Here is a 95,313-nt window from a genome sequence, read left to right on the forward strand (position 1 = left end):
GACTTTGTCAAACGGATGGCCGACGATACTGCCGCGTGGGCCAAGGTGATCAAGGATGCAAATATTGTGCTGGAATAAAGTCTACCCAGCAGAAATTCAGGCATCTAGCCCATTCACATCTATCAAACAGGCATGCGCAGCACAATTTTGCCGACATGCTTGTTTGTTTCCATCATTTCTTTTGCTTGCTCGAGTTGTTCAAAGGCAAAAGATTGATCGACGAGCGGCTTGATCCGGCCATCTGCGATGGCTGGAATCACTTCAGCTTTGAATTCAGGTAAAAACTCTACGCGCTGAGCAGGCGTGCGAAGTTTGTTGGATACTCCAAAAAGACGTAAACGCTTGGAGTGCAAAGCGAGCAAGTCGAGCTCGGCAGACAGTACGCCGTCTACATAGCCGACCATTGCGAAACGCCCCTCAAAGGCCATGCAGCGAATGCTTTCAGCAAATACAGAGCCACCGACTGTATCGACCACTAGGTTCGCGCCTTTACCCTCAGTGACTTTCATGACTGTTTCCTCGAAACCCGAGCCGCGCAGGCACAGGGGAACATCGAGACCATACTCTTTTAGTCGCGCAAGTTTTTCTGGAGATCCGGAGGTGCCAATGACCTTTGCGCCCATCGCTTTTGCGGTTTGCAGCGCTGCCACGCCAACGCCAGATGACACACCGTGAATCAGAAGCCACTCATTAGGCTGGAGTTTGCCTTGCAATGACAGCATGTCGTGAACAACGAGAAACGTCAGCGGTACGCTTGCGGCCTGCTCATAGCTGAGTGTTGCTGGAATCGGCAAGGCTTCTACTTCATCCATGGTGGCATATTCAGCGAACGCACCACGGCAGCGTCCCATGACTTTATCGCCCACTTTAAGGCTCTTGACCTCGGCACCAAGCGCTTCGACCACGCCCGCACCCTCCATGCCGATAGCACTTGCCTGGCCACCTTTGTGCAGTCCATGTCCAACCACGAATTCACCACGATTCAAGCTTGCTGCGTGCAGTTTCACGAGTACTTGTGTGGGGCCAGGCACGGGGCGTTCGATGTCTCTCATCTCTAGAACGGTCTGATTGCCAACTGTTTGCATCCAATATGACTTCATTTTTTTACCTTAGAAATGATGATTTGATAAAAGAATAAGAATACTGATAACTACTGTATGTAGCTGTGGGACGGCAAATCATAACAATTGTTATGGATAAAGCATTATTTCAATTTGCTCAGAGCCGGGACCCTGAAGATGATCAACAGCATCAATGTCGCCGCGCAGACACCGTATGCAGCAAGCGCGATTTGTACGCCAACACTCTCGGCAACAGCTCCGGCGAATAAATTACCAAACGGAAGACTAATGACAACACCGGTGCGAAGCCCCATCACGCGTCCCCTCATTTCAGGGGCGGTGTTGCTCAGAATGAGCGTTGCGATCAGGGTCCAGGTGATGGCTTGCGCCAGGCCTGAGAAAAATATGATACCCAGCGATATGTAATAGGACTGGGAGAAGGCAAACATAAATAGAGTGGCCGGCCAGAGTAAACCGCCGATCACCACAAACAAACCCCGTCGTTTAAAGTTGCCAAGTGAAACGACCAGTAGTCCTGCCGTTAGTGCGCCAAGACCTGCCGTTGCGGTCAGCATGCCGTAGCCGGTGGGTCCTGCATCCAGGACATAGCGAGAAAATAGCGGTAGAAAGGAATATCGATAGGGCGCGACAAAAAAATTGAGCATGAATGCAATCAGGAGTAAAACAAAAACAGTTTGATGACTCCATGCGTAATGAAAGCCTGCAACCAAACTTTTAAGTGGTGGTTCGTGCTTGCGGGGAGGGGCTTGTTCGATAGGGTGTTTGTCATTTTTCAGACGCACGAGCGCAGTAAGATCCAGCAAGTAAATCAGAGCAATCAGAGCATATGCACCAGTCATGCCTGCAGCAGGAATTAACAACCCTCCAAAGGCTGGCCCAATCACGACTGTCATTTCGGTAGCGACCGCGTTCAACGCGACGGCATTGGTCAGATCGTCTTTGCCGACAAGATCTGGAATAAAGGCTTGGCGTGTTGGATGGTCAAGCGCCCATGTGAGGCTGCTGATAAGTGACAGAACAATCAGATGACCGACATTCAAGTTGTCTGTGAGCAACAACACCAGCATGATGAGCGTGACGCTACCACTCACCATTGAGGCCGCAATCAGTAGCTTGCGTCGATCCATGCGATCGGCCAAGACCCCCATCATGGGAGCAAGCAAATAGCCCGCCATTTTGCAGCCCGTGACAATACCAACCATTAAAGGCGAGTCGGTTAATTCGAGCGTCAGCCAACCAACCACGACGAGATCTGCCCAACGCGCTGTCGACGACAGCAGCGTGGCGATCCAGAGCATCCGAAAGTTTCGGTGGCGCAGCGCACCGGTTTTGAACATTGAAACACTACACCTCGATGATTGCACCCTTACGCTCGACGATCATGCCGTAGGCGTGTGGCTCTCTGTGCTTGGCGAAGTTAAAGACCGAGTTTTTATAAGAAAGAGTCAGGTCCAGATCGCAGCGAGCAATTGCCAACTCATCGCCGAGAGTGCTGCATGCGCCAACAATCTCACCAGAGGGGGCAACAATGATGGAGTTCCCAATTTGATCGACGCCTTCTTCACGCCCACCTTTCGCGACGCCTACAATCCATGAGCCGTTCTGGTAGGCACCTGCCTGCATAACGAGTTCGTTGTGGAAATGCGAAAGGTTATCGTGTTCGGGTGCGGGAGGATTGTGTACAGGTGTGTTGTAACCAATCAAAATCATTTCAACACCTTGAAGACCCATTACACGATAAGTCTCCGGCCAGCGGCGGTCGTTGCAGATCGCCATGCCGATTATCCCGCCAAAGGCACGAAATACAGGAAAACCAAGGTTGCCGGTTTCAAAGTAGCGCTTTTCTAGATGTTGAAACTGTCTCCAGGGCTCGTGCTCGGCGTGACCAGGCAAATGGATTTTGCGGTATTTGCCAATGATGTTGCCTGATTGATCGACCAAAATTGAAGTGTTGAAACGACGTGTGCGACCCTGTTCTTCTGTGAGTTCCGCGTAACCAAGATAAAAACCCACTTTTAGTTTTTTTGCGGCATCGAAAAGTGTTTGGGTCTCGGGACCGGGCATCTGTGCTTCAAAATAGGTATCCAGCTCGGCTTGGGATTCCATGAACCAGCGCGGAAAAAATGTCGTGAGCGCAAGCTCTGGAAAAACAACCAAATCGCAACCGTGGCGTGCGCCTTGTTCTAGTAGCGTAATGAGACGCTGTACGACTTCTTTACGGGTATGCGCGCGTTGGATCGGGCCGAGCTGAGCAGCGCCGACGGTGACGATACGGGTCATGTGTTTGACTCCTGGATGGCAAGTTCGGTCATGATGGCGAGCAGTACATTGGCACCTGCGATTAAATCGTCAGGTTCTGTATGCTCGGCAGGATTGTGGCTGATGCCACGCACACTTGGTACAAAAATCATTGAAGTCGGGCAAATCCGCGCGAGCATCTGCGCATCATGCCCGGCACCTGAGGTCATGCGCTGATGGGACAGCCCCAAGGACTCTGCGTGATGAGCAATTCGATCAGTGAGTGCGGGATCAAACACCACAGGCTCAAAGCGTGCGAGACGTCTTGAAGTGATGGTGACACCCTCCGAGTCAGAGAGTGACTTCAGGAAGTCCTTGAGTGCTTGCTCGGCCTGCTGCAACCGGCTCTCATCAGTATTGCGCAAGTCAACTGTGAGCGTGGCACGCGCGGCGATGACATTGATAAGGTTCGGGCTCAAGACGACATGGCCGACAGTACCGACTTGATTGCCACCCATTTTGCGAGTGAGTTCACGGACAAAGGTTGAGACGGCACTTGCTGCGTAGCCTGCATCATGACGCAGGCGCATCGGAGTGGTGCCTGCATGGTTCGATTGACCGACGATAGTGAGTTCCTGCCAGGAAATGCCTTGCAGATTTTCAACGGCACCGATTTTGATACCATCCGCATCCAGGAGTGGACCTTGCTCGATATGCAGCTCTACAAAAGCCTTGGGTTTATGTATACCGAGCGGAGCGGTGCCGTTGTAGCCAATGCGCTTGAGTTCGTCGCCCAAGATTGCGCCATCAATTGCTTTGAGAGCCAATGCTTCATCCAAGGGCATACCACCAACGTAAACCAAGGAACCCAGCATATCGGGCGCAAAGCGTGCTCCTTCTTCGTTGGTAAAAATACCGACAACAATTGATCGTTCAGTGCTCAGCTTCGCATCATTCAGTGTTGCAATCACCTCGAGGCCAGCCAGTACGCCGTAGTTGCCATCGTAGGCTCCGCCAGTTCGTACAGTGTCGATATGTGAGCCCGTCATGATGGGAGCGAGCTCTGGACGCATACCTGCGCGAATGCCAAAAATGTTACCGATAGGATCGACTGCAATCGACATATCGAGCTCTTTCATCCAGCCTATCACTAGATCTCTGCCTAGCTTGTCTTCATCTGTTAAAGCGAGGCGACAACAGGCATTGCTTTCGGTACGACCGATGTCAGCAAGTCTTTGAATTTGGCTTAACAGGCGTTGGCCGTTTATACGCATGAGGTCACCCACTGATTAGGCTAATACTTCTTGCGCAGTCTTGCCGACCACTTCTTTATAGATAACGGGATCCGTATCGCCTTCGCTACCAATAAGCAAGACACGCGAGTTGCCATCTAAGCCAAGCGCATGCCTGAGCGTTGGATTGTCCTGGGTTGCCATCAATAATCCCAAGCCTGTGCTTCCTGTCTCTCCAGAGACGATTTTCGGATCATTTCCAATTGGATTAGCGAACACACGCATGCCTTCAAGTGCGAACTTGTCTGCAATCGTGGCGTAGCAATTAATACCGTTTTTCAAAATATCCCAAGCGACGGGAGAGACCTCGCCACAGGCCAGTCCAGCCATGACGGTGTCGAGATCACCCGTGACGACAACCGGGTGACCGGCCTGACCACTTTGAAAGAAGCAGTCCGCGCGTTCAGGTTCAATGATGACAAACTGCGGGCGCTTGGCTCCCCATGCTTGCCAGAAAGTCGCACAGACAGAGGCGGCGAGCGCTCCGACACCTGCTTGCACTAAGACATGAGTCGGAGGATGATCGCGCAATGCGTTCACAATTTCCCGTGACATCACGCCATAGCCGTGCATGACGTCAATCGGAATATCGCGATAACCTTCGTACGTCGTATCCGAAACGACCGTCCATCCGTTTTCAGCGGCTTGTTGCGCAGCATGGTGAACCGAGTCATCGTAATTGCCTTTTACGCGAATGACTTCAGCGCCATAAAAAGCAATCGCTGCACGACGACCTTCGCTCACAGTTGCGTGGATGTAGATGACACAACGACAGCCAAACAGCTGAGCACCCCACGCGACTGAACGGCCATGATTGCCGTCAGTGGCGCAGGTCACGGTCATCTTTGAAATGATGTTTGCATATTTACCGGACAAGATTTCCTCTGGAGATGCCAGATGACCATCATGTTGGGCGGCAATGTTTTTTTGGATCAGGCGAAATACTGCGTAAGCACCACCAAGAGCTTTAAAGCTCTTTAAACCAAATCGTGTACTTTCGTCTTTGTAATAAAGCGCAGAAATGCCGAGCTTTTTGGCGAGCATTGGCAAAGCGTGCAGAGCAGTGCTTGCATAGCCTGGCCATCCGGAGATTTCTTTTTCGGCGGCATCAAAACCTAGTTTGTGAAGAATGGTCGCTCTGAATTGTCCGTAATCGTCATCGGCAGCGCTTGCAACGGGGTTTGTATAGAGCGCGACGCCATCGCCTTGCAAAATCTGGGCTTTCATTGTGAACCTGACTCAAAGTTATTAGTTAATCTTTTCTAGGATAGACGATCTAACCGCTTTTTTTGTTGAATTGTGCATAGCAGTATGATGAAGTTCACTCAGAGAGTGGTATAAAAAACCTTTGTTGGCAATTCATTCGCCCCATGGCATCGCAACCGAGCATACTATGACTTATTCACCTACCGTCCAGAAAACGATTAGCCTACTTGAAACACTCGTGGGTTTCGACACCACCAGTCGGGAATCCAACCTTGGTTTGATTGAGTACGTGCGCGATCATTTACAGTCCCTCGGACTGGCGGTTCGTCTGTCCTATGACGCGGATAAGCGTAAAGCAAACCTCTTTGCAACCTTGGGCGACCCTAAAGGAAGAGGGATTGTCCTCTGCGGCCACACCGATGTCGTCCCGGTTGACGGCCAAGCGTGGGATACGGATCCTTTTAAAGCGCATATCTCCGATGGCAAGATTTACGGCCGTGGTGCGGTGGATATGAAAGGCTACATCGCGGCATCACTGGCCATGTTGCCGGCTTTTATGAACAGCAATCTCAAGCAGCCTTTGAATATCGGCTTGACCTATGACGAAGAGGTTGGTTGTATCGGAGTCCAGACCCTTATCAAAGATCTCGCCCAAGCAGGCATCCATCCTGCAGGTTGTTTCGTGGGTGAGCCTACTCGCATGCAGGTGATGACGGGACACAAGGGTATGCGGGTCACGCGTTGTCGCGTGCGTGGTCTCGAGGCCCATTCTTCGATGGCTCCGGAGGCTGTCAGTGCGATTGAGTATGCAGCGCGACTGATCGAAAAAATACGCAACATGGCCTTACAAATTCAAAAGGACGGCCCGTTCGATCCCATGTTTAAAACGCCTCACAGCACGATGCAGACAGGCGTGATTCACGGCGGAACAGCTCCCAATATCGTTGCCAAGGATTGCGAGTTTATTTTTGATTGTCGCACTTTGCCTCAGGGTAATTCAGATGAGCTGATTCGTCAGGTCCAGGAGTATGCTGAGTCACTTAAAGCTGAGATGCGCAGGATCTCTGCTGAGGCGGATATTTCGTTTGAGACGATTTCCAACTCAGCACCGCTCGCCACTGAGGAAAATGCACCGATCACCTATCTGGGTACGAGTCTCGCGCGCAACAATATGCTGGGTCGCGTTTCATTCGCCACCGATGCGGGTTGGCTGAGTCGCGCAGGAGTGCCCTGCGTTGTCGTGGGGCCTGGCGATATTGCCGTCGCCCACAAGCCAAATGAATTCATTGAGATTAGTCAGCTTGAGGAATGTCTGGGTTTTATGGATCGTTTGCGCGAGCGCATGACACAAGAAGTTTTGCTGACCTAAGCCTTTAAAAACTTTCGGATTCACACATAAAGCCCGTGTTCAGTCAGGCTGAGCACGGGCTGTTTTTTAGGCTGCTGCCCTACGCAGAACCTGACCGGCGCGCGCGCCGGTTGATGCGCCATTTCTCCAGCTAGCAACGCCATTGACGTATACCCGTTGGATCCCTGCGGCAGGGCGCTTGGGGTCGGCAAAGGTCGCGCAGTCACGCACCTCTTGCGGATCGAACACGACTAGATCTGCTGCATAGCCTGGCGCGATCACGCCACGATCTTTGAGGCCGAATTTCGCGGCGGGCATTCCCGTCATTTTGTAGATCGCGGTTTCCAGAGAAAAAAGCTTGCGATCGCGAGTGTAGTGTCCCAGCACGCGCGGAAATGCTCCCCAGAGGCGTGGGTGCGGAAAGGTATCGTGAGGCAAACCGTCTGAACCGATCATGGTCTCAGGGTGAGCCATGATGCGCTCGACGTCATCCTCATCCATCGAGAAATAAATCGCGCCAGCAGGTTGTAGCGTGGCCAGAAACTCTGTCAGTCCCAGACTTTGTTCTTTCAACAATTCATCGACATAGCGACCAGCCGTTTCAGGCTTTGCTTTAGACCAAGCGATTAGTGTGCGCGCGGCTTGCTCGACTGCGTCCTGTCGCAAGACAGTCGACGAAGCGACGTAGGGATAACAATCCATGCAGACATCGCTGCGCGTCAGGGCCTCATCGATCAGGGCCAGCGTTTCAGTCGAGCGACCATGATTGGCACGTCCATTGACTTTATGATGCGAGATGACTTGACGCACGCCGAGTGCGTTGGCGATCGACATAGCTTCCGTCAAAGCCTCGAGCACCTGTTCAGCTTCGTTGCGAATATGCGAAGCAATGACAGCATTCGTTCCTCTCAAGGGCTCGCACACGGCTTGAATCTCGTCCGCCGTCGCTGCCTGTGCAGGCGCGTAATACAGACCAGTAGAGACGCCCACTGCACCGGCATCCAATGCTTCTTGGACAAGTTTTTGCATGTTTGCGATTTCTCCCTCGTTGGCAGGACGATTCAAATCCTGCATGGTGACCGCGCGCAGGGTGGTGTGGCCGGCAAGGGACGCAACGTTGATCGCGGAGGGTGTTTTCTCCAGCGCTTCGAAATACTCCTTGAAGGAGTCGTAGCGTTGAGCGGAGTCGTCAGCAACCAGATTTAACGGAGGCACCGCATTGGTGCGTCCAAGTGGCGCAAGACTGATGCCGCAATTGCCCGTGATCACGGTTGTCGCGCCTTGGCTGATCTTGGGTTGCATGGACGGGTCGGCCAGTACCAGCCGATCATCATGCGTGTGCACATCAATAAATCCCGGGGAGATGGTTAAACCATCCACATCGACCACTGTGTCCGCCTCGACTTGGAGGTTGGGACCCACCGCATTAATTCGACCGTTGCAAATCGACACGTCCGCCCGATATCGGGGATTACCCGTACCATCAATGATTATGCCGTTCTTGAGGAGGAGATCACATTTCATGAGGGATTACTTGAGTGTTGTTAGTTGCACCATTATGGTACAAGTTCATCAGTTATTCATTAAGTTCTTATTTGTTTCCTAGCGATATTTGTTTCCTAGCGAATATTTGTTTTTGTTGTTGTCTCAAAGTTTGGTCTAAAGCCAATTACTCAATGTGGCACGGTAATTGCTTTCAGAGTTGTTGCACGTTTCTAATTATCTGGAGTCTTTTATGAAACTAAATCGACGTGATGTACTGAAGGGCGCAGCTGGCTTGAGTTTGGCGGCTACTGGCATGGTTGGAGCACCCGCATTTTCTCAGTCCTCCTCGCGAGTGCTGAAATTCGTGCCGCAGTCCAATTTGGCAAACTTTGACCCAATTTGGGGCACACAGTACGTTGTGCGTAATGGCGCACAGTTGGTCTGGGACACGCTGTACGGCATGGATGATAAATTGGTGCCTCAGCGTCAGATGGTTGAGAGTGAAGAGGTCTCTAGCGATGGTCTGACCTGGACCTTCAAACTGCGTCCTGGCATGAAGTTCCACGACGGAGAGCCTGTTCGCGCAGTCGACGCAGTCGCCAGTATCAATCGCTGGTCGCAACGCGACCCGATGGGTTTGATGATTCGTGCCGTCCAGAAGGAATTGACTGTCGTCAATGATTCGACTTTCAAATGGGTCCTTGGCGCACCCTTTCCAAAGATGTTGCTCGCGTTAGGCAAAGTCGGTACGCCGATTTGTTTCATCATGCCGGAGCGTTTTGCCAAAACAGATCCTTTCAAACAGATTGATGATTACATCGGCTCCGGTCCAATGAAGTTTTCGCGCAAAGAGTTCAAGCCAGGCGCGTTGGCCGTGTTTGAACGATTCGATGGCTACAACTCACGCAAAGAGCCTTCCAACTGGATGGCTGGCGGCAAACAGATCAATTTTGACCGCATCGAATGGATCATCATGCCTGATCCCGCTACAGCTTCTGCAGCGTTGCAAAGCGGGGAAGTGGATTGGTGGGAAACACCTCTGCCAGATCTGGTGCCATTGCTTCGCCGCAATCGCAACATTTCTGTCGATATCGCCGATCCTCTGGGTAACGTTGGCTCGTTCCGTATGAACCACCTTCATGCACCCTTTAATAATCCTAAAGTGCGTAGCGCAGTCCAGATGGCGATTAGTCAAGAGGACTACATGCGCGCTGTGGTCGGATCGGACACCAAGCTCTGGAAAAAGTCTGCCAGCTTTTTTACTCCAGGTACAACCTTGTACACAGAGAATGGCGGTGAAGTGCTTAAGAATGGTCCCAACATGGAGCTTGCTAAAAAAATGTTGGCCGAATCTGGCTACAAAGGCGAGCCTGTCGTCTGTCTGGTTGCACAGGATCAGGCGATCACCAAAGCACAGGGTGAAATTACTGCTGACGTACTTAAGCGTTTGGGCATGAACGTTGACTTTGTGGCCACCGACTGGGGTACTGTGGGTCAGCGTCGTGCTTCCAAGAACGAGCCAGGCAAGGGTGGTTGGGGTATGTTCCATACGTGGCATGCTGGAGCGGACTGCGCGACGATCGCCGGTAACATTGGTGTGCGTGCTAACGGTGACAAAGCCTGGTTTGGGTGGCCAAGCGTGCCTCCCGTCGAGCAAGGGGTTGATGAATGGTTTGCCTCATCCAGCATCGAAGGTGAAAAGGCTGCCTTTGCCAAAATCAACAAGGCGGCTATGGATGGGGTTGTTTACATCCCCACAGGATTCTTCTACACCTATCAAGCTTGGCGCAAGAATGTCACCGGTATTGTTGGTGGCCCCTTGCCCTGGTTCAATGGCGTGAAGAAAACCTAACTCTGGTTTGAGTCGATCAGGTTACACAATCTGGTGCGCGCACTCCTTTGGTGCGCGCACCATTCTTACCTGATCAACTGTTGTATCGGATTCAACCTAGTAGCACGGAAACTCCATCACCATGTTTAGTTATATTGTTCGCAGGGTATTAGCGACCATACCGGTCATGCTAATCGTGGCCCTGTTTGTGTTTAGCCTGCTCTATATCGCCCCGGGCGATCCGGCTGTTGTCATTGCTGGCGATCAAGCCAGTCCCGCCGACGTCGAAAGAATCAGAGCCGGTTTGGGTTTGGACAGACCATTTCTTGTCCGCTTTTCCGAATGGTTCTTTAATTTGCTTCGAGGCGATCTTGGTGTCTCGATGTTCACGAATATTCCAGTCAGCGAGCTGATCGGTCAGCGTATCGAACCGACCTTGTCGCTGATGGTGCTGACGCTTATTTTGGCTGTTGGCATCGCTGTACCGATCGGTGTCTTGGCCGCCTGGAAAGCCGGCACTTGGATTGATCGCGCTGTGATGGCAATTTCTGTGGTCGGATTTTCCGTGCCCGTTTTTGTTGTCGGTTATCTCTTAAGCTTTTTCTTCTCTCTTGAACTCGACTGGTTTCCTGTGCAAGGTTACGTTTCCTACACCAAGGGGTTCGGTGTTTGGTTCGAGCATTTGATCTTGCCTGCGATTGCGTTGGGCTTTGTTTACATCGCGTTGATCGCGCGCATCACGCGCGCCACGATGCTTGAGGTGTTGTCCCAGGACTACATTCGCACAGCAAAAGCCAAGGGCATGAGTCAAACGGGTATTTTGTTTGTCCATGCGCTTAAAAACGCGGCCGTCCCTGTGGTCACAGTGATCGGTATTGGTGTTGCTTTGCTGATTGGTGGAGCTGTCGTGACGGAAAGTGTATTTGCGATTCCCGGTTTGGGACGTTTGACTATCGATGCGATTGTGCGCCGCGACTATCCGCTTATTCAGGGACTTGTCGTCGTGTTCAGCTTTGTCTACGTGTTGGTCAACCTCGCGGTCGATCTGATCTACACAATCGTTGATCCCAGGATTCGTTACTAATGACTCAATTTGCTGCTGCCCCCACATTACCGGATTTGCTGAAACCTCGTCGCCAACGCAAGGGCTTCTTTGGTTTCCTGCTGAATAATCCCACGATCGCCTTTGGCGCTGGTTTGTTGCTCGTGATGTTGTTTATCGCTGTGTTCGCACCTTGGCTCGGAACAGTTGATCCGACCGAGTTGGCACCGCGTAACCGCAACCTCGAGCCTTCCGCCAAACACTGGTTCGGTACCGATGCCTTCGGTCGAGATATTTATTCGCGCGTGATGTATGGCGCTCGAGTATCGCTCACGATCGGTTTTGCTGTGGCCTTTCTGGCTTCGGCTATCGGACTGTTGATTGGTTTGATTTCAGGTACTTTCCGTCGCGCCGATGCCATCATCATGCGCGTGATGGATGGTCTGATGTCTATTCCCCCAATCCTGTTGGCGATTGCTTTGATGGCATTGACGCGTGCAAGCGTTGAAAACGTGGTGATTGCGATTACGATCGCAGAGATTCCACGCGTTTCTCGTCTGGTGCGAGGCGTTGTGTTGTCGCTCAGAGAGCAAGCGTATGTCGATGCCGCGATTTCTTGCGGTTGTCGCATGCCGATGCTGATCTGGCGTCATATTCTGCCCAATACACTGGCGCCTTTGACTGTACAGGCAACATACATCTGCGCATCGGCGATGATCACTGAGTCGATCCTGTCGTTTATCGGTGCGGGCGTTCCCCCGATCATTCCTTCGTGGGGCAACATTATGGCTGACGGTCGTACGCTCTTCCAGATCTTGCCTTACATCATCTTTTTCCCAGCGGTTTTCTTGTCGCTCACCGTGCTGGCTGTCAACCTGATGGGTGACGGTTTCCGTGACGTGCTGGATCCTCGCAAGTCGAAAACAAGCTGATTGGAGATATCTCTTGGCCTTATTAGAAGTTGAAAACCTTCAGACGCACTTTCGTACACCAGACGGTATCAACCGCGCTGTAGATGGCGTGAGCTTTGTAGTAAACGAAGGCGAGACACTCGCGATCGTTGGCGAGTCAGGTTGCGGCAAGTCCGTGACAGCGATGTCCATTTTGCGTTTGATTCCCGAGCCCCCCGGAAAAATTGCCGGCTCCATTAAATTTTTGGGTAAAGATTTGCTCAAAATGTCAGACAAAGAAATGCGCGCCATTCGCGGCGATGCGATTTCAATGATCTTTCAGGAGCCGATGACCAGCCTTAACCCGGTACTGAAAATCAAGCGTCAGTTATGCGAGACGCTGCGTTTGCATCAAAAAATCAGTGATGAGCAAGCGGGTGCGCGCGCTTTGGAGCTGATGAATCTGGTGGGTATCGCCGAACCTGAGCGTCGTCTCAATGAATACCCGCATCAATTGTCGGGTGGTATGCGGCAGCGTGTGATGATTGCGATGGCGCTTGCCTGTAATCCGAAGCTCTTGATCGCAGACGAACCGACGACCGCGCTGGACGTCACGATTCAGGCCCAGATTCTGGACCTGATGGCGGACCTTAAAAACAAGATTGGTGCTGCGATTGTATTGATCACACACGATCTCGGTGTTGTGGCTGAAGTCGCCGAACGCGTGATGGTGATGTATGCCGGACGCAAGGTCGAGGAAGCCCCCGTTAAGGAACTGTTTGCCAATCCTTTGCATCCCTATACTCAGGGCTTGCTTGGTGCGGTACCCAAGCTTGGCGCCTCAATCGAGGGTCACTCGACTCGATTGAAAGAGATTCCAGGCCTTGTTCCGAGTTTGAAAAACAAGATTCAAGGCTGCGTCTTCGCATCACGCTGCCCTTTGGCAAAAGGTCCTTGTCATGACATCGCGCCCGCCATGCAAATTAGAGAAGGTGGTCACCAAGTGGCCTGCCATTTTGCCGGCGAAGTGGCTTTTGCCAATGACTAACTTTTGCTCATGACTTTCTCGAATCAGGTTAACCGAATGTCTACGTCCAATACTGTGCCTCTACTCGAAGTCCGTCAGATACAGAAGTTCTTTCCGATTAAAACCGGTTTGTTCAGTAAGGTCACGGGTCACGTTCACGCTGTTGATGGCGTGTCATTTTCCATTGAGAAGGGTGAGACACTCGCCTTGGTGGGTGAGTCCGGTTGTGGAAAATCCACGGTCGGACGTTCAATCCTTCGCTTGTTCGATCTGACCTCAGGTGAGGTGATCCTCGACGGGACTCGGATCGATAATTTGTCCGCCAGTGCGTTGCGACCATTGCGCAAACGTATCCAGGTTATTTTCCAGGATCCGTTTTCTAGCTTGAATCCACGCATGCGCGTACACGACATCATCGCCGAACCAATCCGTAACTTCGGCTTGGAAAGCGACGAAGCCAAAATCAAAGAACGCGTGGTGTATTTGCTGGACAAGGTGCGCTTGCCCAAGGATGCCGGCGAGCGTTGGCCGCACGAGTTTTCAGGTGGTCAGCGCCAGCGTATCTGTATCGCGCGTGCTCTGGCTGCCGAGCCTGAGTTGATCATTTGCGACGAGGCTGTCTCGGCGCTTGATGTGTCGGTGAAAGCTCAGATTGTGAACCTGCTTCAGGATTTGCAAAAAGAACTCGGTTTGGCTTTGCTGTTTATCAGCCATGACTTGGCGATCGTTGAGCACATGACGCATCGCGTAGCCGTGATGTATCTCGGACGCATCGTCGAACTTGCTGATCGTACAGAGTTGTTTTCTGACCCAAAGCATCCCTACACGAAGGCGTTGCTCTCAGCGGTCCCTGTGCCCGATCCTGAAAAAAAGACCACTCGCATTGTGCTCCAAGGCGATGTCCCAAGTCCTGTCAAGCGACCCACTGGCTGCCACTTTCATACGCGCTGCCCAGAGGCGATGGACATCTGCAAGTCTAAAGAGCCCAAGCAAACCATCCTGCCCTCCGGACGCATGGTGGCTTGCCACTTGCTGGAGATTTAAATGACCCAGCCTCTGGCCATTGTTTTTGGCGGTTCACGTGGAATTGGTGCGGCGTGTGTAGAAGCGCTAGCGCGAGATGGCTTTCGTGTTGCCTTTACCTACGTGACCAAGCCAGATGAGGCGCGATCGCTAGAAAAACCCGGGCAGATTAAAGCCTATGCTGCGGATGTGCGAGATCCCGCTGCCGTCAAAAAAGTGTTTGAGAATGCCGCCCAAGACTTTGGTACGCGACCCCAGGTCGTCGTAGCCAACGCTGGTATCAACAAACCCTATTCGCCAATCGGACAATTTAGTCATGAGAACTTTCGAGAGTTGATGGATGTCAACGTATTTGGTGCGTTTAACGTGCTGACTGAGTCGGCTCGCGAAGTGCTCGACGGCGGTACGATTATCGGAATCACGACTTCCATGGTACGCAATGCTGTACCCGGCGGTGGGGCTTATACAGCGACCAAAGCTGCGGTTGAGGGACTGTTGCGTTCAATGGCCAAGGAGTTGGCAATCAGAGGTGTGAGAGTCAATGCCGTGGCACCTGGTGCGGTGGACACTGATCTTTTTCATTCAGGCAAAACTGATGAGGCCAAACAGCGCGCGGCGGCTGCAAGTCCGTTTAATCGGATTGGTCTGCCGCACGAGGTGGGTGATGTTGTGGCCTATCTAGCGTCTAGTCGGGCCTCGTGGATCCATGGACAGATTATTCAGCCAAATGGCGGATTAATTTAATCCATTAGCTAGAGCCCCCAGCAAGCCTTTCCCCTAATCTATGTGCAAGCGCCATGATTGTGAGTGTCAGATGTTTGTCAGGTAGGGTAGGGATCACTCCGCCATCGCATATATATAGATTGTCATAGCCAAAAACCTTCAGGTTTTCATCGACTACGCCACTTTCGGGCTTGTCTGACAAAGCTGTCGTGCCTGCGTAATGAATGCCTGTGCCGTTGTTATCGCGACTTGTGTAAACAAGCGTGCTTGAGGCTCGGCGCAGCACACGTCGCCCCCAGTCCATCATGGCATCCATTTGCATGCGTGCGCGATCGGGGATGGTGAAATCGATCGCGACCTGACGCACACCATAGCGATCAAAGGTATCGGCGGGTCGTACACGATTCGCGGCGATACGTTCACCCGCACAAAACAAGCCTAGTGTCACATAACTATGAAATAACTTCCGCGCAAGATACTCTTTCAATTTGGCGGGTAGTTTGGGCATTTGATCGAGGTAGTGAGGGTAGTCCGGGATGCCATGGATGGCGTGACCGATAAAGGGAAATGATTGACCATCGGACGTCATGCCGCGCGACATTAAGATGAGCAAGTCACCGTAGCCAATGTCTGGTTCGGGGCCATTCCCCCAGAGTTTCCTGAGCGAGGTAGAAAGAACAACCTTAGGATTGTCTTGCAAGCCTTGTCCAAGCTGACCGAAAATATTACCCATGCCCGTGGGGGCCAAGGTATCCGCCGAATTAAACAGAATACGTGGCGTCTCAACTGCTCCGGTAGCCAAGACAAATTTTTTTGCTCTGATTTGGTGGTGTTGACCAGTACGCGTGTCCAAGTACTGGACTGCATAGATGCTATTCGAGTCTGCATAACGCAAGAGTTTGACAACCTTTGCACTCGAGATGAGCTGATAGTTTGGCAAATCCTTGAGCTCAGGCAGCAAACGCGATGAAAATTTATATACAGAACCGACTGGGCAACCCGAGGTGCAGACACCAGTGGATTCACAGGCTCCCGGCGTGCCTGCGCGGGTATTAATCGCTTTTCGATTGGGTATTGCGTGAGAATGAGGATCGCCCAGTGATTGCACTGCTTCGACGACTAAATGATCCGCTCGCCTCAAGGGCTTAGGCTCGATAAACTCCCCATCGGGTAGCGCATCGATACCTTCTCTGGTGCCACAAACAGTAATCAGTTTTTCAACTGCGCTGTAATGATGAGATAAATCACGAGTATGTAGTGGCCAGCTTGAAAGATCCTCTGAGGAAAAGCGCACACTCACGCCATTCCACAAGTTTTGTAAACCATTGACGGCGAGTATTTGAAAATGCCTGAATCCGTCCTGTGGCAAGTCTGTCGACCCTTCGTCCTTTCGAGCGAAAAGAGGATGGATAAACAGACTGTCATGCGGGTCACTCGGCCAGACAGTCGTGGGAGAAATCCCAAAAGTCGTGCCTAGACCGGGAGGCATGACCGTTTTAAATTGATCGCTTGGTAGCAAAGGGCCTTGCTCCAAAGAGACGACCTTTAGGCCGGCTTTTGCGAGTTGATGAGCGAGGATGCCTCCACCCGCACCGGTTCCAACCACACAGACATCAAAATTAGCCTCGTGGTTTAGTACGTCACTCATGATTTTTTCCAGTTAATTTCTCTATCGATACGTCGTGCCACATGATCCGCCGGTGCTTCTTTTACGGTCGATAAAAAATCTGTCGAAGCAAATCGAATATGCTCCAAAAATGTGAATAGCACAGGACCTTGGGGCCCAAGCGTACGCTTGCTGAGTGGATGAGTATCCCAGGCACCATACTGAGTCACTAGCCTCGCGTGCAGATCTCTGAGTGCGGTGTTGATTTGATGATTTTGATGCGCAACGAGTCCAATATGCGCATAGATGGGCATCAGTGCGCGCTCGTAGGGCGATAGTTGAATCACAGCTGTGATCAAATCCGTGCAGACTTGTTGGGAGATTTGTGGGGAATCAGTCTGTGTAATGATGACTGGTGCAGGTCTAAGCGTATGTAGAGGCTTTCCTGACAATAAATATTGCTCAATTGCTTCGAGCGTCACACCATTGGTTTCAGGCACATAACGCCACGTAAACAACAAACCGGCAGCACAGACCAGTGCATACAGCCCGAACACCGCACCTAGTCCAAAGGTTGACACCAACAGCGGAAATGAAAACACGACGATGAAGTTAAACAGCCAATTGCTGAGCGATGTCACGCTCATGGCTAAACCCCGGACGCGTGAGGGAAAGATCTCCGACATCATGACCCATGGCAAGGGCCCGATACTGGCCGCAAAAGAAGCGATATAGCCGATCAGTCCTATGACGGCCAATATATCGAGCGACTTGGAGCCTGTGGCCGCACCAACCGCGATTAAACCCAAACTCAAGGTCGTCCCGATAAATCCAAGGTACAAGAGCTTGCGGCGACCAATGCGATCGATCAAAGCCATCCCGACGATAGTCATCAACACATTGACAATGCCTACCCCGATGGTTGCCATCAGGGGTGAGGCACTCGAGTCGAAACCAGCCTCTTGAAACACAGTTGGTGCGTAGTAAATCACTGCGTTGATGCCGCTGAGCTGCTGCAAGAAAAACAAGCCGATCCCGACGATAAAAGCAGGTCTCACAACAGGCGATAGCAGCTCGGACCAGGCGGGCGAGGTTGTTTGCTCGGCGAGCGAGTCACGTATCGTCGAGAGCTCGGCGTCACTGCCATGACGCAGACGACGCAAGGCATGCGCAGCTTTGTCCTCGCGTCCTTTCATCAAGTACCAGCGCGGTGTATCGGTTAGTAGCAACATGCCGATGAATAGTGCCACGCCAGGTACGGCACCCAGCATAAACATCGTGCGCCAACGTTCATCAAAAGCGTAATTCACAAGATAGGCTGACAAAATCCCAATCGTGATCGCAAGTTGATACACCGAGACCAGCATGCCGCGGCGATGAGCAGGCGCAATTTCGGAGATGTAAAGCGGTGCAACGATTGCCGCGACACCAACGGCCAGCCCGAGGCCCAAACGACTTAACGTCAGCATCCAGACCGCTGTTGCCATCCCCGCGAGGAGGGCACCGATCGTGAATAAGGTTGCGGCACACAGTAAGGCCCCGCGTCGACCAATGTGTCCCGAGAGCGGACCCCCGATCAGAGCGCCAAATAACGCGCCGAATGGCACTGCCGCAGTCATCAGGCCCTCGTCAAAAGCTGAGAGATCAAACTGCACACGTAAAGCCTGTAGTGCTCCGGCGATAACGCCTTCATCAAAGCCAAACAACAAGCCTGCTAAACCTACGATCAAGGCAACAAAATAAATCACGAGACATCCCCTACAAGTGATGATCGATTGAGCAATCTATGCGATTTGCAGCGTTATGCCAGAACGACTCGCGCAACCTTTTTGACTGCTTCGATGATGTCTTTGATGTCTTGTTCTGAAAGCGTTGAGGCGATCGTAAGCATGGCGCCACGCTCTTGAAAATCATCGCAAACTGGGAGAGCCCCTTTTTTGTAGGAATAGTCCTTTGCAAAGGCATTGTCGGGATGCGTCCATGGAAAACCATCTCGGCTATTGGAGCGCTTGTGCACGAGACTCGGGATGTTGCTGTACCAGTGCATGCCCCACTCGCTGAGCGTGAGACAGGCCAGACTTCCGGGCGGACCAGAGATGCCTTCGGCACGCAGTGCATCAATGAAGCGTCGCGCTAGATCTGCATCGGGCAGTAGCATGAGTAAAAATGGGCCCGTATCGCCTTTGGGATCAACGATTTCACGAAAGGTGAGGCCGGGCGTTTTGCTCAAGGCTTTGCGGATGGTCCATTTAGCCTTGCGCATGGCACCCGTTATTTCCGGGAGCTTCCGCAATTGGGCAAGAGCCAGAGCACCGGGTAACTCGGCCATCCGTGCGCCCATGCCCCACAGTTGAGTGTTCTCATTGGACGAATCCAAGCGACCGGTTGGTGTGCGCGGATAGCCCAGATCGTGCAGCGCCACGATACGACTAAACAGCGCCTCGTCCTGACAGACCACCATACCGCCTTCACCAGACGTCATGTTTTTATTCAATTGAAAACTGAAGGTCGCGATATCACCAAAGCGACCAACGGGCATGCCATCGACACTCGCACCCGCGGCCTGGGCGCAATCTTCGATCAGGTAAAGATTATTTTTTTTGCATAGCGCGGCAATTTCTTTGATATGACCTGCTGTCCCGCTCATGTGCACACACAATACTGCGCGTGTTCTCGGTGTGATCTTTGCCTTTAAGTCAGACGGAGACAGACAAAAGGTTTCGTCGATATCTACTAAACGTGGAATGGCTCCGGAGCGTACAACAGCAGAGACACAACTGACCCACATATATCCCGGCACCAAGACCTCATCGCCAGGACCGATACCGAGCGCTGACATTGCAATGCTCAGTGCAGCCGTTCCGGAGGCGACTCCGAGCGCGTGTTTGTGTCCAAAGTCCTCGCACCATTCATGCTCGAGCATATCGACCATATGCTGCGCGTGCGGACCATAAAAACGAAAGGGACTGTGTGCCCTGACAACGCTTGTGACGAGTTCGAGTTCTTCTTCACCGATAAAGCTCGCACCCGGGAATTCCCAAGGCAATGGTGTTGTTCGAACGGGTATTCCGCCTTCGATTGCTAACAATCCAGATGTTGCAGTGGTGGAATTTTTTGTTGGTTTAGTTATTGTCTTCATTTTGTCCCTCCGTCCCGCTAGATGATGATGTAAATGTTGCAAGGGTGTAGACTGATTGCAACCACACATTCAAAAAAATGTTGACACTCACCACACGCATCGCTTGCTTAGTGATTTGCTTTGGCCTGTTATTCGGCTTTGGCATCTCATCGATCGCGGGCGTTTTAGAAGAGCTCGCAGCAACATTTGATTTGGATGCTAGCGGTCAAGAGTGGCTCGTGTCTACACTTATCATCGCAAGTTTTTTTGGTGCATTATTTGCTAGTCCTTTGTCATCAAAACTAGGACGCAAAACTACTATGTATATCGCTTTAGCCCTAGCATTTACCGGCTATTGCGCCTTATTACTAACGACTAATTATTCAGCTTTGATGATGATCAGAGTCGTGCTCGGGCTGTCTGTTGGATTGTCCTCAATGGTCGTGCCGATGTATGCCGCTGAGGTTACTCCCTCAGACCAGCGTGGCGCCGTCGTGTCTATTTTTCAGTTGGCGATTACAGGTGGAATTTTGATTGCCTATGCTGTTGCGTTGTTATTTATTCACACGTGGTCCTGGCAAGAGATTCTCGCACTCGGTGCAGTGCCTGCAGTGATTGCTGCTCTTTTGCTGATGCGCTTGCCGGAGAGCCCAAACTGGCTGGATTCGCGTGCTCAACACACTGCGCAGTCGCACACTCCTTTTTCACAGAGCGTGACAGCACCACTCAAGTTGTTCTCTGCACAGCATTCCATCTTGGCTGTCCTCGCGTTATGTGGCGGACTTTTCATTTTGCAAAACCTGAGTGGCATCGATGGCATCATTTATTACGCGCCTCATATTTTTCAGACTCTCGGCTTTGCGCAAGGTACGTCATCGCTTGCCGCAACCTTTGGGTTGGGGCTTGCCAATTTTCTATCGACACTTGTTGCCTTGCGTCTTGTCGATACAGCCGGACGTCGAGCGCTACTGATCTGGGGATCGGCCGCGATGGTATTTGGGATGGCCTTGGTGATTGCGGCCTCTGTTGTGACGCATGTGTGGGCAGGTTGGTTCGGGCTCGCGGGTTTGATTATTTTTATTATGGCCTTTGCAGTGAGTCTAGGACCATTGCCCTACGTCATGATGTCGGAGCTTTTTCCGACTGCCATTCGCGAAACAGGCATCGCTGTAGCGTCATCGATCAGCTGGTTATTTAACGCACTGATCGCGTTCACCTTTCTATCTGCCATGGAAAAAATTGGCCTGACTTGGTCGATGACTTTTTTTATGTCTGTTTGCGCACTGTCTCTGTTAATCAGTGTGTTGTTTGTCCCGGAGACTCGTCGAGTGTCCTTACAAACGATCGAGGAAAACGTGATGTCTGGGCAGTCTTTACGGGACCTTGGTAATCGTTAGGCCCTGATAGACCTCAATTGTTTCCGGCAAAATAGTAAAAATTCATTATTTGCCGGAAACAAAATCGACATACACCTATTGCGTCATTAACTCACAATTCCCAAATGCCAGGGGACAAACTCATTATCACCCAAGCCTAATAGTTCGCTCTTTGATTTCAAACCTGAAGCAGTCGCAAGGATATGTTCAAAAATTACTTGCCCCATTTCTTGAACAGTCAGCTCCCCATCTAGGATACGACCACAGTTAATGTCCATATCCTCTTCAAGGCGTTTGAACATGGGTGAATTGGTTGCGAGTTTGATTGTGGGGGCAGGTTTGGATCCAAACATGGATCCGCGGCCTGTCGTGAAGCAAATGATGTTTGCACCACTGGCGATTTGACCTGTCACGGCACAAGGGTCATACCCAGGTGAGTCCATAAAGACAAAACCAGATTTCTCGATCGGTTCAGCATAGTGGTAGACCTCTTGCAGAGGGGTGCTGCCACCTTTCATGGCCGATCCGAGGGACTTTTCAAATATGTTGGCCAGTCCGCCTTGCATGTTTCCTGGCGCGACCACGCCATTGAATTGACCATTATGGCCGCGCGTATATTCCTCCCACCAGCTGATCCGGTCAAGAAGCTTTTGGCCGACAACAGGTGATACTGCGCGCCGAGTCAGCATGTGCTCAACACCATGAATTTCGGGTGTTTCGGACAAAATTGCTGTTCCGCCATGTCTCACCAAAATATCCATCGCAGCGCCGAGAGCCGGATTGGCTGTGATGCCAGAAAATCCATCTGAGCCACCACATTCGAGTCCGACTTTTATGTGGCTTGCGCTGCAAGGTTCACGTGTGATGTCGTTTGCTGCAGGCAGCATAGATTGAATCGCCTTGACGCCTGCCTCGATGGTGACTCGCGTACCGCCGACCTCTTGCATCACCAAGGTTTTTAGATGCGATCCGACATTTAACTGTTGTGACTCTACAAGGTCCGCGACCTGATTACGTTCGCATCCCAAACCGACAATTAGTACACCTGCGAGGTTAGGGTGACGTGCATACCCAGCAAGCGTTCGGCGCAACACATCAAAATGCAAGCTTGGCGATGACATTCCGCATCCTGTTGTTTGTGGAAATGCCACTACGCCATCAACGTTTGGATATGCTGCGAGGCGCTCAGGCGTGAACCAGTCGGCTATTTTTCGTATGACAGTTGCAGAGCAGTTGACTGAAGAGAGGATACCAATAAAATTTCGCGTCGCGACACGACCGTCCTTGCGTTTGATCCCCATAAATGTTGCGCGCTGAGACTCAGGAACATACTCAACGGGCACTACATCACGGCCAAAGTCATGAGTATGACCAAAGTCGCTGAGCATGATGTTATGACTATGCACGTGATCACCCGCCTCGATATCACGCGTCGCTACACCAATAGGTGTGTCGTACTTGCGTACAACCGTACCTTTTGTGATTGTGCATGCAGCGATCTTGTGACCCGCTGGTACTTGCGCGCGAAGCTTGAATGACTGGTCGTTGTATGCGACTTGAGCGCCAATGGTGAGAGGCTCTCTGGCGATCAGTACGTTATCCGCAGGATGTAAGCGGATAAGCGAGGCGGGTGATGCGGTCATATGTTTAGCCTGCCAGTAGTTTTTTGAGTTGAAGTTTCTCGATCAGGATGCCTTCCTTTTTATAAACTTCCATTATGTAGGCACGATATTGATCAGGATTTAAATATAAGACCGGCGCATCAATGCGATCGCAAGCAGTTTGGAACTCTTTGCTTTTGACGGCCTTTTCCAGCGCAGCACCGAGTTTTTTGGCGACTGCAGGGTCAAGTCCAGCGGGAGCGCCCACGCCGTTGGGTGCGTCGGTGACAACCGGATAGCCCAAGTCTTTGAGTGTCGGAACATTGGGGAAGCGTTTCAGGCGTTCCTCTCCCCACGTAGCAAGCAAGCGTAGCTTGCCCGCTTCAACTTGTGGTGCCCACGCACTGGAGTCGGCCAGCATGTCGACTTGACCACCTAGCAAAGCCTGGAGCGCTGGCGCACCACCTTTGTAGGGGATATGTCGCATTTTGATACCCGCAGCCATTGCAAACTCTTCCATGCCGACATGTGTTTGCCCAGCAATGCCGGAGGTTGCATAAGTCAGTTGGTCTGGATTCTTTTTAGCGAAATCCACTAGCTCTTTCAATGTTTTGAAAGGGGATTCGGGACGCACCACAATACCAAAAGTTTGACCAGATGTTCTTGCCAGATAAGTGAAATCTTTGGCAGGATCGATCTGAGCGGAGCCAAGCTGAGAAAAGCGAGTGATTGAAAGAGGGATCTGACCGATTGTGTAACCATCTGGCTTGGCAGTTGCCAGAGCCTTGGCACCGATCATACCCGCAGCACCCGCTTTGTTTTCAACCACGACGGTTTGACCAAGTTCATTTGTCAGCGCTTGAGCGAGTGCACGCATCGTCGCGTCGGCAGTCCCACCGGGAGGCCAAGGAACAATAAAGGTAATTGGGCGAGTGGGGTAGTTATTGGCTTGTGCAAGCGCAATTTTAGGCAGCAAAGCAGTGGCGGCTAATGCCGCACCACCCAGAAGAATGTGTCGACGCTGATTGTTGCTCATTTATGTCTCCGTTTATATAGAGGTTTACAACTCAAAAAAGTCAGGATATTTTTCCCGGATTAAATCAATATTTGAAAGCGTGCCAGCCAAATGCTCGCGCACCGTTTGCTGAGCATGCATGCCATCTCCCGAGCGAATCGCATCAACAATCTTTTGATGATCATCAATGACCTTTTGTCGCTTGCCCGCCGCAGGTAAGTGAAGCCTTCTGATGCGGTCGATGTGACCGCTTTGAATTTGAAGAAGAGACCATATTTCTAGAAGATTGGCCTGCTCATACAGTACATAATGAAAATCTTTATCAGCTCGGATGAAAGGGTCAATATGGCCTTGATTGACAAGACTTTTCAAACGATCCAGCGCAGTATCAAGTGCTGCAATGACCGATTCGTTCTTTTGAATGGCAAATTCATATACGAGCTCAGTTTCTACAGACTTGCGTAAGAAATGGGCTTGCTGAGCTGCTTGGAGATCAATTTTGCTGACGCGCGTGCCAGATTGAGGAAAAATTTCTACTAGGTTTTCCTGCTCGAGCCGCATCAATGCATCCCTAATCGGTGTTTGGCTCACACCAAATTGATTCGCTAACTCATTGCGAGAGAGAGAATCGCCAGGTTTGAGCTCAACAGAAATGATCTGCTCTCTCAGCAGGTCGTATAGCTGAGGTGCAGCCTGTCGGTAGCGGTCGAGTTTGATGATATTGGGCATATTTTCAACTGATATATTAGTATAAAAGTAAAACCCTGGCTGCTTTCTAACAAGTTATCGTTTGTACTAGGTTGTCAGATCTAGGGTGTACGACGGCTCAAGATCCCAAGTTGTCTGAGAATTTACTTGATCATTAATAACGCTTTGATTTTCGCTCTGACATGGAGCATGACCATTGGTGGAACGATGGCTTTCTTTTTCGCGCGTCTGACCTTCCAGTCCAGTGACTTCACTTGATCTGATAGAACTGCGCAATCGACGCCGTCAATCTGAGTCACTACCTCAAAGGGATTGTTTTTAATTTTAGAGGTCAGCGGACAGCAGACCATGAGACCTGTTTTGCTGTTGTAGCTTGCAGGGCTGATGACAAGTGCTGGTCGGTGTCCGGCTTGTTCATGTCCTGCCTGTGGATCAAATTCTAGCCAAACGACATCGGCCGCATCTGGAACATAAACGCGCGGCATTAAAGCGCCTCTTTGCCGACGGGGGCGCCAAAGCTGACTTCACCGTGAGTATTTTTAGTATTGATGCCATCCACAAGCGTATCTAGGTCGTACTCGACTTTGTCTATTGCTGTGATGATCACTTGACCTTTTGACACCCTGAGATCCACTCTTTCTTCGAGCTGAAGTCCGGCCTCTTTTAATACGGCTGTTGTCAAGCGAAGGGCAGGGCTATTTCCCCATTTTCGAATCACTGCGTCCATGCGTGTACTCCTAACAAGTATATACATTGTAGATACATATTGTTGTTGTGACAAGCAGGTATCAGTATCTGTCAACGCAACTGCTGCTGCGCTGATTTTCTTTATGCTTTGATCTTATGCAGTGAGAATTTCATCAAACCTTCGCTGGCTTCTTCGATCAAGTCCAATACATGTTCAAACCCTTGATCCCCTCCGTAGTCAGGATCAGGTATGACAGACGCTTGAGTTGTTAGCAAAAACTCAGCCAAACTCCGAATTTTATAAAGATGTGAAGCAGGGCACATTTCTTCCAGGAGCGCACGGTTATCCCAATCCATCGTCAAAAGCAAATCGAATTCTTCAAAATCACTTTCAACAACTGGCCTAGCCCTCAAGTTTGAAAGATCGAATCCTCTTTTTAAAGCATGTTTTTGGCTTCGTTCATCTGGTGGTGCGTTAGGATGAAAACAGTGTGTGCCCGCTGAGTCAATTGTGAATTTGTGCAGGATATTTCGATCAGCAAGCTTTTTAGAAAAAACAGCTTCTGCGATAGGACTTCGGCAGATGTTGCCCATGCAAACAAACAGGACTTTGAAATGGATTTGATTCATTTTGATGTGTGTCTGGCAACCTTTAGTATGAAATTCAACTTTAGCAAGAAGAGCCATTTATAATCCCATAAATGCGACATGCATATCGACGCGATGCCAGAGCCTCAAAGAAAAAAAATCATCAAATAACAATGAACAAGACGAATTTCCCGTTCTTGCTTTCATAGACATTGAAACAACGGGTTCTAATTTCGAGCGAGATCGAATTACCGAAATTGGTATTAAAACGCTTGACAACAATGAAGTATCAGAATGGGAGACTCTTTTAGATCCAAAGACGTTCATCCCGCAAAATATCCAGCGTTTGACTGGCATTTCTCCAGCGATGTTGGCTGGTAAACCTAACTTCAATGAAATTGCCGATCAATTGAAAAATGAGCTGAACGGGAAGATTTTCGTTGCACACAATGCTAGGTTTGACTATGGCTTTATCAAGGCCTCTTTCAAAAGAATAGGTATGGATTTTCGTCCAAAGGTGTTGTGTACTGTAAAACTATCTCGCTTACTTTTTCCGCAGCAGACACGTCACAATTTAGACACCATCATTGCTGTACATAATTTAGTCGTGAGTAGTCGCCATCGCGCCATGGGCGATGCAGATTTACTTTTGCAATTTTGGCGAGTGTGTGAAGCGACTTTCGGTAAAGAGCGTCTGCTTGCCGCAGTGAACCAGTTGGTAGGAAGCGTGAGCCTTCCTCCCAATATCAACCAAGCAGTTATTGACGCTATTCCTGACACCTGCGGCTGCTACATTTTTTATGGGGAGAACAACGCACCGCTCTATATTGGTAAAAGCATCAATATGCGCACCCGTGTGATTAGCCACTTTCAAAGCGCTCTGACGGTTCGAAAAGAAATGAAGTTGTCACTACAGGTTTTCCATATTGACTGGATTGAGACTAGCGGTGAGTTAACAGCGTTGATTATTGAGTCAAAGCTAATTAAAGAGCAGATGCCGAGCATGAATATCAAGTTGCGCAAGTCGAAAGACTTAAGTGCGTGGCAATTAGTGAAGGATAACTTCGGCTTACAAAAGCCAACACTTGTGACACATAAAAATTTGCAACCGGGCTTACAAGAAAACCTTTATGGTCTTTTTTACAGTAAAAAAGAAGCGCACGGCTATTTAGCTGCTGTTGCAAAAAAATATCGCCTTTGCATGGGACTGCTAGGCATAGAGAAAGTAGAGGAGGGAAGATCTTGCTTTGGCTATCAGGTCAAACAGTGTCAGGGTGCCTGCGTAGGTGAGGTTTCTATAAACGTACATAATTTGAATCTTGAAGCTGCACTCAGCCTGTTCAAAGTTCAGGTATGGCCGTTTGATGGAGCGGTTGCCATCAAAGATGGAGATTGCATGGTGGTGGTTGATAAATGGTGCTACCTTGGCATTGCCCGTGACCATGACGAACTGTATGAGCTAGCTAGGTCTGAGTCTGCCGAATTCGATCTAGATATTTATAAAATTCTTAAGAAAGCAATATCTGGTTTGCATAAACATCAAGTGATAAAACTTGCGTACTGAGTCACACGTCCGGCTGTTGTTCAGAGTCGTCTTTGGTCAAATGATGTGCAAGAGTATTTCTAATAAACTGCTTTTCGTAATGGCGATTACGTCTGCTCTTTTTTGCTGAAGCTCGTTTGCCCAAGCGTTTATCGACCACGATACTTGATAGCGCACTGAGATCATCTAGCGTTTCGATAGTATTGGGTGAGTTTCTACGTGTCATTTCGTTTTGTCTAAGACAGAGGTAACTAGGCCGGTTAGCGCCCTTGTGACAGTGGATTTTCGTTATTTGAGAATTTAGCTGCGACCGAGGTAATTTTTACTCTGTATCCATAAAAGTTATCGGGTTGCCACATTCGTCGCACAATCACCTGCACCATTCCCTACAACACCCCCACCAACTCCCCGGCCGCCCGTTCCGTCAACACTACCTCCACCGCGATATGCGCTCTCGTTAGTCCCACAAACAATTTACGTTTCACGGCCTCATCGAGCGTCGCAAAATCCACCTCGGTCAACACGATTCCGGCAGCGCTTTGGCCTTTGAAGCGATAGACCGAGTCCACCAATAACTCGCCCTCCGTCCAGAGCGCATCCCCGGCACTCGAGTATTTACCGGTAGGGCGCCTGAGTGACCAGTCACCCAGAACAGGGGTCTGGATTAAGACCGAGTTCATCAGTCCGCGCCAGCTCACCAAGGCAATCTCAGGAAGCGCAATCCCCAGCGACAGTAGATGTTTCACCGCGGCTTCGGTTTGGCGTCGCAGCTGCGCCTCGGTTGTGTAAATGTGAAAATTTGGCACCTCACCCTCATAGGCCGAGCGTGCTTCGATAGGCGAGTCTGAGAGCTGGAGGGCGTTGAGGACCTGACAGACTTGGCGGGGTGTACGAAAATTGTCTTGACAGTGGACTGTCACCACATCCGACAGATCAAATTCGTCGCGGGGGTAGAGGCGTTGGGCAGCATCCTCCAGCAGATAAATCCGACCTTCTGGCGCTAACTGAGGCAGCAAGCTCACCACCCATTCCGGTTCAAAATCCTGGCCCTCGTCGATGATGATCAGCTGATAGCGTCCCTGCATCTCCGGAGTTGCCTCGACCGCTTCCTTATACTCGGCGCTCAGCTGATCGTACAAACCCTGGGCGCCAAAATCCGGCTCACCCACATGCCTGCGGTGATGCTCCACGCAGAGTTCATGAAAACTCGCAACTTGGGCACGCGTGGGGGCGAGCTGTGTGATGTGATCCGCCAACGCGCGGTTGTAACAAACATAGAGACTGCGTTGCGAGGCTGCGGCGGCATCTTGTAACAAACGCAAGGCCAGTTGCGTTTTACCCGAGCCAGCCGTCGCCTGGATTCTCAGCACACCCGAGGGCGTATCGATGCGCGGCACCCAAGTCGCCAGACCATCGGCCAGACGCAGGGTGGTTCCCCGCAGCTGCGCGCCCAAGACCCGCAGATCGTGCGTGACTTTGAACTGATTACGGAGAAATTGTCGCACCGCGGGGAGTGCGCTGGGATCGTGAGAGCTTCCACCGCTTCCTCCGCCTCCACCCCCACCGACACCCCCTGCACCTGCCAATGCCTCCATCACATACGAGCCCAACTGCTCAAACCTCGTCGCATCCACAATCCGCTCGGGCGGGATGCCCACCACGTGCTGATCCTCGACCCTAAAGTCTGGCAACACCAGACAGTTGGTCACCGCCGCACGCAGCCCCGCTTGTTGCAGGCGACTGACCATGGCGCCGTGCTGGACTCTGAGCTGACGACCCACGTCCTTGCTGCCTTCTTTGTACATTTTGTACATCACGCCATCGGTCAGCTCGACCGCGCCGGATTTGATTTCCAGCAACAAAATATTGCCCGTCGGTCCCAGCACCACCAGATCGATCTCTCCATGCCGGTCGCGTCCCTCGTGAACCGTGTGCCACGGCACACTATAAAAAATCTCATAGCCTTCGGATAAAGATCTCTCCAGCACACGCAGCACATCGAGTTCACGTTGCAAGCCCGTGACAGGTATCGCTGGAGGCAGGGAAGGGTAAAGGACAGCCATTAAATACTCCAGTGAAGGCAAAACACATGCAGGCGGAAAAGATTACACCACTAGAGTATTACACCCTAAGAGCTGTGTGATAATCCAAAAAGAATACGGAGAAAAATATGCGCCCACTGTCCAAGTCAAAGCTAATGGCCTATCGGCAGTGCCCCAAGCGTGTGTGGCTCGAAGTCCATCACCCGGAGCTGCGCGCAGACACTGCCGCCTCCCAGCAAAGCTTTGACATCGGACATCAAGTCGGAGAGATCGCACAGCAGTTATACGACCCCACAGGACAAGGCACCGTCATCGAGCCCTTTGCCGAGGGTATTGACGCTGCACTCGCACTGAGCCTGACTTTGCTCGACTCCCCACGACCCATATTTGAAGCAGGCTTTGCCGCCGAGGGGGCGATGGCGTTTGCAGACGTGATGCTGCCTGTACAAAATTCCCAATCCCTTCCCCCACACGCCTGGCGCATGATCGAGGTTAAATCCTCCACCTCCGTCAAGGATTACCATCGCGAAGACGTTGCCGTCCAGGCCTTTGTCGTCCGCTCGGCAGGCGTCCCCCTGACTGCCATCGCGCTCGCACATATTGATAAAACCTGGACCTATCCAGGTGGCGGAGACTATCAAGGTCTCCTCGTTGAAAACGACCTCACCGAGGAGGCCTTTGCTCGCGGCGCAGAAGTCCAGCGATGGATCGACGCCGCACAAAGCACAGTCGCTCTAACCACTGCACCCGAGATCACTATCGGCAAGCAGTGCCATGATCCTTATCCTTGTGGGTTTTACGCCTACTGTCAGAGCCAAGAACCCCAAGCCCAACATCCTATCGCCTGGCTGCCCAAGCCTTTAAGAAACGGCTTGCTCGCTCTCATCGCCTCCCAAGGCATCACAGAGCTCAGAGACGTCCCTGATCAATTGCTGAGCGACAAACAACAGCGCGTGAAAAGCGCGACCCTTGCGAACGAGGCGTATTTTGATCAAGCGAGTGCCGTACAAGCACTCGCCGCGCACCAGCTCCCTGCATATTTTCTGGACTTTGAAACCATCATGTTTGCTGTGCCTATCTGGCCGGGCACGCGACCCTATCAGCAGATCCCGTTTCAGTTCAGCGTGCATCGTCTCTCGCAGGACAGCCAACTAAATGGTCTGTCCAATACAAAGCTCACCGAGCAGGCCTTCATTGACCTCTCCGGCAACGATCCTTCAGAGGCCTTTGCTAAAGCCTTGATCGCGTCTTGTCATGAGCCCATACCGATTTTTGTGTACAACGCAGGCTTTGAGACCGCCCGTATTCGAGAGCTGGCTGACAGATTTCCGCATCTCGCCCAAGACTTGCTCGCACTCAACGCGCGCGTGGTCGATTTATTACCCATCGCACGCGATTATTACTATCACCCCAGTCAACAAGGCAGCTGGAGCATCAAAGCCGTCCTGCCCGCACTCTGTCCAGACCTCAACTACGACAAGCTCGACGGCGTCCAAGACGGCAGCATGGCGATGCGTGCATTTGTCGAAGCAATCGCAATTCAGACCACGCCCGCGCGCAAAGCCGAGATCGAGCGAGAGCTGCTCGACTACTGCAAACTCGACACCTACGCCATGGTGCGCTTATGGAGCGCATTTACCGGACAGAGCCTCTAGGTACTAGCCACGTTAGATAAGCGCTTGTTTATGCGCACTTTGACAAGGCAACGATGCATACCATGATCAATTTCATTTGAAGCTGATCATGAACATGCAAAAGACCGAATCAAAGAAACCCGCACCCAAAACAAAACCCAGAACCGCCAGCAAAGTCACGACAGGATCCTTTCCCGAAAAAGCACCCGCAACAAAGTTCGCCACCGCCTCAGCCGTTGAGCCGCCACCGGTCTATGTCGAGCAAAAGACCCGAGAAGATGAACACGCCGAAGTGATCAAAAAACTAGAAGGGGAAATAGAAGAGCTGAAAGCGATCACCGTCAAGATCCAGCAAGCAATGGATCAAAAGCTAAAGATGTATGTCAAGCTGCAGTTCGGTGCGATGGGCTTGCTGGGGATGTTTAATATATTTGGGTGAAGCAATATAAGCTAAAAGTTTTTCCGTAGTGCCATTTGAATCCAACTAACCTCCGGACGACCACTTTGATCAGGCGCTGCGATACATCTCAGTACGGTCGCCCCTAACGGTGGCGCTAGATACATTCAATCCGTACTCAGCAAAATTAAGTCAAAAGAATGAGCCCTTGACATGAGAGTTAAGTTCTAAACTTTCAAACTACCGGGAGTTCACTCTCTAAATTTTGTCATTTGCACCCACTTAGAAGTAAGATCTCTGGACGAGATGAGGGCGTCACAGGTATAAAAGCCTAGGGAGTGAGACCACTCATCTTTTATAAAAACTAAACGGGAGATCAATATGAAAAAAAACCTCTTTGCAACGCTTCGCACAGTGGGTTTAGGTAGCCTGACCGCACTGGCTTTACTGCCTCATTCATTTGCACAAGGGCAAGCTGCTAACTATCCTAACAAGCCCATCACGATTGTTGCGCCCTTTGCAGCGGGCACGCTCACGGATATTTTGACGCGTACTGTCGCAAATAAACTCTCTATCGCCTTGGGCCAACCCGTTGTCGCAGAAAATAAAACCGGTGCAGATGGCAATATTGGTGCAGCCTTTGTTGCTTCGGCACCGCCAGACGGCTATACCCTATTGGTGGGTGCGACGAGTATCGGCTCGATCAACGTGCTGCTGCATAAAAACATTAAATATGACCCACAACGTGACTTTGTTGGCATCACAAACCTGATCAGCGTGCCTAACGTACTAGTCGTGGGATCACACGTGCCTGCCAAGAATCTTAAAGAGCTCCTGGCACTCCAAAAGCAGAAGAGTTTCAATTACGGCTCAAGCGGTGCGGGCGGCAGTATGCACCTGTCCGGCGAGATCTATAAGAAAATGGCCGGTGTAGAGATGGTGCACATCCCCTACAAAGGCACAACGCCTGTGATTAACGACATTATTGGCGGTCGCGTAGAAATGATGTTCTGTAACCTGCCAGTCTGCTTGTCCTTGATCAAGTCAGGAAAGCTAACGGCTCTAGGTGTCACGTCCGCGAAGCGTTCACCGCTCTTGCCTGATGTTCCAACACTTGCAGAAGCAGGCTTGCCAGGCTTTGATGTCAGCGGCTGGTTTGGCTTGTTTGCTCCCAAAGGCACACCTCCAGATATCGTTGCCAAGCTCAATGCAGAAACAGTCAAAATCCTGAACGATCCTCAGTTTAAAGAGGAGTTCTTGAATAGAGGCGCCATTACGATCGGCGGCACCTCTGAGGAATTTACAAAATACGCAGCTGAGGAGCGCGAGCGCTGGGCCAAAATCATTGCGGATGCAAAGATTACTTTGGATTAATTGATTTTTTAGCACTCGCGATCGGGTTGGTGGCAGGTCAATAGATATGACTAGATGTACTGCAATGCAAATCAAGAGGCTTTTTCTTTGTATGCTTTTCTTTTTGCTCTCCTGCTTGAGTTTTATTTCTCAAGCAGGAGAAGTCGGTAAAAAAGATGCTTCAAAACTATTGCCAACCCTGGATTGCGAATACAGCATTGTTGGAGGTGGGCCCGCAGGCCTTTATATTGCGTACCAGTTAGGGCCTCTCTACAAAGACAAAGTGTGCGTGTTTGAAAAGGAAAATCGTCTGGGCGGGCGTATTTACGACATTGGCAAAGATCCTAATCAGGCGCAAGGACCTCTGATTGCCGTTGGTGGCCGTCGTGTGATGGAGGGTCAAGATGTTTTATTCAAACTCGCTCACGATCTCGGAATCGAGCTAGAAAAACCGAGTCTGGAGAAAGAGCTCATTTTTGCCCGCGGCCTTTATTCAACGAACCCTGATGATTTCGTTGTTTTATATCCAGGGATAGAGTTTGACCGAGCGAAGGGGGATGCACCCACCCAGCTGTTGCGACGATTGCTTGAGAGTGAGCACCGCAAGGATATCGATCAATTTCCTGATTTTAAATCTTATGCCACGCGTGTTCTTGGGAATAATGGCTATGAATATCTTCGGGATATGAGCCGTTTTAGAAGTGATTTCGAATACCCATTAAGTGCCAAAGGCTACCTTGATTTTCTGGAAGAGGACATCGATGTTTGCTGTGAGGCTTCCTACCCTGTAGGTGGGATGTCTGCCTATGTGCGAGGTCTCGCTCGCAAAGCGCAAGAAAGTGGCGTACGCATTTACCTGGAAGAGCCCGTTAAAAGTATTGATAAAGAATCAAACCGCTATTCTTTAATCACAACCAAATATCGTGTGAACAGTTCACATGTGATCATTACCGTTCCTCCAAAAGCGTTTGATCATATCCAGGGAAATATCGCACGGGCGATTCAATCACAAGCTCAATATCAATCATTAGTTGGGGTCAATGTCGTCACTGTCGCACAATGGTACGACAATCCATGGTGGCTCAATATCCGCGGGCTGAAGGACAACAAAAAAGTATGGCGCGCCTGGACAACGGATAGTTGCATTAATTCGATTGAAATACCGCAGGAGCCATACGCAGCCAATCAAAACGTGATTCGGTCTGTTTACAGCGATAGTTTTGAGTGTGTCCAGAAATGGCGAGCACTTGCTTCTGAAGGTCTTGAGTCAATTGAGCGTGAGGTTAAAAAAGGCCTTGAACATTTGTTTGCCAATAATGGCGTGACACAGCCGCTTGAAATTGGGAAAGCAAGCAAGACCTTCTACTGGGAATGGCCGGATGGCTGGTACTACATACGTGCAGGATATCCGTTTTCCACGCGTGATATTTTTAATTGGGCAGTCCAGCCTCTCGCCGGTGAAAACGTTGCCCTCGCAGGTGAGAGCTACAATCCGCAGCGCTCCACCTGGTCTGATGGTGCCTATAAGTCAGCAATACATTTATTAAATAAAAGATATGGGTTTTCAATCGCTCATTAAAGCCATTGATCCAGCAAAGCACCAACATAGGCTTTAGGGAGCATGTGTCCCGCCTCAGGTACAACTGTGACGTCCCATGCCATCAGCATTGCTAGAGCTTGAACATTCTCGGGGTTGCTTTGCCAGTCTAGTTCACCGACATGGATTTCAATTTGTTTGGCTGAATGATATTGACCGGTCTGAACCAACTCCATGAGCTGGCGGGCTCTGGGAGGGACGAAAAAGGTTTGCGATTCGCTATTTGCAAACTCTCCTACGATCGGAGAAAGCAAGAGCACTCTGCCAGGAAAGGGTTCCATCGCTGTCTGCGCGTGCAGGAAAAGGTATGCCCCGAAAGAATTGGCCACGACCATTGCATCGTTGTACCAAAAGTGCGTTTTGAGGTCTTGCGCTATAAGCTCGATTTGTTCTGCAAAACTGAGTTTCGCGAAGTCACCGTTGGTTTCTCTTCCGAATACGCTTAGACCCCTGGAGAGGAGTGCCTCTCCCAGTCCTGCGTCAAGCCGACCGCCTCGTCCGGGTAGGTAATAGATGTCCATGCGAGATTTTAGTGTTATTTGTTATCGTCGTAGTGAAGACTTTATGACGGTGAAGCTGCAGGTTCAAATTTCAATGGATGATGTGAACGCAATGTTGAAAGTTTTGGCTCTACACACCTCACATGCAGTTCGCGCACTTGGCGTATTGTTGTTTTTATCTGCCTCGGTCATGGCGCAGGAGCCTCACAAGAGTCTTTTTGCAATTGAGCGTCATATTTTTACGATCCATATGCGGGCGGATGGATCGTATGAGGAAAAAATCGAGACTGTCACGCTTGCGAAGTCTGCCGCGGCGATTGAGGCCGTCAGCCAGGACGAATTGGATTTTTATAGTGATCGCGAGACTGTAAAGGTCTTGGAGGCTTTTACTGAGTTGCCCTCAGGAGAGCGTATTCCGGTTGCTGCGGAGGCGATCAGAGTGGTCGATGAGGAGCGCTCGGATGGCGCAGCGATGTTTAGCTCTCGTAAAACTCAGGTCGTGATTTATCCAAAGATCAGTGTCGGTGCGAGGGCACACTCAACCATGCTTCGTCAAACGCATACCGCTTTGTTTCCCGGGCAGTTTATGTTTAGAAGAAGCGTGGGACCATCGGTTGAGTACGGACACTTAGAGTTCAATATTTCTCACGATCCTAGTATCCGGATATTTGCAGATAGTCGAGGTTTTGAGGGTGGACGCATGGCCGATGGGCCTGATGGCACAGTACGCTATCGCTATTCCTTCGCGCAGCCTGTGACCCGCGCGCGAGAAAGCGGACAGGTGTCCTCGGGTGATTTTGGTCCTTATGTGCATTTGTCGACCTTTGAAAATCCTTTGGCCGTGGGGCAGGCCTATGAGAAAGCCGCTGCGCCCAAAGCTGCAGTGACTCCTAATGTTCAAAAACTCGCCGACGAAATTACCTCTGGCATCAGCGACCCAAAAGAACAGGCAAGGGCGCTGTATAACTGGGTTTCTCAGGAGATTCGTTACGTTGCTATCTTTTTAGGTTCTGGTGGTGTGGTGCCTAATCAGGCTGATCATGTCATACGCAATCGCTATGGTGACTGCAAGGATAAGACCACGCTATTGATAGCCATGCTCGCAGCCAAAGGCATTCAGGCATCGACTGCGATGGTTAATTCTGGAGCAGCTTTTACGATCCCCCGTCTGGGTTCAGTGAGTCCTTTTAATCACGTGATCGCCTACCTTCCGCAATGGGATTTGTATCTTGACCCGACAGTGGAACTTGCGCCTTTTGGGGTGTTGCCAACCAGTGTCATGGACAAGCCAACGGTTCTCACGGCTCTTAATCGTGAGGGACGCACCCCTAGTCTAGACGCCTCAACAAACTGGATTAAATCGCTCACGAAGATTCAGATCAAAGCGGATGGGCAGATCACGGGTTCCTCATATTCTGAGTATGCAGGTCAATCGGACTACAACGCGCGATTGTCTTTTGTTGATCATGACGACGAATACAAAGAAAAATTTGTGCAATCTCGTTTAATGGGAAATCGACAGTCGGGCGTGGGGCATTTCACCCCGTCTGAGGCGCGAGATTTGAATGCACCATTCACTAATCAAAGCACGTTTACACTCGATCCAGTGACGAATTTTCCGGGACCGGGGGCGCTCAGTGTCCCTGTAGGTCTCACACCAACCCTGATTGCTCGCTTAAGCTTCAACAGACCTCAGGCGAGTGTGCTGTTTCCTTTTGTTTGCCGCTCCTATCGCTACGAGGAAACGTACGAGGTCGAGTTACCTGCTGAGGCACGGATCACGAGGATCCCGCAAGATGTGTCATTCAGTGAGGCGGGTTTGTTTTATCAGGCAACCTATCGTCAAAGCGGACAAGTCGTGACTGCTAAACGAGTATTACAGGCTCAACGTCCCAGCATGGTTTGCCAACCCGATGATCATCAAGTCATACGGCGTTTGCACCCTGTGGTCCAGAGAGACATACGTGGACAGATTTTTTATGATTAGGACCCTTTGCAAGTCTCACCTGGTGAGTCACCCAGAAGCGGAAAATTGTTACCACCAAATGGGCTAATATAAACTTAACGGCCGTATTGCAACGTTCGATTGGTGGATAAAAACAATGGATCGCACGGAACGGTTCTATAAGATTCAAGCCATGCTCATGGCTAAGCCTTTTGTCACGATGAAGCGCATGCAAGAAGCGCTTGAGGTATCACGTGCGACCTTGAACCGCGATCTGGCATATATGCGCGATCGACTCAATATTCCTTTTGCATGGAATCCAGCTTTACGCGGTTATGCACTGACGCGTCAGCAGTCATCAGATAAAACGTTTGAGTTGCCCGGAGTATGGTTTAGTCAGCAAGAGATTTACTCCTTGCTGACAATGATTGAATTAATTTCAAAGCTAGAGCCCGGAGGTTTGTTATTGCCTCATCTCACGCCCTTTAAGCATCGACTCGAGGGCTTGCTGGACGAAGGGACTGGAAGCTCAAAAGAGGTGATCAGTCGGATTCGAATCCTACCGATGGCCCAACGCCAAGTATCAGGCGAATATTTTCAGATCATTACTCACGCATTGGTACAACGTAAGCGTCTGGAGATTAAACATTTTGCGCGTCAATCAGGCCAGAACACTGAGCGCCAAATCTCTCCTCAGCGTCTGGTGTACTACCGTGATAATTGGTATTTAGATGCTTACTGTCATTTGCGTGAGGGATTGCGTAGCTTTGCACTCGATGCGATCAATGATGTTCGGTTAAAAGAAAAGCCAGCTCAAGCTGTGACTGAGACTGAACTACGTGAGATATTTGAATCGAGCTATGGGATTTTTTCAGGGAAAAACAAACAAGTCGCTAAACTGAAATTCACCCCATTCAGAGCGCAGTGGGTCGCACGCGAAGTCTGGCATCCAGAGCAGGTGGGGCAAGTGCACGCTGATGGCAGCTATACCCTGGAAGTTCCTTACGGAGAAGACTGGGAGTTGATTCAGGATATCTTGCGTCAGGGTGTGGATGTCAAGGTGCTAGCACCAGCATCGTTGAAAAATAAAGTTAAAGAGATGTTAAAGATTATGTTGGCTCAATATTGATGCCTACATCAAGGCACCACCTCATAATCCTGATGATGCTGCAGACGCTCAATTAGAAGTAGTGACCTGAATGGGTTTTAGTTCAGGCTGCTTGCAATTCCATGTGGACGCGTCTGCCTGTTGCGGTTGCAATATTGACAAGCGCATCAAGAGAAAACCTTGAAACACGACCGCGTAACAAATCATTCATTCTCGGCTGTGTGACGCCACAACGCGCGGCAGCCTCTGCCTGTGTCCAGCCGTTTGCTTTGACCAACTCCGATATTTGCATCATCAATTCTGCGCGAGCACGCAAGTTTGCGGCTTGCTCTGGTGTATCAGCTATGGCATCCCAAACGCTTTTGTAGGATTCTGTTTTTTTCATTTTTTGCTCCTTGTCAAATCAATCCATCTTGTTTTAGCGATATCAATATCTTTTTTGGATGTAGCAGATGTTTTCTTTTGGAAAGCATGCAAAACATAGATGATTTCTTGAAGCCTTGCTGTGTAGATAACGCGATAGGTGCCGCTGTCATCCCAGATGCGAAGTTCTTTTACTCCTTTGCCAATTGTTGGCATTGGTTTGAAATCATCAGGCTGAAGTCCGTTTTGTATCTTATCTAGCTGATAGCCTGCATCCTGCTTTGCATCCTCAGGAAATTCTCGCAGGCGTTTGAGGGAGTCACCGAGAAAAGAAACAGATTTCATTTGATGATTATACTGGTTTGGATATAAATTGACAATACTCTCTTTGCAAACATGCCATGCAACATACTTTTCTGCGTGTCACCCTCGTGCTTATGCTGGATTGAATGAGTATGTTCTGAGACTGCTGTCCGGTTAATGATATTTTGAACGCTCGGTTCGGAGAACTAATTTTTGTAATAAATTGTTTTTTGATCATATAAACAGCTAGGATTGTTCCTGATAACGAGGCTTGGCCTAACCAGACAACCAGAGTGAAGAAACCTATGACAGATTCTAAAGATTACGTACCCCCCAAAGTTTGGACTTGGGAGCAACCCAACGGCGGTGCTTTTGCGAGCATTAATCGGCCGATCGCCGGGCCGACGCACGACAAAGAACTACCAGTTGGCAAGCACCCTTTGCAACTGTATTCGTTGGGCACACCTAATGGCGTGAAGGTCACGATCTTGCTCGAAGAGTTGCTGGCGCAGGGCCACGTAGGCGCTGAATATGATGCCTGGCTCATCAACATCCGTGACGGCGACCAGTTCGGCTCGGGTTTCGTCGATGTCAACCCAAACTCAAAAATTCCAGCGCTGATTGACCGTAGTGGCGCGCAACCGGTGCGCGTGTTTGAATCCGGCGCGATCTTGCTCTACCTGTCTGATAAGTTTCAGGCTTTTCTGCCCAAAGCGGGTGCCGCCCGCACCGAGGCTTTGAACTGGCTGTTCTGGCAAATGGGTAGCGCGCCTTATGTGGGCGGCGGATTTGGTCATTTCTACGCGTATGCGCCAGCCAAGTTTCAATACGCCATTGATCGTTTCACGATGGAAACCAAGCGCCAGCTTGACGTCCTTGATCGTCGTCTGGCTGTTAGTGAATACTTGGGTGGGGATCAATATACGATTGCCGATATTGCGGTGTTTCCATGGTACGGCGGGTTGGTGAAAGGGTGGTTATATGGGGCGGCCGAGTTTTTGAGCGTGCAAGACTATAAGCATGTTCAACGCTGGGTCGAGACTGTTTACAGTCGGCCCGCAGTTAAGCGCGGGCGCATGGTCAACCGTATGCATGGCGAGCCATCAGAACAACTGCGTGAACGCCACGACGCCAGTGACTTTGACACTAAAACGCAAGACAAGATTCAACCTTCAAGCTAGGTCTCGTCTTCATTTTCACGTTTTGGAAATCTCTCTAGCACCATCTCCCTGACCGTTTGATCAAAGCATGGATAGAACTCGGACTCGGCTGAAAAAAAGCCGAGCATCCCCTCCACATCATCATCAAAATTGACCTCTAGGCAATCCATTAAGCTCCAGGCTGTGATGAAAAAATCGATCATTTCACCCATGGTGAGCGGTTTGGTGGAGGTTCGCTTAGAGGGTTCTTGAAGAGTTTCGCCCTCGTACTCGTCCACGACCCTATAGTGGATGCGTTGTCCGACTGGCCGAGCGTAGAGTACTGAAACGTCATAGGTCGTGGACCGAAGACTGATTCGTGCGATTTCGACTTCATTGAATTTGATCTTCGGGAGGTATTCGCCGCCCATAAACATGGGATGCAGGCTACCGAGTATTTGTCGGTCGAGTGTATCGAGCTCTGGGGTAGTGACAAAGTCGGGTAGGGTGTCGGTCTCGCCAGTTTCCAGTGCATCCTTGATCAATGCCCGTCGAACCCGACCTTTTACGCTACTCAGTAGCTGAGCCTGCAAGTCATAGCGTCCAAAATAGTCACGTGGACGGTATTCCAAGGCGCTCACGGGGATAGGTTTGTTGGCGGTGGCTTTAGACATGATTGTGCTCCTCAGTGGAGACTGCGATCCATTTAGGCGGAAAGTCGTCGCCAATTCGTGTGAAGCGAATGGTTGGGATCTGTTTAAAAGGACCCGCCCACATATCGGCGATGGCCACAAACTGCTCGATGTCTAAACCGCTTTGTTCGATCTCCTCGATCATCTCTCCTAATCCCGCACTGCTCATTGATACGAGGCGATACAAGTACGCATCACCCGTGCTCAGGGTATATTGCCGCTCAAAGGTCTTACAGCTGCCTGGGTAATGGGCGGCGATATCGGCTTTGCGAATAAATGCCGACAAAAATAGCACGTGCACAGTCATAACGATCTCCTGTTTAGCCAGTTTGGCAATACGCCCGGGTTGGCAAGTTGGATATAAATCCCCCGTACAAAACAAAAAGCCCTCTTCACTAGAAGAGGGCTGACGCATCCCGCTTGGTTACCGTTTCCGGTCACATTGCCTTTCGGCGGTCCACCTTGCCCGGGAGGGCAGGTTGGCATGGGCGTCAGCCCAAATCTGAATGTCTGTAAAAGATTTTACTAGATTGATTAAATGTTGGGTAGTCTGGTTAAAGTGAAGTTTGGAATTTTCGTAACAGATGATCTTGGCATTCACTCACATGGGTGTGCGCGGTTGGGTTAACATTAAAAACAAATAGATATTAACTTTATTTATTATTAGCTAATATCTATGTATGCCAAAGATGCCTCAAGCACTTTTAATGTTTCCTCCACTCGTGCAGTCGCACTTGCGTCAGCTTGGCGAGGATCTGACCATTGCGCGCAAGCGACGTGGTGAGTCCCGTCGTCAGTGGGCAGAACGAATCGGAGTGTCAGAGCCCACCCTGATGCGTATTGAAAAAGGAGACCCTTCCGTGGCACTGGGGATCTACGCTTCGGCGCTTTGGCTAATCGGTCGCTCCAGCGAATTGGCCAAAATTGCCGCCCCTGAGTTTGATCTGGGTGCGCTGGAGTTGAGTATCAATATTGCTAAAAAACGCTCCGTGCGCAAGCCTATTTCTCTCGAAAATCGGCTTCAGAAAAAGGCACAACCATGTCCGTCGCTTTGCCATATCAACCGACAGACGAAATGAGCCTCTGGTGGTTGGATCAGCCCGATTCTCCAGCGCAGATCGACCGTCCGTTTCTGCGGCAGCAGTGGCTTGCTTGGTAGGCTGAAAGAGCACTGACTACTTCGCAATCCTCATCACGCATTGTCCAAAGGCTTCGGTTTGGGGTTTGATGCCAAGCTCTACGCATTGGTTTTTAGCGGCATCGAGTGAAACGGGTGCAACAGGTGTATTGGCGGTTGCTGCAGTGGCCGCGGGTGGGGCTGTCGCCTGTGGTGAGCTTGATGGTGAGATTGCCGTATTAGTGGCAACCGTACCTGCTGACGTGAGTGTCAACGTTTCTGTGGTGGTCACGCCCGCGGGCGTGACGCTGGTTTGGGTTACTCCAGGTGGAGCACCAGCAGGTGTGGCGGTGGTGTGAGTGGTGGCATGTCCTTCGGTGTAGCCTACTTTGGTCATTTGTCCCATCATGACTTGAATCATATTGGGGTAGTCATAGGCTGCGCCTGAGGCATGGTCAATCGCGACACCGATTATGCCGCCAAAGAAAAAGTTACCGACCATGCCTGGTTTGACGATCGAGGTCACGGAGGCTCGCCCGGGTTCCAGGCCGGGCTTGTTACAGGTAACCAATAGATCATCATTGGAGCGTTGGATTTGTACAGATCCGGGCGAGGTGAGAAACCATTTGCCTTTGGCATTGACGAGCTCGCAAGCCGCACCGGAGACTTGTGCGGTTTCTTGTCTGGTTTCAACGGACACGCTTTGTTGTGTGCCTCCAGTGATTGAGGCACAACCGCCAAGCAGCAGCGACGCTGCGAGTATTGCTAAAAGGGATAACAGTCTTGATCCGTTCATGATGAGGCCTTTATTTTTGTCATTGTGAGAAATCAGGTCAGAACAAGCTTAGGTAACCCAGTGTCTCACAGGATGCTACTTTGTATTCAAAATAATTATCTTTTTTAAAATGACAAAAGATCCGGCTTGACGCATCCAGGTAGTTATTAACAATTCTGTTACCAAATTCATGGTGATAAAGCACTTTTACGCATAGAGAACGCTCATAATCATGTCTATGATTTTGAGATGGAAAAACGCATGCTCACCGTTGAATTTGCCGTCGATCAACACACCAAAATTTGCGAACGACTTGATCGCTCCATGACGCAACTTTGCCAAGCAATGGCGGATTTGCGTGTGCAGATGATTCAGGGGCAAGCCGAGTTGCGGCATGAAATTGCTGCTGTACAGGCTGATCTTCGCAAAGAGATCGCATTTGTGCAGACCGACCTTCGTAAGGAGATTGCATTTGTGCAGACCGACCTGCGCCAAGAAATCGCTCGAAGTAACGCTGATTTACACAAGTTTTTTGAGCGTAAATTTATGTGGCTGATGACTGCATATTGCGGAGGTATGTTTACCTTGCTAGGTTTTTTGGGCAAGTATCTGCTTGATAGCTATGCAAGGTAATTTGAGCGTGAATGAGCTTGCGACATGAAGCTTCCTTAAGATATTTGCATCTCAAGCATCAATCACGGCTACGATTTGGCCATCTTCAACTGAATCGCCTTCGGCGACTAAGATTTCAAGCAAGGTTCCAGCTTCGGGCATCACCACGGGAATCTCCATTTTCATGGACTCTAGAATCATGATTTCTTCATCCTCCGCCTTGGATGTGCCGGGAGCCGCCACGATCTTCCAAACCTTTCCAGTCACTTCCGACATAATTTCGATGCGAGCCATTTTTAATTCCTTTATCTAAGATTTAATACCTATCAAAATAATCAGAAATTGCTTATTGTTTTTTCGCTGCATGACGCGCAATGAGTTCTGTGCCTAGGCTAGTATGAATATTCCCAGCTCTGAATTCTTCGCTATCAAGAACCATGCGAACAAAGGGGATGTTGTGCTTGACGCCTTGGACTTCGATTTGGTCAAGTGCTGCGATTAATTTGTTGATTGCTTGGTTTCGATCTGGCGCATGGACGATGAGTTTAGCGATCAATGGATCGTAATAAGGCGTGATGAGACTTCCCTCTGTGTAACCAGTTTCGACTCGAATGCCATCGCCTGTCGGAAATTTCAATGTTTTTAATAGGCCAGGAGATGGAAAAAACTTGATAGGATCCTCAGCGTAAATGCGTGCTTCAATGGCATGCCCAATTATTGATATTTTTTCTGGAAGGACGTTGGACAGGGACTCTCCAGCCGCTATACGGATCTGGGCGCAAACGATGTCAATACCTGTGATTTCCTCTGTGACAGCGTGTTCGACTTGCAAGCGGGTATTCATTTCAAGAAATGCAAAGTCTGTGCCACTCGCATAAAGTGTTTCGGCGGTTCCGATATTGTCATATTTCAGTTTTTGCATCACTGCAGCGATATCGTCGCCTGCTTTGTTCAGTACTAATCTTGGTATTTGAGGTGCGGGAGATTCTTCGATAACCTTTTGGTGTCTGCGTTGTATGGAGCAGTCACGTTCGAAAAGATGGCGGACGTTGCCTGCACGGTCTGCCAAGAGCTGAAATTCGATATGGCGTGGCTGGATCACCAGCTTTTCTAAATAGATCTCTGAGCTACCAAAGCTACGTTTTGACAAAGAGATCGCGTTTTCGAGTGCTTTGGCCAACTGGTCAGAGTTGTGTGCGGCCATCATACCGATGCCACCACCACCTGCCGCAGGTTTGACGAGAACGGGGTAGCCAATGCGTTCTGCCTCGCGTGATGCTTCTTCAATATCGCCGCTTAAGAGTTCTGAACTCGCTCCCATCGAGAGACCGTTCGAAGCCATGAGTGTGCGTGCGCGGGTTTTGTGACCCATTGCATCGATCCATTGTGGACTCGGCCCAATAAAGGTCGCGCCGCTCTCGATGACTCGGCGGGCAAAGTCCGCATTTTCAGCCAGGAAGCCATAGCCAGGATGTACCCCGTCCGCACCGGATTCAATCAGAACTCTGATCAAAGCATCCTGATTGAGATAGCTGTCGCGTGGATTTGCAGCTCCTAGGCAGTATGACTCGTCTGCTTCTTGGAGATACGGTAAATCTTGATCTGCCTCAGAGTAAACAGCGACAGATCGGACGCCTAAAGCCTTCAGAGCTCTCAGCACACGGGCTGCAACTGCGCCTCGATTAGCCACCATTACTTTGCTGAACATCCGTCTCACCCGGTTCCCAAACAATTCAAAAAGAAGGCTTAAGGGGTATAGCTTAATGAATATGTAATTCCTAATATAGGAATTTAATTCTTATATTTGTATTTTACTGTTTTTGAGCTGATAATGAAAAAAATAATTGGAGATCAAATAATGAGCTGGGAAGCTGCATACACAGAACTCGAAATGCGCAGGGAATCGGCGCGCAAAATGGGTGGCGCAGATAGATTGGCGCGTCAGAAAGAGCTCGGCAAATTAAATGTCAGGGAGAGGATTGAAAAACTTCTGGACCCGGGCACGTTTCGAGAATTCGGAATGACTACCGGAAAAGGAAAATATGATCCTCAAGGCAATCTGCTTTCATTCATCGCTTCCAATGCAGTGACTGGAACAGGCAGGATCGAAAATCGAAAAGTCATGATCTCTGGCGACGATTACACAATTGGCGCGGGTTCAAGTGAGGCCACTGTCTCAGATAAGTGGCTGTATGCCGAAAGAATGGCATATCAATTCCGCATGCCTTTAATACGAATGGTCGACACGGCGGGTGGAAGTGTCAGACTGATTGAGCAGCAGCAATCGACGAAAATTCCCGGCTATCCATCGTGGCCTGTTATCCCCTTGTTGAGCACGGTGCCGGTTGTCGGTGCGGCACTGGGTGCTTGCGCGGGACTCGGCGCAGTGAAGGTCTCGTGTGCGCATTTTTCAGTGATTGTAGAAAATGTCGGTCAGGTCTTTGCGGCAGGGCCGCCAGTTGTGAAACAGGGCTTGAATCAGGTGGTGACCAAAGAAGAGCTCGGCGGCGCGAAGGTTGCAGCAAAGGCTGGTTCGGTCAACAACGTTGCCAAATCAGAAGAAGACGCGTTCGAGCAAATTCAGAAGTTTCTTTCATATCTGCCACGCAATGTCTGGCAAGCACCTCCAGTCACGGAATGTACAGATGATCCCTGGCGCATGGATGAAAAACTGGATGATGCGATTCCGGAAAATAAACGAACGCCTTATCAAATCAGAAAAATACTTGAAAAGATTGTCGACAAAGACTCATTGTTTGAAATGAGTCGATTATTTGGTGGCTCGACGCTGACTTGTTTAGCTCGTCTCAACGGATATCCGGTCGGTGTCATGGCGAACGATCCTATGGTGATGGGAGGTGCGATGACACATAAATCCGCGATGAAAATCGAACGCTTTGTGGATCTGTGCGATACGTTTCATATTCCGATCGTAAACTTTACTGATCAGCCAGGCTTGATGATTGGACTCGAAGCGGAAAGTGCCGGCACAGTGCCGATTGCCTATCGCGCCGCGGGTGCAATTGAGCAGGCAACGGTTCCGTGGATTTCCATCATCATTCGTCGGGCTTTTGGTGTCGGAGGCGGGCTACATGGTCCAAAATTCGGACCCAATGGACAGTCCTTGAACTTGCGCTATGCATGGCCTTCGGCGATCTGGGGATCGATACCAGTGGAAGGGGGCGTCGCGGCAGCCTATCGGAGGGAAATCGAAGCGGCAGAAGATCCAGAGGCAAAGCGCCAAGAGCTTGAAAATTATTATCATAAGCTTGCGTCCCCCTTTAGGACTGCGGAAAAGTTTGGCATTGTCGACATTATCAAACCCTCTGAGACGCGCGCCTTGCTGTGCGACTGGATCGAAGATGCCTACGAGTTGAACAGAACACAGCTTGGTCCCAAACAACGACCCATGCGTTAACAGATTGGAAACTCAAAAATGAAGACGACTGATAACGAGGCGCCACTCAGTGGATACACAGTTATTGAACTGTGTTCGACGATTGCGGGGCCGGCCTGCACACGTTTATTGGCAGATTTTGGGGCGGAGGTGATCAAAATTGAACCAGCGGAGGGCGATCCAGTTCGGAACATGGGGAGTCATGACGGAAGTGTCTCGTTGTATGCGACCACCATTCTCCGTAACAAACAATCAGTTTCCATAAATCTCCGAACCGAGCAGGGACAGAGTCTTGTTAAGAAGTTAATTAGTCACGCTGACATCGTTGTTGAAAATTTTCGACCAGGGACACTGGAGCGACTTGGGTTGGACTATGCGACCTTGTCTGCGGACAACCCAGGACTCGTCATGGTGCGCATCAGCGGTTATGGTCAAACAGGACCTTACAAGGACAGACCAGGCTATGGCGTGACCTGCGAGGCCGTTGCGGGCGTCAGGCACATGACAGGAGATCCTGATCGACCTCCCGCTCGGGTAGCTCTGGCAGTGACAGATGAGCACACAGCAGTATTTGCTGCCTTTGGTGCCGTCATGGCCATTTTGCAGCGACAAAAAACGGGTAAAGGACAAGTTGTTGATACAACGCTTTATGAATCAGCATTCAGCATGATGGAGCCACATGTTCCAGCTTATGACAGGTTGAAAATCATTCCTAAACGTGTTGGCTCAAATCTACCGTCTACAGCTCCCAATAGTCTTTATCTGACTAAAGACGAAAGCTACGTTTTGATCGCCGCCAACAATGATGTGATTTTTCAGCGATTGGCCAAGGCGATGGGAAAGCCTGAACTCATTTCGGACGAGCGCTATGCGACACAGCGGGCCAGAGCTGCCAGGGTCAAGGAGGTCAACAAAATTGTCGAGGACTGGGCTTCTGGTTATACCGCTGCCGAAATCGAAACCCGATTGATTGCTGCCGAAGTGCCAGTTTCAAAAGTCTTCACAATGGAGGATATTTTTCATGATCCTCATTTCAAAGAGCGTGAAATGCTGGTGAAGGTCCCGCATCCTAAATTGGGTGAATTGACAATGATGGGGATCGTTCCGAAACTCTCTGATACCCCAGGCAGGATCAGACATGTTGGCCATGGAATTGGACAGGATACTGATGAAGTGCTGCAAAGAAAACTTGGAATGAACAGCCAAGAGATTTCAGAACTTCATCAGCAGGGAGTTATTCATTCGCAGTCAGACACATAACGTTTACGATTCGGAGACATCATGAAAAAATTGACCCTTAATATGTTATTTGCTGCATGTGGCCTGATTGCGGCATCCTCCGTTCATGCGCAGTCCACCTGGCAGCCCACCACAACGGTTGAATTTATCGTGCCTGCAGGTGCAGGTGCAGCCTTGGATACTGCTGCACGTCAGCTTCAAAATCTTTTAATAAAAGAAAATATTGTTAAGAATTTTGTCATCACAAATAGACCCGGAGGTAATCTTGCTGTTGCGCTGAACGTGATGGATCAGCATCCTGGCGATGGCAATTATTTGATGACGCTAACAACCTCCATCATCAACAATCATATCCTTGGTTCGCTCAATCGCAGTTACGAGGACTATACGCCTATTGCTCTTTTGTTCAGGGAGTATGTTGGCGTGGTGGTGCGCGCTGACTCACCCATAAAAACTGGTGCTGATCTGATTCGTATCATGAAGGAAAACCCAAATAAATTGCATATCGGTGTTGCAACTTCTGTTGGGAATCACATTCACGTTGGCATTGCCTCGCCATTACAGAAAGCTGGCGTAGCAATAGATAAGTTAAGTGTGATTCCCTTTAAGTCTTCGGGCATCTCTATTACTCAATTGTTAGGTGGGCACATTGACGTCGTGGCGGCGACGACGCCCAACCTCATTAACGCACTTAAAAATGACAAGCTTAGAGTCATCGCAATCGGCTCTCCCGAAAGAATGGGAGGCGTGCTCTCAAACATCCCGACATGGAAAGAGCAGGGAGTCGATGTTTCTACCTCTTCCGTGCAAGGTGTGCTTGGCCCGAAAAATATGACACCTGCACAAATCGATTTTTGGGCGCAGGCACTGAAAAAAATCAACGATTCAAAGGAGTGGCAGACCTTTCTAGAGCAAAATCAATGGAAACCTTTTTTCTATGGTCCCAAGGAAACAAGGAAGCTACTTGATGAAGAATATGGAAGTATAAAATCCGTGTTGACTACGCTTGGTTTGGCAAAGTAATAAATCTCTTCGACCTGCATCAAATATCAGGTTGTTTATCAACCATTTCGGTGCAGGTCTTATATAAATGTCCAGAAAACGTGTAATTAACGATTCATATACGGATATGAGGGGCTTTGACGTCACTCAGGATCCCCACTTGGTCGCGACTCTTGCACGAGGGCTCCAAGTTCTTGAGTGTTTGAAACACCGAAACTCCCAATTTATGGGAAACAAGGAAATCGCCGAAATTACAGGCCTTTCCAAGCCTGCAGTCTCTCGAATCACCTACACGTTGTCTAAATTCGGCTACATCAAGTATGTAGCCTCGCTCTCAAAGTACACGCTTGGAACCTCTGTTCTGACTGCTGCCTATCCTGTTCTGGCGAACATGAAAATCAGACAGATTGCGAGACCTCTTATGCAGGAGTTGGCGAATGAAGTTGGAGGTGTTGTTTCGCTAGGCGTGAGGCACGGTGCTCAAATGTTGTTTGTTGAAAGTTGTGCAAGCGCCACATCTGTCACGCCTGTCATTGCAGGTATTGGGGCACGGATACCATTGCTCGTGACTGCCATGGGTAGAGCGTATCTATGTGGTTTGTCTTTGAGTGAAAGACAAGACCTCCTATCCCATCTTTCTGGAGTTGAACATTTTTCAGCCGAAGAGGTGAAAGCTAATCTTTCCGAAGCTCTCAAGCAATTTGATAAGTGGGGCTTTTGTTTCGCTAAAAAAGGCCTTGTGAAAGAAACTCGATCTGTAGGCGTACCTTTGCTTGCGAAAATCAACGATGAGTCTTTTGCCTTCAATTGCGGCATACCCGCTTTCCGCCTTAGTCCTAATCAACTTGAAAACGATATCGGTCCCAGATTACTGAATTTGGTGCGTAGTGTTGAGAGGACAATGGGATTGATCTGATTCATTTTAGGCACGCTCTGAACACAGTAGAGCAGAGATTTTATTAGAAGAATTCAATTATTTAAAAGAATTCAATTTTCATCTTTATCAAATACTGTTGTTGGATTTTTTTGCTGGAACTTTGAGAGATAGTTGCTAAAGTGCATAAACGGTTATTGAGCTGTTTTCAAATATAAAAAATTATTCGGAAGACATAAATAATGAACTTTGGACTCTCTTTTCAAAAGACAAAGGCGATTCTCGCTGTATCGCTTGCAAGCGTGTGTTCTTTCACAGCAAATGCGCAAGGCACTTACCCTGATCGTGCCATCAGAATTGTTGTTCCCTACAACGCCGGTGGCGGCACGGATGTGCTAGCCCGGTCGGTTGCCGCAGCCACGAGCAAAATTCTCAAGCAATCGGTTGTAGTGGAAAATCGTCCTGGCGCCAGTGGAATGATCGGTTCAGACTACGTGGCGAAGTCTGCGCCCGATGGCTATACCTTGCTGATGACAGCGGCTGATACCCATTCGGTCAATCCTCATGTGTATCCAAAGATCTCATACGATGCGCGCAAAGATTTTATTCCCGTTGCGCAAGTTGGTTTATTACCTTATGCCTTGGTGGTAAACCCAAAAATAAAGGCGAATAATGTTCAGGAATTCATCGCATTGGCTAAAAGCCAGCCTGGCAAATTGACCTATGCCTCCTGGGGAGTGGGCAGTTCGAGTCAGGTTGCCATGGAAATGTTGATTGTGATGCAGAAATTGCAAATTCTCCACGTTCCGTTCACAGGCGCTGCGCCAGCAATGACTGCGGTCCTTGGTGGTCAAGTCGATGCAATGTTTGTGCCCTTGAGTCTGGCAATGCCCAATGCTCAGGCAGGCAAAGTCAAAATTCTGGGTCTTGGTGCACCGAAGCGGTTTGCCGATGCGCCGAATGTACCGACTCTCCTAGAGCAGGGTGTTGACCTCAATACCTCGCCTTGGATCGGTATCTTAGGCCCAGCAAAAATGTCGCCTGCAGCAGCAGAAACTTTTGCAAAAGCGTTGATTCAAGCCGCAAAAGAACCAGGGCTTCAAGAGGCGCTGACAAAAGGTGGTTTGATTATTGATGTCCTCGATCCCAAGCAGTTCGGTCAGTTCCTGACGACTGAGTTCGATCGTTGGGGTGCGACAGTCAAAGCAGCTGGTATTAAGGCCGACTAAAAGTTTTCGCAAATTAAGCAAGTCAAGCAGGCTAAGCGGGTCTGACTAAAAGGACCCGCGTATTAGATCAATAATAAAAGGGAGACGATTTTGAACGTATGCACACTTTGGGCAAGACGACTACTGCAGGCAATGTTGCTCGTTTTAGCAACGGGCATGAGTAGCTTGGCCTTTGCCAGCTATCCTGATAAACCCATTCGAATGATTATTCCATGGCCTCCAGGCGGTGGTTCGGATGTTTTGGGTCGTATTGTTGCCAAGAACATGTCTGATGTTTTGGGTCAGCCTGTTGTGGTTGAGAATCGTCCGGGCGCAACGGGTCTGATCGGTACGGATGCTTTAGTGAAATCGGCTCCGGATGGTTATACGATTATTTTTATCGCCGACTCGTATATCGTGAGCCCTCTGGTGTCGCCTAAAACGGCACGTTACGATGTGAACAAAGATTTTACGAACATAGGAATGGTTGGATTTTTCCCCTTTGTGTTGGTTGTGAACGCACAAAACAACCCTGGTGATTTGAAGCAGTTCATCCAGAAGGCAAAGGATCCCTCGTCCAAGATGTCTTACTCCTCATGGGGACTCGGTAGCTCTAGCCATCTCGCAACTGAAATGTTTCTGGCTCAGACAGGCAGCAAAATGTTGCATGTACCATTCCAGGGTGCCGCTCCAGCGATGACTGCGGTACTGGGCGGTCAGGTAGATTCTGTCTTTGTTCCCGCAGTTGTTGCTTTGCCTCACCACAACTCTGGTCGTGCCAAGATTCTTGGTGTTTCCAGTCAAAACAGACTGGCAGCCGCACCACAGCTGTTGACAATGGCTGAGCAGGGCGTGCAGTCCTGGATTTCCTGGATGGGAGTTTTAGGACCTGCGAATATCCCGGCTGATCGCGCCGATAAACTGACTGCCGCCCTTAAGGCAACTGTTGAAAATCCCAAGGTTCGCGAGGAGCTGACAAAAGCAGGTCTGGATCCGAACTTCATGAATCAAAAACAATTAACGGATTTTGTTCGTAGTGAGAATGTTCGTGTAGGAGAAGTTGTTAAGAACGCAAAGATCTCAATAGACTAATCCTGTCATTGAAAACATGTCGTTAAAAAGGCTCGGATGAGAAATTATCCGAGTTTTTTTATTCAAGGTGCAGTGCTATTAAAAAAATTGAATAGTCTATTCAAGGGCAAAGTATTTCACTTGGAATTGAATCAGACCAAAATAAACGCTATTGATGACACTCTTAGATAAAGACTGAATATCCTATGCAAAAAGAATTAGATCTGATCATTGTTGGTGGTGGCTTGGCTGGATTTTCAGCTGCGCTAGAGGCTGGCCAGGCAGGACGGAAAGTGTTGCTGCTAGAGAAAATGTCGGAAACAGGTGGCTCGTCGGCGATGAGTGGCGGCTGTTTGGCTTTTGCCGGAACGGATTTGCAGAAAGCACAGGGTGTCAATGATTCCGATGCACTGTTATTCGATGATTTGCGAGAGGTCGGAAAATTTGAAAACGATGAGTCCCTCGTAGAATGCTATGTCAAGAATCAGCTCGATACGTACGAATGGCTCAAGAAGGCTGGTGTCAAGTTTTCTCCCCTCATCGAGACATCGTCTGGGCAGTCTGTCCCGCGCGTGCACAACGTCGATCCAGCGGATACTGTGAGAACAGTTGCCGCACGCGCACTTGAAACCGGCAATGTTCAGGTGTTGACAGGGGCGGCTGCGCAGCGCCTGATCGTCAATGACCAAGGGCGTATTACGGGCGTGACCTATGTGCATACAAACAAAGAACAGTCCGTCTCCAGTCGCAGCGGGGTGTTGTTGGCAAGCGGTGGTTTTTGTAAAAATCTAGAGATGGTGCATCGCTACGCGCCCCAGTATGACAATGCTGTATTCATCGGCGGCGAGGGTAATGTAGGCGATGGATTGAAAATGGCCTGGAAACTAGGTGCGGATGTGCGTGATATGGCCTATATCAAAGGCACCTTTGGTAAACATCCTACCGATGAAACGAATCATCACAGTTGTCTGGCGGTTTATAAGGGAGCTATCGCCGTCAACCAAGACGGTAAACGTTTTGTTGATGAGTCCATCTCGTACAAATTGCTGGGTGATGCCTGTATCGCTCAGCCTTATGGGGCCACATACCAGATTCTCGATCATGACATTTTGAAAAGCGGGGACAATCTGACAAGGATATTGGATTTTGAGCGTCGCCTAGAAGAAGGGCTCATGATTGAGGCTCAATCCTTGGAAGAGTTGGCGAACTTGACTGAAATACCGGTTGAAACTTTGTTGGCGACCGTTGAGCGCTACAACGGCTTTGTTGATGCAGGTCATGATCCCGAATTCAATCGTAAACATCTTGTCCATCAGCACGGTAGTTTGGTCAAGATCAAACAAGCTCCCTTTTACGCTTACCCTTCAACAGCGGCAGTATTCGGGACATATTGCGGATTGCGTGTCGACGCAAATATGAGAGTGCTTGATGTGTATGGCCAGGTTTTGGAGGGGTTGTATGCTGCGGGCGAGGTGGTGGGGGGGCTGCATGGTGCAGCCTATATGACTGGATCCGCACTTGGGAAGGCGACAATTTTTGGTCGTGTAGCTGCGCGTTCAGCTGCGGCGACGTTGTCATAAATTCCTATGCGAATCTCTGTTTTAATTTCTGGTGTCGCGGATGCGAAGCGACCAATCGATAAACCGGTCTCGGGGCAATGGATCGATTTGATTGCCACGCCCACGACGCCTTTTAAGCTGAGCCCTTTTGATGAGGCGGCTCTTGAGGTTGCCCTCAAAATGCGCGACCGTCGGCCGGACACCTCCGTGCATGTCATTGTCACGGATGGTGCGGTTGATGCTGCGTTCATGAAAAGTGTCGCCTCCTACCGGCCTGATACCGTGGTGGGCATCCGTGTCAAGCCCGAACATCGAGGTGATGCGCGCTGGTTGAGTCATCACGTATCGAAAGTGATGCCTGCTGATCAGCAGATAGACTTGTGGCTGATCGGACGGGAGCATGGAGACATGGATGACGGCGTCGTACCTGTGACGCTGGCTGAAATATGGAAACTACCTTTTTTAAGTTTAGTACTCACTGTTAAAGGTGATGAGCAGTCACTGCACTCGATTCTGGTTGAAAGAATGGCAAGTGATCAAATCGAGTCTATTTTGTGCCCACTTCCTGCAGTGTTGAGCGTCAGTAATGACAAAAGTAATCGCCTACGTCATCCTTTGATGAAAAATGTCATGTTGGCGAAACAGCAGAAAATCGAGGTGCTTGAGCCACAGGCTGACGCTGCGGCTCAGGTGTTTGCTCAAACATGTCCAATCTCTTCTATCGCGCCCCTTGATATAGCTGCGAGGGGCTTGAAGCCTTGCAAAATGCTGGAGGGTGATGTGGAGGCTCAGGTATTGCAACTTGCGCAACACCTCGATCGATGGCGTCAGTCTGGAATGAAAAATGTCGAAAGCTGAAATCAAAAATATTTGTGCAATATTGTGTGGTCTGGAGAGCGACCGGGAAGTCGCAGAGCAATTGATGCTGCACGTGCTTAAGCTTGCCGAGGATCTCTCTTGCCAGTCTGCAGTGGTCATTATGGGCGATCATTTAGCTGCGGCAAAGGGTATGGTGGACCTAGCTACTCAGCTCGGTGTGCATCAAATCTGGTGTTTGGATACTCAAACAGAGGCGGCTACGATGCAACGCCACGCGCGTATTGACGTGCTGGCTGCGAACCTACCTGCTTGCTCGATTGTTCAGGACGATTGTCTTTTTCTCATGAATGCTAGTCCTGACGAGGAGGAGATCGCCGCAGCTGTTGCGCTTCGCCTCAATGCTGTGGCGCTTGGACGATGTGAGCAAATTTTAGTGAATGATTCCAAAGAGCTCTCAGTATTAAAGTCCGCCTTTGGTGGACGTATGAAAGTGACGCGCGCGCTGTCAGCAGGTCATTTTTTTGCGATAGTGCGTGGTGCGGATTTACAGCAAAGTTCGCTCGCGCAGACTGTTTCTAAGGTCACCGTACTCGATGTGTCCGCGACTGCTAAACGTCCGGCTCTCCCCATCACGATTACGCCAAGGTCCGAGCTTCATCCAAGCATTGACGGTGCGCGAATTCTTGTTTCAGGGGGTAGGGGTATTGGTAGTGAGGCGGGCTTTGATAGTTTGTATGCTCTCGCCGAAAAACTGGGCGGGGCAGTCAGTGCGAGTTTGCCCGCTGTGGATGCTGGATGGGCGCCTGTTGCACGGCAAGTCGGTCAGTCGGGCAAGTATGTGAGGCCTGACATATACATAGCCGTCGCCATGTCAGGGACGCCCCAGCATATGGCTGGAATCGACCCACATACACAGATCATCGCGATCAACTCCGATCCTGAGGCTCCCATTTTTAAACAGGCGCAGATCGGTGTTGTCGCGGATTGGTCTCAAATCATCCCCGCCCTGGATATGAAATTAAATTCGCAGGGCGTGTGAGGCAACAGACTTAGGGATTTGAAAAAACAACGGTATCTGTTTTTTCTACTTTGCAGAACCGTGCAATGCTGCCCATTGAGTTTGCGTGTTCTTCATCGCTATGCGCGCAGCTGGCATCCTCGAGAACGATCATTTCATAATCACGGTCGTGTCCATCGCGCACCGTTGCCTGGACAACTGCTTGTGTGGACACGCCAGAGCAATAGATCCGTGTGATATTGCGGGCACGCAAAGCGGCTTCAAGACCTGTTGAGTAGAAAGGACTGACGCGATGTTTAGCGACTTGAATGTCGCCTTCGCGCTGTTCGAGTTCCGGATGGATTTCCGTACCCCATGCGCCGAGCTTGAACAGTCCTGCGGCTGGAGCACCTGAAAAAACGGGTGATGCGGGAGGGCACTCTGGATAGCCTGCTGTGAAGCCCACGCGAACGAATCCAACCAAAATGCCGGCTTCACGCGCTTTTTTAATCGCCTGGGCGGTTTTAGCGATGAGTTGACGCTTTTGCACTTGTGCGCCTAGAGGGCTTTTGCCATTTGGACCATCGGCGTGGACCAAATCATTTTGCATATCGAGGACAAGGTAAATCGAGCGTGCTTGTTGCATGTGTTTTCTCTCTGTTTAAAAAATTTAAAATTAATGGTTAGTCAGACCACAGTCCGCCATTGATGTCGAGGATCTCGCCGGTCACGAAGGCTGAATCCGGAGCCGCAAGAAATAGGATGGCCGAGGCCACCTCGGAGGCTTTGCCCATTCTCCCTGCGGGTATCAAGTCGCGCAAGACTTGTGGAAAGTTTGTTGTCATCGCCGATCCAATCGGACCGGGTGCGACAGCATTGACCGTTATACCAAATGAGGCAAGCTCTTTAGCTAAATAAACGGTCATGATGTGCACGCCGGCTTTTGAGACACCATAGGCGACGTTGCCAGCCCGGTCTTGCTCGGAGGGATCAATCCAGGGCCTAGGGTTGCCGCCATTTTTACCTAGGACGGAGCCCAGATTGATGATGCGTCCGAATTTTTGCTGTTTCATGACAGGCATCACTGCCTGGCACATCAGGAAGGTGCCTTTGAGATTGATATCAATCACCCGGTCCCACTCTTTTTCGCTGAGATTTTGAGCATTACCTGCTGAAACAACCCCTGCCACATTAACCAAAATATCGATACGGCCGTGAGCGGCAACTGCCTGTTCCACGCAGGCTTGGATATTCTTCGATTGAGTTACATCAAGTGGGATCCAGAAAAGTCGATCGTGCTTGAGTCCGGCTTGTTGTCCCAGATCGGCGCCCACCACGACAGCACCCGCCTGCAAGAAAGCCTCAACGACTGCTTGTCCAATCCCACCCGCCGCGCCGGTAACCAATGCAACACGACCCTTTAGAAGATCAGGGCTGTACATGGACCCGTTCATCATTTGGTCGAGGCAATGTGCTGGGCTGCCAGACGACCAAACACCAAGCCCTTTAGCACTGAAGTTGAGCCGGTGTAGTTGGTGTAATACATACCCACCACTTCACCCGCCGCATACAGGTTAGGCATGGGTTCACCGTCGGTGTTGACGACCTGACCGTCTGGAGTGATTTTCAGGCCGCCAAAGGTGAATACGTTGGCCGAAATAATCGGGTAAGCAATGTATGGACCTTTATCGATGGGTAGTGCCCAATTGGACTTTGGAGGGTAGAGTCCTTCTGTTGCGACACCATCAAGATGAAGGGGGTCGTATTTGGCCGAAGACTTGCAGCTGGCGTTATAGCGAGCAAGTGTTTCAGACAATATTTCAGCGGGCATCTCGAGTTTTGTTGCGAGTGCAGCAATCGAGTCGGCCTCGATCGCGGGCTGATCTGTGCGAATGGCGAGTCGATAATTAGGAATGTCCTTGACGCGCTGATCGAGAATCACATAAGCGATGCCTTCGCGTTGCTCGTAGATCTGGCGTGTGACACGCTCGTAGTAGGCATCGACGGTACCTGGCGCTTCATCGACGAAGCGTTTGCCTTCTTTGTTGACTAGGATGCCGTAGGGAAAAATGAACACTGAGGCTTCGGCGACACCGGAGCGGGGATCGATTGGTTCTGCATGATAGCTGCCAAACTCTCCAGCGGGTGCTGCACCGATGTCCAGCGCCATTTCAATGCCTTCACCGCGGTTATAAAAACCACCTTTGCAGATCGGGCGCAGATAGACCGAACGCGGTCCCATGTACTTTGTCAGCATCTGGGGATTGCCCTCAAAGCCGCCGCAAGCCAAAACTACTTTGCCGGAAAAACGCAAGGCTCCTTTGCCTTGCTGGTGAGCTTGTAATCCCAGGACCAAACCATCATCATCGGTAATCAGTTTTCGAGCGGTTGTTTGATAAAAAAATGTGACACCGATTTTTTCTGCCGCTGCAGCCAAGGCTTCCACCAACGCCCAACCACCTCCCACTGGCAGCAGTCTGGGTTGGGTTTTTGTTAAAAACTGGGTGGGCAGAAAATCAAACTTGACACCTAAACCTTGGAGCCACTTGATCGTGGAGGGAACGTGATCGGCGAAGTTGGCGATAACTTCTGTGTCATTGATTGCGAGAGAACGTGTTTGCTGAGACCAGCTTTCACGACCTGTCGACATTTCATTCATTAGATCGGGGTCGTTGTAGGGGCCGAGGTTCTCAGCCAAATGGGTTTCGAAGTCATCCGTGACTTGATCCATCGCTTTCATGCGTAAGTACGCTTCGGTGTAGCGGCTCTGTCCACCGCGCTCTTCGCGAGTTGCACGCTCTAAGATGGCTACTTTCAGACCTTTTTCTGCCGCGCTGACCGCAGCCGATAAACCTGCGACCCCACAACCAGCCACAACGACATCAAAATCTTGAATCATGAAGAAATCCTGCCCTTAAATAGATCGAGTTTCAATATAAACTAATCAAGTGTAGGGTTTCATGTAAGCTATACATAGCGCTCGGGATCTAATGCCCTTTTAAATAAAACTGAAAGACGGAAAATGGACAAACTTTGGGCGATGGAAGTTTTTGTTCGTGTCATGGAGTGTGGCAGTTTTTCCCGTGCTGCAGAGTCCCTCGATCTCGCAAATGCGACAATCACTTCCAGCCTGCGCAATCTTGAAAATCACCTGGGTGTGACGCTGATTCAGCGTAATACCCGGCATCTCAGGTTGACTGAAGAAGGTGAAATCTTCCTGCCGCAATGTAGGGAAATCCTTAAGTCTGTCGCCCAACTCGAGTCTGCGGTCAAAGTGCATGCGACTGAAATTTCTGGCGTGTTGCGCGTTGAGTCCCCCTTTGCGATTGGTCAGAATATTCTTTGTCCCAAGCTTCCGGAGTTGCACAAACGCTATCCCGAGCTTTCTGTGGCGGTCAATCTGACAAATGAACCGCACAGCATGATCGAGCGCGCCACGGATGTTGCCATTCGAATGGGCCGGGTCGAGGACGCCGATCTCGTCGCCAGGCCGATTTACGAGGCGCGCTACATTATTTGCGGTGCACCATCGCTGGTGGCCGAGCTTGGTTCAGTGAGTCCCAGCGAGCTTGATCCCAGCCTCTGCATGGGCTTACTCAAAGACAACTACCAAACACCGAATCAGTGGACGTTGACGCGAGAGGGTCAGGAGGTGATTATTCGACCTCAGGGAGCCTTAAGTTTTAATAATACCGCTGCGCTCATCCAGGCCGCGATTGCTAAGATGGGTTTGATCTATGTCCTGGATATATTTGTGGTCGAGGCGATCAATCAGGGAAAACTGGTTCAGATTTTCCCCGATTGGGATACGTCGGTTTGTGTGTTCCACGCCGTAACCGTCAAGTCCAGATTTGCCTCGCCCAAGATCCGCGCTTTTATAGATTTCATGCTTGAAGTCCTGGATCCTGCGCGGCGACCAGATCTTAAGAGCCAGATCGAAGTCGGTCCAGACCGTAAAAAGAGAAAACTTCGCTGATACGGGCGGCTTCGGGGCGCTTGTGATAGAAACCCTTGCCGGTCGCTTGCGTTCCGCACAGGCGCTTCAAATCAACCATTGTTTCCGCTTGCTTGACCCAAGTCGCTAGGGAATCGATGATTGGCACATCATCGACTGAGTTGATTCCATTTTGTGCCAGCAAAACATTCAGCGGTGCCTCGCCGGGAATGATGACATCAGCACCTTGTGCAATGAGTCTGCGCGCGCCTGCTTTAAAGCGTTCGATCAAAGGCTGCGGATCGGTAAAACCTTTGAGGACGTCGGTAAAAGCAAAACCAACTGGCACGCAGCCAGCAAAACGTGAACTCAGACCATAGCTTTCGACATTATTGGCAATCAGTTCATTGAAATCATCAATGAATACCAAGACGCCAAATTTACGACCCAGCGTGCAGGATGTCAGCATGGCTGACTCACCATATCCGACAACAGGAATATCGACCATTCCCCGAATTTCGCGCAGAGCTGGATCGGGCAATGTGCTGATGGCATAGGCATCAAATCCGTTGCTCTGTGCTTCGACGGCATTGAACATGAATTGCATGCTGTGGAGATAGTACAGCGAGGCATGGCGAATATCATTGCCGGGATAGTTCGTGCGGTATGTGCCTGGGGCCATGCCATGCATCACAATTTCCGTGTCAGGTCGCGCCACACGAGCAAAGTGTTTTTTTAGTGCGTCGTTATAAGGACCTAGATCACTCAGTACAGTAAAACTTTGGTGCCAGATTTTCATTTGTTATTACACGTTTGAAGTTTAGTCGTAATCATTGTGATTGTCGGCTTCACAATTGCCTACTCCGAATCTTTGAAGACCCTTTTCATTAATCTTGAAAATTGCCAGTAGGTTCTGAGTGAAATTTTCTGTGTTGCCCTATGACAGTTTGAGTTCTTTTTTGGCAAGTTCAGTTAACGCACCTTTTTGAATCTTCCCTGTGCTTGTGCGAGGAATAGCTGGGACGATTTTCAAATATTTAGGCACTTTGTACGATGCCAGGGCCCCCTTGCAAAAAGCGCGTAACTCAGCCAACGTGACGTTCTGGCCGTCATGGCACTCTACGAAGGCAAAGCCGACTTCGCTCAGTCGTTCATCCGGAACGCCAACGACTGCAACCAGCTTGATTGACTCATGCTTAACAAGGTGCTGCTCGATCTCCGCAGGATAAACATTGGTTCCACCAGATTTGAACATTTCTTTCAGTCGACCGGTAATGCTCAGATATCCATCGCGATCCATGCAGCCGAGATCGCCTGTTCTGAGCCATCCTTCAGGTGTGATGGTTTCGTGTGTGGCCTGAGGATTTTTATAATACCCAAGCATCACGGTTTCGCCTCGACACCAGACTTCGCCAACCTCACCCGGTGCGCAAGCCTCGCCCGTGTTGGGATCAATGAGGGAAATTTCAGTGGGGCCGAGTATGGGTGCTTGATTGAGGCAGCACCGTTCGATTGGATCGTCCAGCCGATTGAAAGTGGTTGAAATTGTATTTTCAGTCATGCCGTAAGTGGACATGAGTTGATGAATGCCTAGTAATTTTTTGAAGCGTTCAAACGTCGAACGCATAACGGGTGCTCCACCAATCCATGCATTTCGAATATTTGACAGATTACGACCCGGGAGACTTGGATCATTCACCAAATCAACGAAATGAGTGGGGATCCCTCCAAAAGTCGTGATGTGTTCACGTTCCATCAGATCAAGGGCTTGGCTGCTATCCCAATGAGGCATATTGATAAAACACGCACCAAGCGTCATGGCAGGCACAAGCCCCATATAGAGTCCGGCAACGTGATAGAGCGGCATGTGTCCCAGTAAGCGATCGCCAGCTTTGAGATCGAGAGCAAGACCGACGCGCGTAGCCTGTTTGATCACACCATGATTGTGCATGACCCCTTTGGGATGACCGGTCGTACCGGATGTATAGCAAATAATCAGTACATCATCCCAGTGAACGGATTTCTCTGCCTGATCAAGTGTTAAGCGATCGATTGGCGTCCGAAGCAGTTGGGAGAAATCGTGAGCATATGGCGTGCCCTCTGTTTCAACACCGATGATGTGTTGGAGTGAAGGAAAGTCATTTAATCGTATCTCACCAGGCTGCTGAGAGACGATTTTTGGCGCCATGGACTTGAGCATTTCAGGGAAGTCGATTTTGAAAAGACTGCCTGTCATGACCAATACTTTCGAGTCGGATTGTTTGATGATGTAGGCGGCTTCATTGGCGGTGTAGCGCGTATTGATAGGAATGACGACCGCACCGATCCTTGCGCATGCGAAAAAACAAGAAGCCCATTCAAGCGAGTTGCCCAACCAGACTGCAACATGGTCGCCGCGCCGAATACCGAGACTCAGCAATGCGCAGGCCAAATGATCAATTTTCAGGTCAAAGTCGCCAAAGTTAACGCTCTCGTTTGCTGTTTTGAAAAATGCGTGGTTTGGATATGTCGAGGCAGAGCGTCTGAGGGCTTGGCCTACAGTCAGGCCTTGTAATTGATCGACGAGTTCGTGATGCATCAGGTTGTTCATACCGAGTATCCACCATCCACACGAATGTGTTGACCCGTCACGTAGGCGGCAGCAGGTGTTGCCAGAAACGCGACCACATCGGCCACCTCGCGGATCGAGCCGAACCGCCGCAAGGCGGTGTTTGTTTTCATCGCCTCAACGAATTGCGGTGTAATTTGTTGTTTGAGTCTCTCAAAAAGTCCGCCATCAATCACGCCGGGAGCGATCGAATTGGCTCGGATATTGAAGCGTCCTTCCTCTCTGGCGATACCCCGGATTAGTGCTTCGATGCCGGCTTTAGGAACAACAGAAAGGATGTCCAGAGGAGGGTGTCGATGAATGCCTGCAGAGGTGAGCGCCAAGATGGATCCTCCGCCACTTTTACGCATCGCGGGTAGTGCGGCTTTAATCACATTAAAAAATCCAGTGAGTTCTCCGTCCAGCGTAGATTGCCACTCGTCGGGATCGATGTTTGCGACATAGGTCATTGTGATGTCTGCACCGGCAGCGAAAACGACAGTATGGATGGATCCAAAGCGTTCGTTTGCCGAATGAAATATTTCAGACACTTGATCACGCTCCGAGAGGTCAACTCGATAGGCCTCAGACTGTGAACCTAGAGCCTCTACCATGGCAACGGTCGCTTCTGCGGCTTGCTTGTTATTCCGATATGTGAAAGCAACATTTGAGCCATGCCTTGCAAGCGCCTGACAGATACCCTGGCCAATCCCACCGCTGCCTCCTATGACTAAGGCTGCACCTGTGAGAAAAGCATGAGGCTTTGCAATCGTTTCATCACGATCAGGCATTTTTATCTCCATCCAATTTTTGCCGACTTTGATTTTCAGTCAGATTTGTTTTAATGATATTAGCAAGTATTATTAAAGTAACAATAAAAGTTAAATTGATTTTTCATTCGTCTTGTGACGATCACCTAATGAAGCAAATATGAACAACACGCATGAGGCAGAAGTCAGGAAGCACCTGGAGGGGGGGAATGTTGTTCCGCTTGCGATGGCACTCATTCATCTGAGCGGCGACTTGTCGGTGCTGGATGAAATTAAGAGTTATGTGCGTGGAGCCTGGGAGCATCTAGAAGCTGTTCCCCCTGAGTTGGCCGCGAGTTTGAGGGATCGCCTGGCGGGTGAAATGAAGCGTATCGCAGAGGGCGGGCATCCAGCCTTAGCAAATCCATCCGCCGAAACGATTCAGAAAATGATGTCTGTCGCCGTGGCGGATGAGGTGCATGCCGAATACATCCCGATGCTTCTTGAGCAAATGGGCTTTAGCGTTGAGAGCCGGTCAACTAAAGATTTAATTTCTGACCATGCTAATTCCGAGAATAAGGAAGATGCTAAAAAGACAGATGATTTTCATGTTGTGATCATTGGAGCGGGTGCGTCGGGACTATGCGCGGCAATTCAGCTGGGAAAACAAGGTATCCGTTATACCGTCATAGAAAAAAATGAAAATGTAGGCGGGACCTGGTATGAAAACACCTATCCAGGTTGTGCGGTAGACACGCCCAATCATTTCTATCAATTTTCCTTTGAGCCCAATAATCAGTGGCCAAATTATTTTTCCAAGCAAAAAAGTATTCAAGAGTATCTGGAGCACTGCGCCAAAAAATACCATGTGATTGCACACACCCGTTTTAATTCCGAAGCTGAATCTGCGATATACGATCCGGACACTGAGACGTGGGAAGTGACTGCACGGACATCGGGGGATGAAAGATTCGTACTCAAGGCCGATGCTATTTTTTGTGCTGTCGGCCAACTCAATCGTCCAGCACTTCCTAAGATAGAAGGGCTTGGGGATTTTGAGGGAGATGTTTTGCATACTGCTTCCTGGCCAAAGCAGACAGACTTGAAAGGTAAGAAAGTCGCTCTCATTGGAACAGGCGCCAGCGCAGTACAGGTCGGCCCAGCGATTGTCGACCAGGTTGATTCACTCGCAGTGCTTCAGCGCTCCGGAAGTTGGGTGATGCGTCGACCTAATATCGACGGTGTGGTGACTGAAGACAAAAAGTGGGTATTGGACAATGTCCCTTTTTATGCTTCATGGTACAGATTTCAACTGTTTTGGGCCTTTGGCGACGGGTTGTTTGAGGCGTTGAAGATCGATCCCGCCTGGCAAGGTGGTCACGAGTCAATCAGCCCGCTCAATGCTCAGATTCGAGAAAAGATGCTGAGATATGTGCACAAAGAATTAGAAGGCCGCGAGGATCTTTTACAAAAAGTCATTCCTTCATATCCTCCTTTTGGAAAGCGTGTCTTGGGTGATCCAGGTTGGTTCAAGATGTTGAGGCGTGACAATGTGCAGCTGCATACAAGCGCGATTAAACGGATTGATCCTAAAAGCATCGTTCTTGATGACGGCACAAGGGTCGAGGCTGACTCCATTATTTTCGCGACTGGCTTTCAGGCAACCAAAATGCTTTGGCCAATGAATATCCGTGGAAAGTCCGGTGTGAGCATCCGAGAAAAATGGGGTGACAGTGACGCAAGAGCCTACTTGGGGATCACTGTGCCGGACTACCCTAATATGTTCATTTTATTTGGACCCAATACCAATCTCGGACACGGAGGGAGTGCGATCTTTCTCGCTGAGTGTCAGGTTCGATATGGGTTGAAATTAATACAGGCCATGCGTCAGAAAGGTAAAAAAACGGTTGAATGCCGACAGGATGTGCATGACCGGTACAACGTGTTGATTGACGAGAAATTGGCCAAACTGTCTTGGAGCCATCCAAGTGTCTCAACGTGGTACAAAAATGCAGATGGCCGGATCGTGACCAATCAACCTTGGCGGCTTGTTGATTATTGGCGATTGACACACGATCCAACGCTTGATGATTACATCGTCAGCTAGTAGAAGCTTCCTTAATCGGTGACCCCGAGGGCGCGAGGCCAAACGCGGCAATTGCCGCCGCACGTTTTTTTAGCCACCAGCCTGGCTCAATGGGCCAGGTCTCGAACTCTGCATCAGGAGAGAGGTGCTGGCGTGCGTGAAGTGGCCAGTAAGGGTCATACAGTGCTTGTCTGCCCAAGGCGATCAAGTCGGCTTTGCCTGTATCAATGATTTCCTCAGCCTGCTCTGGGGTTAAGATCAAGCCAACTGCCATGGTCGGAACTTTGGAAATATTTTTGATTTGATCAGCAAAGGGCACCTGATAACCAAGTCCAAGTTTGGTATTTTGAACGGTAGCGGCACCTTGTATGCCCCCGGAGGAACAATCGATCAAATCGACGCCAGCCTCTTTAAGTAATGGTGCAATAGCCAGGGAATCATCCACTCCCCAACCCTCTGGCCCCCCGCCATCTTGGGCTGAAATTCTGAAGAACAGCGGTTTTTCTTTGGGCCAAACTGCGCGGATTGCTCGCGCGATTTCTAAAGCAAATCTCATGCGACCTGTGCGATCACCTCCATAAGCATCCGAGCGCGTGTTGGTAATCGGGCTTAAAAAGCTTGAAATCAGGTATCCGTGTGCGCCATGAATTTCAATGACATCAAAACCGGCTCGATCGGCTCGCGCAGCAGCACGGGCAAACGATTGAACAAGACCCTCAATTTCACTGGCTGTGAGCGCATGTGGTTTTGGAAAATCTTTTCCATACGCAATGTCCGTCGGGCCGACAGGTTGCCACGGATGATCGCCTTTGGCGGCATCCTCTTGCGTTAAGGCACCCGAACCATCCCAAGCTCTTCTGGTGGAGGCTTTTCGACCTGCATGACCTAATTGAATGGCAGCGAGTGATCCTTGTGAGTGAATGAAGTCCGTGCAGCGCTTCATTCCGGCGATGTGTTCATCTGACCAAAGACCGAGATCACCACAAGAAATACGGCCGGTTTTTTCGACAGCAACGACTTCGGTCATCACGGTGCCAAAACCACCAAGTGCGAATTTACCGAGATGAACGAGATGCCAGTCAGACACAAATCCATCCGTTGACCGATACTGCATCATCGGAGCAAGAACGAGTCGATTTGGAAAAGTGGTGCCGCGTATTTGATAAGACGTAAAGAGTGAAGACGTATTGGTATGCATAATCCGGGTGAGTTGCTAAAGTGAATCGGTGGCGAAAGGATTGATCAGTCAGCGCGAATGCCAGCATCCTGAATGACTTTGCCCCACATCTGTCGTTCATCTTTCACGCGCGTGGCCAATTCTTGTGGCGAAGAGCCTACTGCAGCAATGCCTCTACCTAGTAGATCTTTGACTAGTGCAGGATCGCGAACGATTGACGCTAATTCACGTGAAAGTCGATCCACAATCGGTTGTGGTGTGCCGGCAGGAACAAAAATTCCAAACCAGCCGCTCACGTCAACATTCTGGAGCCCTGCCTCAGCCATGCCGGGTAAATCAACCGTCGGTGATCGATCACGACTACTGACGGCCAGTGCACGCAATTTTCCAGCTTGGTGCTGAGGCATGACAAGCTGAACTGAATCAAAAACCAATTGAATGCGACCTGCCATTAAATCTGTCATCGCAGGTGCGGCACCTTTGTAGGGGATGTGAGTCATTTCGATACCAGCTTGACGTCTCAGCAGTTCCATCGCGAGGTGAGAGGTGCTGGCGTTTCCAGCAGAACCGTAGGACAGTTGGCCGGGTTTGCTGCGTGCGTATTCGACAAGTTCACCTACGGTTTTAACTGGTAAGGATGAATTCACTGCCAGTACCATGGGGTAGGTACCAAGCAGGCTGACCGCTTTGAGGTCGCGTTCTGGGTCATAACTGAGCGACTTAGTCAAAGAGGGGCTCACGACAATTGGACCAGGATACGCAAACAAGAGGGTGTAGCCATCGGGTGCTGAGCGGACTACAGCTTCGGCGCCGATATTGCCGCCTCCACCGGGTCGATTTTCGATCACGACTGGCTGACCCAGGCGCTCAGCCAGTTTTGCGCCAATGACTCTTGAAACAACATCGGTCATGCCACCAGATGCAATAGGCGTCACCATACGAATCGGACGATTTGGGTAGTCTTGCGCCGAACTTGGTCCTGTCGTGATGAGGGCGACTGATGCAAATGCAATCAACATAGCGAGTTTCATTTTGTCTCCTATTGAGTTTTAAAACTCATTTTTATAGTGATGAGTGTCTTTCGATCGTAGTTGAGCATTCCTTCCAATACAAGCAATGTCTGTTAGTTGTCAAACAGGCGCAAGGAAAAATTAGGGTGGCGAAACAAGGAAAAGCTCACGTAGCTTTTGTTTCCAGTCTTTAGAAAATACCATTGGACCGCGAACCAGCATGCCCGCGTCACGCAGCCCAATTTGCGCTTCGACATCTTTAAGCGCGAGGCCAAGAATATCAAGCAGGGGGACGCCATCGACCTCACGAAAACCATTTTCAATAAAGAACATATTCAAGGGGCCGCCTGCAGGAATGAGCACCCGTGCCCCACGCGCGATTGCCTTGCGGGCTTCTGTTTTAAAGGACTCCAGAGCTGGAGCAGGGTTGGCATACATGGCTGCGAAGTCGTGATAAGTCAGATTCATCGATGCGCCCTCTACTAGCTGCTCACCCAGTCCATATTGACGTGTAAAGGCCTCCATGCGCAGGCGTGAGCCGCTATTGTGTGTCAGAAAGGCAAAGGTTCCACCGATCTGCGCTGCAAGGTGCACGGCTGCTTCAGTAATAAAGACCGCTGGAAAATCTGTCAATTCACGAATTTCGCGATGCCCGGTTTCATTAGTGCTAACGTTCACAAAACCCGCATAATCATTTTGTTCAGCAAGAATAGCGTTGCGCACAACTTCTCTGGTCGCGAGGTGAAACGAGCTGTCTGAATAGTCAACCGCGGGGTAAGTACGACTGACGCCGTGAAATTCAAAGTCGAACTGTGGACTCAGCACTTTGCGCGCATGGCGCCTCGCAGCTTGCTGATAGACGCTCCAAATCGCTGCGTCATTATCGGAGGAGCTACTTTGCAGCCAGATTTTGCGTGTGGTGGTCATACTGTATGTCTCCTTGTTTCATAGAATGAAAACTTTAAATTTTTTAGGTCTGCCATCCGCTTAACAATAGGATGAAGAGATTTTTTAAAAGGGTAACAGTTTTGCTTCTGGTATCTTAAGGCATTCAATCACCCGGATGAAAATAATGCGTAGCCTGTCTGTTTTAGTTTTTATGTTGTTGCCGTTAGCTCTGCAGGCAAAGTCAGTGAATCCAGCGATGCCAGTCGTCGCGCAGGCGCAGGTTTGTCATCCTTCTGTGGATGCGAGCAAGCCTCAATATACGATTGGTTATGGCAGTCTGATGGAGGACGCCTCCCGGCGCCGTACCGCTCCCAACACGGGTGAGGCGTTACCTGTGCTGGTAACCGGTTTTGAGAGGTCCTTCAACGCGCGTGGCAGCGAGGTCGGCTTCAGTACGACCTTCCTTGGTGTGACAGAGGTGTCTGACGCACGGATGGTGGCAACGGTCTATCGCGTCTTTAATGCTGCAGATATCACTGCAACGGATGCGAGAGAGGAGCCGTATTGCAGGGTGGGTGTTCCGATCGAACAGATACGGATGCTGGATGGTTCCTCGATACAAGCAGGACAATACTGGATCTACGTGAATAAACCCGAGGCGGTCATGCCTGCGACTGAGCGTTTTCCAATTGTGCAGTCTTACATTGATATATTTTTGACAGGATGCCAACAATTAGGTCGTCGTGCAATCGCTTTTGAGGGAGACTTTATGCGCGAGTGTATTCTCACGACCAAAGGTTGGTCGCAGTTCTGGGTGAACGACCGGATTTTTCCGCGCAGACCTTTTTTCCATCAACCCAATGCAGGAGCCATTGACTTGCTCTTGCAAAAGAATGTCCCTGAGTTTCAGTTTGTGAAGATTGAGTAATCAGCAGTGCTTTCATGTCTTGGCAATGGGCGCTTGAGCGTACGCCATTGACCTTTTTACTCAACGGTCTACACTGGCAATAATCATTTTTTAATACTGGAAGTGTGATGCGTAAATATCTTTCTCTTTTAATGCTGTTTGCAACATTAAGCCTCTCAGGCTGTGGCTACAACACGTTTCAAACAGCGGATGAAAAAGTCAAAGCCGCATGGGCCGAAGTGCTGAATCAATACCAACGTCGTGCGGATTTAGTGCCAAACTTGGTTAATACGGTGAAAGGTGAAGCAGGGTTTGAACAAGACACGCTGACCCGCGTGGTCGAGGCGCGCGCTCGCGCGACGGGTATTCAGGCCACACCAGAACTTGTGAACGATCCAGAAGCATTTCAAAAGTTTCAAGCGGCACAGGGTCAGCTGACTAGTGCACTGAGTCGCCTGATGGTGGTGGTTGAAAACTATCCTTCACTCAAATCAAATCAAAGCTTCCAGGAGTTGCGTGCGCAGCTAGAGGGTACTGAAAATCGTATTACTGTCGCGCGCAATCGTTTCATTCAGGCTGTTCAGGAATACAACGTCGCGGTGCGGTCGTTCCCTTCGAACATTACAGCGATGATCTTTGGCTACAAGACCAAGGCAAGCTTCACGGTGGAAAATGAAGCAGACATTTCCAAGGCGCCTGCAGTGAATTTTGATAAAGCTCCAGCTAAGTAATGCGCACGCTTAAAAGAGGTATTGCTTGATGCGATGGTTGTGTCTCCCACGCTTTTTCAGTACCTTGACACTTCTGTGTGCAGTTTTTCTGCTGCCGTATGTGTCAGCGGAGGTTGCTGTGCCCCCTTTATCGGGGCGAGTGATCGATCAAACGAAAACCCTCACCTCTGAGCAGCTCCGCGCACTTGATCAAAAGCTTCGCGAGATTGAGGCCCGCAAAGGCAGTCAGGTTGCTGTGCTGATGGTTGCGACCACGAAACCCGAGGAAATCGAGCAGTATGCGATCCGCGTCGCGGATAAGTGGAAGCTTGGCCGTAAAAAAATCGATGATGGTGTTATTTTGCTGATCGCAAAAAATGATCGCACTGTGCGTATTGAGGTGGGCTACGGCCTTGAAGGGGCCTTAACCGATGCCCTGAGTAAACGCATCATCGATGGTGCGATTATTCCAAGGTTCAAGCAACAGGATTTTTATGGGGGGATCCTCGCGGGCGTGGAGCAGATCGGACGTGTGATTCATGGCGAGACTTTGCCTGCCCCGACCCCTGCCAAGCAATTGGTGGCTGATCAAGAGGGTGCCTTGTCATCTCTCTCAGTTTTGTTTGTCATCAGCTTGGTATTGGGTGGTTTTTTACGCAAAATCTTTGGACGCGGTTTGGCTGCAGGTGTCACGGGTGTCTCTGTTGCTTTGATTGGCTGGTTCATCGCAGGCGCTTTGATGACGGCGCTTTTGGGCGGTGTGATTGGTTTCATTATCACTTTGCTAGGGGGCGGGCTGGGAGGTTTGAACTCTGGCTATTACGGTGGTGGCAGCTCAGGACGCGCCTCTGGGCGAGGTTCTAATCATGGCGGTTTTGGTGGGGGGTCCAGTGGCGGCAGCTTTGGAGGTGGCTTCGGTGGTGGGGGTGGCGGATTCGGGGGCGGTGGCGCCTCGGGGAGATGGTAGGCATGCGTATGAAACGTTTACTCAAGCACGCTTTCACCACTCACATGCAACTCAGGCGGGCATTTCCAAAAGGGACTTTACGCGAGATTGAGTCTGCTATTCGCACAAGCGAAACAAAACATTCAGGCGAAGTCCGTTTTGCAGTAGAGGCTGCGCTTGAGCCATTGGAGGTATTCAGAGGCGTGACTCCCCGCGCACGCGCGGTCGAGCTCTTTTCCAATTTACGTATCTGGGATACCGAGCACAACTGTGGATTACTGATTTATGTCTTGCTCGCTGATCGAGCCGTCGAGATCGTGGCCGATCGTGGGATTCATGCCAAGGTCGGAGAGCATGAGTGGGTGCGCATTTGTCACCAGATCGAGTTGGCTTTCAGCCAGAACGATTTTAGGGGTGGTGTCATCGCAGGCATTGGCGAAGTCACTCAACACTTGCTTGCTCATTTTCCTATGCAAGCGCACGATCGGAACGAACTCTCGGACCGACCCGTGGTAATAGCTTAAAACCTTATATTCAGACCTAATTTAGCGCCCAGAGCTTGGCCTCGATCAGAGACGTTTGCCTCCAGACCAAGATAGCCTGTTACGCCGGAGCGGTTTGTCCCTGAGATTCCAAGCACCATTCGGCCGATATTTCTAGGTGCAGAGGCGCCATAGACTGTAAAGCCTTGTGAAGGCAGGAGTTGCAGCGAGGCATCGACCTGTCGTGTTGGATTGAATTCGTGGATCCACGCGACGAGTAGGGACGGGCGCAAGGTCCATCCGTTTTGTAAGGCATGCGTGGAGTCGAATTGAACGCCCAGGGACAAGGGCACTGAGGTGATTTGTTGAGCTTGATAGTTCAAACCCAGATTCACCGCTTGAGTGTGAGCCCCACTCGCTCGTTCGGTAAAGTTGTTTTGCCATAGCCAGCCAGGCTCAATCGCTGCGTAGGGAGTCACCTGAATGTTATCAATACGTGCCAGATAACCTGTCTCAATCCGGGCGCTGAGAATTTGGCTGTTAAAGTTGCCTGTCAGCTGATTAAACAGCTCGTTGACGTTCACGTCTCGATTGAGCTTGTTGCTGGAAAAAGCATAGGCAAGTGTGCCAGAGAGATAGAATTTATCTGATTTTGCCACGCCATAGACTGAGGCATTGAAAGCGTTGAGTGTGCCGTGGCTCGCACGTTCATTCACTGAGAAACTTGAGTTTGCGGCACCTAAGGCAAAGCCGGCAAAAAGGTTTGAGTGAATTTGTCTATTGAGGCCAAACTGCAGCCCGGCCCCGGAAGCATTTACGCTTGCCGTATCGTTGTCACCCTTTAATAAAGAGCTGCCTCCTTTTAAGTTCACCCAAAGTCCTGAGTTTGTTGTGTTCGTTGAGATGCCGCTGTGCGGTCTCAACAACCATTGAGTTGTGTTTTGACGGATCGCGTCGACAAAAGATGCTGTATTGGCAAGAGCGATATTCTGGGGAGCGGTTGCGGCTTCGCCCGAGAGTGAGTTGAGTGCTTGACGAAAGTGCCCAGCGGTTTCGGGAGCGTAGAGGAGGTCCAGATTGTTGTAAAGATCATCAAGACTTGAGTAGGGTTGTGGGATGCCACGGTCGAGTGCCGCACCCACTTGATGGGCATTACCGCTTGGGGCAATTGTGCGATAACACAGGAAGCAGTCGCCAATAGGTTGTTGGTTGATGAAATTTGATCGTGGCACAAAGGGTGGACCCATCATTTTGGATTGGGTCGCGCCGCCTTCTCCCCAGCCTGCTATGGGCGCTGCGACACCGGTATACATGATGATGCCGGCGGGTACTTTGACAAGCGTAAATTTGCTTGGAAGCGCAGGCAGAGCCTGGATATTGCGAATTTGAGCGGGTGTCAGTCCCCTAGCTTGCGATGCCCGCATGATCCAGCTGCCAACTGGATAGGACCCTGAGGCCTCGTCGTAGACTCGAACAAAATACAGTAGCTGATTGGTCTGGATTTTGGTGACGTCTGTGCTGGCATCAAAAGGATAGGTGGCGGGTGTGATGTTGGGATCCAGACTCATCAGGTACTGATTGACCTGAAGTGCTGTCTGGGGAGGGTTGATAAGGAGTGTGCCAAGAGGCTGGGTGATGTTTTGCCAAGATGCGTTCTGTGATGATTGAGCTTGTGCCAGCGATTGCCAAGAAAGGAGAAGGGCAATCAGCCATCCCAGAACGCGTATGGATTGTTTATTCACTTTTTACAAAGCGTGAATAAGTGTCTTAAATACCGTGTAATGGTGCGATTTTTTTGACGGCCGGTATTTCAAGCATGCGCTTGAAGTGATCAGCCAGCTTGGGAAAGCGCGTCATCTCTACGCCATCACCTGTCATCCAGCTCGCCATCGTAAACAGATAGGGATCTGCAACAGTGAATTGCTCACCCATCACCCAGGGACCGCGTAATACTTCGCTTTCAATGAGCATCGCACAATCTGTCATATTTTGAGCGACCTTGGCCTTCATGGTCTTTTGTGCCTCCAGATCATCTGACCATCGACGCCCGCGTGCGCCGTGAGCATGGTGAACATGGACGGTTGAACAAAACCAGCTGTTGACTGACTGCATTTGTGCAAAAGCGAAAGGATCGTCAAGAGGGGCGAGCTTGGCTTGTGGGTAAAGTTGCGCCAGATAGACCAGCAGGGCGGGCGTCTCAGTCAGGATGCCCCGGTCTGTGATCAGGGCCGGCACGCGACCTTTGGGATTGATAGCCAGATACTCGGGTTTGTTTTGATCGTTGTCACGCAAATTGAGCCGATGCGCGACATAGTCTGCGCCAACGTGCTCAAGCACAATATGGGTGGCCAGGGAGCAGCTTAAGGGGGAATAATAAAATTGCATCGTCATGATTCGTCTCCTGTGATTTATTTTTAGTCCGTTATTTGCTCTTTGAGCCAGCGTTTGAGGCCAGCATCTGTTTTAACGCTTGTGAGCTCCTCGTTCAAGCGTCTGAGCTCAAGCAGCATTTCACGTTTGCGGCTGTTCAAATGGTGTTTGAGCGATGTTTCATGAATCATCATCGAGGCGGGTAAGACAAATTCCGAGGTCGCTTGCAGCTCTATATCCCGGATCTCGCGATGGAGTGCCGTGAGTCTCTCTCGCATCAGATCCGTCAGGGCGGCCAGTTTTTTGCGCGCTAAAGCCGAGGTGAGTGTCGCCTCCGGAAGTTGAGCTTGGGTCTGCAGCTCAAGTAGCGCAAGCAGGTCACGACGTTCGTAGGCTTTGTTAGCCTGACTCATGAGTTGGGTCTTTTGCTCGCGAACCTCTTCGTCTGATTCGCGATCCGGATGAAGAGCGCTGGCAAGTTTGCGATAGAGGCTGCGCAGCGCACTTTCCACGTCGTCGGCAGCCTGAAGGTCGGCTGGTGACTGTTTTTTCTTTTTGGCTCGTCGAGCTTCGCGATTTCGGGCACGCGCTTCAGCTTCTTTACGCATGAAATCGAATTTGGCGTGCAAGACATCGTCCAGGTTTTCAAAGACTTTGTCTTCACCAAACTCTTCGCCCATGGCTTCTTTTAGGTAGGCTTGTGCTTCAGCAGCCTGGGCGCGTTCAATATCGGCCAGAGACTCCTCGCTATGAACATCGTGGAGGGCGCGCATGACCCGATCTCCCGCCAGGGCAAATTCCATTGCGATACTGCAGATGAGGCGACGAATCTGGCGCTCATGCCGAGCCGTCAAACCTTCACCTTTTAAACGTTGATCAAGCCACAGCACCATTGCACGGCGCAGGCTATCTTGTTTCTTCTGTAAAACGGGTATGGTACTGTTGTAGAGACGGCGATGCTGGTCGATCAAGGCTTTGAGAGACTCAAGCTTGGCGGACAGTGTTTTGCCTTGTTCGATCAGGAGATCAAACTCTGCTTGTTCCAGGGAGTCAGGCGCTTCGTCTTGTTCGACGGCACTTAAAGCATGGATGTCGGTTTTGCTGGAGAGGGCGTTATTCTTCAAAAGGCTGCAATAATTTGATTCTATGGGGCGGTTGAGAGATAGCAATGCGCTGATTTCTCAAATATCGCTCAGTTTAGCCTTTCTGACGACTAAACTGAGCGCCCATAGGGTAATCAAAACCTGCTCATTCAGCCTTGATATTTGCGGATTTGATAATGGGCTCGTATTTGCTCATTTCGGAGGCAATAAACTTTGCAAACTCTGCCCCTGCGATTGGACGGGGGGTGAGCCCTTGATCTTCGAGTTGTTTAATGACCGCCGGATCACGCAGGGCTGAGGTCACATCTGTCGTTATTTTGCTCAGGACAGGTGCAGGAATGTTCCTTGGACCAAATACGCCAAACCAGTTGGTGAGCTGAATGGCTGGGTAGCCCAGCTCAACAAATGTTGGCACGTCTGGCAGTAACTTTTCTCTTTTGTTGCCAGCCACCGCAAGTGGGGTAACTTTTCCGGCACGGATCTGCCCCAGGAGTGGTGGCGTTGTTGCAAAGAACAAATCAATTTGACCGCCTACAAGAGCAGCGACCGCTGGGCCCGTTCCTTTGTAGGGAATGTGTGTCAACGCCATTTTTGTCGAGCCTCCCAACATTTCTCCAGCCATATGTTGCTGACCTCCGACGCCGGGCGAGCCATATGTGAGAGGTGTTGCCCCTTTACCCTTTTCAAGTAACTCTTTGAGGGATTTGACGGGGAGTTTGGCTCCGACTGCCAGGACAAGTGGAGCTTCTGCCGCAAGGGAAATTGGTGTGAGATCTTTTATCGGGTCGTATCGCATCGTCGAAAAGACGAGTTGATTAATCGACACTTCGGGGGTGTAACCAAGAAGCAAGGTGTAGCCATCCGGAGCGGCTCGGACAACGTCATTTGCGGCAATCATGCCACTTGCACCGGGCTTGTTTTCAACTACAACTGCTTGGCCCCATTTATCAGAGAGGTATTTCGACAACACTCGGGCGATGATGTCCGTTGCACCACCGGGTCCATACCCGACTAAAAGTTTGACTGGTTTGTCCGGATAGTTTGCATAGGCATTGGCGCCCAGACAGAGCGACGCGACAGTGAATACTGCGCTTAAAACAGAGAGACGAATTTTCATGCTTGCACTCCTAAGGTTGATTAGCTCAATCGGAACAACATGGCATTAATTTGAGGATTGATCTGAATGGTGCTGAGGTCGGTGTCGTTTGAAGCAGAAGCAATGATTTGTTCTCTTCCGCAGGCGGTGAGATCAATCACATCCGAAAGGTTTTGCAGTTTGCTGTGTTTATTTGAAATTGAGTTGGCGCAGCCGAAGTGAATTTGGTTTTCTTGATCATCGACAGTAAAGACGATTTGTGAGCCTTTTTCAGATCGCTGTGTGTCTATGCTGACTATTTTTGCGCTCGAGAATAATGAATTGATGTGTGTAAAAACATGTGCGGCGATATTGGGATTGAACTGTCTGTCGATAAACGCGCGGCGTGGGTAATAGCCTCTATCAACGTCCATGAACGTGTCGAAAATATACTGAACCGAGTCAGAGGTTTTGGAGTAGAGCATCGCTGCGCAAACTTTTTCGATGAGTGCGGCTTCATCGTCATTGGACTGGGCAATACTCGGACCGCTGAGCTTGAGTGAGGCGATGATTTGGCAGCGATTCTCTTTGGCAAATGCGTTCAGTACCGGCGCGATATCAAGTAGATTTTGATCAGACTCAATGCGCACGGTGATTCCGTCAATAGCTTTGCAGTCCAGTGCTTCCCTGATGAGTGCAGCCTGGCTGACGAGATCGTCAGTGGTAAAGCCAGATTTGACGAAATGGCTAAAATGTTTTCCGTCATAATGGGAGTCATCATAGGTGTGAATCTTGCACCAGAATACTTTCAATCCCGTTGCTGTTTTGAAGTCGATAAGTTTTTGAATACTTCTTTGGAAACGGGCGGTACTAAGGTTCGTTTCAATGGCTGTCACCCCGGCGGAGGTAAGACCAACCTCTTGTAGTTTAATTTTTGGGGCGCCAAGTGAGGTCAGTACAAAACGATGCCCCATCTTGGCCAGCAGTTGCATCCTGCTGTTGGTTGCGGGATCAAGAGCATCTTGGTCAGTAACTTTGGATAGTTTTGCACCCATTTCCCAGAGCGCTAATAAAGGGTAATCGTTACGGGCAGATTTTCTGCCGAATTCCTGTACGCCTCCTGTTGCGGGGATTTGGGCGACTTCTGTCCAGGTATGACGCAGCTCGACGCCTACCTGATTGAAATCAGAGCTTTTAGGATTGACCAAGTGTTGGATGGATTTTTTTTCTATCTTTTCAGATTCACTTGTCCTGACACCCATGCTTCGAATCGGGTAGGCGATATGACCATCTGCGAATACATCCACGATGAAATATCCGAACTTAGCCACATCGCCTCGACCGAATTCTATCTCTGGTTTGACACGATAAAACTCTGAGTAGTCATGTCTGAGAAACGCCGTTGATGGCAGCATGTAGAAACTGGATTCATTAAGTTGCTCATACCAAAAATTGTGAACATGACCCGCGAAAGAGGCTTCGACATTTGGTTGCTTCATCAAATTCACAAGCCATGTGCGACCGGGTTCATCGAGATTGTCATAGCTGCCATGCTCGGTTTCGCTGAATACAAATGGCGGGTAATGCATGAATAGAAATACGCGCTTATTTTTTGCAGTGAGTATTTGATCTTCGAGCCATGTTTTTTGCTCTTGCTCTGCAGATAGCCCTGAGTTGATGAGTAAAGAATTGATCAGCACACAACGAATATCATCGACATCGATGCTGTAGTAGTCCTTGCCAAACGCTTTGCGATAGGCCTGTAGATGTGGATCACAGATTTGATCGGCCGGCATCCAGTCGATACGTTTATCGCCAACGTCGTGGTTGCCTGGCAGCACGTGCAGAGGGCAGCGTAGTTGGCTACTGATCTCTTTGAATTGTTCAACAGCTTGCATAAATGTCGGCAGTGCGGGCATTGGATGAACAATGTCGCCCAAATGAATGACGAACTTCGGAGGTGGGTCCATTTTGGCAATGTCTTCAAAGACAAAGCGCGCCCGCTCGTTAGCCAGATGGTTGGTTTCGAATGGCGAGCTTGAGATGTGATCGCTTTCGTTTACATGGGTATCGGCAACCACCGCAAAGGAGAACAAAGGCTTTTTGGAGCCTGCTGGTCTAATTTTCTTGTGCATCTTTTAATTCCAAATAGTTTAATTAGTTACCGAATAGTTGTATTTAATTATGTTTATACAACGTTACAATTTGAATCACAACAAAATTGATGAATGAGGCGAGTCGATAAATGAGAAGTCCCAAGGAGGCTCTTGAGAGTCGCGATCCAGGCTTTTTGGATATGGAAGTACTTCAACAGCAGCCTCAATTCGCCTCGACTTTGGCGAATGGCTTAGCAGTGCTGGGTTGTTTTGGCCAGGGCGAACCGCTACTGGGTAATAAAGAGCTCTCTGAGCGATTGGGTTTGGCGAGGCCTACCATCACGCGACTGACCTATACGCTGATGGGTTTGGGATACTTGAGGCGCGATAAAGCCTCAGGCAAGTACGCATTAGGTGCTGCGGTATTGTCTTTGGGGTATCCCTTGCTTTCTCAGATGGCGATTCGCCAAGTCGCTGGTCCCGAGATGCTCGAACTGGCGTGTCTGGCAAATGGTCCCGTTTCGATGGGAATGCGAGATCGCCTACAGGTTGTGTATGTCGAGACTGTTGTGGGCAGTGAAAGTAATTTCACCAAGCCTGGTATCGGCTCAACACGTCCCTTACTCAGAACTGCGATGGGACGCGCGCTGCTATTCAGACACAGTCAGCAAGAGCGCTCCTATATTTATAGTGGTCTGAAATCAGTGCACCCTGAAGACTATCAAACTTACTTGGCGTCGACGGAGCAGGCATTCAAACAGCTCAACACAGACGGATTTTGTACAGTGATCGGTGAATGGCAGCCCACTCTTGGTGCCGTGGCCGTTCCCCTGAGCATGCGCTACAACGGGGTTCCTTTGGCTTTCAATCTAACGGTCGCCACGTATGAAATGGATGAAAAAGCGCTCAAAGAAAAATTTGCGCCCCGGCTAATGAATCTAGTCCGGGGCGTTGAGCGTTCTCTGGGTTTAGCTTAATTTGGTTAACTAGTCTCTAAACGCATATTCCTCTTGCGTCTGAGTAATTGACTGATCAAGACCAAGATAAAGCCGGCAAAGCCGATCACATCTGCCCAATTGTCTGGGTAGGTCAGGGCTACGCCTGCAATCACCATGATGGTGCGCTCGAGTGTATGGGTTTTTTCGATAAACCAGCCTTGCAAGCCGCCAGCCAAACACACAATACCGATTGCGGCTGTAAAGGTAATCCATCCGATTTGCAACCAGTCGGCATTGGCCAGGGCTTTGGTGGAACCCATCAACAAGAGGCTTGTTCCTTCGTCACCGAGCACAAACATGAAGGGCACCAAAATGGCGGGTGCAACATACTTCCAGGTCTGAAGTGTCGTTTTGTAGGGGTCTCCTTTACAAATGGCAGCGGCGGCAAAGGGCGACAAGGCGGTGGGAGGAGAAACCTCGGAGAGCACTGCATAGTAAAAGATAAACATGTGCGCTGCAAAGTCAGGCACTCCCAGATTGATGAGCGCAGGCGCAGCAATCACGGCGCAAATAATATAGGAAGCGGTCACTGGGACAGCGAGTCCAACCACCCATACCACAAGGCCGGTAAAGATCGCGGTGAGCAGCAGCGATCCCCCCGCATACTCAATGACGATCGAGCTGAATTTCAAGCCGAGACCGGTCAGCGTCACTGTGCCAACAATCAGACCTGCTCCCGCGCAGGTGACTGCGATGGATAGTACGCCTGTTGAACCAGAGGCGAGGGCTTTAATCAGGTTGGATTGATAAAAGCCTTTGAAGAAGGGCTCGCGACCACGTAACCAGTCATAGGAAATAATGGCAGTGTCGCGTCTGAGCATGCTGGTCGCCGCCGAAACGATCGTGGCCCAAAACACCGACATGATCGGGGAAAATCCAATCAGCATGAAGACAACGATTGAGATGAGCGAAAAAAAGTGGAACCAGTATTTTTTGCTCAGAGACCAAGCGCTCTCGGCTGCCTCAAAGGACATTTTTTTCATGCCATACTTGCGTACGTCAATTTCCACCATGATAAATAGGCCAAGGTAGAACAGGATGGTCGGTATCGTGGCCATCAACAAGACGTCGAGGTAGGAGATTTTTAGAAAGTCAGCGATCAGAAAAGCTGCCGCACCCAGAACAGGAGGGGAAATGATGGCACCCAAACCACCCGCTGCGAGTAGGCCGCCTGCTGCATTCTTTTCGTAGCCGACCTTGTCAAGCATCGGTGCTGCAACCGAGCCGACTGTCACTGTGGTCGCCACACCGGATCCAGAGGGTCCGCCCAGCAGGAAGGATGACAGCACGATTGTGCGACCCACTCCAGAGGATTTTCCGCCCATGGCTGAAAAGGAAAAGTCGATGAAAAATTTACCGGCACCGGTGAACTGTAAAAAGGCGCCGAAGATCGTAAATAAAATAATGAGCGTGGCTGAGACATCAAGTGCCGTGCCGTATATGCCTTCCAGCGTCATGTACATAAAGCCGACAAAACGGCCAATCTCGTAGCCTTTATGCGTCCAGGGGGCGGGCAGGTAATTGCCAAATAAGGCATAGAGAATGAACAGCACCGTCACCGTCACCAAAATCATGCCGTTGGTGCGTCGCAAGGCCTCAAGAATCATCAGTATCAGACCAATTCCCACCGCCACATCAAGCGGGAGAGGCTCAGTATTACGGTCAGTGAAGTCATCGCCTCCACTCAGAATGTAGTACGCCACAAAAATCGAAAAACACGCCACGATCAGATCCCACCACATCAGGCGGTTTTTAAATCGAGCGGTAATCGGGAACATCAAAAATACAAGAAAAAGTACGATGGCCAGATGAACAGTTCGCAGGAGCTGGGTGGGGACGATCTCATACGCCGCATACAAATGAAAGATCGACATACCGACTGCGCAAAGTGTGAGGAATACAGCGAGCATGCCGCGATAGTCGTTCGCATCGCCTTCTTCTTGTCGGATTAGTTCATCTAGTTTTTGTTGTGTAGCGCGATCGATCGACGACTCACTCATGGCTTTACCTAGTTCTATTTATAATTGTATTGATCAAAAAATTTCAGCAAGTGCGCATGATGACGCACTTGCTGAATGTGCTGCTGCAAGTGACAGAAGCGGTCCGTTTACTGAACGTTTTGACCGTTTTCCTTAAAGTATTTCAATGCACCAGGATGGAATGGCAAGGGTGTCGCGGCTGATTTCTGGTTTTCCAGTTTCACATTTTCGTATTCGCGATGTGTACGAACCAGTTCTTCTTTATTGTCGAAGACGGCCTTGGTGATTTTGTAGGCTTCCTCATCAGGCATCTTGCCATTTACGACCAAGATGTTCGAAACAGAGGCGTTCTTGTTATCACCAGTCATGCCCGAATATGTGGATTTGGGGATGGTGTCTTTGAAATACAGGTTACCGTATTTCTTGTTCATGGCGTCCACAGCGTCGGCATGATCGATCATCACGATTTTGGTGCCAGGTGTGTTGGCGAGATCTGTGACAGCTGCCGTTGGCAGGCCACCTACCCAGAAGAATGCGTCAATCTTGCGATCTTTTACGGCGTTGACAGACTCAGCGACACCCAGACGCTCGCGACGAACGTCTTTGTCTTTATCCAGCCCGGCCGCCTCAAGCAAACGGAAGGCCATGACTTCGGTTGCACTGCCTGGGCTACCCGTGCTGACACGCTTGCCCTTGAGGTCCTTCATCGTCTTGATGCCGCTCGCTTCAGTCGTCACAACGTGCATGCGATTTGGGTACAGCACGAGGAGTGTTTTGACATCGACTTTGCGTCCGGAAAATTTATCCTTGCCGTCCAGCGCGTCTTTGGCGGCATCAGCCATCGTAAACGCCATATAGGGTTTACCCGATCCAATCAGTTTCAGGTTATCGACAGATCCACCTGTCACCTCAGCGGTTGCTGAAACACCTGGAACTTTTTTGGTGAGCACTGCGGCAAGACCGCCTCCCATTGGGTAATAAACGCCGCCCGTGCCACCGGTCGCGATCGAATAGTTTTGTGCGTTGGCTGCGCTCGCGCAGACAACAGCAAAGCTGATAGCAAGGGTTTTTAGTAGCTTCATAACCATCTCCGAAATGTTTTTATAGAGTTCCGATTTGGAAGAGATGATTGACATCAATTCCAAAGAAGTGCCTTGGTGCCTCGAAGATAACTCAAAATACCAGTGAGCTCAATGCAGGTTTCCCTGTAGATGCGAACGCACGATCATGTGCGATGTTCAATTGGAGTGAAGTTCGGGGATCGGAACAGCGCCTTCAGGCAGAGGAGTCCGATTGACATTCAGCACCATCGAGACCATGACGTAGTAGCCACTGACGACCATCAAGTCAACGACGCCTTGTTCTCCAAAGAGATCCATCACGGCTTTGTAGTGCGCATCACTGACTTGATGTGTGGTGTGTAATTCGTGACAGAAGTTGTAGACAGCTTCTTCATCCGCTTGCATGTTTTTGGGGCGCTTGCCTTGTGCAAGATCAGCGGCGAGTTCAGGATTGAGCCCTTCTTTGAGTGCAAGACGCAGATGCGCAAACCATTCATATTGTGCAGTCCATTGACGGGCGGTCACAAGAATAGCGAATTCATTTAAGCGTTTTGGAATGCTGCTTTCGAAACGTAAATACTCTCCGACTTTACGCAAGCGTTCTGCTAATACTGGGCTGCGTAAAAGAACATTGAATGGGGCACCGAGGCTGGTCGCACCTTGCACGACACCTTTGCTGCCGGTTCCTGATACTGGACCAGACATGAGACCGTTGAAATATATTTTTTGCTCTGGTGTCATCTCCTCGAGATGCAAACGTTTGAAACGTTGTCCATCAGTTTGCAAATTTTGATCGCTTTGGTTCATGTGGTTGGTCCCCTTGCGTGAATTTTTTTGTAGATGCATACCAATCTGTATGGGCAATGAAAACTATTTATCTACTTCGTTTGGATATTAATGCTTTTATATTGCAGAAAATCTTCTGAATCTAGTCATGTTTGTCGTGATGACAGTTAGAATCAGTCCGTAATTTTTTAAAGAAGGAGAGATGGCATGAATCTTATTTTGCGTAGACTTCAAGCTGTTGTGAATGCTCTTGCGTCAGATAATGGCTCAAAGGGCAATTTAGTAAAACTTGATACTCATTGCATACGCAAGCTAAAAACATATTTGTCATGATATAAGAATGGCTTGGTAATGCCATTCTTTGACAGGGGTTACTCCCCAAGTCAGTGTTAAAAAGACTTCAAATCAAAGAATCGTGTTTGGTTCAACGCCCAAAGAGGCAGGTGTCAAATGAAGAACATTCTAGGTTTGAAGCATTTTTTAAAATATGCTTTCTTAAGTTTAGGTTTTCTGACCTGTGCGGCCAGCGCTCAATGGCACAGTTTGCATGAAGATCCCTCAATGGTGACCTACACTGAACGAGGCGAGATCGTACGCACCGATATCTTTGTAAATGTTGCGGAACTGTTGGATTACAAACAAAAAATGCGTGATCCACAGGGAGTGGTTTTTCATTCAGTGGTGATTCGCGCTCAATACAACTGCCGCGACAATAGAGTGCGGACATACACAATCGATTTTCACGAAGAGCGGATGGCGAGTGGGCAAATCGTCAAGACCGAAAAGGTTTATAGTCAGTGGCAACCCATTAATCCTCGCAGTGTTGAACAAAACTTAAAAAATTACGCTTGCGATCCTAAGTAGTTCAGGAGTCGGTCTTGCATGGACTGGGATGAGGCACTTAGAGGTTTAGTCACTGCGCTCGGTATAGGCTTGTTGATCGGAATCGTGCGTGAGCGAGCCCATCTCAACACCGTCGCCATGGCTGGTACTCGAACACATGCACTGATCGCATTGCTCGGTGCCGTGTCATGGGGTCTTGGCATCTGGCCTTTTGTTGCCGCTTTACTGGCTGTGGGTTGCCTGGCTGTCATCGGCTATCTCAAAACTTCTAAAGCAGATCCCGGAATGACCGGAGAGGTGGCGATCATCCTGACATTCGTATTGGGTGGGTTGGCGCGAGATCAGAGAGTCTTGGCTTCCGCGCTGGGGGTAGTGGTCGCGATATTGCTTTATGTCAAAAAACCTTTGCACCATCTGGCGCGTGAATTAATCAGTGATCACGAGCTTGAGGATGTATTGATGCTCGCTGCCGCTGCTGTGGTGATCTGGCCTTTGTTGCCGCAACAGCCACTCGATCCCTGGGGAGTATTGGATCTGCACATGGTCTGGAGGCTGGTCGTACTGGTGATGGCTGTCGGAATGGTGGGGCATATTGCCCAGCGTGCTGCTGGGGCAAAGATTGGATTACCGATCGCCGGCTTTTTTTCGGGTTTTGTGTCATCAACCCTGGCGGTTGCCAGCCTGGGTATTCAGGCAAAAGAAGCTTCGGTTTTGACTGCTGTCTCCAGCGCGGGGGCATTACTGGCGAATTTGGCCTCCTTGCTTTTAATGGCGGGCGTTCTTGCAGCTGCCGCGCCTGATCTGCTTTTGCAGATGTGGATTGCACTCGCGGCGGGCTCGGGCGTGTTGATTGTCGCAGCGCTTTTATGTTTCTTCAAAGATGGCCATCGTGTGACATTACCCGAGGCAGCGAGTTCTCGTGCTTTCAAGTTGACGCATGCCCTGACGATCGCCTTGATTATTTCTTCGGTCATTGTTTTGACAGCCTGGCTACGTGATTATCTCGGTGAAGTCGGCGCGTTGATTACCGCTGGCATCGTGGCTTTGGTCGAGCTGCAAGCTGCCGCGGCAAGTATCGCTCAATTGAGTGCGACCGGATCCCTTGAACTCCCCGTTGCGCAATGGGGTGTATTGATTGTGATGGCTTCTGCTTCAATTGCCAAAGCTGTATTGGCTTTTATGAGCGGAGGCCGTCTCTATGGTCTTTATGTAGGGGGAGGCCTGATCTTGATGATGGCGGTTTCGATCTTAGTGACGGTCTTTCACTGAGAGCTTCTGCGAGAGGTTTATATTGGAAAACTGACTGTGACAATTAGAATGCAGAGCTTGGATATATCCACGCCCTGTTGAGAATGAGTCTGTCTAATTCCGATGTTCGTATTGCTCTAGTCGAAGACGATCCCTTGCTACGCAAGGAGATTTTTCATCATCTCAAAGAGACGGGATTTCAGGTTTTCGGCGTCGCCAACGGGAAGTCTCTCGATGAGCTTTTGATCACAGAGCCGATAGATATTTTTATTTTGGATTTGACTCTTCCTGGCGAGGACGGCTTGAGTATCGCCAGACGCATCCGCCACAGCATTCCTAAAGTCGGAATTGTCATGATGACCGCGCGCGGCTCCACCTCCGACCGGGTAAAGGGCTACGAGTCCGGGGCTGACATCTACCTTTATAAACCTGTTTCTCCAGAGGAGTTAACAGCAAGTCTTCAAAGTTTGACACGTCGACTCAATATGGGGTTGGCAAATAAACGCTGGAAGCTCAGTCTGAGAGACCGATCAATTGTGGGACCCGCGCAATGGCAGCGCGCTGTGTTGACAAATAGTGAAAAAGTTTTGATGGTTGGTCTGATTCAAGCACCCAACCATACACTTGAAAATGAAGTGATTGTCGAGATACTCAGCCAACGTGCAGGCGCTGAGGATATGGGAAAGCGTGCTCTGGAGAGTCTGGTGAGTCGCTTGAGAAGAAAGCTTGTGGAAATTTCTGAACCCGGAACAGATGTTGCGCTCAAATCAGTTTGGGGCGTGGGTTATCAGCTTTGTATATCGGTTGATATAGAGCCCTGAATTTTTATTGGAAAAAGTATGTCTGGATTAGTGACTTTAAAAGCGGATGTAGTGATTGAGCCTTTGGTGGAGCGCTGGTATGCCTGGTCGCATCTGATTTCGCCTGCGACAGCGGCGCTAAACATACCCTATCGACATTTGACTTTGCTTGAGTCCTTCGTGAGTGCTCCGGATATTCATGCTGCGGCTTGTCAAAATCCAAGTTTACGGGGCGGCCCTTTTGTCGACTTGCCAGTGACCGCCGTGGACGAAGTGCGCGGTCTGATCGCCAGGACCAAGGAGCGCCAAGCTGAGCAAATCGCATTCGGTGAAGGTTTGCGTGAAGCTTATCGCGCGATTTTGAAACAGGCTGACGGCTTTAGTATTGAAAAGTTTTACGAGACTTTGCCTGCTCCGGTGCGGGGCTACGTGGAGCTTTATTACACTTTGGGCGGACATCCGGATTTGCGAGTGATTGAACCACTGCTCTACAAAAGCCCGGCCTATAACCCCGCCTCTCAGTCCGCATTGATATACCAGGCAAATGGCGACGATCGCGCATTTGCATTCAGTACTCCGCGCTTGTCACGTCCTGATGCCGTGGAATTGGAGCGTCCTTTTAGCGATGAAATCTATGATTATCTTGCAGCACTTCGTATCACGCCGCAACCTCTGGATGCGGTGATTGCGCGTTTAGAGCAAGCGGGAGTGAGCGATCCAAAGTTTCGTGATTTCCTGACGGAAACGGCGCCTGTTCTCAATGATCGTACGCATCAGGGCGGTACACGCTGGCGCTATTTTGGGCATGCGTGTGTATTGGTCGAAGCCGAAGATGGCACCAACGTTCTTGTGGATCCGATCGTAGCGTATGACACGAACGGTGGAATCAAGCGATTTGTTTTGGCGGATTTACCTGACCGTATTGATTTTGTGGTCCTCACGCATAATCACGCTGACCACGTTCTCTTGGAAACGCTGCTCGCCCTGCGCTATAAGATCGATACGATCGTTGTGCCAAGCGCTGGTGGAGGGTTGGCTGATCCTTCGCTCAAACTGATGTTGCAATCGATTGGTTTCAAAAAAGTCATTGAGCTCGAGCCGCTAGGCAATATTGAAAGCGGAAAGATGCTGATCACAGCATTGCCTTTCCTTGGGGAGCATGGTGATTTGGACATTCGCTCCAAAGCAGCCTGGTTGGTGAAGGCTGGTTCGCATAATCTGCTTTTCGCCGCAGATAGCAACAATCTTGAGCCGTTGATTTATGAGCATCTGAAAGCTATTTACGGGCCGATTGAAACGCTCTTTATTGGGCAGGAATGTCAGGGTGCACCATTTAGCTGGACATATGGTCCATTACTCCCTGTTCCGGTCGATCGTAAAAAGGACCAGACACGGAGATTGAACGGATCCGATGCGGAACGCGGTCTACAGGTCGTTAAGAGTCTCGGTAGTCAGCGAGTATATGTGTACGCGATGGGAGCCGAGCCTTGGCTGCAATACGTCACGAGTATTGATCCGTCAGAGGATACTGTGCCTGCCGTGAATGCTCGAAAGTTAGTCGAGGCTTGTCGCAATCTGGGCTTGCAATCGGAACGCTTGTTTGGCAGCGCGGATGTTACGCTGCCAGCCTAACGTTTATTTGTTCAATAAGCGCTTGATCCGGTGTTTGAACCGGAATAAGTGTGACATGCCATATAAATATGCTGCCTGTGGCGCTTCTTTGTAGCGCCAGATCGGGTCCACTTTCCAGAAGCGGTTGACTGAGCAGATGTAGTCGTTTCCAAGCGCTTCAATTTCATGCCACCACCCAACAGGCATATAAAGCGTTTCACCTTCGTTCAGATCGATCATTCTACGTTCGGCGAGTGCAGCTCGCAGGCGAGGAAACTGATCGAAATCTGGTCGGTCAATGTATACCTGACTAAAATTCGGAGTCAGTCCGCCCTGGGACATTTTGAAAGGATACAGTCCTTCTTGGATGCTGGGCGGGAAGAGTGAAATACGTTTGGTGCCCCTAAATTGAGACAGCGTGCCGTCCTGTCCATCGTAGTGGAGAGGCTCAACGTGTCCGCCCGGTCCAACCCAAACGTTCACATCGTTGGGCGGCTGTCTGCGAAGACCTGTTTTCGCTGCGATGAGATCGATTCCGGGGCCGACGACTTGGCGAAAGGATGTCTTTCCCATATCGATCATAGCCAAGTACATGCTTTCTTTCTTTGCTATGCCATTGCTGAGGGAATCGCAGTATTCACTGACCGTCATATGGCGTATTTCGCAGTAACTTTTCCACTGTGCTTTAGGGGTGATGAAACGCTCAGGTCCGTACACACGAACAGGAATCACCATGTCTCCAACGAGAGACATTAATTTATCAATATCAACCGGGATCGAGTCATTGAAGGCATCCGTCAAGATGACCGGTTTGTTCAGACGCTGGAATTCATTATAGAAAAGCTCTGGCGTTAGATAATCGACTGAGATGCGTTCGATTGAATTATGCGTTGCTTGGGCAAAGCTTTGCTTAGGGTGAATCATTTCTCTTATACATTTACGGCGAGTTGTTCGGCACGCATTGCAACAAGTGGGCGATAGTCTCGTCCGTTGAGGAACTCCGGCCTAAGAACCTTAGGTTGAATTTTTGGTGTATTGCTCACAGCGTTATAGGTCAGGATCGCGATACGACGATTTCTAGGCGAGATGTTCGGGGGTGAGGCGTGCACGAGATTTCCATGAAACCAGACCGCTGTGCCTTTTTTACCTGTGGCTGAAAATAGTCCTCCAGCATCAACGAGTCGGGTGACAAGCGATTCAGGGATTTGATAAGTGAGAGAGGCGCTGACATTACCTTCCCATCCCTCGGGCGCATCCGCAGCCTTTTGCGTATCGACGCAGCCGATAACATGCGAACCAGGGATGAAAAACAAGGGGCCATTGAATTGATCAATGTCGTCAAGAAAAATCATCACACTGACAATGTTAGCAGTCGGAATATTGTCTTCATTGCGCCAGTAGATGTAGTCTTGATGCCAGGGCCACATTTCGCCCGAAAATGCTTGTTTGACGTTCACCTTAAGCTGATGAATGTATACCTCATCCTTGAGAAGCTGTTTTGCTGGAGTCAGGAATTGGGGGGCGCGAATCAATTCGCTGTAGGTGTCGTCGTAGAGGTGACACCCATGAAAGGCGCGATAAGTTTTTCCGTCCTTTTCCAGTACATGTCCTGGAAACGAATGATTCTGAAACTCAATTGTGCATGCGAGTAAATTTTCAACAGCCTCTTGATTCAGGGCATCGTGCTGTACGAAATAGCCGTCACGCTCGTAAGCTGCTATTTGCTGGGCTGTCAGTGTCATATTGCGGAATCCAGTGTAGCGTTCGACGCAGCTTATGCCGCGGTTGCTTGAGGTTGCTTTTGCTCGTGATAGCGCAATGTCCCTCGCTGAATGATCTGATCCTCATCGATCAGCTCACCAAGCTCTATATCAGGTGTGCCAGACAACCGCGCAGCAAGTGCATCAAGATTAAGTTGAGCAATCTTGATCAAGTCATTCATGTCATCTAAAACAAAATATGTCTGTTGCAGGTCGTAGATCCAAAATTCGGAGCGCATGACTCTGCTGGCATCGAATTTCACCAGGTTAGGAGAACGATCCTCGAGCGCAAAGAGTATTTCTTTTTCAGACGAAGCGATCGCTGCACCAAAGCTGCGAATGCCGTTCTCTTCTTGCACAAGTCCGACTTCCACGATGTACCAGTACAGTCTGGCAATGCGTTCGATTAAGTCAGTCTGTTTCAGTTGATGCGCTTTCACGGCGGCCTTGCCGCAATTTTGAATAAAGTCGCCCATCAAGGGATACATCAGAAGCGGAATATGACCAAAAATGTCATGAAAAACATCTGGATATTCCTGATAGTCCATCTCATGTGGTCTGCGTATATAACAGCCAGAGGGAAATCGGCGATTCGCCAGATGCTCGAAAAATATATGGTCAGGAACAAGACCCGGAACAGCAACTACAGTCCAGCCCGAGTGCTTGTTCAGTCGCTTGGAAAGCTCGACAAAATTAGGGATCTGTTCTGAGTCCATCGGGAGCTCTTTGATCCCGCGCTCGAATAAAGCACAGGCACGACCCTTCATCAGCTTCGTCATGCGCTGATACAGCGTTTTCCATGTGGCGTGTTCTTGTTCTGTATATCGCTCCCAACCTTGGTCTATCGTCCAGTCCGGACGTTCTGGTTGATAATTTTCCAAGTTCAGCGGGTCGGCTGGCGCGACTAAATCTTTCTGGCTAGACATACATTTAGGCATCCGTTGACAAGAGCCTAAAGCTTAATGATTAATCAGTTCGGACACCTCTCAATTACTTGCAAAACATGGGTTTACAGGCAATCAGCTGACAATGCTGAGGCTGTCAGCCGAATATCCTTAAGAAGGTTTGAGTCTGTCAGTCTCAAGGGCTTGCGAGATACTTTAGGATGGCTTGAGCAAACGAGGAAAGCGTTTCTTGACGCCACAAAATATCCGAGTGACTGGCCGGAATATCAACGGTTTGAGCCTGAGTTGTTGTGAATGGAGACCAGTCGAAAATGCTCGGATCATCAGGCGCAGGCTCAAGTGTGGCTTTGACTAACAAAATCGGCGCCTCAATAACAGGCAGCACATGATTGGCTGTCAAAAGACTTGCCTGAACCGAGTGATCAAGCATGCGTTTAAACCAATCCAAGGGCATCTCTGCTGGAATCATATTGACGGAGCTCATATGGTCTCGGATTTGTAAAAGTAATGCCTCTTCGTTTGCTGATTCGGTGTGTGAAATACCCGCCTCCCTGGAAATAGCCGAAATAATCTGTTTGGCGCGTTCCTCTGGATTTTCACTCAGGTTGTTTTTGGAGATTGTGGCGGTATCGACAAGGATCAGTTTGTCGACGCGACAACCTTGTCGTTCGAGCTCTGCTGCCATTGCGTGCGCAATCGTTCCACCTAGTGATGTCCCAAGCAGCCGATAAGGACCGTGAGGGCTGACTTCACGGAGCGCGGCGACATACTCAGCCACAACCTCTTGCATCGAAGTGTGCGCAATTTCACCGGCCTCAAGGCCTTTAGCTTGTAGTGCCCAAACAGGTTGGTCAGGGCCGAGTGCATTGGCAAGATTGCCATACACACTCGCACTTCCGCCTGCAGGATGGACACAAAACAGAACGGGTTGCGATCCGGATTGACGCAAAGGAACAAGCGGAGTGTAAGGACGTGTTTGGCCATTGTCGATCAATTTTGATAGTTGCCCTGGAGTAGGGTGTTCAAAAAGTGCTCGCATGGGAAGTTCAACATTGCATGACTCCCTGACCTTGGAGATGAACCGCATTGCTAAAAGAGAATGGCCGCCGAGTTCGAAGAAGTTGTCGGTTGTGCCAACTCGGATCGCTCCGGTCAATATTTCAAATAGATTGCAAAGAGTCTTTTCAGTGTCCGTTTGCGGAGCTTGATAGCTGACACCTCCTGAAATTTCAGGATCTGGGAGTGCCCGTGCGTCCAGTTTCCCGTTAGGGGTCACGGGCAAACGGTTCATCACGACAAAATTCGACGGCACCATGTAATCAGGCAGGGTTTCTGACAGAGAGTCTTTGAGTTGAGCGATCCATATCCTGTCAATATCCCGTATCGTAGGTTGGTTGGCTAACTGATTCCAAGCCAACTGTTCAACATTCTTATCGGAGTAAAGAAGACAGGATGGGATACCAGAACACGCTTGAGCCAGACTGTGTTTGACAAAGTACGCATCAAAAAATCTTTCAGGATCTGTTTCTGAAAACATCAGTCCCACCCAGTAACCATGCTTTTCAGCAAGTGTGTAGAGCGCCTGCGGCAAGATCGCAAAAGAGGGTTGATGGACAAGCACCTCCCCAAGCTCTGAAAGAGTGATACTGACGTCCCCTTCTTGATCTGATCTGAGCTGTTCGAGGATATTCAAGTCATGTGATAGCTTGCCATTAGTCAGCCCTTTTACCCACAGCTTGTCGGGTCGACTTTCAAGAAGGGTGTTCAAACCTTGCAAATCAAATTTTTCTCTCTGTGCGTCGAGTCTTTCTTCATAGGAGGGTAAATCCTGGTGAGGTGAAAGACTATTCACATGAATGACGACATCACATCTAAAGAGTGACATTTCATTCGCATAATTGCTTTGTTTCAAGGTGAATTCAACATCACTGATTTCAGGACGAGTACGCATCAATTTTGCAAATAGCGCAGGGTCGATTAATAACTCTTCCTCAGATTCAACGCGGCGTTTGACTTGTTCACGCAAAGCTTGAATCGTCATGTCTGAATCAGCTTTGTAATATTCAACCGATGCGGTTTTGAGTTCGTGCAGGTTCAGCACACAAACGTCACCTACAAATATCTTTCCACCATTTCTGACTTGCTCGATACAGCGTGCCAAAACTTCAAGTAAATAGTCGACATTCGGAAAGTATTGTGCGACCGAATTAATAACGATCGTATCGACAGGTTGTCTAAAGTCAGGAAAAGGTCTGTCAGCTGTCTGGTGGTGCAGCGAGACATTTTTAAATCCAAAATAGTCAATCTTTTTTTGTAGAGTCGAGATCGTTACATTTGAAAAGTCTATGGCGGTGTAATGATCGACTGTCGGTGCGAAGGGTAGCAAAAGCAAGCCTGAACCACAGCCAATTTCAAAAATATGACGTGGCTGGAGTTCACGAATTCTGCGAACTGTCAGATCTCGCCACTCGTGCATTTCTGTCGCATGAATCGGTTGGCCATCGTAACTGCTCAGCCAACCTGAAAAATCCGGCTCATCCGGACTCGATGACTGTCTGTCTCGGTAAATCGAGTCCCAGACAGTATTGAAATTCTCAAGCTGCTCTCGATTGGATTTGGAAATCTCTGCTTCAAGCGCTGTCGTTTGACCTTTTACAACATAAGCAACAATCCGTTTTTCGCCTGAAATGTCCCTGACTTGAACGCTAGCCTGGCTGACTCCTGGAACTGACGTGATGGCATTCTCTATTTCACCAAGTTCAATTCTGAAACCGCGAATTTTGATTTGTTGATCCGCGCGACGGATATATTCAATATTTCCATCGCTACCCCAACGAGCCAGATCGCCTGTACGGTACATGCGAGTACCACTCGGACCGTACGGGTTGGCGATGAAACGCTCGGCACTTAGTCCTGGTCGGTTGACATAGCCCCGGGCCAGAGCAGATCCTGCGATGTATAGTTCACCGATCACACCCTCTGGAACCAAAGAGAGACTCTCATCCAAAATAAGCATCGCGTAGTCTTGCATCGGCTGACCGATCGGTGCAGGTGTTGTTTGCGATCTAAACGCTTCGAGGGTGATTGCTTGTGTACTTGCCCAGACTGTTGCCTCAGTCGGACCGTACATGTTAGTAATAGATTGACCAAACTTGATCATTTGTTGAGTCAAACGATAGGACAGCGCTTCGCCACCGACCAACATACGAAGCGAAGGGTGCCGCCCTTTGCTTTCGCTCACTATGAGATCCCACAGCGACGGGGTCGCTTGCATCAACGTGACACCATGGGTGTTGATCGCATGACACAGTGCGGCAGGATTCTTGGTTTCCTCGGGAGTGAGTAAGACGATCGAGGCGCCCGCGATTAAAGGTAAATACAACTCAAGTACCGCAATATCAAATCCGATTGTTGTGATTGCCAGTATTTTGTCTGAGGTTGCCAGTGGTGTTTCAACCTGTACAGCCTCTAAAAAGACTGACAAATTACGATGCGTCAGACCAACCCCTTTCGGTTTACCGGTACTTCCAGACGTGTAAATGACATACGCCAAATGTTCAGGATGTAGGGGAATTAATCGCTCTTGCGCATTAAAAGGCGAGCTCGATTGTTGAGCAATACGTGTAATAAGAGACTGTTGATCGAGCAGTAGTTTCGTCGGACAAGCCAGTGTTTCTCTAAATGGCTCGTTTTCCGACAAGCTTGAGGTTGTCACCAGACATTGTGCTTGACTATCTGTCAGCATGTATTGGAGGCGCGCAGCAGGATAGTCCGGGTCAAGCGGTAAATACGCTGCGCCGGTTTGTTGAACGGCGAGGAGAGTGATCAGCATTTGCGGGCTGCGATGAAGCAGAATGGCAACCAAGGCACCGGGGCCTATTCCTTGCTCAATGAGCACGCGAGCAAGTTGGCTCGCTTTGCTCAGTAACTCCTTATAAGTGAACGTTTGTTCAAACGTATGCTGCTGATAGACCAGTGCAAGGTTTTCACCATGTTTCAACGCGAGATCAGTGAGGCGATTTGCAAATAACTGAGGGACTGTTTGATCATGTATCGAACGATCGCTGCGCCTGATACTCTGATCAATCAAGCGTTCACTTTCATTTGCACTGACAAGCGGGATATTGGCAAGAACAAGATTGTATTGATGGTTAAAACTCCGGACTAGATAAGCAATTCGCTCAAGTATTTTCCTTGCATATGTCGCATCCAGTCTTTGCTCGTCGTAGGTCAGACGCAGCAATAGTTCTTCACCGGGAACGGCAATGAGGGAAATAGGATAGTGCGTACCGTCTATTCCTTGAGAGTCCGTTTGGGTGAGTGAGCCTAATTCTTGGGTGTTGCTTCCAACGCCGAGGGTGCCTGAGCTGTAGTTTTCAAAAATAAACAGTGCTTCAAACAAGGGCATGCTGTTTGCCTGTCCAGGACTTGCTAGTTTTTGAATGCGAGACAAGCCGAGGTGACCATATGCTTCTTGTTGAGCTTGCTCATCCTGCTGAGCCCTGAGCCAGTCGAGCAGTGTTTGCTCGGGAGTCAGTCTGAGGAAAAGTGGCAATGTTTCGATGAATAAGCCGATTGCTTGATCGATATGCTGGAGTTGACTGCCTCGGCCGTTTCGAACGCTTCCAATCACAATTCCGTCTGTCCGGCTGATCTTCGCCATTAACAGACCAAACAAACCTTGCAGTGCAGAGGCTGGTGTCAAACCGTGTTCTCGCGCAGTTTTTTCGAAATCGCGGGTGCTTTTGGAGTCTACGCTCAGTCTAATATCGCCCATTCCCTTTTTAGGAGAGCTCGGGCTTGGCAACATCAGCTGTCCTGCCTCTTGTGTAGGGTCTAAATGCTGCTTCCAATATTCAATCGCAGCGTTTTCAGGTTGTTGCTTAAGCCAAAGCAGGTGATCTTTCCAATCAAATGCTCGAGAAAGCTTGAGTGGGACGCCGTTAAGCTCCGACTCGTAGAAGCGTGCAAGGTCCTTGAGCATCAACGGTGTTGACCAGCCATCCAGCACCATATGATGATTGGATATCAATAGGGCTGTATTGTTGTCATCGAGCTGAGTTAATCTCGCTCTGAATAATGGACCTTCTGTCAGATTGAAGGGCGACTCGATATCTAATTGACGTAATCGAGCAAGGCGCTCTTGCGGTGACCCTGTCAGTACGGCGATCGAGCACTCGAATGTCGAACCGTTCAGGATCACACCCGTCGCTTCAAGTGTGGACGGTGCGACCACGACGAGTCTTAAAATTTTATGGCGCTCAATCAGCCTTTTATAGGCACGCTGCATAGCGGATAGATTGAATGCTCCACTAAAGGTGAAGGCCATCTGTACATGATACGGGTCGATCGTATCTGGTTCTCTGGACAAACTCTCAAACGCCAGACCCTGCTGCAGGGTTGTGAGGGGGATGACATCCTCAAGCGTTGGATACTTCCTGACAAGTAAATCTAACGAGTGTTGCGTCAGTGTTTGACCCATCAAATCAAAATCTGAGGGTGTATGGCGATTAAAAAGCGGGTCTTCCAGGCAGTGTCTGGTGAGCGTGATCAATGCTTGCGTAAAAGATAACGACAGGGCTTGAATCGAGGTTTCATCATGTGCTTGCTTGCAGTAGGCGACGCTGAATCTCAGGCAACCCTGCGGGTCAATCATTGCATTGATATCAAGCAATTGCATGCGTTGTCGATCATTGTCATCTTGACAGGCTGTGAGCCCACCTTGATCAAACATCCATTGTTCCAATGGTTTATTGGCATCATTGGATAGTGAGTGTTGATTTTCTTCGTTGAACTGACCTAAATAGTTCAAAACGATTTGCGGTTGCGGACAGTGGTCAAACAGACTCTTTGTCTGCGCATCGAAGTGACGCAGAATACCGAAGCCAATGCCCTTGTCAGGTAGTGCACGCAGATCCTCTTTGATCTGTCTCAGTGCAAGACCGGGTGCCTCAGGCTTGGACCAGTCAAGCTGGCCGACCCGCAAGCGCAGGGGAAACAGGCTGGTCAGCCAGCCGATGGTGCGCGTCA

Annotated in this window: 84 protein-coding genes and 1 riboswitch (1 of these 85 cut by a window edge); of the genes, 39 read left to right on the forward strand and 45 right to left on the reverse strand. The window is 49.9% G+C overall.

What is annotated here, in order from left to right:
• Positions 1 to 78, forward strand: partial view of a Bug family tripartite tricarboxylate transporter substrate binding protein gene (locus QWY27_RS10005; protein WP_290197244.1) — the end only. The gene continues 894 nt to the left of window position 1, outside the view; the window shows 78 of its 972 coding nt (coding positions 895-972); the start codon falls outside the window, past its left edge; the stop codon is at positions 76 to 78.
• Between the two features lie 44 nt (positions 79 to 122).
• Here QWY27_RS10005 and QWY27_RS10010 read toward each other — a convergent pair whose 3' ends face one another.
• The 5 genes from QWY27_RS10010 to QWY27_RS10030 form a co-directional block, all read right to left on the reverse strand.
• Entirely contained in the window at positions 123 to 1,100 is a 978-nt protein-coding gene (locus QWY27_RS10010) for a quinone oxidoreductase family protein (RefSeq protein WP_290197246.1), read from the reverse strand.
• 104 nt (positions 1,101 to 1,204) lie between these two features.
• The gene (locus QWY27_RS10015; RefSeq protein ID WP_290197248.1) at positions 1,205 to 2,419 is read right to left on the reverse strand and encodes an MFS transporter; all 1,215 of its coding nucleotides are present in this window, start codon (positions 2,417 to 2,419) and stop codon (positions 1,205 to 1,207) included.
• A 7-nt stretch (positions 2,420 to 2,426) separates the two neighbouring features.
• Complete coding sequence (locus QWY27_RS10020) at positions 2,427 to 3,362, reverse strand: N-carbamoyl-D-amino-acid hydrolase (protein WP_290197264.1); 936 nt, start codon at positions 3,360 to 3,362, stop codon at positions 2,427 to 2,429.
• Positions 3,359 to 4,594 carry a Zn-dependent hydrolase gene (locus QWY27_RS10025; protein WP_290197266.1) on the reverse strand — a complete coding sequence of 412 codons (1,236 nt, stop codon included), beginning with the start codon at positions 4,592 to 4,594 and terminating at the stop codon, positions 3,359 to 3,361. The genes QWY27_RS10020 and QWY27_RS10025 overlap by 4 nt, the downstream gene beginning before the upstream one ends.
• 15 nt (positions 4,595 to 4,609) lie before the next feature.
• The gene (locus QWY27_RS10030) at positions 4,610 to 5,839 is read right to left on the reverse strand and encodes a diaminopropionate ammonia-lyase (RefSeq protein ID WP_290197268.1); all 1,230 of its coding nucleotides are present in this window, start codon (positions 5,837 to 5,839) and stop codon (positions 4,610 to 4,612) included.
• Positions 5,840 to 6,005: 166 nt separating this feature from the next.
• Between QWY27_RS10030 and argE the strand changes: the two genes are divergently transcribed.
• Entirely contained in the window at positions 6,006 to 7,187 is a 1,182-nt protein-coding gene (gene argE, locus QWY27_RS10035) for an acetylornithine deacetylase (protein ID WP_290197270.1), read from the forward strand.
• Positions 7,188 to 7,253: 66 nt separating this feature from the next.
• Here argE and QWY27_RS10040 read toward each other — a convergent pair whose 3' ends face one another.
• Positions 7,254 to 8,690, reverse strand: a complete 1,437-nt coding sequence (locus QWY27_RS10040) for an N-acyl-D-amino-acid deacylase family protein (RefSeq protein WP_290197272.1) — start codon at positions 8,688 to 8,690, stop codon at positions 7,254 to 7,256.
• 211 nt (positions 8,691 to 8,901) lie between these two features.
• Here QWY27_RS10040 and QWY27_RS10045 point away from each other — a divergent pair, with 211 nt between their 5' ends.
• From QWY27_RS10045 to QWY27_RS10070, 6 genes are all read left to right on the forward strand, one after another.
• A complete protein-coding gene (locus tag QWY27_RS10045; protein WP_290197273.1) occupies positions 8,902 to 10,503 on the forward strand; it encodes an ABC transporter substrate-binding protein in 1,602 nt (533 codons plus the stop codon).
• Positions 10,504 to 10,624: 121 nt separating this feature from the next.
• Entirely contained in the window at positions 10,625 to 11,566 is a 942-nt protein-coding gene (locus tag QWY27_RS10050) for an ABC transporter permease (protein WP_290197275.1), read from the forward strand.
• The gene (locus QWY27_RS10055) at positions 11,566 to 12,456 is read left to right on the forward strand and encodes an ABC transporter permease (protein ID WP_290197277.1); all 891 of its coding nucleotides are present in this window, start codon (positions 11,566 to 11,568) and stop codon (positions 12,454 to 12,456) included. The genes QWY27_RS10050 and QWY27_RS10055 overlap by 1 nt, the downstream gene beginning before the upstream one ends.
• 13 nt (positions 12,457 to 12,469) lie before the next feature.
• The gene (locus QWY27_RS10060) at positions 12,470 to 13,462 is read left to right on the forward strand and encodes an ABC transporter ATP-binding protein (protein ID WP_290197279.1); all 993 of its coding nucleotides are present in this window, start codon (positions 12,470 to 12,472) and stop codon (positions 13,460 to 13,462) included.
• A 36-nt stretch (positions 13,463 to 13,498) separates the two neighbouring features.
• On the forward strand, positions 13,499 to 14,485 hold the full coding sequence (locus QWY27_RS10065) for an ABC transporter ATP-binding protein (RefSeq protein ID WP_290197281.1): 987 nt from the start codon (positions 13,499 to 13,501) through the stop codon (positions 14,483 to 14,485).
• Complete coding sequence (locus QWY27_RS10070) at positions 14,486 to 15,208, forward strand: SDR family oxidoreductase (protein ID WP_290197283.1); 723 nt, start codon at positions 14,486 to 14,488, stop codon at positions 15,206 to 15,208. It abuts the gene before it with no gap.
• A gap of 4 nt (positions 15,209 to 15,212) precedes the next feature.
• On the opposite strand, the gene QWY27_RS10075 is transcribed toward QWY27_RS10070, so the two are convergent.
• From QWY27_RS10075 to QWY27_RS10085, 3 genes are read right to left on the reverse strand one after another with little or no spacing between them, the layout of a single operon-like run.
• On the reverse strand, positions 15,213 to 16,835 hold the full coding sequence (locus tag QWY27_RS10075; RefSeq protein ID WP_290197285.1) for a GMC oxidoreductase: 1,623 nt from the start codon (positions 16,833 to 16,835) through the stop codon (positions 15,213 to 15,215).
• Entirely contained in the window at positions 16,832 to 18,541 is a 1,710-nt protein-coding gene (locus tag QWY27_RS10080) for a sugar porter family MFS transporter (protein WP_290197287.1), read from the reverse strand. The genes QWY27_RS10075 and QWY27_RS10080 overlap by 4 nt, the downstream gene beginning before the upstream one ends.
• 53 nt (positions 18,542 to 18,594) lie before the next feature.
• A complete protein-coding gene (locus QWY27_RS10085) occupies positions 18,595 to 19,932 on the reverse strand; it encodes a DegT/DnrJ/EryC1/StrS family aminotransferase (RefSeq protein WP_290197290.1) in 1,338 nt (445 codons plus the stop codon).
• A gap of 77 nt (positions 19,933 to 20,009) precedes the next feature.
• Between QWY27_RS10085 and QWY27_RS10090 the strand changes: the two genes are divergently transcribed.
• On the forward strand, positions 20,010 to 21,308 hold the full coding sequence (locus QWY27_RS10090; protein ID WP_290197292.1) for an MFS transporter: 1,299 nt from the start codon (positions 20,010 to 20,012) through the stop codon (positions 21,306 to 21,308).
• Positions 21,309 to 21,394: 86 nt separating this feature from the next.
• Here QWY27_RS10090 and QWY27_RS10095 read toward each other — a convergent pair whose 3' ends face one another.
• The 6 genes from QWY27_RS10095 to QWY27_RS10120 all read right to left on the reverse strand — a co-directional run bounded on the left by QWY27_RS10095 (position 21,395) and on the right by QWY27_RS10120 (position 25,928).
• Positions 21,395 to 22,930, reverse strand: coding sequence for a UxaA family hydrolase (locus QWY27_RS10095; protein WP_290197294.1), 1,536 nt, complete (start codon positions 22,928 to 22,930; stop codon positions 21,395 to 21,397).
• Positions 22,931 to 22,934: 4 nt separating this feature from the next.
• Positions 22,935 to 23,924, reverse strand: a complete 990-nt coding sequence (locus tag QWY27_RS10100; RefSeq protein WP_290197296.1) for a tripartite tricarboxylate transporter substrate binding protein — start codon at positions 23,922 to 23,924, stop codon at positions 22,935 to 22,937.
• 24 nt (positions 23,925 to 23,948) lie between these two features.
• Positions 23,949 to 24,632 (reverse strand): GntR family transcriptional regulator, encoded by a 684-nt coding sequence (locus QWY27_RS10105; RefSeq protein ID WP_290197297.1) that lies wholly within the window; start codon positions 24,630 to 24,632, stop codon positions 23,949 to 23,951.
• Positions 24,633 to 24,754: 122 nt separating this feature from the next.
• Positions 24,755 to 25,096 carry an endoribonuclease MazF gene (gene mazF, locus QWY27_RS10110; protein ID WP_290197299.1) on the reverse strand — a complete coding sequence of 114 codons (342 nt, stop codon included), beginning with the start codon at positions 25,094 to 25,096 and terminating at the stop codon, positions 24,755 to 24,757.
• Positions 25,096 to 25,338: an AbrB/MazE/SpoVT family DNA-binding domain-containing protein gene (locus tag QWY27_RS10115; protein ID WP_290197300.1), complete on the reverse strand. Its 243-nt coding sequence runs from the start codon at positions 25,336 to 25,338 to the stop codon at positions 25,096 to 25,098. The genes mazF and QWY27_RS10115 overlap by 1 nt, the downstream gene beginning before the upstream one ends.
• Before the next feature lie 101 nt (positions 25,339 to 25,439).
• Positions 25,440 to 25,928 (reverse strand): low molecular weight protein-tyrosine-phosphatase, encoded by a 489-nt coding sequence (locus QWY27_RS10120; protein ID WP_290197421.1) that lies wholly within the window; start codon positions 25,926 to 25,928, stop codon positions 25,440 to 25,442.
• A gap of 169 nt (positions 25,929 to 26,097) precedes the next feature.
• Between QWY27_RS10120 and QWY27_RS10125 the strand changes: the two genes are divergently transcribed.
• Entirely contained in the window at positions 26,098 to 27,450 is a 1,353-nt protein-coding gene (locus QWY27_RS10125) for a 3'-5' exonuclease family protein (RefSeq protein ID WP_290197422.1), read from the forward strand.
• Positions 27,451 to 27,815: 365 nt separating this feature from the next.
• On the opposite strand, the gene QWY27_RS10130 is transcribed toward QWY27_RS10125, so the two are convergent.
• Entirely contained in the window at positions 27,816 to 29,492 is a 1,677-nt protein-coding gene (locus tag QWY27_RS10130) for a nuclease-related domain-containing DEAD/DEAH box helicase (RefSeq protein WP_290197302.1), read from the reverse strand.
• Positions 29,493 to 29,599: 107 nt separating this feature from the next.
• Here QWY27_RS10130 and QWY27_RS10135 point away from each other — a divergent pair, with 107 nt between their 5' ends.
• The 4 genes from QWY27_RS10135 (at position 29,600) to QWY27_RS10150 (ending at position 34,434) form a co-directional block, all read left to right on the forward strand.
• Complete coding sequence (locus QWY27_RS10135; protein WP_290197304.1) at positions 29,600 to 31,126, forward strand: DUF2779 domain-containing protein; 1,527 nt, start codon at positions 29,600 to 29,602, stop codon at positions 31,124 to 31,126.
• An 88-nt stretch (positions 31,127 to 31,214) separates the two neighbouring features.
• Positions 31,215 to 31,544: a hypothetical protein gene (locus QWY27_RS10140; RefSeq protein ID WP_290197306.1), complete on the forward strand. Its 330-nt coding sequence runs from the start codon at positions 31,215 to 31,217 to the stop codon at positions 31,542 to 31,544.
• 339 nt (positions 31,545 to 31,883) lie between these two features.
• A complete protein-coding gene (locus tag QWY27_RS10145) occupies positions 31,884 to 32,876 on the forward strand; it encodes a Bug family tripartite tricarboxylate transporter substrate binding protein (protein WP_290197308.1) in 993 nt (330 codons plus the stop codon).
• Positions 32,877 to 32,967: 91 nt separating this feature from the next.
• Positions 32,968 to 34,434, forward strand: a complete 1,467-nt coding sequence (locus tag QWY27_RS10150; protein ID WP_290197310.1) for a flavin monoamine oxidase family protein — start codon at positions 32,968 to 32,970, stop codon at positions 34,432 to 34,434.
• On the opposite strand, the gene QWY27_RS10155 is transcribed toward QWY27_RS10150, so the two are convergent.
• Entirely contained in the window at positions 34,431 to 34,973 is a 543-nt protein-coding gene (locus tag QWY27_RS10155) for an alpha/beta fold hydrolase (RefSeq protein ID WP_290197312.1), read from the reverse strand. The genes QWY27_RS10150 and QWY27_RS10155 overlap by 4 nt on opposite strands.
• A gap of 43 nt (positions 34,974 to 35,016) precedes the next feature.
• On the opposite strand from QWY27_RS10155, the gene QWY27_RS10160 reads away from it, so the two are divergent.
• Together QWY27_RS10160 and QWY27_RS10165 are read left to right on the forward strand one after the other, a co-directional pair.
• Positions 35,017 to 36,939, forward strand: coding sequence for a DUF3857 domain-containing transglutaminase family protein (locus tag QWY27_RS10160; protein ID WP_290197314.1), 1,923 nt, complete (start codon positions 35,017 to 35,019; stop codon positions 36,937 to 36,939).
• 115 nt (positions 36,940 to 37,054) lie between these two features.
• Positions 37,055 to 38,026, forward strand: coding sequence for a helix-turn-helix transcriptional regulator (locus tag QWY27_RS10165; protein ID WP_290197316.1), 972 nt, complete (start codon positions 37,055 to 37,057; stop codon positions 38,024 to 38,026).
• 82 nt (positions 38,027 to 38,108) lie between these two features.
• Here the strand turns inward: QWY27_RS10165 and QWY27_RS10170 are convergent, their stop codons facing one another.
• Both QWY27_RS10170 and QWY27_RS10175 read right to left on the reverse strand, forming a co-directional pair.
• Positions 38,109 to 38,390, reverse strand: coding sequence for a helix-turn-helix domain-containing protein (locus QWY27_RS10170; RefSeq protein WP_290197318.1), 282 nt, complete (start codon positions 38,388 to 38,390; stop codon positions 38,109 to 38,111).
• Positions 38,387 to 38,713, reverse strand: a complete 327-nt coding sequence (locus tag QWY27_RS10175) for a type II toxin-antitoxin system RelE/ParE family toxin (protein WP_290197319.1) — start codon at positions 38,711 to 38,713, stop codon at positions 38,387 to 38,389. The genes QWY27_RS10170 and QWY27_RS10175 overlap by 4 nt, the downstream gene beginning before the upstream one ends.
• A gap of 263 nt (positions 38,714 to 38,976) precedes the next feature.
• On the opposite strand from QWY27_RS10175, the gene yghU reads away from it, so the two are divergent.
• Positions 38,977 to 39,852: a glutathione-dependent disulfide-bond oxidoreductase gene (gene yghU / locus QWY27_RS10180; RefSeq protein WP_290197321.1), complete on the forward strand. Its 876-nt coding sequence runs from the start codon at positions 38,977 to 38,979 to the stop codon at positions 39,850 to 39,852.
• Here the strand turns inward: yghU and QWY27_RS10185 are convergent.
• Positions 39,849 to 40,484 carry a hypothetical protein gene (locus QWY27_RS10185; RefSeq protein WP_290197323.1) on the reverse strand — a complete coding sequence of 212 codons (636 nt, stop codon included), beginning with the start codon at positions 40,482 to 40,484 and terminating at the stop codon, positions 39,849 to 39,851. The genes yghU and QWY27_RS10185 overlap by 4 nt on opposite strands.
• Entirely contained in the window at positions 40,477 to 40,809 is a 333-nt protein-coding gene (locus QWY27_RS10190; RefSeq protein WP_290197325.1) for a hypothetical protein, read from the reverse strand. Before QWY27_RS10190 ends, QWY27_RS10185 begins: the two co-directional genes overlap by 8 nt.
• Positions 40,810 to 40,912: 103 nt before the next feature.
• Positions 40,913 to 41,017: riboswitch (SAM-I-IV-variant riboswitch) on the reverse strand.
• A gap of 174 nt (positions 41,018 to 41,191) precedes the next feature.
• On the opposite strand from QWY27_RS10190, the gene QWY27_RS10195 reads away from it, so the two are divergent.
• Positions 41,192 to 41,581 (forward strand): helix-turn-helix domain-containing protein, encoded by a 390-nt coding sequence (locus QWY27_RS10195; protein ID WP_290197327.1) that lies wholly within the window; start codon positions 41,192 to 41,194, stop codon positions 41,579 to 41,581.
• Between the two features lie 96 nt (positions 41,582 to 41,677).
• Here QWY27_RS10195 and QWY27_RS10200 read toward each other — a convergent pair whose 3' ends face one another.
• Positions 41,678 to 42,415 carry a hypothetical protein gene (locus tag QWY27_RS10200; RefSeq protein ID WP_290197329.1) on the reverse strand — a complete coding sequence of 246 codons (738 nt, stop codon included), beginning with the start codon at positions 42,413 to 42,415 and terminating at the stop codon, positions 41,678 to 41,680.
• Between the two features lie 240 nt (positions 42,416 to 42,655).
• Between QWY27_RS10200 and QWY27_RS10205 the strand changes: the two genes are divergently transcribed.
• Entirely contained in the window at positions 42,656 to 43,027 is a 372-nt protein-coding gene (locus QWY27_RS10205) for a hypothetical protein (RefSeq protein WP_290197331.1), read from the forward strand.
• 51 nt (positions 43,028 to 43,078) lie between these two features.
• Here the strand turns inward: QWY27_RS10205 and QWY27_RS10210 are convergent, their stop codons facing one another.
• Positions 43,079 to 43,300 carry an acyl-CoA carboxylase biotin carboxyl carrier protein subunit gene (locus QWY27_RS10210; RefSeq protein ID WP_290197333.1) on the reverse strand — a complete coding sequence of 74 codons (222 nt, stop codon included), beginning with the start codon at positions 43,298 to 43,300 and terminating at the stop codon, positions 43,079 to 43,081.
• Between the two features lie 52 nt (positions 43,301 to 43,352).
• Complete coding sequence (locus tag QWY27_RS10215) at positions 43,353 to 44,714, reverse strand: acetyl-CoA carboxylase biotin carboxylase subunit (RefSeq protein WP_290197335.1); 1,362 nt, start codon at positions 44,712 to 44,714, stop codon at positions 43,353 to 43,355.
• A gap of 150 nt (positions 44,715 to 44,864) precedes the next feature.
• On the opposite strand from QWY27_RS10215, the gene QWY27_RS10220 reads away from it, so the two are divergent.
• From QWY27_RS10220 to QWY27_RS10260, 9 genes are all read left to right on the forward strand, one after another.
• A complete protein-coding gene (locus tag QWY27_RS10220) occupies positions 44,865 to 46,424 on the forward strand; it encodes an acyl-CoA carboxylase subunit beta (protein ID WP_290197337.1) in 1,560 nt (519 codons plus the stop codon).
• An 18-nt stretch (positions 46,425 to 46,442) separates the two neighbouring features.
• Positions 46,443 to 47,663: a CaiB/BaiF CoA transferase family protein gene (locus tag QWY27_RS10225; protein WP_290197339.1), complete on the forward strand. Its 1,221-nt coding sequence runs from the start codon at positions 46,443 to 46,445 to the stop codon at positions 47,661 to 47,663.
• 21 nt (positions 47,664 to 47,684) lie between these two features.
• Positions 47,685 to 48,665: a Bug family tripartite tricarboxylate transporter substrate binding protein gene (locus QWY27_RS10230; protein ID WP_290197341.1), complete on the forward strand. Its 981-nt coding sequence runs from the start codon at positions 47,685 to 47,687 to the stop codon at positions 48,663 to 48,665.
• Positions 48,666 to 48,732: 67 nt separating this feature from the next.
• On the forward strand, positions 48,733 to 49,560 hold the full coding sequence (locus QWY27_RS10235) for an IclR family transcriptional regulator (RefSeq protein WP_290197343.1): 828 nt from the start codon (positions 48,733 to 48,735) through the stop codon (positions 49,558 to 49,560).
• Positions 49,561 to 49,760: 200 nt separating this feature from the next.
• Positions 49,761 to 50,747 (forward strand): Bug family tripartite tricarboxylate transporter substrate binding protein, encoded by a 987-nt coding sequence (locus QWY27_RS10240; protein WP_290197345.1) that lies wholly within the window; start codon positions 49,761 to 49,763, stop codon positions 50,745 to 50,747.
• Between the two features lie 90 nt (positions 50,748 to 50,837).
• Positions 50,838 to 51,818, forward strand: coding sequence for a Bug family tripartite tricarboxylate transporter substrate binding protein (locus QWY27_RS10245; protein WP_290197347.1), 981 nt, complete (start codon positions 50,838 to 50,840; stop codon positions 51,816 to 51,818).
• 185 nt (positions 51,819 to 52,003) lie between these two features.
• Complete coding sequence (locus tag QWY27_RS10250) at positions 52,004 to 53,377, forward strand: FAD-dependent oxidoreductase (protein ID WP_290197349.1); 1,374 nt, start codon at positions 52,004 to 52,006, stop codon at positions 53,375 to 53,377.
• Between the two features lie 6 nt (positions 53,378 to 53,383).
• A complete protein-coding gene (locus tag QWY27_RS10255) occupies positions 53,384 to 54,214 on the forward strand; it encodes an electron transfer flavoprotein subunit beta/FixA family protein (RefSeq protein WP_290197351.1) in 831 nt (276 codons plus the stop codon).
• The gene (locus QWY27_RS10260; RefSeq protein WP_290197353.1) at positions 54,201 to 55,214 is read left to right on the forward strand and encodes an electron transfer flavoprotein subunit alpha/FixB family protein; all 1,014 of its coding nucleotides are present in this window, start codon (positions 54,201 to 54,203) and stop codon (positions 55,212 to 55,214) included. The genes QWY27_RS10255 and QWY27_RS10260 overlap by 14 nt, the downstream gene beginning before the upstream one ends.
• Positions 55,215 to 55,224: 10 nt before the next feature.
• On the opposite strand, the gene QWY27_RS10265 is transcribed toward QWY27_RS10260, so the two are convergent.
• From QWY27_RS10265 to QWY27_RS10275, 3 genes are read right to left on the reverse strand one after another with little or no spacing between them, the layout of a single operon-like run.
• Complete coding sequence (locus QWY27_RS10265) at positions 55,225 to 55,818, reverse strand: cysteine hydrolase family protein (RefSeq protein WP_290197355.1); 594 nt, start codon at positions 55,816 to 55,818, stop codon at positions 55,225 to 55,227.
• A 37-nt stretch (positions 55,819 to 55,855) separates the two neighbouring features.
• Positions 55,856 to 56,614: an SDR family NAD(P)-dependent oxidoreductase gene (locus QWY27_RS10270; protein ID WP_290197357.1), complete on the reverse strand. Its 759-nt coding sequence runs from the start codon at positions 56,612 to 56,614 to the stop codon at positions 55,856 to 55,858.
• Between the two features lie 11 nt (positions 56,615 to 56,625).
• Positions 56,626 to 58,071, reverse strand: a complete 1,446-nt coding sequence (locus tag QWY27_RS10275; RefSeq protein WP_290197359.1) for an FAD-dependent oxidoreductase — start codon at positions 58,069 to 58,071, stop codon at positions 56,626 to 56,628.
• A 123-nt stretch (positions 58,072 to 58,194) separates the two neighbouring features.
• Here QWY27_RS10275 and QWY27_RS10280 point away from each other — a divergent pair, with 123 nt between their 5' ends.
• Positions 58,195 to 59,148 (forward strand): LysR family transcriptional regulator, encoded by a 954-nt coding sequence (locus QWY27_RS10280; RefSeq protein ID WP_290197361.1) that lies wholly within the window; start codon positions 58,195 to 58,197, stop codon positions 59,146 to 59,148.
• Here the strand turns inward: QWY27_RS10280 and QWY27_RS10285 are convergent.
• The 3 genes from QWY27_RS10285 to QWY27_RS10295 form a co-directional block, all read right to left on the reverse strand.
• A complete protein-coding gene (locus QWY27_RS10285) occupies positions 59,096 to 59,905 on the reverse strand; it encodes an aspartate/glutamate racemase family protein (protein WP_290197363.1) in 810 nt (269 codons plus the stop codon). The genes QWY27_RS10280 and QWY27_RS10285 overlap by 53 nt on opposite strands.
• Positions 59,906 to 60,043: 138 nt before the next feature.
• On the reverse strand, positions 60,044 to 61,696 hold the full coding sequence (locus QWY27_RS10290; protein ID WP_290197365.1) for a class I adenylate-forming enzyme family protein: 1,653 nt from the start codon (positions 61,694 to 61,696) through the stop codon (positions 60,044 to 60,046).
• On the reverse strand, positions 61,693 to 62,484 hold the full coding sequence (locus tag QWY27_RS10295; protein WP_290197367.1) for an SDR family NAD(P)-dependent oxidoreductase: 792 nt from the start codon (positions 62,482 to 62,484) through the stop codon (positions 61,693 to 61,695). The genes QWY27_RS10290 and QWY27_RS10295 overlap by 4 nt, the downstream gene beginning before the upstream one ends.
• A gap of 139 nt (positions 62,485 to 62,623) precedes the next feature.
• Here QWY27_RS10295 and QWY27_RS10300 point away from each other — a divergent pair, with 139 nt between their 5' ends.
• Positions 62,624 to 64,549 (forward strand): flavin-containing monooxygenase, encoded by a 1,926-nt coding sequence (locus tag QWY27_RS10300; RefSeq protein WP_290197369.1) that lies wholly within the window; start codon positions 62,624 to 62,626, stop codon positions 64,547 to 64,549.
• Here QWY27_RS10300 and QWY27_RS10305 read toward each other — a convergent pair.
• The 3 genes from QWY27_RS10305 to QWY27_RS10315 all read right to left on the reverse strand — a co-directional run bounded on the left by QWY27_RS10305 (position 64,542) and on the right by QWY27_RS10315 (position 67,642).
• On the reverse strand, positions 64,542 to 65,726 hold the full coding sequence (locus QWY27_RS10305) for an NADH:flavin oxidoreductase/NADH oxidase (RefSeq protein ID WP_290197371.1): 1,185 nt from the start codon (positions 65,724 to 65,726) through the stop codon (positions 64,542 to 64,544). The two genes, QWY27_RS10300 and QWY27_RS10305, sit on opposite strands and share 8 nt — an antisense overlap.
• A gap of 44 nt (positions 65,727 to 65,770) precedes the next feature.
• Entirely contained in the window at positions 65,771 to 66,736 is a 966-nt protein-coding gene (locus QWY27_RS10310; protein WP_290197373.1) for a Bug family tripartite tricarboxylate transporter substrate binding protein, read from the reverse strand.
• 120 nt (positions 66,737 to 66,856) lie between these two features.
• On the reverse strand, positions 66,857 to 67,642 hold the full coding sequence (locus tag QWY27_RS10315; RefSeq protein ID WP_290197375.1) for an aspartate/glutamate racemase family protein: 786 nt from the start codon (positions 67,640 to 67,642) through the stop codon (positions 66,857 to 66,859).
• A gap of 145 nt (positions 67,643 to 67,787) precedes the next feature.
• Between QWY27_RS10315 and QWY27_RS10320 the strand changes: the two genes are divergently transcribed.
• The 4 genes from QWY27_RS10320 to QWY27_RS10335 all read left to right on the forward strand — a co-directional run bounded on the left by QWY27_RS10320 (position 67,788) and on the right by QWY27_RS10335 (position 70,690).
• Positions 67,788 to 68,531: a gamma-glutamylcyclotransferase family protein gene (locus QWY27_RS10320; protein WP_290197377.1), complete on the forward strand. Its 744-nt coding sequence runs from the start codon at positions 67,788 to 67,790 to the stop codon at positions 68,529 to 68,531.
• Positions 68,532 to 68,638: 107 nt separating this feature from the next.
• Positions 68,639 to 69,241 (forward strand): LemA family protein, encoded by a 603-nt coding sequence (locus QWY27_RS10325; protein WP_290197379.1) that lies wholly within the window; start codon positions 68,639 to 68,641, stop codon positions 69,239 to 69,241.
• A 118-nt stretch (positions 69,242 to 69,359) separates the two neighbouring features.
• Complete coding sequence (locus tag QWY27_RS10330) at positions 69,360 to 70,187, forward strand: TPM domain-containing protein (protein WP_290197381.1); 828 nt, start codon at positions 69,360 to 69,362, stop codon at positions 70,185 to 70,187.
• A 2-nt stretch (positions 70,188 to 70,189) separates the two neighbouring features.
• Positions 70,190 to 70,690 (forward strand): TPM domain-containing protein, encoded by a 501-nt coding sequence (locus QWY27_RS10335; protein ID WP_290197383.1) that lies wholly within the window; start codon positions 70,190 to 70,192, stop codon positions 70,688 to 70,690.
• Here the strand turns inward: QWY27_RS10335 and QWY27_RS10340 are convergent.
• The 5 genes from QWY27_RS10340 to QWY27_RS10360 form a co-directional block, all read right to left on the reverse strand.
• A complete protein-coding gene (locus QWY27_RS10340; RefSeq protein ID WP_290197385.1) occupies positions 70,687 to 72,390 on the reverse strand; it encodes an autotransporter outer membrane beta-barrel domain-containing protein in 1,704 nt (567 codons plus the stop codon). The genes QWY27_RS10335 and QWY27_RS10340 overlap by 4 nt on opposite strands.
• A gap of 25 nt (positions 72,391 to 72,415) precedes the next feature.
• On the reverse strand, positions 72,416 to 73,039 hold the full coding sequence (locus tag QWY27_RS10345) for a glutathione S-transferase family protein (protein ID WP_290197387.1): 624 nt from the start codon (positions 73,037 to 73,039) through the stop codon (positions 72,416 to 72,418).
• Positions 73,040 to 73,062: 23 nt separating this feature from the next.
• Positions 73,063 to 74,142, reverse strand: a complete 1,080-nt coding sequence (locus tag QWY27_RS10350; RefSeq protein WP_290197389.1) for a J domain-containing protein — start codon at positions 74,140 to 74,142, stop codon at positions 73,063 to 73,065.
• A gap of 124 nt (positions 74,143 to 74,266) precedes the next feature.
• Positions 74,267 to 75,238, reverse strand: a complete 972-nt coding sequence (locus QWY27_RS10355) for a Bug family tripartite tricarboxylate transporter substrate binding protein (protein ID WP_290197391.1) — start codon at positions 75,236 to 75,238, stop codon at positions 74,267 to 74,269.
• A gap of 20 nt (positions 75,239 to 75,258) precedes the next feature.
• Positions 75,259 to 77,331, reverse strand: coding sequence for a metallophosphoesterase (locus QWY27_RS10360; RefSeq protein ID WP_290197393.1), 2,073 nt, complete (start codon positions 77,329 to 77,331; stop codon positions 75,259 to 75,261).
• 110 nt (positions 77,332 to 77,441) lie between these two features.
• Here QWY27_RS10360 and QWY27_RS10365 point away from each other — a divergent pair, with 110 nt between their 5' ends.
• Complete coding sequence (locus QWY27_RS10365) at positions 77,442 to 78,269, forward strand: IclR family transcriptional regulator (RefSeq protein WP_290197394.1); 828 nt, start codon at positions 77,442 to 77,444, stop codon at positions 78,267 to 78,269.
• 5 nt (positions 78,270 to 78,274) lie between these two features.
• Here the strand turns inward: QWY27_RS10365 and QWY27_RS10370 are convergent, their stop codons facing one another.
• The 3 genes from QWY27_RS10370 to QWY27_RS10380 all read right to left on the reverse strand — a co-directional run bounded on the left by QWY27_RS10370 (position 78,275) and on the right by QWY27_RS10380 (position 82,137).
• Positions 78,275 to 80,290: a TRAP transporter permease gene (locus QWY27_RS10370; RefSeq protein ID WP_290197396.1), complete on the reverse strand. Its 2,016-nt coding sequence runs from the start codon at positions 80,288 to 80,290 to the stop codon at positions 78,275 to 78,277.
• 107 nt (positions 80,291 to 80,397) lie between these two features.
• On the reverse strand, positions 80,398 to 81,351 hold the full coding sequence (locus QWY27_RS10375; protein ID WP_290197397.1) for a TAXI family TRAP transporter solute-binding subunit: 954 nt from the start codon (positions 81,349 to 81,351) through the stop codon (positions 80,398 to 80,400).
• A 156-nt stretch (positions 81,352 to 81,507) separates the two neighbouring features.
• On the reverse strand, positions 81,508 to 82,137 hold the full coding sequence (locus tag QWY27_RS10380; protein WP_290197400.1) for a carboxymuconolactone decarboxylase family protein: 630 nt from the start codon (positions 82,135 to 82,137) through the stop codon (positions 81,508 to 81,510).
• Positions 82,138 to 82,566: 429 nt separating this feature from the next.
• Here QWY27_RS10380 and QWY27_RS10385 point away from each other — a divergent pair, with 429 nt between their 5' ends.
• The 4 genes from QWY27_RS10385 to QWY27_RS10400 all read left to right on the forward strand — a co-directional run bounded on the left by QWY27_RS10385 (position 82,567) and on the right by QWY27_RS10400 (position 86,639).
• Positions 82,567 to 82,980, forward strand: coding sequence for a surface-adhesin E family protein (locus QWY27_RS10385; RefSeq protein ID WP_290197402.1), 414 nt, complete (start codon positions 82,567 to 82,569; stop codon positions 82,978 to 82,980).
• 18 nt (positions 82,981 to 82,998) lie between these two features.
• A complete protein-coding gene (locus QWY27_RS10390) occupies positions 82,999 to 84,228 on the forward strand; it encodes an MgtC/SapB family protein (protein WP_290197404.1) in 1,230 nt (409 codons plus the stop codon).
• Between the two features lie 83 nt (positions 84,229 to 84,311).
• Positions 84,312 to 85,028, forward strand: a complete 717-nt coding sequence (locus QWY27_RS10395) for a response regulator transcription factor (RefSeq protein WP_290197406.1) — start codon at positions 84,312 to 84,314, stop codon at positions 85,026 to 85,028.
• An 18-nt stretch (positions 85,029 to 85,046) separates the two neighbouring features.
• A complete protein-coding gene (locus QWY27_RS10400; RefSeq protein WP_290197408.1) occupies positions 85,047 to 86,639 on the forward strand; it encodes an MBL fold metallo-hydrolase in 1,593 nt (530 codons plus the stop codon).
• 3 nt (positions 86,640 to 86,642) lie between these two features.
• Here the strand turns inward: QWY27_RS10400 and QWY27_RS10405 are convergent, their stop codons facing one another.
• The 4 genes from QWY27_RS10405 to QWY27_RS10420 all read right to left on the reverse strand — a co-directional run.
• Positions 86,643 to 87,542, reverse strand: a complete 900-nt coding sequence (locus QWY27_RS10405) for a cupin-like domain-containing protein (RefSeq protein WP_290197410.1) — start codon at positions 87,540 to 87,542, stop codon at positions 86,643 to 86,645.
• Between the two features lie 5 nt (positions 87,543 to 87,547).
• Positions 87,548 to 88,360, reverse strand: a complete 813-nt coding sequence (locus QWY27_RS10410) for a phytanoyl-CoA dioxygenase family protein (protein ID WP_290197412.1) — start codon at positions 88,358 to 88,360, stop codon at positions 87,548 to 87,550.
• A gap of 32 nt (positions 88,361 to 88,392) precedes the next feature.
• A complete protein-coding gene (gene phhA, locus QWY27_RS10415; protein WP_290197414.1) occupies positions 88,393 to 89,304 on the reverse strand; it encodes a phenylalanine 4-monooxygenase in 912 nt (303 codons plus the stop codon).
• A gap of 154 nt (positions 89,305 to 89,458) precedes the next feature.
• Positions 89,459 to 95,313 (reverse strand): non-ribosomal peptide synthetase (locus tag QWY27_RS10420; RefSeq protein ID WP_290197416.1); only part of this gene is annotated, 5,855 nt, incomplete at its 5' end.

Origin of the sequence: Zwartia vadi, from assembly GCF_030410375.1 — a bacterium.
Taxonomy (GTDB): domain Bacteria; phylum Pseudomonadota; class Gammaproteobacteria; order Burkholderiales; family Burkholderiaceae_B; genus Zwartia; species Zwartia vadi.

Excerpts from the sequence above, each read along its gene's own strand:
- QWY27_RS10010 (WP_290197246.1), bottom strand. The coding sequence starts at position 1,100 with ATGAAGTCATATTGGATGCAAACAGTTGGCAATCAGACCGTTCTAGAG.
- QWY27_RS10325 (WP_290197379.1), top strand. The coding sequence starts at position 68,639 with ATGCGTAAATATCTTTCTCTTTTAATGCTGTTTGCAACATTAAGCCTC.
- QWY27_RS10120 (WP_290197421.1), bottom strand. The coding sequence starts at position 25,928 with ATGAATCAAATCCATTTCAAAGTCCTGTTTGTTTGCATGGGCAACATC.
- QWY27_RS10240 (WP_290197345.1), top strand. The coding sequence starts at position 49,761 with ATGAACTTTGGACTCTCTTTTCAAAAGACAAAGGCGATTCTCGCTGTA.
- QWY27_RS10235 (WP_290197343.1), top strand. The coding sequence starts at position 48,733 with ATGTCCAGAAAACGTGTAATTAACGATTCATATACGGATATGAGGGGC.
- QWY27_RS10405 (WP_290197410.1), bottom strand. The coding sequence starts at position 87,542 with ATGATTCACCCTAAGCAAAGCTTTGCCCAAGCAACGCATAATTCAATC.
- QWY27_RS10045 (WP_290197273.1), top strand. The coding sequence starts at position 8,902 with ATGAAACTAAATCGACGTGATGTACTGAAGGGCGCAGCTGGCTTGAGT.
- QWY27_RS10055 (WP_290197277.1), top strand. The coding sequence starts at position 11,566 with ATGACTCAATTTGCTGCTGCCCCCACATTACCGGATTTGCTGAAACCT.
- QWY27_RS10140 (WP_290197306.1), top strand. The coding sequence starts at position 31,215 with ATGAACATGCAAAAGACCGAATCAAAGAAACCCGCACCCAAAACAAAA.
- QWY27_RS10030 (WP_290197268.1), bottom strand. The coding sequence starts at position 5,839 with ATGAAAGCCCAGATTTTGCAAGGCGATGGCGTCGCGCTCTATACAAAC.
- phhA (WP_290197414.1), bottom strand. The coding sequence starts at position 89,304 with ATGTCTAGCCAGAAAGATTTAGTCGCGCCAGCCGACCCGCTGAACTTG.
- QWY27_RS10380 (WP_290197400.1), bottom strand. The coding sequence starts at position 82,137 with ATGAACCAAAGCGATCAAAATTTGCAAACTGATGGACAACGTTTCAAA.
- QWY27_RS10165 (WP_290197316.1), top strand. The coding sequence starts at position 37,055 with ATGGATCGCACGGAACGGTTCTATAAGATTCAAGCCATGCTCATGGCT.
- QWY27_RS10230 (WP_290197341.1), top strand. The coding sequence starts at position 47,685 with ATGAAAAAATTGACCCTTAATATGTTATTTGCTGCATGTGGCCTGATT.
- QWY27_RS10270 (WP_290197357.1), bottom strand. The coding sequence starts at position 56,614 with ATGTACAGCCCTGATCTTCTAAAGGGTCGTGTTGCATTGGTTACCGGC.
- QWY27_RS10020 (WP_290197264.1), bottom strand. The coding sequence starts at position 3,362 with ATGACCCGTATCGTCACCGTCGGCGCTGCTCAGCTCGGCCCGATCCAA.
- QWY27_RS10315 (WP_290197375.1), bottom strand. The coding sequence starts at position 67,642 with ATGACCACCACACGCAAAATCTGGCTGCAAAGTAGCTCCTCCGATAAT.
- mazF (WP_290197299.1), bottom strand. The coding sequence starts at position 25,096 with ATGCCGCGCGTTTATGTTCCAGATGCGGCCGATGTCGTTTGGCTAGAA.
- QWY27_RS10395 (WP_290197406.1), top strand. The coding sequence starts at position 84,312 with ATGAGTCTGTCTAATTCCGATGTTCGTATTGCTCTAGTCGAAGACGAT.
- QWY27_RS10090 (WP_290197292.1), top strand. The coding sequence starts at position 20,010 with ATGTTGACACTCACCACACGCATCGCTTGCTTAGTGATTTGCTTTGGC.
- QWY27_RS10385 (WP_290197402.1), top strand. The coding sequence starts at position 82,567 with ATGAAGAACATTCTAGGTTTGAAGCATTTTTTAAAATATGCTTTCTTA.
- QWY27_RS10310 (WP_290197373.1), bottom strand. The coding sequence starts at position 66,736 with ATGAAACTCGCTATGTTGATTGCATTTGCATCAGTCGCCCTCATCACG.
- QWY27_RS10295 (WP_290197367.1), bottom strand. The coding sequence starts at position 62,484 with ATGCCTGATCGTGATGAAACGATTGCAAAGCCTCATGCTTTTCTCACA.
- QWY27_RS10050 (WP_290197275.1), top strand. The coding sequence starts at position 10,625 with ATGTTTAGTTATATTGTTCGCAGGGTATTAGCGACCATACCGGTCATG.
- QWY27_RS10065 (WP_290197281.1), top strand. The coding sequence starts at position 13,499 with ATGTCTACGTCCAATACTGTGCCTCTACTCGAAGTCCGTCAGATACAG.
- QWY27_RS10305 (WP_290197371.1), bottom strand. The coding sequence starts at position 65,726 with ATGCATACCAATACGTCTTCACTCTTTACGTCTTATCAAATACGCGGC.
- QWY27_RS10250 (WP_290197349.1), top strand. The coding sequence starts at position 52,004 with ATGCAAAAAGAATTAGATCTGATCATTGTTGGTGGTGGCTTGGCTGGA.
- QWY27_RS10290 (WP_290197365.1), bottom strand. The coding sequence starts at position 61,696 with ATGAACAACCTGATGCATCACGAACTCGTCGATCAATTACAAGGCCTG.
- QWY27_RS10175 (WP_290197319.1), bottom strand. The coding sequence starts at position 38,713 with ATGAAATCTGTTTCTTTTCTCGGTGACTCCCTCAAACGCCTGCGAGAA.
- QWY27_RS10265 (WP_290197355.1), bottom strand. The coding sequence starts at position 55,818 with ATGCAACAAGCACGCTCGATTTACCTTGTCCTCGATATGCAAAATGAT.
- QWY27_RS10300 (WP_290197369.1), top strand. The coding sequence starts at position 62,624 with ATGAACAACACGCATGAGGCAGAAGTCAGGAAGCACCTGGAGGGGGGG.
- QWY27_RS10115 (WP_290197300.1), bottom strand. The coding sequence starts at position 25,338 with ATGGACGCAGTGATTCGAAAATGGGGAAATAGCCCTGCCCTTCGCTTG.
- QWY27_RS10070 (WP_290197283.1), top strand. The coding sequence starts at position 14,486 with ATGACCCAGCCTCTGGCCATTGTTTTTGGCGGTTCACGTGGAATTGGT.
- QWY27_RS10015 (WP_290197248.1), bottom strand. The coding sequence starts at position 2,419 with ATGTTCAAAACCGGTGCGCTGCGCCACCGAAACTTTCGGATGCTCTGG.
- QWY27_RS10130 (WP_290197302.1), bottom strand. The coding sequence starts at position 29,492 with ATGGCTGTCCTTTACCCTTCCCTGCCTCCAGCGATACCTGTCACGGGC.
- QWY27_RS10025 (WP_290197266.1), bottom strand. The coding sequence starts at position 4,594 with ATGCGTATAAACGGCCAACGCCTGTTAAGCCAAATTCAAAGACTTGCT.
- QWY27_RS10355 (WP_290197391.1), bottom strand. The coding sequence starts at position 75,238 with ATGAAAATTCGTCTCTCTGTTTTAAGCGCAGTATTCACTGTCGCGTCG.
- QWY27_RS10220 (WP_290197337.1), top strand. The coding sequence starts at position 44,865 with ATGAGCTGGGAAGCTGCATACACAGAACTCGAAATGCGCAGGGAATCG.
- QWY27_RS10275 (WP_290197359.1), bottom strand. The coding sequence starts at position 58,071 with ATGATTCAAGATTTTGATGTCGTTGTGGCTGGTTGTGGGGTCGCAGGT.
- QWY27_RS10320 (WP_290197377.1), top strand. The coding sequence starts at position 67,788 with ATGCGTAGCCTGTCTGTTTTAGTTTTTATGTTGTTGCCGTTAGCTCTG.
- QWY27_RS10335 (WP_290197383.1), top strand. The coding sequence starts at position 70,190 with ATGCGTATGAAACGTTTACTCAAGCACGCTTTCACCACTCACATGCAA.
- QWY27_RS10375 (WP_290197397.1), bottom strand. The coding sequence starts at position 81,351 with ATGAAGCTACTAAAAACCCTTGCTATCAGCTTTGCTGTTGTCTGCGCG.
- QWY27_RS10210 (WP_290197333.1), bottom strand. The coding sequence starts at position 43,300 with ATGGCTCGCATCGAAATTATGTCGGAAGTGACTGGAAAGGTTTGGAAG.
- QWY27_RS10365 (WP_290197394.1), top strand. The coding sequence starts at position 77,442 with ATGAGAAGTCCCAAGGAGGCTCTTGAGAGTCGCGATCCAGGCTTTTTG.
- QWY27_RS10085 (WP_290197290.1), bottom strand. The coding sequence starts at position 19,932 with ATGAAGACAATAACTAAACCAACAAAAAATTCCACCACTGCAACATCT.
- QWY27_RS10280 (WP_290197361.1), top strand. The coding sequence starts at position 58,195 with ATGGACAAACTTTGGGCGATGGAAGTTTTTGTTCGTGTCATGGAGTGT.
- QWY27_RS10200 (WP_290197329.1), bottom strand. The coding sequence starts at position 42,415 with ATGAACGGATCAAGACTGTTATCCCTTTTAGCAATACTCGCAGCGTCG.
- QWY27_RS10285 (WP_290197363.1), bottom strand. The coding sequence starts at position 59,905 with ATGAAAATCTGGCACCAAAGTTTTACTGTACTGAGTGATCTAGGTCCT.
- QWY27_RS10195 (WP_290197327.1), top strand. The coding sequence starts at position 41,192 with ATGCCTCAAGCACTTTTAATGTTTCCTCCACTCGTGCAGTCGCACTTG.
- QWY27_RS10255 (WP_290197351.1), top strand. The coding sequence starts at position 53,384 with ATGCGAATCTCTGTTTTAATTTCTGGTGTCGCGGATGCGAAGCGACCA.
- QWY27_RS10160 (WP_290197314.1), top strand. The coding sequence starts at position 35,017 with ATGACGGTGAAGCTGCAGGTTCAAATTTCAATGGATGATGTGAACGCA.
- QWY27_RS10215 (WP_290197335.1), bottom strand. The coding sequence starts at position 44,714 with ATGTTCAGCAAAGTAATGGTGGCTAATCGAGGCGCAGTTGCAGCCCGT.
- QWY27_RS10105 (WP_290197297.1), bottom strand. The coding sequence starts at position 24,632 with ATGCCCAATATCATCAAACTCGACCGCTACCGACAGGCTGCACCTCAG.
- QWY27_RS10145 (WP_290197308.1), top strand. The coding sequence starts at position 31,884 with ATGAAAAAAAACCTCTTTGCAACGCTTCGCACAGTGGGTTTAGGTAGC.
- QWY27_RS10155 (WP_290197312.1), bottom strand. The coding sequence starts at position 34,973 with ATGGACATCTATTACCTACCCGGACGAGGCGGTCGGCTTGACGCAGGA.
- QWY27_RS10150 (WP_290197310.1), top strand. The coding sequence starts at position 32,968 with ATGCTTTTCTTTTTGCTCTCCTGCTTGAGTTTTATTTCTCAAGCAGGA.
- QWY27_RS10190 (WP_290197325.1), bottom strand. The coding sequence starts at position 40,809 with ATGACTGTGCACGTGCTATTTTTGTCGGCATTTATTCGCAAAGCCGAT.
- QWY27_RS10260 (WP_290197353.1), top strand. The coding sequence starts at position 54,201 with ATGTCGAAAGCTGAAATCAAAAATATTTGTGCAATATTGTGTGGTCTG.
- QWY27_RS10040 (WP_290197272.1), bottom strand. The coding sequence starts at position 8,690 with ATGAAATGTGATCTCCTCCTCAAGAACGGCATAATCATTGATGGTACG.
- QWY27_RS10205 (WP_290197331.1), top strand. The coding sequence starts at position 42,656 with ATGCTCACCGTTGAATTTGCCGTCGATCAACACACCAAAATTTGCGAA.
- QWY27_RS10390 (WP_290197404.1), top strand. The coding sequence starts at position 82,999 with ATGGACTGGGATGAGGCACTTAGAGGTTTAGTCACTGCGCTCGGTATA.
- QWY27_RS10225 (WP_290197339.1), top strand. The coding sequence starts at position 46,443 with ATGAAGACGACTGATAACGAGGCGCCACTCAGTGGATACACAGTTATT.
- QWY27_RS10400 (WP_290197408.1), top strand. The coding sequence starts at position 85,047 with ATGTCTGGATTAGTGACTTTAAAAGCGGATGTAGTGATTGAGCCTTTG.
- QWY27_RS10075 (WP_290197285.1), bottom strand. The coding sequence starts at position 16,835 with ATGAGTGACGTACTAAACCACGAGGCTAATTTTGATGTCTGTGTGGTT.
- QWY27_RS10185 (WP_290197323.1), bottom strand. The coding sequence starts at position 40,484 with ATGTCTAAAGCCACCGCCAACAAACCTATCCCCGTGAGCGCCTTGGAA.
- QWY27_RS10135 (WP_290197304.1), top strand. The coding sequence starts at position 29,600 with ATGCGCCCACTGTCCAAGTCAAAGCTAATGGCCTATCGGCAGTGCCCC.
- QWY27_RS10100 (WP_290197296.1), bottom strand. The coding sequence starts at position 23,924 with ATGAGCAACAATCAGCGTCGACACATTCTTCTGGGTGGTGCGGCATTA.
- argE (WP_290197270.1), top strand. The coding sequence starts at position 6,006 with ATGACTTATTCACCTACCGTCCAGAAAACGATTAGCCTACTTGAAACA.
- QWY27_RS10360 (WP_290197393.1), bottom strand. The coding sequence starts at position 77,331 with ATGCACAAGAAAATTAGACCAGCAGGCTCCAAAAAGCCTTTGTTCTCC.
- QWY27_RS10095 (WP_290197294.1), bottom strand. The coding sequence starts at position 22,930 with ATGACCGCATCACCCGCCTCGCTTATCCGCTTACATCCTGCGGATAAC.
- QWY27_RS10345 (WP_290197387.1), bottom strand. The coding sequence starts at position 73,039 with ATGACGATGCAATTTTATTATTCCCCCTTAAGCTGCTCCCTGGCCACC.
- QWY27_RS10370 (WP_290197396.1), bottom strand. The coding sequence starts at position 80,290 with ATGAGTGAGTCGTCGATCGATCGCGCTACACAACAAAAACTAGATGAA.
- QWY27_RS10410 (WP_290197412.1), bottom strand. The coding sequence starts at position 88,360 with ATGACACTGACAGCCCAGCAAATAGCAGCTTACGAGCGTGACGGCTAT.
- QWY27_RS10170 (WP_290197318.1), bottom strand. The coding sequence starts at position 38,390 with ATGAAAAAAACAGAATCCTACAAAAGCGTTTGGGATGCCATAGCTGAT.
- yghU (WP_290197321.1), top strand. The coding sequence starts at position 38,977 with ATGACAGATTCTAAAGATTACGTACCCCCCAAAGTTTGGACTTGGGAG.